Below are 115,343 nucleotides of genomic sequence, written 5' to 3' on the forward strand. Positions count from 1 at the left end.
CAGCTTTGCCGATGGATTCGTACGGCAAGTCCTGTACGAGTACATTGGACATTACACAATCTCACCCTTGTTGTACGTGATCAGATTGTAGTCATCGCTCTTGTGATGGTTCACATGGTGATTTGTTTGCGTTACCACGACAATCTTGGAGTCTTCCTCTTGAAGGATGAGAACGATGTTCTCAGGCGTGAGCAAATGGAATTCACGATCTGTGTGTCTCTTCGAAAACAGATGCCCACGGCACTCACGAATGGCTGATTTGATCTGATACGGCTGGAGATATCGGAACGCTTTCGATTTTGTGGTATGCGTTATGGCGATCTCTTTTCCATGGAGACGCTGGAGCACATCCACAGATTCCGGAGTCATAGTTTATGCCTCCCTGGGCCTCCAAAGCGGGGAGAAACACGAGCTGGTGGACTGTCAAACGCTTCTCGAAAGTCGTCCGCCCGGTCCCACATGCAACTTTGAGAGCAGATCGGACCATTGCCTTCTTTCTGGAGTTCCATATTCACGTCGCCTCTCGTAAGCTCTCCAGTGATCACCCTGTCTTGTCCCCATTCGTCACGGGGTTTACTACAGGCGACACACTTGTCTTGATCTCCTTGCGTCTTCATATTCTCACTCGGCATAGACACTCACCTTTCCCCCTGAATCAAAGCGTATCCACGACTGAGGAGATCGCTCGTACCATGCTTCGATAAGTACTGGACCGATCCGTGCTCGAAACGAGTGGCCGTATCTGGTTGATTCAATCATCTCGAATTGCCTCCGGTTTCACGCATCCATCTGGGTGCCAGCTCGCCTCACCACGCGCCATGTCGATGCAGTACCACTCATCGGACTCCGTTAATGCAAAATCTACCGACCAGTAGCCGTCTGTAAACACGTCTGCGACCGTCTCGGCCATCGACTCAACAATTCGAGACTGCGATTGGCCGAATGCTTCATGACGCGCCGTCTGTAACCGAACCTTCCAGTCATCGACTAGACCACCACCACCGTTATGACGTGAATGGTGTTCAATCGCATCCTCCGGCCAGTAGAAACCGATTGACTCGATCTCTCCTTCGTAGAGAAACACACGAACCTCCGGAGCAATCGGTGTATGCTCGAACGCCGTGAAGTATTCCTTGAGGTCGAGCCACTCCCGAATCGCGAGGTGAGTGAACGGCAAGCCAACGAATCCTGCCATGTTGTTGTGCCTCCCGACTTTGAACGCATGGTCTTTGAGGTGGTCTTCGTCAAGACTGGTGACTCGAGAAGCACTCGCCATGCTGTGCTTGTCGCTTGCTTGGTCTGTTCGTATGAACGCCGGAGGACCACCAACTGCTTCGACGGCGTCACAGAAATCGTCAGTGTCTGGGAGTGGGACACCTTCGCTAATGGACGTCGCTTCGTCCCAGGTCCGGAGTGTTATCCACTCTGTTTGTGGTACCGGTACGCCGGTCGATTCCAAGCGTGGGAACCAGTATCGCATACTGGACTGTTGGCGAATTGATGTTGGGTCTGTCGCCGTCTCGTCTTGGCGTTCAAAGGATTCCACGGATTGTTCACTCATCTACAACCAACCCCTCGGAGTACTCGTCTTCCCACATCATTGGATGAACATAGGCCGCAGCGGGGCCATCGTCGTCCGACGGATGGAAACAAACGTGATGCACGCTGCCCATGTCCATCCGATTACGGCTACTGATCACACCCGATAGCCCCACATGGTACGGGCCACCACAGCAGGGGCACGGCTCTGGTCCCTGCATAGGACGCTTATTTGGTTCATTTGCTCGAGTTGAATCGGGCGCACCAGTACCATTAGAATTGTCTCCTTCGGTATTTGGCGGTGCATCGGGATCTACGCTACTCGGTATCGAAACTTCGTTTGCCGATGGGATTCGCGGATTATCACTCATTGTCTGTCTCCGGATTGTATACTAGCGACGTTTCAAGCACGTTCTCAACAAGACGGACCACTCGTTCAAACGTCTCAAACGATAACGAATCCTCTCGCTGGAAGACTGTCACCCCGGCCGTGCTAATGTTGAGATTACAGAACTCGTTTTGATCGTCGTCGAATACCTTCGCTGTGTAGCTGAATTCGTACCAGGCTTGTCCGTTCTTGGCGAGTACGTCAATGCACGAAAGCTCAGACCCATCCATTCCTTGTTCGATCTTGTATGCGTCTGTGATGTCGGGTGACTCGTCGTAGTCGAATTTAGCAGGTGATACGGATGGTACGGTCACCTGTTCGGAGACCTCGACGAATCCGTAGTCAAGCTGGTCGTATGCTTGGCGTAGAATGCTCTCTTCGGGGCCACTATTGCCTCGGTCCTTCGGTGGCCCTCGTCTCATTACATCATCGTGGCACTGTGGACAGTGCGGGTGTGGTGGCGGGCGTTCATACCCACTCCAGATATAACCGCAGGCAGGGCAGTGGTATATGTCGTCTTCCGATTTACTCATTTGAATCACCTCCGTCGGTAACGACATCGAATCCGAGTTGCTCGGTCGTCTCGGGATTGAGGGGTGTTCGCTTCTGGCCGCCCGAGTTTGTCTGGCAGTCCTCACAAAGCGGATAACTACCAAGACCGGTATCGTGTGTCCAGCCACCACACCTTGCACACTGGTCTGGGCTACAATCTGGACAGGTGACTTCACCACCGTACTCGTCGAGCTGCACGTCCGGTGGACTCCCTCCACAGTGCTGACACTCGTATGTATCGCCACCAAACGACGCGAAATCGTATTGTCGACCGGCGTCGTCACGCTTGTTGTCTAGACGGTCAACGGCATCGCTAAGCCACGCCATCTGCTCACCGATTCCCCCGGCGTCGATCTCTTCAAACAGGAAGCGTGTCTCGACGGGAAGCGTATACCCGCTGTTCGGGTCTCCGACCATCTTCGCAATCCCATTCTCAAAGACGCCTCGGTCACGGAGTGCATTTGTGTACTTCTGTCCGGCGAGGACGAGAAGTGTATTTGCTTGATTTTCCCATGGATTCATGTCTCTGTCACGGTATCCCGAAATCCACCGTGCCACTCCGTACGCAACATCTGTTGCCCATTGATCCATCTCGGTGACTATCTCTCGCCCATCTGGGCGTCGTCGACCCATCGAGTTTTCGACCCAATGATCTTCATTCGCCTCATCGTCTCCAAGATCATCGATGGTCGTGTCATAGGTCGTGACGGGTTTCCAGGTTGGGAGCAAGTCGTGTTCTGCAGAGAGAATGGCCCACGGACTCGCGCCATCATCACGGTCTTGTCCCCAGCGCGTGACGGTTTCTGCAAATTCGCGTTTTACGGCGAAGTACGACGAAGTATACAGATCTTCGGCACGCCATGCGGGCCCACTTGTTTCGACACCGTTCTCGTAGAACGTTTCATCGGGCCCAACGGTTGCTTCGTGTACATCGACAGGGTCTGTTGGATCTCGTTTGGCGCTCCCACAGCCGACAAGCACGAGCGTACCATCAAGGTAGATCTCGTCGAGAGCAGCGATTGTCGGGTCTGCGTCCCCAAATGTGATCTCATTTGTGGGGGAACGAACCCTTGTCCCGTTAGTTGACATCGTGACCCTCCGTCTGACTCGAAGATTCACTATCGACGCTGTATTCTTCACTAAGTAACACTGGAGAGGGAGCGATATCCCAGGCAAATCGATGAGATCCGCCACATCGAATGCAATCGTAGAGGCCGATACTTTCCGATACCCATTCCGGATCTGAATGCTCGGTAGCGAAGAATTCCTCGGTCTCCGGGCATCGAAGACGAACCCACGCTTTAGGCGGGATATCCTGTTTTGTGAAGTACTTTCGGAACATCCAGATAATCGATTCTACAGTGCTTGGGTAAGGGTGTCTACACAAGTCAGAGGGGAACTGCTCAACGCTCTGTGCTTGATCACTATCGTCAGTCATCATCGACACCACCCGATGCCGTTGCCTCTTGAGAAGGCCCACACGGCAGATGTGCCGGGAGATTGGTGATCGGGAGGTCGCAATACGGACACGTCTTCGAATCTTCGTCATCGACGTTTCCACTGTGACTACAATTGCCATCCACATGGGTTCTGACGACCTTCCGAGAGATTCCAGACCTCTGAACTAGTTCCGATATTGAATGACCTTCATCAGCCATCTCATTGAGCTGTTCACACTTTAGCTGAGAGACGCAGTTTGGTGCATGTTTCTTTGTATCACTCATCACAGACCACCTCGAAAAGCTTCTCTTTCAGTCGGGCAACGCTCCAGCTATTGGTTATTTTGTGATCTGCGCGGGCAGCAACGTCACCAACGCCCCACATCGATTCACGGCCATCCCTAATCTTCAGATCTTCTTTTTCAAACTCACCTTCGTTTTGCCGACCTCGTTCCTGTATTCTTCGGAGCCGAACGTCGAAGTCTGCATGGACCCAGATGAGGTCAAAATCGTCGAAGTATTTGTCAAGGAGACTTGGTGCAGATGTATCACGAACACCCGAGATTACGACCGGTCTTTGAGGGTACGCCTGATGGTCATTAAGATCCGCAATTATGTCCTGAACCACGTAATCACCACCATCCGTTTCTCTCCGATACGTAGAGTAGTCGCCGAGTTCTTCGCTCGTGAGATCGGAAGCAGGCTTTCCAAAGTATCGGCGTGCGCCACCACGGACGATGTCACCCGTTTCGATATGGATTGCCTCAAGTTCTTCTGCGAGATACACTCCTGCGACCGACTTACCAGCACCTGGGAATCCAGTGATGCCAATCCCTTTGCTTACCATTAGAAGATCCTCCCTTCGACCCATTCTTCCATCTCGTGAATGTTCTCTGGTGCATCCTCTACCGGGAGGAAAAAGCACTCACGGATTACCTCTCCGTCAACATACCTATCCATCTTATCGTCTTGGACTTCTGGAGTGAGACCGGACTCCACTTCAACAGCAAATGCTTTCCCATCTAATGGACCATGAGAGAGGACGTCGATTTCCCCAAGCTCATCGTGGACGACTTCACTTGAGACCTTCATCCCACGGTCAGTGATCAGCTTTGCAGCGACCATCTTCAATGTGGCGTGTTCGATGGTTTCAGACCCGCCATTGAAACGAACTTCATCCGTCTTCGTCGCCTGCCATCCGACATTCTGAATCTCTCGGAGACGAATATGTTGTTTCTTATTCATCAGAGACCTCGCCGAAGATGGCTTGAGCAGCGTTTTTGGTCGTCGGGTGATCGACTTCGTCAACCGGCCCGTACGTCCCGTCATATTCCAACAGTGCTTGGGCAACATCGGTCGGGACCAAACTGTCCGTCGTTGGGGCGATCATGACACCCGAGAATTCGACACATTCTGCAGTGGCGACAGCCGTCTCCGATTCAGCCGTTACCTCGAAGAACCACTCTGTTTCTCGTTCCGGAACTTCTACGACTACCAGCGGGTTCTCGAAACTATGGCGTGGATTCTCAAATGATACGTTCAGGGTTGCTTGCCCGGTTGGTTGGACCGGTGCGGCCTTCTCTTGCATTGGTTCTGTCCTCACCCCTTGCTTAGTTAGGCATGGTTAAAAAGGTATTGGACCGCGCTCACTGAATCACATGCGGGCTTCGAGATGAGACGGGATGAACGAGAAAAGACCTACCAGAGCAACACAAACCCCGAGAACCACACCAAACCACTGTCGAGGGGTTGCTGTTCCAGATATCACGGGAGCGTACGTCTGGAGGATCATGACGACGCCAACACTCGTCACCACGAGTGACTTGAGCAACTCTTGGGCATATTGAGCAAGCCCTGCCACAAACCGTCCAATGAGGCTCATTGTCGGTAGAGATTAGCGGCCTGCCTGAGACTATACGGCTCTGGGGACCGCAATGTTTGTTGCATTGTTCTCTTATCATGCTTAGTTAAGCACGGTGAAAAAGATATGGGTTCACCGATGGGATGGTCTCGGGAAGATCGCCTACAGATCAACCATCTCGAAAATCGCATCTCGAACTTCAATACCAACCTCAACAGCCGTTTCCTCTTCCATGTGCTGATCCCAGTATCCCTCGTCGCTCATTAGTTTCTCTTCTACCGCGCCCTCGTTAAGGTTGAGAAGCGTCCGCAATGCTCGAGCTTCTTGCTCGGATAGATTTTTAATATCGAAAGTACGCTCTTTCGTGTATGTGGTTGTGTTCACAAAAGATGAGGTCGAAAACCTCGTTCAAAAAGACGTCGGATACTGGTTTCCTACGCGTTCCAGCGGACGTTGACCGTGAATTGATTTCCGCTTGAATCGTATCCTTCTTTGTACCACTGAACACCGATGTCTTCCTTCGATGCATCTTCACGATTGCGGATCAAACAACGTGGAGGATCTCTTAGAAATTGAGGGATCGAATTTACACCCTGGGCTACTCGGTGGCATCCCTCGAGGCACCCGTCCATTTTCTATCTCATCGGGATCTAACTCATCAAATGCGCAGGTGCACACCGGTTTTCTGTTCCCATCGTAATCAACGACGTAAACCGTAGTATGTGATTGATGGATCGTAACCATGTCCTCTATCATAGGATTATGCTCGGGAGCACCACGAATAGCGCGTATATCACCAACGCATACGCTGCCCCTATAGACAGCGCCATCAGTATGGCGATCGATTTAGTAGACATGGTGTATCATTTCATCAGTTGATGCCTCCACGGATGCATTCGTTATCCCCATTCGATCTACGTCGACAACGTTGTCTTCGTTCTGTACGAGTGCGACTGCGTCATCTTCTGACTCAGCGGAGACGATGTAAACATCGAACACCACTCCGTAAATTGCACTTTTCGATTCAGTTTTGGCAGGAACACGGTACGCGGTGAGTGAGCTATTCCCACTGTCTGGTGTGGCACTCATGCTTCACCTCGTGATATTTTTAACCATTTTGTGTGGATAGACTCTTCAACTCTTGGTGGTGCTTCTGTTCCACACTGTATACACACTGGCGGATCTCCTGGTGATTGATGCCACGTTTTCCCTCTGCAATCAGGGCAAGGCGGGAGAGTAACACTACTCCGAGATTCCATTTCATTCCAGACTTCTTCGCGCCGATCCCATACCTTTTTCTGACTTTCGTAGGAATCGCGGTCGTTGACTTCGTCACGAAGACTCTCAAATTCTTCTAATAGGTCGTCCTGAGAGAGTTGTTCTGGTGACTTCCGTTCGGCAATTGGTTCTTTTATCGGCATAGGATCTGTCCTCACCCCTTGCTTAGTTAGGCATGGTTAAAAAGATAGGGGTTGATGGTCGATCTGAAATGGAGGAATTTGAAGACATATTACATGCTGTGACTAAAAAGAAAACATTCATATTTGTCTGTGGTACAAATGAGGGCAAGATACACCAAACATGATCCCAAACAAACCACCTCTCCGCGAGCGATATCTTCTGAAACCATTGACACGAGTGCTCTATCTTTCCATCGTGGTTATGATTGTGTTAGGGATTTCTAGAGAAAGAGGTGTGGGAGATGCACAAGAGTGGCTCTCAAGAGAGACTGACGAACTTCGGGGATTCCCTGGCAAAACAGCGTGATCGGGTTGAAATCTTAGTCTAATTCTCTTGCTCCAAGACAACGCGAGGAGGGTCTTTCCAAACACCGGACTCGACTAAGCGGGTCCTGAGAGATCCAATCGGACCCACATTGGCTCTCCATTCGCGTCCAGAATACTGTTGCAACTGTGGGTCCGCACGGATTCCTTGGCAGAAGGTAGGAATATCCCCAAACTCACAAACAACTTGTTTTGCAATCTGGTAATCGAACCCCTCGACACGAGCCAGGCGGTCAATTGCCGGTTCTACTGTGGGCCGATCTCGCTTTGTTATCTGACCAAGGACGATTCTATTTGAGCCCTTCTTGGGTCGGAGATACTGATCAATCAGCTCATCGAGACAGCTCACACCGTATGAATCGAAGACAGTATCGAGTGTCGACTGATGCTTTACGTTAATCGTTGCCTCCTCGAGATTGTCCTGCGACCAGTAAAGTATAATTGGTGTCGAGAACTCCATGATCAGAAACACCGCCTACATTCCGAATCGTAACGATCTATTTCCCCATGTTCTGCCACACTCAATACTCGCATCGTGCCTATTGGTTTCGACGTGGTGTTTGTATTCATTGTCATATTTTCCGGGCACACATATAGCGTCCACTCCTTTGCTAATAAAAGTACCGCATATGGTTCACTACTATGATAAATTATGTTTGTTTGTGGGGGTAGCTCACTGATCGAGCCACTTCTCATACTCCTTGATGTCTTGACTCCCACAGAAAGGGCAATTCTGAGGGTCTTTCTTCATTCTGAAGGGAGACTCGCAATCGAAACACCCGTACTGACTTACCTGGTGATCTCCTCGGATTTGATCGAGAAGTTCGTCAAGTTTGTGAACGAGTCCTGGCGTGTCGTCGAGTCCAACAGTGATCTCAGCGAGGTGTTGATTATGTCCTGCCCACGTCGTAGACCCAATGTGGTCGGTTGTCTCAATCATCATACGGTAGCCCTGGTCCCCCATCCGACGCATGTAGTTCTGTGCTTTGCGTGACTCGTCGTCTGTCTCTTCGTTATCCATCGACTCAAACAGACCACCACGCCTTTTTGACGATGTCGGGAGGCAGAATGGCGTCATTCTGATGTCTAAAAGACGCCAATATTGTATTGGTAAGGCGTCATTCTGGCGCCATGAAAGCTAGCGGGGCAACTGATTGCCAACATTTATCGAGGTGGGGCGATTTATTGTTTCCATGCCCAATCAAGCACCGTCCAACCAAATTAATACAGGGATGAATCGCACGATTTCTGGAGGACCAGATGATATTGGGAAGTGCAAAGAGATTCTTGAGATGTCTCCCGAAGAACGAAAGCGACGGGAGATCAGTCCAGAGGACGTCACTGTCGCACTGAAAACGCTGATCCAGTACGGAACTGCCGAAGAGAAGCACATCTCAGCAGTTGCTCTCCCTCCAATCTCACTCTCCTATTCTGTCCTCAAAGGAGAAGACAGATCTCCACTCATCTTCGAAGATTGCTCGTTTGAGGGGATCAACATGGATTCAGCAGAGGTATGGATACCGATCCGATTCACTAATTGCTCCATCGGGAACCTCACGATGGACGAAGCTACCTTCCATAAGAATGCGATTTTCGACAGATCTCGATTTATTGGAGCAGTTTCCGGCTTTGAAGCAGCGTTCAAACGAGATGCTTCGTTTACGAACGTGGACTTTGTCGATGCCATCGACTTCACGGAAGCTGACTTCGGAGAAGACGCGCGATTCAACCGCGTGATCTTCAATGACATTGCTGACTTCAAGGGATCCCGGTTCGAAGGTACGTCAAATCTCCTCTCAGATAACGCTTCTTTCGAGGAATCTCGGTTCCGTGAAGAAGCTGACTTTACACACGGGGGATTCGAGCATGCAAGCTTCGATAGGGCCACGTTCGAAGAAGGAGTTTGCTTCGAGGAAACCACATTCGATGGGGACGTGAATTTCACGAAGGTCGATGTTCATGAACACGCGGACTTTGACGAAGTTACAATTAAAGGAGACGCAGATTTCACAGAAACGATCTTCCACACGAATGCGGTCTTCCGAGGTGCAGAATTCCTTGGAGGCGCACGACATCTCCACGATGATGTGTGCTTCGAAGGGGTCGAATTCACAGATGGTGTCGACTTTCAAACTGCGCTGTTCCGTTCAGTGAATTTCGAAGAAGCTCACTTCGACGGATCCTGCAACTTCACCGCGTCAGAGTACCAATCAGAAGCAGCATTCATCGGAGCGCAATTCGAGACGACCACGAGTTTCGATGATGCACGGTTCGATGGAGACGCAGATTTCTCCGAGTGTCATTTCCATGGAGACGCGTTGTTCCGAGGTGCAGAATTCACAGGCGAATACAATCACCTCAAAGAGGACGTGTCCTTCGATGACGCCGTCTTTACCAGTGATGCATCCTTCGATAACGCCTCTCTCTCTTCCGCGACATTCAACCACACGGAATTTGGTGGGACGATCTCGTTCAAGGATGTCCGCTTCTCCGACAAAGTTCACTTTAGCCCGACCTCGATCGAGGACACGACCTACGTCAACTTGACAAGTGCAACCCTCCCCGAGGGCACGATACAACAACCACCATCCGGATGGGTCCGCTACGACCTCACTCACGCAACAGTCGGTGATGTGACGTTAGGTATCGAATCTGGGGAACCATCTGACGACTATCAGCTACTGGATTACTTCCGGTTCTGTCGGACGAAGTTTGAGGACTTCGACTTCACAGAGCATGCCGAGTATTTCGACCGGAACAACTGGAGTCTCCACACGTTCGATGAAACCAACGCCGAATACGAATACGAGGAGACATTTACTCCCCGTACTATCGAGCTTACCTACCTGAATGCACAGAACGCAGCTGATGCTATCGGCTACGGGAAAGCATTTCGTGAGTTCCGAATTCTGCGTCAACGGTACAATCGGATGCACGACGAGAATTTGCTCCTTGATCGGTCGGCAAACATCTCGATAAAGGACCGGTTCCAATTGTGTGGTAGTATCGCGACGAATTACTTCATGGACAAAACGTGCTGTTTCGGTGGTCGGCTCTCCAGAATTATCGCACTCGTATTCCTCTTCCCACTCCCATTCGGAATAACATTTGGACTCCTTGGTGGGCCATTCAAAACCTCGGTTGGGCATATCAACGGGATCGGCCACCTGCTCAGTTCAAAAGGAATCGGGATGATGTGGGACAACGTCTACTTCACCTACGTCACCTATACGACGGTCGGCTACGGTGCCGACTCCCCGATCGGGATCATCGCCCGAATCTCGGGGACTTTCCTTGCTCTCATGGGTGTTGTCCTCGGGTCACTACTCGTCTACACCCTGCATGAAAATGTGAAAGACTGACCGCCCGCTTCTTCTTCGCGTTCTCAGCTGTAGATATTGCGTCGCTCTTCTTCCGAGAGGTCTGCTTCATCGATCGTCGGTGCGAGACAGTTCTCACACTGGTAGGTCGTGTTGCCCTTCTCCTTGGTGAAGAGCCGGTGACCGAAGAGGAAGAATGCTTTCTCCCGATGACGCTCGATCACAGCGTCCGCATTGGACCCGCAGCCCTCACACCACCCATCGTCACTGTCCGAGACCGTCTGGTAGGTGACCTGGGAGACGCCGGTCCCTGCTGCGTCGTAGGCTTCTTCCCGCGACCGCTGGATGAGACGCTCGGCAGGATACTCGCCCTCTCCAACCGTATTGTCCTTGCCAGCTTCGTCCTCTTCTACCCTGTCGACGAAAGGACCCAAGGAGACTTGATTGTCGTAGCCAACGAAGTTGAGCGATACTTTTGCATTTGCACTCTCATTTTCTGCCTTGATTTCGACAGTGTGTTTCCCGCCTTGGACGATCACGGTCGCTGGAGTCCGAAGGTTGTCAATCGTGACCGAGTTATCCCACCCATCGATGAATACCAGACCCGGATCATTGGAGATAGTCCTCGATTTCTGCCATCCCGAGACTATCTTTGGAGTAGCCGCGTGGACAGTCTCTCTCAGTTCCGAACTCCGGGAAACTCTCGAGAAGACATCCTCTGGGCTCACAAGATCGATCGTGCCAGAGACCGCGTCAGGCGCAATGAAGACGTCGCCGGGGTGGTCGATGATCAGCGTCCCCTCAACGCCTTGCTCTTCGACATAGACGTCTTCAATCGTTCCCGAGATGGTCTCATCCGTGTCCGATCGGTCGATGTTGCCTTCATCACCGCCTGCCATGTAGACATACTCTGCGTTGATTACACAGAGGTCGCCATCGACAGCACCGGGATGGAGATGGACGTCTTCTGCACGCTCAACGGAAACCGTTCCCGAGTGAGAGCCATTTCGTAGCGTTACGTCGCCTGTATACTGCGTGTTTTGAGACATTGTTAGTGTTTGAGTCGCTGTTTGCGTTTGTTGACGCACTGTACTGGTGGTTCGTGACGAACGATTCGCGTTCGCGTGAGCAACGCTCGGTCAAACTCCGGGTACGTATGCCACGTCTCGTACGAATCGTCATAGAGTGCTATCGATGTGAATGCATCCTCGTCGAACCGATAATGGACGTCGAAGTCGACTGTCCGTGGGTATGCACTCAGAGGCATGGTCTTCAACCACGTCTCACTACTCAACTCCGATCCCTTGTAGGACTGATTGAGCGAGAGGTCAGACGTGAGGGTTATCGATGACACTTCGTCGGCGTCGATCTCCTTGCACGAGGATACCTCGAAGTAGTCCAGTTCGGGCGAACTAATCGAATGAGAGCTCCCGATGATATCGAATTCGAAGGTCGCCCCCACGAATTCTGTCTCCAGAGACTCGTAGACGGTGAGTCCATCGATGGAGATTGGTGAATCGCTCATGGCAAACTGCAGGCGCTCATGCGTGTATTCACTCATGATTAGTCCTCCCCATAGTGGACGATGACGTCATAATTCGGGTTGAAGATGCTATTCACATCGACACCGCGGTACGTCGGCAGCTGGTGCCACGTCCGATTGCCATACTGTTGACTGTGGTTCTCGACATAGGGATGCACACCATCACCTTCGACCGGGAGCTCTGGTTGGGCGCCTTTCGAGAGCATGTAGAACCGTTCCACTCGCTCTTCGTCGCCGTCGTGATCGAGGTCGTCATGAGACGCGTACGGGAAGTAATGGGTGAACCCACCGGCACGAAGCGTATTCGTGAATATCTCATGGTGTTCCGGTGCGGCATACCGGGAGTATTTCCAGGTAACCACCACGCCGTCCTGATCTAGACTCCGACTAAGCATTGTGTAGAACTCTTTCGAGTAGAGTTTCAGCAGCTTATCGTCACGGAGTCCCGGAATATCCAGTAGGATCATGTCGTACTTCTTCTCGTGCGTGCGAAGGTACGTGTAGGCGTCCGCTTTCGTCGTGTTCAGCTTATCATACTCGTAGGAGTTGTTATGGTGATCCTCGAAGAACGATCGATTCTTCGTGTACTGCATGAATTCACCATCGATGTCAAGCTGATCCACCGAGACGTTGTACTGTCGGAGATGGTTGATGGCAACCCAGTCGCCACCTCCCACCAGAAGGACATCCATATCCTCCGTGGAGTTGTTGGAATACATCGACATCGGGACGTCGACCAACCCGTTGTGATAGCTATCTGCCCAGCTATCGCACATCTGGATCGCCCTGTCTAACCGGAGACAGCGCTCAGTTTGGTTTGGTCCATACCAGTTGCTCTTCTTGCCCTCCCACGTCCGATTGTACATCACGATGTCCTGGTACTTGGTGTTTTGATAGTCAGTGATTGCGACATCCATATTCCCGGAGGGATACTCCTGTTCTATTTGTGAGCCCAGATACGCCTTCGTCAACTCACTGTTGACCGAGCTGTGGTACGCAAGTGCTCCTGCATACCCTGCAGTCAACAGCACACACGCAGCGACAAGCACTCGGCTCGGCTTGCCGAACGTGATATTTCGGCTCTTACTGACGATTGGTTCGTCTGGCGACCGGGCAAACTGTGCCCAGAAGACCAGTGCTACAATCGCATTGAGGATGGACAACGCGAAAATCGTCGGGATTAGTCCTAACCGGGGATACAGTACCAGTGCGTAGCCAACCGACCCGACAAGCCCGCCGATATAATCGAGCGTGAGAACGCTCGAGAAACTTTCATCGGACTCACGTGGCTCGGAGATGGCAAACATCGAACCCAGCACCCGCTGGTTCGCGTTACCAACAACATCCCTCACGCGTGCGAGACTGATCGTGGACGTATCCGAATCATCCAGTGACTCAATCATCGCCGTAAGGAACGGCAGTTCTAGACCCGACAGGAATCCTACGACCACAATCGGAACATGGGCCGAGATGGTTGCCCACGGCTCAGGTGGTACCATGCTGGTCAACGAGACTGAGTTGAGCAGGATGATGTAGAGGAACCCTGCCGGCGCACTGAACGCCAAGTAGAGTTCCATTCGGAAGAAGTTCTTCCACGACTCAGTGTCGAGATAGCGTGCTAATCGAGATCCTAGTCCGAGTGCAGAGAAGTACAGTCCGATTGTAATCGCATACCGGACCACTGTCCCTCCGTAAATGACAGTCAGCAACTCCGAATAGACGAGCTCATACGCGAAGCTACAGAAGGCCACCAGGAAGGTGAGCACGTAGAGTGTCGTCCGTTTCGATCGTAGCCCAGACATGTGTCGTCCTCAGAGCCTCGGGGAGATCTTCCACTGGTTCTTGATCATGTAGCCGCCTTTCTTCGCCTTCTTGAGCTGGAAATCGACCGCTTCCCAACCGAATCTCGTCGACCCACGTTTGGAGACAAGATCTGCACCCACACGATACCACCCCGTCTGGGACGCCTGATACGTGAAGTTTGAACCGGGAGTCCCAGATTTGTCCCACGGGATCGGTCCCGCTCCTGGGAGATTTTCATCCTTCTTTGACACCGGCCCAATACGACCAATACCACATTCACGGATCTTACACTGGTACTCGTCTACTTCGTCGTCGTGATCATTGTACCACACTCCATACACACCACCATGCCACTTACTCCGTCCGTTGCGGCCAGTCGGGTGAGAGCCGCCACTCCCAGCAGCGAATCCGCCGACACCACTCCCACGTCCACCGCCGCCTTTGCCGGCACGAGCAGATCCAACAGGACTCAAATCGGAAAGGAAACTCCCCGTTCGGTCATTGTTTCTGTTTGTATTGACATCTGCACGCGATTCTACCTCAGGGTTATCCTCAAAGACAACCGTAATCGTGTTTCCTCGAGCTTTGATCTTGTCGAAGACTTTCGACTTCCGTGGTGGTGGTCCGCTGCTATCGCCACTCCCGGTACATCCCGCAATAACTCCAGAGACGCCAGTTGCGATTCCGATACCCGTGGTTCTAAGGAACTTTCGTCGTTGCATTGGTTCTACGTCCTCACCCATGCTTAGTTAAGCATGGTTAAAAAGGTGTCTGTTTACCACAGATAACGACTCCACACAGACGTCACTCTGTCACCAATACACCACCAATGTGATTGCAGAAAGACGTCAGTCTGACTTCCGAGACTCTAATTGCTCATACATTCGGATTTTGTGTTCCGGTAATTCCTCGTCCTTCTTGTCATCGATTGCGCTGTCTAACTGCATCTGTATCCACTCTGTCTCATCGTCAGGAACTATTTTCAGAAGTTCACGATAGTACTCCACCTTGGACCACCCGTGTTGTCTCTGCATATGCGACAACCGATGGGGTTCGTCTCGTGACGTTACCGAACAGCAATCGACGAGACAGTCTAACATCGACTCTTGGTCCGGATTTGCCCACTCTGAGTCAATCATTCTTGTCTGGAAATCACTGCCAGATATTATAAATATACCGAATGTGGTTCACTTCAGAAAGGCACCATGCCGACACCACTCAGGTGTCAAACCACCCTCTTCCTGGCGTCTGCTACTTCTGGGAGTAGTTCTCGACAGAGAGCCCTGTGCAGCCCCAGTCAGCATACATGATTTGTCGTTGGGTCGGCTTCCCACCATACTTCACATCCACCGAGTATTTCCGGCGGACGTTGTCTGCAGTCAGGATCTCCAGGGTCGCCGTGCGCACTTTCCCGGTACATCGTGTCTCCTTCACCGTCTCCCACTCTGGCTTCGACCCCGACTTGTGGGTGTAGAACGGTCGATTCTCGGTTCGGAACTGGCCAGCAACGGATGGTCCTATCCATTTGCGTCGCTCAGTAGACGCCGAAGAAGGTGCCTTCAGCCTCGAGTACTGCTGTCCCCACATGATCGCATCAGGACTATCCGGAGCGTTTGCCGGGGTCGGGACGCCTGCAGTAAGGCCAACAAACGCGATCTTGACCGGGAGGTTCCCGGTATTCTTGATCTCCACCATCAGGTCAGAGCCGAACGGTGGCTCGTCGCCCATATTGTCTCCCTCGGGGTCCTCCTCGATCACCGAGAGTTTAGTGACCTTGAACGAACGTGTGAGATCAATGGTTTCCCGCTGGGCAATTTCCCCTTCGTTGATGGCGACCACCTTGTACTCTCCAGGTGCCAGTGGATTCGAGTAGACACCGTTCGTCGAGAGAGGGAATTGGACCTTTGTTTGCCCACCCGTGATTTTCTGACGACGTACTGCGTTCCCATCCGGGCCAATCAGATTCACTTCTTCTGGAGCTGCCGAAGACTTGAGTTTCACTACGATCCCCGATTGACCCACCGACGTCTCCTTGATAGGTCCCTCGTTGCCCTTCCCGAACGCATTACATCCTGCTAAAGCGCTCGCGACCAGTGCCCCTCCTGTTGCAACCAGTTGCCGGCGCGAATAGCCGTCAGATTCTGACTCATCCCGTTGATCCATTGTTAGACATATCTGAATATTACCTGAGTCTATAAAGTTCTTACTTAGATTTGTAGCATAGATCTTCCTGCGATTCGTAGAGTAGAGAGCTTGTACCATCCGAAAACAAGGAGAACACATTACAACAGTAGATGTGTAATTTGTTGACTGTTATGGAATAACCACTGTTAAGATAATCAGAATATGCACTCAAAATGGCACCATTATGAAGTCAAACTGCAACAGTATGACGCCATAATGGCGTCAAGCTCACAACGACTTGCTGGATTCTTTCGAGAGTTCCTTCGCCGCGTCGCTCGGACGCCACATCCGATATCCAAAGTAGGTGATCCCAATCGAGCACACAGCACCCAGGATCAGGCCAATTCCCCAGGATACACCCGTACCACTGACTTGAGAACCATACGCGACCGACAGCAGCGTCATGAGCGCACCAAGGGCCAACCATGATCGAGTAAGCCACTTCTCGCTAGCCTTCGCCCAGGTCCCAAGGGCAGCGAGTGCAAGGACCATGAAGATCCAGCCATCGCTGACCTGTATCAATGAGAACGAGCCAGAAGCGATCCCAATGTTAAACTGGACCCACGGGAGGAATCCAGATACAAGCGCCAGAATCGGAAACCAGCCATGTCGGCTCGTCGAAGTCAATGCCTCTACTAACCCATCCAAACCATCATCTAGCGGCGCAGTCCTGCCCTGATCAGACGATACCATCTCCATGTTCGTGACCGTAGGATGGGTGACATCGTTCGCATCATGACTGTCGAGAGGATCCTGATCTCGGCTTCGAGCATACTCATACCGCTCTTCGATAGACATTGACGATAGTTCCAACCCTGCCTGACAGTCTACACAGTGGGTTCCCGTATCAAGAGGTAACGCACACTCTCGACAAATCGGGCCGCCACATCCATCACATTTTGTTACTGATTCCGCATCTGGGTGCGACACGCATTTCATCAATTAGATTGAATTACTGATCCATAATAAAACATCCTACGTTCAAGTCCGAATGCAGCACATTACAGAACGACGTCACACCGGCACCACACTGCCGCCAGTGCACGAAAGCAGCCCCATATACGATGGTGTCAGGGCGGCACCACTCCGACACCACCACCTATGACCGACTACAACAACCTACTCCACGGGAGAGACACCACACTACCGTCAGTACGACACCACCAGCTCACCCGACCGTCGACCGACTGTCCTCGCTGGCGGCCCGACTGCAACAGCAAACCGCCTATCTCCCAGACAGAAATGCAGACACACACGGAGCAGCCCACAAAGCAAAGAGACAATGCAACCCCCACAGGCAATAGCACGCTGAATAGCCACCCTGCTGTAGCACAGTCAGCAGCCCACTCGGAGAGAGAAACAGAAAAGCAGCCTACGCGCTACACAGAGAGATCAATACTCACGCCAAAGCAGAGAGTCCCCCGTTGAGAAACATCGTCACAAGACGCACACAGCGCTCCAGAGAAACTCCAGAGAAAAGAAGCCCACTCGGTAACGGAGAGCCATCCTGATACAGGACAGCCATTCTCACAACAGTGAGAGACACTCGGGGACAGTCGGTCAGTACCTGCATGCCTGACACCCCACAATGCAGTCACACACTGGGTAAACCAGAATCAGCACACCATAGTGGTAACTCGGAGAGCTTGTCTGGACTCACGTCCCACTGTGCTCTACAGTGGAGAGTACTCGACGTCCTCTGGAATTGACTCTCGGTCTCCTAGTAGAGGGTTGACTCTCACCCATACGCTATCGCTCATCTTACTCTCGGTCTGCTATTGCAGGCCTGACTCTCAGGCTACTCGCGCACATGTGACTCTCCTCCTATCGCGCTCTGGCTGACTCTCCAGTTGCTGGGTCATAGCTGACTCTCCCCCTGCTGTATCTTGGAGGGATCTCTCCCTCTCTTCTCAAGTTGTTTACCGTTCTGCTATGGCATGGTCCGCAGCCCAATCTGCTGTTTCTTCTGGGGGTGTCCACTGTGTTTCTGTCGTGGTGATCTCCTTGGGAGCCACCGTTATTTTCCTCGGTGGTCCTGCCTTGTTTGGGTGTCTGTTGTGAGCTCTAGTCTCCCAGTATTGTGGGTGCTCGGTTTGCCGCTCTGAATTGGTGTCTTTTGGTTGTCTATCTCCACACTATTTGGTCCAGCATCTGCCCCTGGCAGATGGTGGTTCAGCCCAGCAGTTGTGCAGGGTGCTGGGCTGTATGTCTCTCCCTCGTTCTCTTCCTCCTGCACGGTGAGGTTTGTTCTCCACACACCGGAGTTCCGTTGTTACTCGTTGGGGCTCCCTTGGGAGACACTGGGCAGTCCTCGTGAGTTATTCTCAGTTTTATTTTGTTTCTGTGTCCCGCTATTGTGGGCTGCGCGTTGTGTTCTCTCTGGTGACTTTGTGTCTGTTTCGTGATAATGGGGCTGCTCTTCTCGCTGGATCTGTATTGTTTGGTCAGTCTGTGCTTTTGCACAGGGGGCTGCTCGTTTTCTAGAGCAGGTCTGGTGTTCCCCTTCTCGCTTAGTTCTGGGTTTGTTGGGGAACATTAGTAGTCGGGGCGGTCTTGGCCCCTATATTTATGCACATATTTTTATGTGGGGCAATTCATTGGTATTCTATGGAGCTCAGTGAAGACCAACGGGAAGATGTTGAGGTATGGCTCAGTGGATGGCGGCGTCCCATGCTTGAGTGCCTTCGCTTCTATCAGGGATCGGATAATATGGTCAAGCCCAAGGACATCCGTGATTACAGTGGGGTGTCCATCGGAAGTTTCCACAATCATATAGATCAACTAATGGACCCTCCAGATCGTCTTGGCATTCAGCCACTAGTTAAGATTGCAGAGCGGAGACAGCTGCAAGAGGGTGGCCCACCAACACGGATCTTCGAGCTCACCGAGGAGGGCGAGGATCTCTTTGAGGGTAACATGATCGACGATGTCGGGTTCTCAAAAGAGGATTTTGAGAGCCTTCATCAACGGGTCGACCGGGCCGAAGATTTGGTCGAAGATATCGATGATTCTGTCGATGAAACTCGGGGCCTGATGCGGGACAAATTGGGCCAACAATCGGAGGAGATTAGCTCGGTTCAAGAGCAGCTATCTGACCTCGACTCGCGCCTACAATCAGTGGAAAGTACGTTGGATGATTTCCGCGTCGTCGTTACAGAAATACGTAAAAACGAAGAATACTTACCAGATCCATAGCATAGTGGAGTGTCGAGCAGAGACCAACAGAGATTGAAGATAGATGAACCCAGATTCAGTATCACGTCGCCAATTCATTGGCGCGGCAAGTGCGGCAGTTGCATCGACCATTGCAGGATGTGGAGCCAGTGGAGGTGGGTCGGTTCCGATCCCATCGACCGGCCCAAACAGCTCGCGGCAAGAGTTAAAATCCGGGGCGTTCCACTCGATCGAGCCAGAGCCCTACAAGGAATCATTCGGGAACTTTGTGGATATCGTTAGGGATGCTGGAGCAGACAACACTGGCAAGGAAGACGTTACTCCAATCATAAAGAGGGTTTTCGCTGATGATACGCTCATCTACTTCCCACCGGGAACCTACAAGATGAACAGTGGGATGCGTCGGGTAGGGAACCGTGATGTCGGTATCATCGGGATGGGTGCGACGCTCAAACACGGCCGGGTGGACGCTATCAAGGGATTCGACGTTCACGAAGGAGAGTTTGAGGGTGCTGCACAGCTATTCAAGATAGGAATCCCAGACAACCCTCATCAAGGAAAGTTCCTCTTTGGTGGCTTCACCCTTGATTGGAGAGGAGAGAATGAGGGGATGCAGATTCTCAATCATCACACTGCAGGATCATCGGAGATCAAAAATCTGCGGTGTGTGGGGATTCACTCGCTGGGGTGTCAGGGGCCATTGCGGATTGACCCCTATACGCCCGATGCAAAAGCGCTCGTTAAGAACGTCGATATGCGGTATGGTGGACGGAGTTACCAATATACGATCAACACGCGAGACACGTACGATGGAGGACCATATGCAGGGCGAAGTTGGGCAACCTCTGGGATTACAATGCACCCACGTGCGGACGGGAAGCTCCGTATACAACGGATGCTCTGTGGAGGGTGGCCCGATAATGGTCTCTACGTTACCGGAGGAAAACCTGGGAAAGGGGTTGGGACTGTTGAAGTTGTTCAGTGCATCGCGGCCAATTCACAGGCGTCGAATATCAGGATCGGGGGCGTTAACTCTGTGATCGATAACTGCATTGTAGTCACGGATAAGCAGTTCAACAAGATGTACTATGAGCAACGCCCTATCCGTCTTGATGACGGAGAATGTACGCTCAAGAACACGCGGATCATTCAGAAGAAACCTACTGGAAGGTCGATCACGGTCCTCCACAATATCGATAAAGCAGTCATCAAGAACATCGACATCACGATATACGGGCGACCGACGTCAGCACTAGTTATCTCACCAGAGACAGGGAGTGTGTCTGTCTCGGACATGACGATTCAGACAAAGGGATGGAATGGAGGGATGAATCAGCTTATCCGAAATGGCGGCGGGAAGCTGAATAACATCTTCATCAACGGCAAGCGAGTTACGTGACGCCATATTGGCGTCACTATAACGGAGAGGCTCTTTTTGTTGACGTCACACAGACACCATAGTGCCACCACTAACAATGGTTTCATTGTGACGCCACAGTGGCGCCTATTTGGTGAAGGGCCGCCGATTTCTCGGTGAGTCAATGTGGTGTCGGATAGACGCCAGCCTGACCGAGGTACAATTGTATCTATGGAATTGAGAACACGAAGAAAAGAGGACGAACCACTTCCAGAACCTGAGTCACATCCCGTTAGTATTGGACGGGGAAGATATGTGCCCAGTAGAGCCGGACGAGGTAGAAGCCAATGAAGAGGCCACCAATCCCGGCCATGCCCGCTTCGGCGTAGGGCACCTGAAGGATGTACTTGATGAACGCTCCTGTGACGAGGAGCATGGATAGTTGGATGAGCAAGCTACCGATGATGAACTTCACGAATCCGATGACGATTGCGAAGTGTCGGCTAAGCATGCTCTTCGGTCCTTGCGACGTGACGTTGGGTTGATTCTGGAAGTTTTGCATGGATATCTTCACTCTACTGTATTATCTCTAGATATTTAATATTTCGGGATTTTCTAGCTATTTGTCTCGGTATCTTCGTGGTCTGGATCATTCACTAAAGTATAGAGAGCAGTTGGTTCGTGGACTTTTTCGATATAGCTTGCCGCGGAAAGGAGACTCAAACGTTCATGAACCTTGTATCGTGGATATTCTGTGAAGTCTACAAGAGAACCTTGGGTTCGATCTCCTTTTCGGAGTTCGGCGATGATTGCTTTGTCGACGTCGGTCAGATCCATTGGTAAGTAGGTGCTCATGAGCGTGCTACTTTAGATTACGGATTTTCCCCTTAATCAGCATTGTGGTGCTTAGGAAGCGTTGTACTACGATCCGTAGTACGATTTATTATATGGTTCGTCCTAAACACCGAAACATATTTTATGGAAAGAACCATTCTACGAATCGTAGCATGGAACGGAAAGCACCAATTGGCAGTGAATCGAGCAATCGAACCACCACGACCAGAATCCGCGGAGCAGCACGTAAACCCAAGAAGGTTGTTGATAGCGCACGCGAGAAGGTAGATGCACAGATCGAGCGAGTCCCATCGACCGCACTCCAGATGATCTGCTTGTCGCTTATCGGTGTGTGTCTGCAGGGCGGTACTGCAGCCGCGCAGGCGATGAACGAGGCAAGCAATGCGATGTGCGGTACCGGTTTCGGTCAGGCAGCTACGTTCGGTGCGGGCCTGATTGCGATGGGATTGTTCATCTTCGGAGCCTTCGAGCTCGTGATGGCGTTCAAGAACCTGGGGAACCCGGTTAAGCAGAAGGAAGGTCGTCAAAAAGCAAAGAGCGGAGTCTTGTCAATGGCTGGAGTGCTGGTTTTCCCCGGAATTGCAGTCTTCATGGACCAGATCGGCCTCAGCACGATCTCGTGTGTCGACTTCGCAAACATCATCTAAACCAGAGGACATCCATGAATATTTCCCCGGTCAATTCACAACGAGATATGCGTATTTCGCTGTTGAGCAGCGCCTTCGCACTGGTGCTGGTCTTAGTGATTGTAGCAGCCGGGGCTGGCGCAGTCCAGGCGCAGGAAACTCCACCGACTGGCAACAATTCATCGCAGCACCATTGGATAGGGTTACAGAACAACTCGACTGCAAACTCCAGTGAAGACAACAAGGGTGGCGGTGGTCTACTGCCAAACATCGGAAGTATGGGGCCCTCGCTTGATCCAGGTGATTGGGCTAAAGGATTCATCAAATCGATTGCAAAGTTGGCATACGGACTGTCAGAGGGTGCAATTGACGCGATTCACCATTCGATCAGTCACGTACCCGCACCTGGAGAGCCAGGCAAACCCCAGACGTGGATGAATCCGTCGAATGGTCAATGGCCAGGGATCATTGATGCTACGAAGGCCACAATCGGTATTGGACTCACAATCACCGGGATGGGTATTGGACTAGCATTCCGTCATTCGGACCCATACAAGCGGCGAGAGAAGTGGAAACGCAGTGGGATGGCAATGTTTTGGATCATTTCCACATTCGTTGTTGTTCCAGCAGCACTTCACGCCGCAAATGGAGCCTCGCTCTCGTTAGCGCCCGATGGTGCGTATTTCCTGAAGAGTCCGGGGAACTTCGCAAAACTCGGTGTTGGCCTTTCATTTGGAGCGATCCTCGCGGTCACACAGTCCGCAGTCATCGCCGGAGGATTCCTTGTACTCTGGATGGAGAACGTGCTGATCTACTTCGGGTTTGCACTCTGGCCGATAGGATGGGCCGCGCGAACAACGAATGGATTTGGAAAATCCATCGGTGATACGTTCATCTACACACTCGGTGTTGTGATCGTCACCAAGGTTTTCCAGGCCCTCGTGTTGTACTTGCTGTCCCAGCTCAACTGGGGTGGTGACGCACTGACCGTGCTCGAAACACTAGCACTGGTTACCGCTGGACTGGGATTTGCACTGCTAATCTTCCCTCGTTCGATGCTCCGTCACGCAAACGATGCAGCATCGTTCTCGTTAGGGATGGATTCAGCAGAACGGCAAGCTGGTCAATATGCAGAAAAAGCACGCGACCGCGTGGGAACCCAACTCCACAATCAGTATGAATCGTACCGTGATTCGCGTGACGAGCCAGATTACAGCCAAGGTGTGAATGCAGCAGAGAAGTTCTCACCAAGCCCAGGAAGCAGCTTCAATGTGAGCGCAAGTTCATCTGAAAGCCAGTCCTCCTCCGATTCGATGAATTTCGGTCGGTCGGAGTCGTCAGTGGATCTCGGAGACAGTGCCTTCGATACCAGCGAATGGGAGGACGACAACTGGGAAGCAGATCAGGACAAGATCGACTACGAACGGAAACAGGACATCCTCTCGGACTACGGCGACTGAATTGGCTGCCCAATCATCGTACCCGTCGGTTTACGCCGCCATTCCGGTGCAAGGCTGGAACGGGTACCTCTCGGATAGACGCGGTGTGCATCGATAATCGATGTGCTGCTATCCGTCAACAAAACCACCACTATGAGCAAAAAAGAACCACAGAACCCACGAGATCCGACACAGATAGCACCCCCGAAAGTCGATTCGGGGATGAAATGGAAAGGAATCAAAGCATCGGATATGATGTATGCGATTCCTGGTGCAGGAGTTGCAGTCGGCGGCCTCGGTGCAGCGATGTTAGGTGCCGGATCCATCGGCCTTGGTATGATGGGTGCTGGTGCAACAGTTGCGGGTGCAAGCGCTCGTATGGCGCATAAATCCGGTAAGCACTCATCTGGGATCGATCGAGTCCTTACCTCTGCCCACAGTACTCTGAGTCAGCGGGAGATGCCACTCTCGCCAGGCCAAATGCAAGCCGTGCATGGTATTGAACGGATTTACGCGGATGGGACGATTGAAACCACAGATGGTAGGCTCGTTGCTATTGCGCGTATCGATGGGCGGAATACCACGATGCAGTCGACCGATGACTCACGGAAGATGGTCGGTCGGCTTCGAACTGCTCTTGACGAGCACGTCCGAGACTTTTCCTTCAGTTTCTACAGTACCTCGGTCGAATATGATCCCGACAAGATCACGGACAAGTACCTGGAGGCCCGCTTCGCTGACCACTATTCAGGGAGAAAATGGCGAACCGTTCGGACTCTGCTTAGCGACATTCACCACTGGTACCAAGATCGGATCCCCAAGATGGGTCTTCGTGAATGGAAACACTACGTAGTCGTCCAGGTCCGGCCTGACGAAGTTTCACTCCCTGACTATTCGAGTGATTCGGGTATTCGTGCGATGTTGTTCGGCGATGACGAGGACCAATCTGACGCGCGCCGCTCACGAATGAAAAAGAAGCTTGAAGACCGCATCCAGCGGATCGGTAGTTCCTTTACGCGTGTCGAGGGTGTCGATGGGCGTCGATGTAGCCCAGCAGAAGTAGCACTGCTTCTCTCGCGCTATTGGGCAGGAACTGACCACTCATTCGATGAATCCGAAGTCACGGAGACCGTGAACATGAGTGTTTGGCCCGATGAATCTGAACTGACCCAAGAAAACCGTGAACAGCCACATCGACCTGAAGCTGTTGAACAGGATGATTCCGCGACAAAGCGGACAGCAGTCGCTGAGGTATCGGACGTTGAAATGGCTGCAGATGGTGGTGCAACGACGGAAGAAACCACTACCGAAACAGTAGCGTCACGAACTGACGGTGTCAATAACCCCAGTGACACTCATGAGGATGGTGTTGATGCTACTCACGCGTCCTTCTTTGCGAACGTGCGAGAAGGCTTGTTGAATCCGCTCGGAGACGACGAAGAGACTGGTGCTGAGGAAATTGCCATCCAATCGAATCGGATTCAAAAAGCACTCTCTCCGGCACGGTTCGACGCACACAAAGGATATCTGGAGGTTGGAAATCAGTACTGTAAGACCTTCTGGATTGCCGGCTGGCCATCGGAACCAACCGAACAATTCCTCCAGCGACTGTATACGAAACGCAATCTCGATATTGATGTTCATCTCCGTGCGCAGGCACGCGATAAAAAAGTTGTCAGAGAGGTCATCAAAAAGGAGATTGGGAAAATGGACGCAGATGTCGACGAGCGGAAAGATGAGAACGACATTGACGCAATCCTAGTCGAGGAAGACATGGATCCGTACGTCAAGATGTTCAAACTCCTCCACCAGACAAAGACCCAACCATGGAGTATGTCGGGGTACGTTACTCTCCGAGTTGGGAAGCGCCAAGCACTCGACGTTGCTGAAGAACGCGTCGAAGAGGGACTTGCCGACCCGTCGAAGATGACGCTGGACATCGCAATGCAGCGGGCACTGGATGAAGCCGAAGACGAACTCCGGAATGTTCTTGAAGAATCTCCAGCAAATCTCGTCGTTAAGGACCTTCAGGATACAGAGCTGCGACAAAAACAGCTCTTTGAATCTTGTTCGCCTGCCGGCACGGATCGGTTTGAAGGTGCGACCTGGAAACAGCGCTCTCAGCTCATGCTTAGCGGTGCTATCGCCGCAACCTTCCCACCAGGGTCTGCGTACATAGATCAGGATGACGGGGTCGAACAGGGACTGAACACGCAGAATAGCAGTATCGCCGTGACGAATGCTTTCTCGCCAGGACCTGGTCATAAACTCATCCTTGGCGATTCCGGATCTGGGAAGACGTATAAGATCCTCTACGACACGCTTCGCTGGAATCTGTTGGAGAATGACCGAACCGTGATTTACATGGACACGATGGGTGGCTTCAAGGAGGCGATCGACATCACTGATGGCAACCACATCATGGTCGATGGGTCTCAAACAATCAACCCTCTTCATATCGAAGAGACGCCAGAAGAAGTACTTCGAAGTGACTCAAAAATCGACCCATGGGGGATGAAGTTCACCGAAGCGAAAAACTACATCCTGGGGATTCTCGGATCGGACGCAGATGACGCACAAGTTGCCCGATTCGCTCCACTCGTGAAAGACGCGCTCAGGAACACGTACATCGAGGCGGGTGTCAAGCCGAACCGTCCAGAAACTCACAAACCAGAGAACAGCCCGACGATGGTTGATTTCCGTGAGATGGTGGAGGACATGGGTGACAACCCAGATAAGTACGTCACGACGTCTCTCGAGAAGAAAGAGGTTCGAGACAACGCCGGGCCACTCCTTCGTAAGTTGAACGGATTCACTGAAGGTGGTGAATATGACGCGTTCACTGGGAAGTCTGAAGCGAAGATAGTTCCGGGAGAAACAAACTACATCGACCTCGAACAGATTCAGGGCTTAGGTGGTGCCGCCGATATGAGCACGATCTTGCAGCTCCTCCTGGGTTGGGTCTACCAGGCGGTTAAGCGTGCACCTGATGAGACGATCTTTATGATCGACGAGGCACACTACCTCTTCGATTCGAAGGATATGCTGGCGTGGCTCCAGCAGGCGTCTCGTCACTGGCGACACCACAAAGCTGGCCTCTGGATGGCTAGCCACCGACCAGGTGACTTCGTCGAGGCAGAGGATAAAACGATGAAGGAATACAAGGACGCCATCAGAGGACAAGTGAATACCACGGAGATCTTCCCGCTGAGCGACCTCGCACCAGAATCTGCCCAGAGTTTCGATCTGAACACTAAGCAGGCAGAATTCGTTCGACGTAAAGCAGTTCGTGGTGAGAATGAAGACTACGACTACTCCGAGTCGCTTATGAAATTCACCGAAAAGGAGGGATGGTTCAAGATTCGCAATCGAGCGAGTCCCTTCGAACACCTCCTACTCACCTACGACTCGGAGGAAGACGGAGAACTGGAAGAGTATCTCGAGAGCAATTGGAACGGAGGGTGGGCATAATGTTTGGCATCAATTCGGATTTGTTGGGGACCAACAACAAGGCGAACACATCGGCAAAGGACTACCAAGCGACACAGATCGGAGAATACACGCAGAGAGTTGAGGAGGCCCCTGGTGAGATGCTGCGGATTGTCCCGTACAAGGACAACCAAGGGATCCTCGACGGGGCGGCCCTCATGCAATCATTGCATGACATTCAGATGGAGCGACAGGGACTGCTCCGTCGGAAGCAAAATGTGAGTGATCATCACTCCTACGAGCTCTGGTTCCACAACGGGAAAATCAAGTTCTATATGCATGCGGCAGATCAGTCGTCCGCTGATTCATTTGCACGGCGTGTAGCAAACAGCTATGCGAACACGCAAGTGAGCAGGATGAATGGTGGTGATTCCTTCCCAGAGATCAAGTCTGACGATAATGTTGTCGGAGTCAATCTCGACCTTCAGAAGCACTACTACTACCCGATCCGGTTCAAGGATCGCCATGAAGAGAACAAGAGTGAGGACTTCGAGCGCGATCCCTACGGGAAGGTTACCTCGGAGATGTTGTCGACGAGTGAGAGCACGGTTGTTGTGCAAGTAGTGTTCATGCCCGCACGAAAAGACTGGGCAGAGGGCGGGTGTGGTCAGAGTCGGAGTGAGAAGAAGACCACTGTCGCAGACGTTGCTGAAATGCTACAACAAGATGATGTCGTCGGGTGGTGGAACCCCCGAGACCGTCCAGCAAGTGAGAAAGATCGCGCCCAAGCAAAAATCGTAGAACTACAACGGGGGAAACAGGCATTCCACGTTAATTTGCGGATCCTTGCCGCCTCACCGGATCCACAAGAAGCAGAGGCACGAGCACGTGGTGTGGCATCGATGTTTAGCCGTTGGTATAATTCAGTCACCGAACAAGGATTTGCCGATACCCCAATTACGGGGGAGAGCAACGTTCGTCAGCATCTGGAGAAGATGCAAAAGCGGACGTTCGAAGACCGTCGGATGATCCTCTCCGTGGATGAACTCGCCGGGATTGCTCACATCCCGAACGACGAAATCAACACGCCGCAGATCGACTGGCGGCTCTCGAAGAAAGGAAACGACGTGCCTGCTGATTCGGTCGGCAGTCTCGAATAATTCACCCACTATCCCATACAATGTTCAAGAAATTTCTTTCGCGTGAAGACACGCAAGCAGAGACATCCGAATCAGAACAGACCGAAGACGACGAGACAGAGAAGAAGACGTATCACACACACTCGATCTCGGGAGATGAGTACCAATTCACCGCCACGGGAAGCATTCGACAAGGCGGTGTAGAAGTGAAAACCGAAACGGAGAGCGGGCCGGTTGCAGGCCCAAAGATTCGAGAGCACATGGAGAACGGGTTTGAGAACCCCGAAGCGCCACTCTCAATCGGGTACAACGTCAGTACGCAAGACGGGTTCCAGGAAGCAGCAGTCAAGTTTGAAAAACTCTTCCAGCACTTGTGGGCGTGTGGTATTTCGGGTGCCGGGAAGACGACGCTTCTCCTGAACTGCATGATTCAGATGGCGTACGCAGGGTATGGATTCGTCTACTTCGATCCGAAGTCCGAAGACAGCGAGGAACTCCTGAAGAAACTTCCGAAGCACCGGCTGGAGGACGTTATCTGGATTGAACCGGGTGGCGACGAATTCGAGAACTGCGTCCAGTTCAACCTGCTGGAGATCCCAGACTGTGACAGCGAAATCGAGTTAGAGCGTGAGATCGAGGACCGTCTCGAGAATCTCATCGCTATCTTCGACAACGGCGACTACTGGGGCCAGCGAATGAATGCTATCCTGGAATCGATGGCACGGGGAATGATGCGTGCAAACGCAGAGATGGACGACCCCGAAGAGTACTTCACCGTTATCGATTTCTACTTCATCCTGCTGAACCAGGACCGTCGAGAGAACTTCGCTGAGGAAGTTGACGATCCGTTCGTCAAGGAGTTCCTAAACGAGATTGCCGAGATGAAAGATGACGAAGTCCGACCGCTCATCACCCGCGTGAAATCGTGGGTGGAGAACGCGATCATCCGCAAGATCATCGCCCGGCGAGAGAGCACGGTCGACTTCCAAAAAGCAGTCGACGAAGATAAGATCATTATCGTGCGCACGCCCGTTGCAAACGATGACATCAAGAAGATGATTACGCTGGGGACGGAGAAACCGATCTGGACATCAGTTCAGCATCGCAACTCCGACGGTGATCGCGAACCGTTCTTCTCGATCTTCGACGAAGCAGACACAGTGTTCTCGGAGAACCTTGACGTCCAAGACATGTTGGCACGTGCACGATCGATGAAGATGGGCGTCACGATCGCCAATCAGTACCCTGATCAGCTAGATGACCCCGTCGAGACCGCGGTGAAGAACAACGTCACGACACCGATGACGTTCCGGATTCCGGACGCAGACGAAGCCCGTCCGATGATGAAGAAGTTCGAAGGGTTCGACGTTGAAGACCTCACGTCGCTTGACGACTACATGATCTGGGCGAAAGTCCCACTCAAGGACGGGTCTCGATATTCTGACCCGCTTCGCCTATTCACGTTCGCACCATACCCTGACCTTCGGACGGAAGAAGAAGCTAAAGCAGTCGTCCGTGAGAACCTCAAGGAGCACGGTGCGAAGCTACCAACGGACGATGAGATCGAACAAGGGATCAAGTACGGAGAGTATAATGAGATCGTCGACGGAGATACTGACGCCGACGAGAAGATACTGTCCGACGCCACGGTCGGGACGGTCCTTGGGATCGTCTACGCGATGGAGAAACGCGACGGCGTAGCACCAGCGGAGGATGTGGAAGAACGACTTGAGGGAATGATAGGAGGTTCACAATCCGAGATCTCGAATATCATTGAGCGGCAGGTGGTGCGGGAGAACCTCGAAGACGTCGGGGGCGATCCTCGGGCGCTCAAGATCACGCCCGACGGGAAGGAAACGCTCAAAGAGACTGGCAGCGGTGGCAGTGGTGGCGGATTCGAACACCGTATGTTGATCTCGCAAACGATCAACGAGCTGGTGCTGTTCAATGTCGACATGCGTGCGCCGACCCAAGACGGAGACCAACTCCCGGACGCAGTTGGGCACACACCACTTCCGCTTGGTGGGGATACAACAGAAGAAGCGATAGAACGGGAAGAGGAACTCAAAGAGAAGTACCCCAAAGCAGCGTATCTCTCCAAGTGTAAACCCCGGATGCGAGTGGAGGTAGAAGCAGAAGGGAAAACGAAGCCCAAGGGCCCGTGTAAGAACTGGGCTAAGGCGGTGAACAACAATGCTCACGTTTTCTTCGTTGTTGGAGAGGGTCCAGATGGTGATGCAACGAAGAACGCACGTCGGATCAACAACATCCTGCAGAGCCCGCCATGCACTGCAGAGATGTCTCCCAAAGAGATCGACCCCGATCGTGCATTCTACTCAGGTGGGAATCTGCCAGAGACCAATGAGGAGAATGAGCACGTCTTTGTGGTCCATCCCGATTCAAACGCAGATCTGACGTGGGTCGAAATGAACGGGGAAATTATCCTCTGGGAGTCTGGAAAGGGGCCGTATCTCAAGTTTGATTCCATCGAAGACTTCGATAACCGAGGTCGCGATGATTTCGAGGCCGTCTACTACAAGAGCGAAGGGATCCACAACGTCTGGACTAATGGAGAAGAGTATCAATACGACTCGGAAGAGGAATTCAAGAACAACTGGTCACGAGTGAAGCTGCCACACATCCCAGAGCTAGTATTCGACGACGGAGAAGTGGCAGATAGCGATACGTTCGACATCCTCGTCGGACCACACGAGAAGTCCGAAGGATTGCAGTACTACGAGCCCGGTCCGGACGAACTCGAATCGCTCGAAGAGCACATTGAACGAGAAGTGTTGGACAGATCGGCCACAAATCAAGATGTAGAAGAAGAATCTCAGGTGAAGAGTATGTCCGCACCAACAGCATCCGTGGAGAACGGATCTAACAGTGAGGTCAGTGACGCTCAGGATGATGAGAAGAATCTGAAGCGGTCACTTGATAACATCTCGTTAGACGAGTAGACACCATTGTTAATTTTTGAGATGATTGTGTTGCCACTCTCCGAAGGAGCGCATGAGGATTATTTTCGGGCGCTAAAATCACCAGCACCAGAAGAAGTCAATAAACGTGTGTGAAAACAGATTTCAGAATTCCGAAGAGATATTAATACACATTTTTAAACACACCATCGGATCGGAGATGCCATAGCGTGCCGTCAGAGGTGTTCTCAACAAATCCACCTCTGAAGTGCGGGTTCCACTCCCTTCGAGTCGGTTTGTTTCCAATGCCAGCCGCTTCTCGACCAGTCGAATTCATCATACTTAGTGCTGCATTGACTCTTACACCAGATTCAGCAATAATATTCCCAAGAGCCCAAGCATAATCCGTACTCTCAGAAACTAAAAGGCCATATGGTTGTTTATATTTTCCCCGTCCGTGATACCGAACGACATTCCCCATGACGGTTACAAACCGACATCCCTTCGAGGAATCTAATGGTCCAAAGTATATACCATACTCACGGGTATTTGTCGTGGTATTCCCGATACATGTAATTCGATCAGCGAGCTCACCAACAATACCGCCACGAGCACCGTTGATAATGTTTCCAATAAAGATCGCATCTTTCGTGTCAACGTGTCCTCCCGTCTGTTCAAGGATTATAGCATGCTGGCTTGTGTCAATGATTGTATTCCCAAAGGCATAGGTTGGACAACGCCCCTTTACCTCACCGACACCGATCCCCAAACCGTTTGAACCAGTTGTCTCTCCAGAAGTTCCGCAACGTTCAAGGACATTATTTATATATTTGTCATTATACACACTGTCTAACCCAACGCCGGTTGCTCTTGAGTCATGTATGTAGCAATTCGAAATGGTCCAATTCTTCCCTTTCTTCGTCCGGATTGCTTTGTGTGCCGGCCTATATGAATGGTTTATCCACCCACCTTTTCCATTAAGTACGAGATTCCTAATTGAGACATTCGATGCTTCTGTAGATTCTCCACTACTATCCAAACCATCTATTATCGACTGATTCATCTCAGCCCCGGCTATCAATTCCGCACCGAGTGTGGCAGGACCTTCAAGCGCAACATTTCCATCTGTTACATCAATACCCCTCTGAAGGTAGTATGATCCAGGTGGGATGTAGACAGTTGCGTTCGCTTCACTAGCATCATCAACAGCGTTCTGTATAGCTTCGCTATCATCAGTCTCACCGTCCCCCACTGCACCGTATCGGGGGTGTGTCGGGATATAGAATGGATTAATTGGTTGTGGAGGGGGATGATTTGGCCGATCTCGTGTAGTTGACCTAGGTTTTTTAGACTGGTCTGTGTTTATTGTGTGTTCTTGGAGATTATCGGGTTCTCTAATAGCAAACGAGAGAGCGCCTGCAATTGCTGAGAGATATGTTCGTCGTTGATGACCCATACCTATAATGAAATAGGATAATACAAAAAGTCTATGAATTTCCTACGTAATCCCCTCAATCCAGTGAAGTCTTTCAGAATGAGGTATTGGTCGCAATGTGTCGCCAGCTTCCGCTAATCTCCTCACACATCCCCTCAGGTTGACCGTTACTTCCATTATGGCGTGCGAATTCGCCCGTTTCTGGCGAACGAGTCGTTAGGTCCTCCGCTCCAATAATATACTTCCCTTTCCCAACCGGACGAACGCCTCCCTGTGGATGGAATCTAAATATCTTTTCTCCCCCTTCGGAGAATACCCAATTCCCGTCGTTGAAATCAATCTCCCAATCGTTGCTATGTTCGGGGTCCGAGAAATACCGGGTCGGACCTTTCCGGCCAGTGATCATCTGATTGTTTCCACCATCGGACCAATCACGCACCTCGTTAGCATGTTCGCCGTGATATCCGATTCCCGGCCCGGATATCGCGAACGTATTCGTTCCATCAACGTGCTGTGGAACGTCCCAAAGAGGACCATAGAAATTGAATGATTTCAGACTACCAGTCTGATTATAAAGAACCCGCTTCGATGCATCACCCGTCTGTATCGAACCATAGATATCGTTTTGGAATGCGAAGGAATCAAAGCCTTTCTGATGGATTGCGTACTCACACGTACTGATATGGAGGTTAAACGCATTCGCGTTCATCCACGAGTTAGACTGCGGCCCCTCCGCAAGCAGACCACTGGAAAAGTTCTTGATATCGAGATTAAACCTATTTCCAAGGCCAAACCCATTAGAGGCCGTACCATCATCATAGAGATGTAATCCAGCCCCTTGATCGGAGAGTCCTTCAATACGCCCGTCTATTTTTACTGAATTACGGGTATGGTTCCCGTACTTTCCGTTAAAGCTGGTTTTGAGGAGTACCCCTGATTTCGTATAGGCAGATAAGTTTTGATCAACGACGATATCGGCCTGCCGAATCGTGTTAAACCCTCCGCAAGTCATTCCGTGATGGTCGCCGGTAATCTCCATCTTCGCGCCATTGAAATCCAGATCAACGCCGCGCGGCAGATGAATTGTGTCCGCTTCGGCGTAGTTTTCGTCTTCGAGTAATTTGATAGACCCGCCGTCTGAAGCGGCGGTGTCGATGGTTGACTGTAGATTCCCCGGTTCGGGATACAAATTATCGTTCACCGAGGAGGGCCGAATCGGTCGCCGATTCAGTGAGAGGTCGGTATTTCGAGCCAGATCGTTTGGGTTTTGTGGTGCGTTAATTGCCTCTGCCGACCCGTCGTCGTTTAGTTGGAGTGCCCGGTTACCTGCCGGTGAGACGAGTTCCGCCGTTCCATCTTCGTTATTAACAATACGCCAGCCGCCGCTTCCGAGTTCTATTGTCTTAGCCATAGCTATGAGTCCAGAAATTTTATCACGTTACCGAAAACGAATTATCCGTTATTGCCAATCACGGCGTTCGGAGCGTCCGTATACAGTGAATCGTCGAATTTGTTGCCCGTGACCACGCATGGTGCGTCGTTGATGGCCCCGTTATTGCCCTCAAAACTAGTGACGTAGTTCCCGGTAACTGTACATGGAGTTCCGGCGCTGATCACTAAACCGTTAATCATCGCACCCCCACTATTCGTGGCGTTCGGGTCGCCTCGAACCGTATTGCCCGTAACGGTAATCGTGCCGGTGCCACCCGCGCCAGTCTGTGAGTTGACGAAGATACCTCCGCCAGAGCCATCCCCGGTTTCTGCGCGGACGGTATTATTGGCGATGATCCCGGATTGACCGCCTTCCTCCACGAGGAACGCCCACCACATGCCGGATTCATTCGTGGTTCGGGTGCCGTATCTCCCTTGGACCGTGTTGTTTACAAGCGAGAATCGTCGGACTTTATAGCCGCTATCGGTAGTCGAATCAACGAAAAATACGTCGCCGGTACGTGTCGCATCCAGCGGGCGAACGATATTGCCCCGGATATTCAGATTCGTGAGCTGACCGCCGCGGGCTTCGATTGCGACCGCGCCCGTATCGAATTGACCCCCACCGCCAAACCGACAGTCTGTCACCCATACGTCGGAGGTATAGCTTAACTCGACCGGGTTGCGTTCACCCGCGTTCTGTATTGTAATATTTTTGATACGAAGATTCTCGTATGATCCGGACCCTTGTACGTCGCCCACGCCGCGATACGAGGGGGTCCCTTGATTGGCTGCATTTACGTCGATTGTGCCGGGGCCGTCCACGGTGATATTGTTTCCGAGTGTTTGGACGAAACACCGGAATGTCTGAACATTCGAGGAGTCGGCCTGTCGGAGAGTTGCATTTTGCTGAATATGCAGGTGGTCGTTGTCTCCCAGTATCACCGGGTCGTTCGCATTAATCGTTGTCCCGGTTGGTATGATAACGGTGTTTCCTGCCCCGATGGCGGCAAACAATTCCGCTTCGGTTTTGACGTAAATGTTCTTATCATTTATCCGTTTGAGCTGAATATCGTCTGTATCGATAGAGCCATCATCTTGAAGCGAGAGTGCGGAATTCCCGCTTGGTGAGAGGTAATCTGCCGTGCCGTCGTTATTATCTTTGATTCGCCAGCCGCCGGTACCGAGTTGGATTTCTCTTGCCATCGTTATATAATAAAATAACCTTTTTGAACTCCCTACGCCCGCGTAATCGTCAAGTATGTCTTTTTCTCGTTGCCGAGGACATCACACGCATTATCTGTGTTCTGGAAATCCAGCGTGATCGTGTCCCCCGCGTCGAGGTTGATGAGACGTGTTGGAATTGGAATTGTCTCATACGCCCCACCTGCCGACTGCATATCGACCTGCACACTCCGTGACTCCGACGTGAGATATCCAATCACTCGGTCGCCTGCAGTCGCGTTGATATAGCCGATACTTCCAGCAACCTCGTACTCCCCATCTACCGGTGCAGTGAACACACCGGACCCTTCATTGAAGTCGTTCAGCTCATCGACGTTAGTCCCATCTAATGGGATCGTCTTCTTCGTGCCTGCTGGGCAATCTAGGTTCGCGGTGAGGTAAGCATCCACCTTGGTATTTGAGAGCGACTGCGGCCCCCACATTTTGTGATTCGCTTCGTCAATGACCGTTCCGTTGCCAACAACCACGTTATCCAACGGAGATTCTCCGCCGTTGCAATTTGGCGGCATCGCCGTCGCACTATCAAAGTGAATATCACCAGAGGCAGCCACGCAAAACCATCGATCCAGTGTTCCCGACCAGCTCGTGATATCACCACAGTACATTCTCCCGCCGCGTTTGACCGAGAGAGCCATCATCCGGCCGGCCCCTACGTCGATATCACCACTGACCTTCCCGATTGAGCTGTAAAACTTGATGCAGATATCATCTGGATTCCCTGTGTCCTCGAAGGAGATGTTTCGAACACGCGGACGGCAGGATTCGAGGATGATTCCGGACCCCTCGTTATTCCCCTGCCAAATGTCAGTTACGTTGAGATTTATGAGAGATGGGGCATTTACTCCGCTACAATCTTTTGCATGGACACCTTCTACGTCGGCGTATCCTCCCTCTCCAGAGACAATAACCGCGCCGACCTCATGAGCGTCATCATAGTGCCCTGCCAAATAGGGAGGGATGAAAATCTGCCCATAATTTGTTCCATCAGGGACAAGATGTATCTCGGTTTTGTGCCGGACGTAGATTGGAATTCGCTTCATCGCTTCATCGTACGTCCGAAGTGGGTTCGCCTCACTCCCGTCATTGGAATCGTCGCCATTTGCACCCGACACGAAGATATCCTCTACACCGTTTCCAATCAGAGGACGGGTATCTGGCCCGGAGTCTGCACTTGACCCGACCATAGCCTCATCAAGCGTCCCTAACGAGGTCGTAAGCGAATCCATCGAAACCCCTGCCGGGAGGTCTTTTGGGCGAACCGAAAATATCGTCTTTCCACTCGGACGATGATAGGCCGTCAGTGTCTCGTTTCCACTTTCGTCGGTGTCCCGTCCAAAGTCAAACTCGCCTAATTGTACTGTCTGTGGCATGCTATGTGTAAATCTCGTTGAAAATCAAATCTGCGTTACTGATGTGCCGATACAACACCGCTCACACCGCTATCTGTGGATCTGCAACCGCCCGCCCGCCGCTTAGACTACTGTAAAAGTACCTTCAACAACGAGCGTCCCATCAACGACATATTCCCCGCTCACGACCGCCGAGTGGCCCTCAGGAACGGTCCGGGTTTCGCCCGTCTCGATAGACTGCTTTTCAATCGCAAAGTTCGATTGCGATTCGTCTGCCTCCACCGTGTTCGACGAGACAGTGTCGGTGTCTACCTCACCGAGAGACATTTGTGCGGTCGGGTTTTGCGTGTCCGCGACAACCGTCCCGATGAGATCTGATTGGGTAAGACCATTTTGGAAGTCGAAATTGCCCTCACTGATCGCTTGGTTGTACTTTACCTGCAATTCAGATTGGCAGAAGTCTTCTGCTCGAACCCAGAGATAATACTCATTCTGGGGTTCTCCATTCCGCGTCGATCCAGTCGCGTCCGTTTCCGTAACAAGAAGGTCAACAAGATTGCCCGGTCCCTGTCCAGATCCGTATTCAATTGCTTGCAGATCGTAGTGAGAAGTCCGGACTGCACCGAACACCCGGACCATCCGAGTCTCCTCCCCACCATTATCTGTCGCAAAGAACAATTGAGCGTCGAACCGTCCCTGTTCCATCTGGTCGCCGGAGCTTATCTTTGCGATTTTGTAATACTCGACACCAGACGAGGAATCAATTACGAACGACCGAGTCCGGTTGACGTGCTTCTCCATCTCGCTATCGAATCGGTCCTGGAACTCGCCTTCCTGTACCGGGTCGAACGAGAGATCATCCGTCGACCACGGTGCAGACCCGCCGACCGCGGATTGTGCCTCTGAATCGGAATACCGAGTGTGGTGGGCGTCCCCATCATTCTCGTGAGAATTGAGCTCCGACTGTGTTGTTGGATCGAATCCGAGATCTCCTGTCGAGATGGAGCCGTCTGCGATATGGGAACTATCGACCGCGCCAGCGGAATCTTCGATAGCTCCCGATTGAGCGGCAGTCACGTTGTGTGGATTCGACGTGTCATCGGTGTGGGCGGTGAGTTCCGACCGACTGACCGCCTTCACGGTGTTATGGTCGTACTCATCAGTTCGGAACCCTATCGGACTATATTCGTCTTCGCCGCCGCCGTTCGTGCGCAAATAGAACGGTGCGTCCGCGACAAATAAGAACGGCGTGTTTGTCGAAAGCGTCCCGCTCCCTCCGCTTTGCGAGCCAACTTCGACCATTCGTGGGTTCTCCCGCGAGGCGTCGGTAAAGTCATGGGTGTCGTATTCGACCCACGACCCACCAGAACGCTCGTAAACCGTGATAGTACATCCTTCAATTGCACCGAGCGCGTAGTCTGTTAGATCGTGTGGCAGGATATAGAGATCGCCGAGTGCCTTTACCGGCGTTCCCATCTCGGCGTCAGTCCCACTCCCATCAGCGATTTGTGTCGAAGAGAACGGCTCGTCAGAGTACCAGTAGGGATTCGATCCGTCTATCGTCGAATCGCTACTACCTGGCCGTGCCGATACACGGTTTTTCGACATCGTATGCATTACCTCTCGCGATGCTGGTGGGAGACATAATCCGTCATCATTCGAACCACCGGTTTTGGCAGCGAGAATAGGCGCGTCGGAATACAGCCGGAAATTGCCCGTTGTCGGTACCGCGACCAACTCGACTGTCCCGGGTTGTACCGTCACGGTATCCGTTGGTGTCCCGCCGGTATCGGGTGAAGTATCGACGTAGATTTCTACGTCGGCAGGCGCGTACGGCGAGTAGAGGAATATCTCGGTAGGTGCATCCCGATTCGTATGGAATGAGAACGTATCCCCGAGATACGACAGCGATGGGACTGGATAATCAAGCGATGCGTAGTTGATTGCTGCCGGTTTATCCGCCCATATTCGATCTCCTGGGACGACATCATTGAACGAACCGCTCTCTATATCCTCAGCATGGTAGTAGAATTCGCCATTTTTGTAGAATGTCGTATCTGGTAAGACGGTTGCGTAATTATGGGTCTGGTCTTCCATAATCACGCGGACCTGCGCCATTCCACGGCCCTGCGACTCGTTTACGTCATCGCTGGATTCGGTCGCGTAGGTTGTGTGCGATTTTCCTGTCGTGAGCGTATCGGCCGTGACCGGTCCCGTGACGTCCGCACTCGCCGCATTGAGCGCGTCAACACCAATATTACCACTAACTGTAAGGTTCCCATTTGGAACGGTTACATCGCCATATTTTGTTGTGAGGTCCGTGATGAGACTTGACCCATCATAGGAGTGAATGGAGGCACCATTTCGGCCACGTAGTTCGATTACGTCTGTGGCACCGGGTTGATAGAGGCCGTTATGCTCAATATCAAATTCAATATGATTTCCTTCACTGAATCGAATCGGACCGTTTAGTTGGTTATCAATCGAACGCGCCTGTTCTAACGACACAGAATGCGGATTATCAGTTGCAGACGTATGCGAGGAGAGCGCCGACTGCGCTTCGCTATCTGTATAGCGTGAGTGATGCGCGTCGGCCGTTCCCGCGTGCGTAGTGAGCTCGGCTTGGGTCGTCGGGTCGAAAGAGAGATTCGATTGGTCAACCGTTCCCGCGGCGTCAGCAAGTGCGCCGACTTGACTCGAAGTAACGTTATGCGGGTTCGTGGTATCCCCGGTATGAGAGGTGAGCTCAGACTGGGTCGCCGGGTTGAACGAGAGCTCACCAGTGCCAATAGACCCATCCGCGAGGTGCGACGCCGTGACCGTTCCAGCAGCGTCCGCAATCGCACCGACCTGCCCTGATGTCACATCGTGTGGGTTCGTCATATCGCTCGTATGGGCGTCAATCTCGGCTTGGGTCCCGATATCAACCCAATCAACACCCCCGGTTCCGTCGGCGACCGCCGCCTGCCCGGTTGCCGTCGCAGTACTGGACACAAGGTCCGCAACGTCCACCGAACCAGTTACCGCATTCCTCGCTTCGCCTGCGCTAAACCGTGAGTGGTGAGCGTCCGCGGTCCCCTCGTGGCTGTTCAACTCGCTTTGAGAGGCCGGGTCAAACGACAGGTCAGCCGTCGTAATCGTTCCGTCCGCGAGGTGCGAGCTCGTGACGGTTCCTGTCCCGTCAGCGATTGCTCCAACCTGACTTGCCGTGACACTGTGCGGATTATTCGTCGCAGAAGTGTGACCCGAAAGGGCACTTTGAGCTTCTGAATCAGTGTATCGGGTGTGGTGATCGTTCGAACTTACATTCGTCAGATCGTCATGGGACCCACTGAATTGTGTATTGGTGTCTGTCGAATCGATTGTAACCGTCCCATCACCGTCATCAGTAACAGAGAGATTTGACCCGAAGTTGATTCCGCCGGTCTCCGAATAGATTTGAGTCGTATTATCGGAGATCGCAACAGGGGTTGTCTTCGTGTGATGATCATTCGAACTAACACTCGTCAGATCATCGTGAGATCCCGTGAAGTAGTTATGAGACGCCGTGCTTCCGTGATCCGAATCCGCATTGATCGCTGAAACCGCTTCGGAGTTAGAATAACGACTGTGATGTGCATCCGTATCGCTCTCGTGGCTGTTGAGCTCGGACTGTGTCGTTGGGTCAAACGAAAGGTTTGATTGGTCAACACTCCCAGAGGTGTCTGCAAGAGCACCGGCTTGTGCTGCAGTGACGTTGTGTGGATTATCAGTCGCGTTCGTATGTCCCGAGAGGGCACTTTGTGCTTCAGAATCCGTATATCGACTGTGATGAGCATTGGGATCGCCCGTGTGCGAATCGAAGTCTGCCTTCGTCGCGTAAGGGAGTGACTGATGGTCAAATTCCGACATTCGGAAGCCAACCGCCGTATATTCGCCTGCATTGTTATCGTTCAACCGGAGGGCGAACGGCGCTTTCCCGAGGAATAAGACCGGACCAGTTGCAACAATCTCCGTGCTTGAGCCGTCTTTCGAACCGACTGAGGTCATTTTGGGATTATCTCTGGATGCACTCGAATGGTCATGCCGATTTGCCTGAGACCATTCACCAGCGCTCGAATCCCACTCATAGACGCCAATGATATTTGGTTCGACAGAGACAATCCCGTAATCCTGCACGTCATGGGTGACAACGTACGCATCGCCACATAGACGGTACGGTGTCCCCATCTCGGCGTCATGCCCTGCCCCGTCAGCAATTTGGGTCGTCGAGACGCGGTCACCATCGTTCGAGTAGTAATATATCCCTCCTACCTGGGGGACTCCTCCCCCTTCCATCGCATTTGCATTTTCGGCAAATGCATGAAGGACCTCACGTGAGGCAGGAGGAACTAATATTTTATCATCCGAAGCATACTTCTGGATGAGGACCGGTGAGTCACTCACAAATCGATGGACTCCTTCCTGATCTAGAGTGACCGTAATGAAGTCTTCTTGATTAACTGAATGACTACTTGTCCTCGAACCAGTTACCGCAGTGTTATAGTAGTAGTCTATATTTGCCGGCCCAAATGGTGCGTAGATCTTAACATCGTGAGGCTCGCTCCGTGTTGACTGGAAGATGTGTTCTTGACCAGCCCACGAGACAGGAGGTAGGACAAAGTCATTTGAATTTTGGTATAACGCTGTCGGTCGGTCTGCGGTGATCATATCACCAATCGAGGCAGAGAACGATCCTGAATCGCCAGCATTTGCAGTAGCGACTTTCGAACCATTTCTGTAGATCGTCGTCGAATCGAACATCGCCCCGAAGGAGACGGTCCCAGACTGCAGAACAATCCGATCATGTCGAAGACCATTTGCCCCGACCTCAAATGCGTCATCAGATGTATTGGTGACATAACCATCGACGAAGTAGTCACCCTCAATACGGCCCATGTGAGCTGACTCAATGGCGGATATCGCCTCTCCATCAGAATAACGTGCATGGTGAGCGCTGTTATTGCTTTGATGGCTACTCAGTTCTGCTTCTGTTGCCGTATCGAATCCCAGATGTGACTGGTCGACAGAGCCAGCCGAATCGGCAATTGCACCCGCCTGGGCCGCCGTAACACTGTGCGGATTATTGGTCGCGGACGTATGGCTATTGAGCTCGCTCTGTGTCGCTGGATTAAACCCGAGCTCGGGAATCCCGACCGCGCCAGTTGTGATATGATTTGTCTGTACCGTATTGTCGGCATCCGAAATCGCGCCGACTTGCGCCGCCGTGACACTGTGCGGATTGTTCGTCGCGGAGGTGTGTCCGCTCAGCGCCGATTGCGCTTCGGAGTCGGTGTAACGTGTGTGGTGCGCGTCCGCAACCCCGGAGTGCGAATTCAGCTCGCTTTCCGTAACCGGGTCAAATGAGAGGTCGCTCACCGCCCACGGTGCCGACCCGCCGACCGCCGCCGTCGCTTCCGAATCGGAGTAGCGCGAGTGGTGAGCATTGCCGTCGTTTTCGTGCGTATCCAGTTCGGCTTGCGTTGCGATATCGAACGAGAGATTCGACTCGTCAACCGATCCATTACTATCCGGGAGCGCGCCGGCCTGTCCCGCTGTAACGTTGTGCGGGTTCGATGTATCGGAAGTGTGTGAGGTGAGATCTGGTTGGCGGGCGATTTCCTCGCCGAACACTTCCGCGGTGTTTCCGTTCGTGTCCAACCGAAGGGCCTCTTGCCACTGTGCGGGTGCACCAGCGTCGCCTTCTTGTCCGGGTGCGAGACTGAGCTTCGCATTCCCACCATCGAGGTTGAGCCACGAGGCACCCTCGTTCGCGGTGAGGATGTTCTGGGTTCCGGGTTCAACGTTCCAGTAGATATGCCCTCTGCCGTGTCCGTCCTGTACGGACATGGAAAAGTCGCTCGTACTTCCCTCTGCGACGAGAGGGGTTTCTGAAGTTGAGCGAATCGTTCCCGAGGTAGTATCAGGTTGGTCCGACCGGAGGAATTGGTCGGCATTTAACCCATCAACGGTCGCCGCGTCGCCGCTAATATCGGTCGCAATTGTTCCGGCCGATTCGACCGCGACCACCGCTTCGCTATCGGAGTATCTCGAGTGGTGGGCGTCTGTTACCCCGCTGTGCGTATTTAACTCGCCTTCCGTAACCGGATCAAATGTCAGATCACCAGGCGACCACGGGGCCGTTCCACCAACGGCCGCGACAGCTTCGGAATCTAAATAGCGAGCGTGGTGATCATCACTCGAGACATCGGTCAGATCGTCGTGAGATTCAGAGAAGTAGTTATGAGACGCCGTACTTCCGTGGTCTGCGTCTGCATTAATTGCTGAAATTGCTTCTGAGTCCGTGTATTTCGCGTGGTGGGCATCCGAATCCCCTTCATGTGAATTTAGCTCGGATTGAGTTGCCGGATCGAAGGACAAGTCACCAGGAGACCACGGCGCAGATCCACCGACAGCCGACCGTGCTTCCGAATCCGTATACTTCGCGTGGTGTGCATCAGTAGTTCCCGTATGATTCGAAAGTTCTGACTGTGTAGCAGGGTCGAACGAGAGGTGTGTTTGATCAACAGAACCGGCAGCGTCTGCAATAGCACCAACCTGACCCGAGGTCACACTGTGCGGATTGTTCGTTGCACTCGTGTGTCCAGACAGGGCACTTCGGGCTTCGCTGTCCGTGTAGCGGCTGTGGTGATCATCACTCGAAACATTCGTCAGATCATCGTGAGAGCCACTGAATTGGGTATTCGTGTCTGTGGACTCTATCGTAACGGTCCCATCGCCATCATCCGTGACCGAAAGATTCGATCCAAAATTGAGTCCTCCTGTCTCGGGATATATTTCTGTCGCATCATCGGAGATCGCGACTGGCGTCGTCTTTGTGTGGTGGTCATCCGAACTGACTCCCGAAAGATCATCGTGAGACCCAGAGAAGTAATTGTGCGAGGCAGAACTTCCGTGGTCTGCGTCTGCATTGATTGCCGAGATTGCCTCTGAGTCCGTGTATTTCGCGTGGTGAGCATCCGAATCGCCCTCATGCGAATTTAGCTCGGATTGGGTTGCGGGGTCGAATCCGAGATCAGTAAGAGCGAGAGTTCCGTCGGCGATGTGGTCACTCGTGACCGCACCAGTTGAGTCTGCAATCGCCCCTGTTTGGGCTGCAGTTACATTGTGCGGGTTATTCGTATTCGACGTATGAGCGTCGATCTCTGCTTGCGTTCCAATATCGACCCAATCTACTCCTCCAGAACCATTCGCCACTGCCGCTTGACCGGTCGATGAAGCAGAGGAAGACGTGAGGGAAGCAACATCAACAGTTCCTTCGACTGCAGAAATCGCTTCCGAATCAGCATATCGACTGTGGTGATCGTCGGCACTAACACCACTGATAGCGTCGTGATTGATCGAAGCCTCATCTACCGATATCCCTGGCGAGGAATCATCATACGTGAGGAGCGGGCCAAGAATACTCCCAACTGCGTCCTGTGCTTCTTCATCACTGTAGCGACTATGATGAGCGCTATTATCGCTGGAGTGTGTGGCAAGCTCACTTTGAGTTGCCGTATCGAAGTTTAGATGAGACTGGTCGACAGAGCCAGCCGAATCGGTAATTGCACCCGTCTGACCCGCGGTAACCTCGTGTGGATTTGTGGTGTCGCTCGTATGTCCAGTGAGGGCTGCTTGAGCTTCGCTATCAGTGTATCGTGAGTGGTGGTCATCACTCGAGACGTCGGTCAGATCGTCGTGAGATTCAGAGAAGTAGTTATGAGACGCCGTACTTCCGTGGTCTACGTCTGCATTAATCGCTGAAATTGCTTCTGAGTCCGTGTATTTCGCGTGGTGGGCGTCCGAAACCCCTTCATGTGAATTTAGCTCGGACTGGGTTGCGGGGTCGAACCCGAGATCAGTAAGAGCGAGAGTTCCGTCGACAATGTGGTCACTCGTAACCGTACCCGCACTGTCTGGTATGCTTCCCGTCTGGGCTGCAGTTACATCGTGCGGATTGCTAGTATCAGATGTATGTGCGTCGATCTCTGCTTGCGTTCCAATATCGACCCAATCTACACCCCCGGAATCATTCGCAACTGCTGCTTGACCAACGGAGGACGCGGTAGACGAAGTGAGTGTTGCAACGTCTACGGTACCTTCAACCGCAGCCACCGCTTCAGAATCGTTGTATCGCGCATGGTGTGCACTTGCATCACTCGCATGGGTATCAAGTTCAGATTGCGTTGCTGGATCGAAGGTCAGATCACCAGTGCCGTGGGAGTGGCTAGCGTCTGCAAACGCGGAGCTATTTTCTCCGTCAAGAGTCCCAGCATCAAGTGACCCCTCATCAGCAGTGGTAAGAACATCAGAACCACCTTTGGAGAGGCCGGTTGGGAATTCGACACCTGAAGACGAGTATTCTGCAAGGGTTGTCCCAGTGCTATCGGTTACAAGGAGATTGCCCGACGCCGAATCGTATGAGTATCGGTAATCCCTGTCCGTTCCATAGGAGAAAAAGTGATCATCGTGGATTCGTGAGTCCCCACGGATGTCGAACCCATCCTGGAAAGTGAAGAGACCGCCACTGAAATCCAACACTTTGCCAGAATCAGCAGTCCGTATCTGCGTACCTTGGATAACGATACTGTTTCCGGTTCCATCTCCCCATGCTGTCTCTCCAGTAAAGTTCCAATTTCCAGAGACCGTCTCATCATCTGGAAGCGCTGCATAGACGCTGGAATCACGGTTGCCAAGCGAATAAGCATTGACTCGCTCACTCTTTTGCCAGAAGGCGTCGCTATCTAACCCGTCTAGAGTTTCCGCATCTCCTCCATCGATAGTGTCGGTTGAATCGATTGTAACCGTTCCATCACCATCGTCGGTGACAGAGAGGTTATCTCCGAAGTTTATTCCACCCGTTTCTGAATGGACTGGAGTGGAATCGTCAGAGATCCCGACTGGTGTCGTCTTCGTGTGATGGTCATCACTTGCAACGTTGAATAGATCGTTATGAGACCCCGAGAAGTAGTTGTGTGACGCCGACGTAGCGTGGTCTGGATCCGAGTTGATGGCGGAAACTGCCTCGGTGTCCGAATATCGTGTGTGGTGGTCGTCGCTCGCGATATTCGTGAGATCCGTATGCGATCCGGAGAAATAGTCATGCGATGCTGTGCTTCCGTGGTCAGCATCGGCATTGATTGCCGAAATTGCCTCTGAATCTGTGTACCGATTATGGTGGTCATCACTTGAAACGTCGGTCAAGTCGTCGTGGGAACCACTAAACTGGGTGTCCGTTGACGCAATCGTGACACTGTCATCCCCGTCATCGACGACACTGAGATTATCTGTGAAATTGATATCAGTGACGTTCTTTACAACATTCACACCGTCGTCACTGATATTGGCACGAGTATCAGATCCACCAAATCCGGTGTACTCGACAGTTACCCTCCCATTGCCTTCGTTTGCAACGGAGAGGTCCTGGCCAAAGTTGATATCAGAAACGTCCCGACCGACCCGAACACCAGAGTCAGAAACATTCGTATGCGTATCGGACGCCGCTGTTGCACTGATTTTTGCCGTGCCATCGGCAACCGATACTTTGAGACCGTCTCCAAAGTCGAGGACATCTGGATCTGGGAGAAGGCTAGATCCATTGTTGAAGACGCTGACATGCGTATTGACCGAGTCCTCGGTATACTCCTTCACCCACTGGCGAGTTGCAATCTCTGCAGGAACAAGGCCTTGTAACGAGCCTGCGTCAAGGCTTCCTTCGTCAGCAGTCGTTAGAACACGATTGCTATCGACAAATGCAGTGTCGGCTCGTATGGACTCGGATTCTAGTGCCGTCGTATGAGCTGTCTTGGTTTCTGGATCAATCGACAGAATTGGGCCGCCAGTCTCCCCTTCCCCAATGACAAACCGATCGAGCTCGCTCGAATAGTATTCGACAACCTCTTTGTTCGTGCCAAAATAGAGATGGTAGTTGTCCGAGAAAATAGGCTCGAAATTATCGAGGCCAGTGATCCGCTCTGCATGCCCTTTCTCAAGCGCTTGTTCAACTCGGTCTGTATATCTAACCGTAATTGGTGCGGACGTGTCTGGCCAGCGTCCGGCAAGATACCGGCGCTTCGGGATAATCGTTACAACGTCGGGTTTGTCGTCTGAGTTATGAGACATTTAGGTATTCAGATATGAATCTGTGTTCAAAAATAGTTAGAAGCTCGTCGATTGTAGACAATCGGTCTTCTGGCGATATGTCTTCGCAGTATCCAGGCCCCTATCTGAATGGGAGATCACCATTTGATAGGGATAGGATATCTTGTCGAGCCTTACTTTCGATGTTTCTTTGCGACACGGATCGCTTCTGGTCCGAGTGCGACTGCTGCAAACGCATAGAGCCACGTTTGTACGCCATTCCACGCTTCAGGCGATACTTTGACCTGAGGGAGAACATACGCCATAATAATCGCGCCGACGATTAGGAGCGAGACCAGCTCTTTTGCTTGCTGCCAATCGTCGAATGAGAGTCGTTTCTTTGTTTCCATCACATTAGTTTCGCTGTTTTCATTCATTGTAGAAGGTGCCTCTGGTTCATCGGAAGAGACAGAGGAGGTGTCGCTTTTAGATTGATCAGAAGTAGACGATTCACTTTCCTCAACTAGAGTCTGTGATGAGTCCAGACTCAAATTACCGTCCGAGATTGAATCTTCATCCGTTGTTTCTGAGTCGCTATCGCTACTCCAGAAGGTATTATTATTTCCCATCTTTTAATCACCGGCTGACATTCCCACGTCGGAATTCGCACCAATCATCGACTTTTGTGGTTCCGCAGTTGCGGAAGTTCAACGCCATTCCGTACACGTCAAAGTTCGATCTCTTTACTTCGACTTTGTCGGCATTTTCGAAATGGATCCCGCGTCGTTTATCGCCGCTCGTTGTATATTCGATATTCTTGAGAAGGACATTATCCCTCTTGATCCGCGAGGTGAAGTAATCATTGCCGCCGTCTTTCTTCCCATCAGGATCATCATTCGTATCATTGACGATCAAGCCATCAATGATGAATTTTCCTCCATCGAAGTGAGCATTGATTATATCTCCGTTGCCCTCGTTGTCTACCTTGATGTTCCTGAAGCGCTCTGTGATGTTCCCCTTACTATCACGAATCAATTTGTTTTGGCCAGATTTGCGCTTGATGTAGATATCCTCGAAGAGCCCACCTCCCTGTGCCCACAATGCACAGGCACCATTGAAGGGCATCTGATCCATATCGAGGAGGACCTTCGATCCCCTGCAGGTGTCTCCATCATCGATGCGGAAACTATTGAGACCGTTATTTCGAGCTATGCAATTCTCAAGATGGACATTTCCTCCGGTAGAATGTCGGTAGACATAATATCCATTATTTGGAAATTCAGAGACATACGAATTCTTGATCCGGAGAAGGCCGCTATGATGATTCCTGACGATATTGAGTCCAATATATTCGTCCATGAGCTCTTCCCGATGCTGGTATTGACCTCCAAAAGGCATGTCCAATCGGTTGATCTCTCCACGTCCCGTTTCACGCGTTACTCCAAATATCGTGGAGCTGAGTGGGAATTTACCAGCACTTCGTTTCCCAAACACACGGACGTTTTTTATGTCCATCCCATACCGAGCGAGTGCCCAGATTGGAGGCTGGCCAACTCCGTCTTTCCGGATGTCGAAATTTATCCCCTCAAATTTGAGGTGGTTGCCGGGTTCTTTGTTTCCACTAGAATCATATCCGAAATTGAATATCGGATTATCCCACTTATCCTCCACTAGGAATGTCGGCTTCCCCTTGCCGATGAATTCCAAACTTTCTCCCCAATCATACGCTTTGAAGGGTTTGCTGAGGCGGTACGTGCCCGGATGGAAGACATATCTGGTCTGGTCGCTATCCTCATGCTCATTGAGATATTTGTCGATTGGTTCATGTCCAGAGGTATCTGCACCTTTAGCTCGGACATCTACAATATTTACTTTGTCAGTAGACATAATTGTTGAATAAGAGAATGGTCTAAAATCGATGCGTCAAAAGAATCTTCTGAAGGGGGTGGTAGTTTTCCAAAGAGAACCATATGAATATATTCCATGGACGAACTATCCAGTTCGTCTGGTCACGGGAGACGCTGGATCGTATCTATATGATGATGGTCTTTCGTAGAAGTGTAAATGGCAATATTATGATTGTCTGAATAATCGTGGGTGACCGGAGCAGTCACGTAGCTTTGTTTTAACGATGTCCCCTCTCCTGTATCGGTCTTGACCTCAAACCTGTCATCAGACCTCCCTTTGACTCTGGTCCGCAACCATTCACCGTGATCGTAGCTGAAGATGTCGTCTCCTGTCGAATCTCCATTTGGAGGGTCTACATAGCGGGAGCCACCACTATACCGCTCTTCGAATTCCATATGCACTTTCCCATCTGGAGTTGTATCATAAGTGGGAGAGAGCGCATACGCTTCGTCGAAGTTATTTCCGGGTGTGTTGATACACCAGGACACTTCGAATTGGTAATGAGTTGATATCGGCTTCCACCAAAACATCCATTCCCCTTCTTTCGGTGGTGTATGTGGTAAGTCGACAGAACGCATGAACCCAGCGGGGCCATCGACACCATCTAGATCAAGACCATATTCACCATCATGTGCAGCAGCTCTCGTAGCATTTGCATAGATCGGATTATCTTGATCATAGATGACCCAGCCATCGACATTACCGTCGTTGAAGCTGTCGATTATCTTTCGGATTGAAGTAGAGGATTCCCATCTCGTCCCGGTATCATCCTCGACAACAAACGATGGGCGGTCTCCTTCGCCCATCGGAACCATCTTCATGAATCCTCTCGTTCCGTCGTCCGATTCGGCCACGAAATACGGAGGGGAGACATCAGATTTCTCAAAAAGAGGTATCTGGAAATCCCCCCAGTAACCAACAACAGTCATGTTATGGATCTCAGTTCTTCACGAAATAACAGGCACCAGGTCCGATTTGTCCTGGATCACTACTATACACGGGTGTCTGAACTGCCCGTGAATTGGAACAATCGATAGTTTTCGATTCAGTATCTGCTCTCAGCAATTCTTCTTCAGTCTCCTCGATTTCGAGATTGAGTGAGTTGGGCCCAGTACGGTAGACGATATCTATACCTTTATTGTCGGGTAGCTCAGGTCCACGTCCAAACGTGATTCGATGGGGACCATTACTCTCACCAATTTGGAGTGTTCGAATGAATCCCCCCATGAGAATGTCGCCATCTACACGGCCTCCAGAATTGTGTAGCCAGACATCCTCAACAGATTCTGCAGGGATTTGTCCTTCACTAGAATCCCAAAGAGTTTGATCCTCTGTCGTGAGATCACCAGCACCAATGTCTAGGGATCCACCAACGACGGAGATCCCATTGCGTGCCTCTATTTCGGTATTGAATGCCGGGAACGAGGACCATTCGTTTTTGATTGGTGCGAGCTCAAATCGGGTTTTTCCATACTGATCTTCGAGACGGAAGCCAGCGTCCTCGTAGAGCGTATATTCCCCTCCAAGAGTGTCGATACTGATTTGGGTAGGTTCGATATTCGGTCCATTTGATTCGACATCGATGAAATGAGATTCATCAGTGATCTCAAAATCTATTGATGTGAAGAATGAAAGTGTCGTCGAGGAATTGGATCCAAGTGTGATCGATTCTATGTCAAAGTCGATCAGCTCTCCCGACGTATCTCCGCCCCGGTATAGAGATACAGTCACATCTTCCGAACGTTCTGACGTTGCAGTGTTCAGGACCGTGACGGAAACTTCCGTTAGTATGTCGATTTCTTCGGATCCAGAGAAGATGAAGGAATCTGGAGATGACGTCTTTTGAAGCGTCTTTGATGGATTGTAACCGACAGAAAGACCATCTAAATTGAGTGGATCACCACTACCAGCTTCGTGTTGGTCTGAATGAGAACCGATAGACTGGCTCAAATTCTTGATGTCAGTGGTGATCGCCCACATGAAGTAATTATCATACTCTGCTATCGGTCGGAGACCGCCCCCATATACTTCATCGCCTTCTTGGGGTTTGATACCTGTATCTGACCAGACATAGCTCTCGCGGTCGATTAGTTCTGCCATAGAGATTGTAAAAAGGTGTGTTTTTACTGGCTATTCGTTCCGTCTACGACCTGGTATTGGTCGTCTTCCAAGGGATCTTTTTCAGAGTCTTCTTGGAAGAGTTTCTCCATCCGAGACATCGTCTGTTGGACGTCCTGGGCAGCCAGCTTCGTCACTTCTTGTAGGTGAGCGAGTTTCTGATACGTTTGCTGATCGTTTTCCAGCTGGGTTTGCTGATTCTCTTTGCGCTCTTTGACCTTCTCGAGGAGGTCAGGTATCTCTCCGGGGAGAACTTGTGAAGAGATTCCGAAACCCCAGTTCCGGAGAACCGTGCGCTCTTCGTCTTCGTCCTGAATCGATTCGAGGTGCTCGATCAGATCATCTGATTGGTCAACGCCTACTTGGAGGCTATCTACGCGCTGTTCAACCTGGTTCAGCTGTTGGTTGATATTGTTATATTTTCCACGTAGCGTCTGATAGGCATTCCTCGCACATTCCGTATCAGACTCGCCCTCTGCTTCCCGGATGTGGCGGCGGGCTTCATCTTCCGCTTCTTCTTTGATTTGCTCCTCGTCTAGATTCGCCGAAGCCCCGTTTTGTTCTTCGTCAACCTCGGAGACGGATTCAGGAGCGTCCGAGAGATCTACTGTTGGCATCTCACTATTCGATTCAGCTTTCGGTTGCGTCTTAGATTGTTCAGTCATGAATTGAGCTCGCTAGTTAGATTTACTTTACCGAGATCAGATGAGGGTCCGATATTTGCCACCGACTCCAACTGGATTTCCATCGTCGCCCAACGTATCATAGCCTTTCTCTGGAACCGTGTTTCCATTCATAAACTCGGACTCAGTTCGGTGTTCGAAGCTACCTTGGGACGTCGCGACCATTCTGACCCCCGCCGCTTTGATTTCAGCGATGAATTCTCGGTAATCACTTACCGAAACCCCGGCCCGGTTTAATAAGTCGTCGGGAACAGACAACGTGAACCGAGCCGGTTCCGTGCTAAAGTCCTCGGAAACCTTTATCTGACCTTCGTCAGCGTCCAGTAAGATTGCACTAGTTTGTTTGATGTCTTCGATCGTTCCCGAGCTGATCAACCGACGCATACTCACCTTGAGCCGAGGGCGATAGTGCTCATCAGTCTCGTCAGTTCGTCGTGGAGTCTGTACGAATTTTCCGATCTTGTCTAATTCCTTACCGACTGCAGTATCTACAAACGAAGCGAACAGAGCGTCATTGCGAGCCTGAATGAAATCATCAAACTCACTAGCAAGAGTTTCGATAAGACCACGCCAAAGAGATATTTGCCCTTCACGTGTCTTCCCGGTGTTCCATACCGGCTTCATATGGTCTTCTAACCGTTCTGCTGGTGTGTCTGGGCCTTCCGGAGTTATTGTCTCCAGAACATCATCGTAGACGTCTTCCCATTCTGGATCTTCTCGTCTGGGGATTCCAGGGCCGTCATTATCTCCGTCTTCATCTCCATCACCGCCATCGCCCCAACCACCATCTCCATCATCTCCATCATCCCCACCGCCGATATCTCCGAGATTTTGACCACCACCAAGGCGCTGTTTCCCAAGATAGTTCGTTCCCAATATCCCGGTGCTTTTCGGTTCTGGTGGTATGATTTGACCACCAGCACCTAGGATTGAGTGACCTAGTAGATCTTCACCAAGGAGATCATCTTGAGGGTCTGACCCACCATCCGATTTCAAGAGATCTGGTAAGGTGCTTCGATGAAACTCAACGTCAGAATCTACATCTGATTGGGTTGATGGTGAATCATCTGTGTCGTCTGAGTTTTCAGTCATTGTGAGTTATTAGAAGATCCTTATCGCAGTCTCTACAATTGGCTGGAGGTGGTTCACGTGATATTCCCACTTTGTGTGAATTGAGAACCCGTGTTACTGATCGAGAGACTGGCTGCAGAAACATTGTTGTCGCGGATTGCTCCGTTCCCACCGTCCCATCTCATTTCACCACTCTCGATTGTGTTTCTCGTGAACCAACCCATCGTGTTGTTGTTTGCAACAGATACATCATCGACTGCAAATGTACATTCTCGGATATTGGTGGCACCTATGCCGTCAATATAGATCCCTCTCTGATTATTCCCATTCCCGTAGTCGGTTTCATAGCGCGTGTGTTTTAGCGTGATTGTTGCGTCATTGTTATCTCGAACACGAGCAGTGAATCCAGATCCACCGTCCTTATAGATATCACAATTGTCGAATACAAGATCCCCACTATGGTGGACGTTATCGAAGATATCACCAGATCCACTATCTTCGATCTGGCAGTCACGGAGGACTGTCTTGTATCCGGCAGTGCGAGAGTGTTGTATGAGCTTATTCGTCCCGCTCTCTCTGATTATTCTACAGTTTTCTACGACAACATCGCCGTGTTCGCCCCAGATAGCAGCACAGCCAGGTTTGCTTGAGTAATCGACGTTGTCTGCATCAATTTTTATGTAGCAGTTGTTTGCTTCATGTCCCTCTCCTAGTCGAATAGACGTGAGCCCGTTATCGATTGCAGTACACTGGTTAAGGATTACCTTTCCAGGATGTGCTTTTAGGTAGAACGCGTTGTTTATCCAGCCTTTCAGGGAGCAATTCTCATAGATGCACAGACCATTATTTATCCCACCACCACTGGCAATTCCAATGAATTCACCAGTTTGAGAGACAGAATCACTGGAGAGGTTATCGACTTCTTCACCCCCATAATTCGCCTCAAAATTGCGGACAACACACTTCCCATCTTCATCCTCTACGCCGAAGATGTGCGTAGAGATATTCCCGCCATCACCGTCGATATATGGTTGTGCACTTCGTTCCCCAATGGTACGGACGTTTTCGACAAGACCATACTCTCTGGTATGGAAGTAGATCGGTCGGCAGGAGACACCTCGCCCTTGAGAATCCGTCCCCGAGATATCGATGTCGATATTTTTGAGAACAGTATGTCTCCCTGGTGAACTGCCACCGTAATTGAACCCGAGGAACGGATTGTTCAGTGACTCCCCTACTTTAAACGTCGCATTGGGTTGGCCAATGATTTCTAAGGAATCATAGTCATTCCAGTCGTGAGATTGATTGAAGAGGTATACCCCACTCGGGAAAATCAACCGGGTATTGTTGTCGATTACACTATCAAGAAGATCATCACATGCTGTGGCACCAGTGTTGTCGGCCCCCTCGTCGATCATGTTGACGACATTGACAGTGGTTCCTGTTTGTCCAGACCCGCCTGATACAGAATCGACCCTCGTATCGACATAGCTTTTCGTAGCTGCTTCGTTCGAGTTTGTGGGTGTCGTCGAGATAGTCACCCGATCTGTCTCAATAGCCGACGGTTTGATCGTTTGACCAGCGTGGGTATGATCATTCAGAGCGTATTTTGCTCCATCGGCGGTTGTTAGAATTCGGTTTAATGCTCCTGCCTGGCTAACAACAAGATCGTAATCGTTCTCACCATATCGTTTAATAGCGAAAATGTCGTCGTTGACGTCACTATCATACTCGATCCAATGAGTTCCCGAATCATTGAATCCAGAGACAGCAGTCCTTTCAGCACCTAATGTGAGCGAACCAGAGAACGACCACTCACCAGAGACAGTTTCTGAAGATTCGGTATTCCCATATGCATTAAGGTCAGAGAGGCGAACAGCGTCTGAATCTGAATTTGGTTGTGAAGTAACCTTTATAGAATCTGCAGCCAAGCTGTTGAATTGCGCGTCGGGAAAACGATTGACCGAGTCACGTACCGTATTGTTCGCCAGATCAACCTCCCCAATTTTCAGAGATGGATTGATCGGCTGAGATTCTGTATCCCGTACCGAGAACGTGATGCTATTCGAGACGGCAGGATCAATGACAAGATAGATGTAATTGACAACACCCGGTGAGAGCGGTTGTGAAAGTGCACCATCACGTTGAGCAACATAGGACACACCATTCAGTGTTTTTGCTGGCGGTCCCCCCTCATCAGTGTGAGATACTGTTTGCGCTGCAGGGGCAGAGATGTATGCAACACCTTGTGAGATATCGACAGTGTCGTCATCAAAATCGGGTGTTAGTGAGTACCCAGTGAGGATGTAGTCTGTGTCATTTGGGGAATGAGCTAACTGTGCGAAATTTGCTGCGTCGTTCCAATCACGATTGCCAGAATCGACGCCGGTACCGGAATCTTGAGGAAAGAGACTAGAACTCATAGTTTGAAGATATTCTTTAGTTAGATTGGTTTACTGTGATACGTATTTTAGAGGCGTCTGTGACCCCGAGCTCCGTCTTGTCGAGATACATATCAGACGTCCGTTGGAGTGATTCAGATTGTCCGATTGTGACATCTGACCGGTTTACTCCTTCTACGTTCATCGAAGCAGCAAACACCTGGTCATAGATGATGTCGTTCCCAAGGCGACGACCGACAACGGAATCACCATTGGTTGTCGTCCCTCCGACATAATTGATGATGCGATCTTTTACCTGAGTCACACCATCTGCCGGGAAGGTGTCCAAAACATCCAAAGTGACATCAACATACACAGAAACGGAATCTCCACGGTCGAAGTACTCTTTGTACTCATCTCCGTCATCCGTCGTCCCGATTCCAAATTCATCTCCGTATGCTTGTATTCCTGCACTACGAGTATCAAGAATCGATTGTGCGATTTCATCGTCGTCGCCACCGATCGCTGTCACTCGGAAGCTCTTTTGAGGGAGACCACCCGATGAACGGTTATCGTTCATCGATGTATTCTCTTCAATCGCTGCCGTTGTGACCCCTTCTACGTTTGCTACATTAGCCCGAATTGCGAGTAGGGACGCACGACCACCAAGAGCGAGGGAATTGCGATAGCGCTCTTTGAGTTGATGATCGTTTTCACGATCACGGCCCAGCTGGAAATCATAATCCGTTCCGTCCTCCCGAACACCACTTGCACCAGTGGGTAGCGGATTGGTTACGGTTGGGACGCCAGCAATCCGGTCAACCATCTCGTTGATAGTTCCAGATCCGACATTGGTTTTCTCGCCCAGGTATTCTTTATCGACATCGGTCTCCCAGGGCTCGAGGGCTCGGATTGGGACATTAGTGACTGCAGACTCACCAGCAAGAAGAGTAGCAGATTCAGTCGTCCGAAATGGGATTGATGGCGAGGATTCTGTTGCACTAGTTGTAACGATGACTCCCTTTGGGATTGTTATATCCTCAGCGTTCTCCGATGGAGTCATGAACGTGACTTCACCAGTCGCGCCTCGGCGAGGTATCCTTGAGACACCAACAAGAGAGAGTATTCGGTCAATCTGGACGCCGACAGCGTCCGGGAAATAACTTGCATAGTAGGTCCCTTCAAGAGACTCCCAGAGATCTGCAAGTTCGATGGTTGCAATGTCGATGAGCTGACGTGGTGGCGAACCGGGTGCCAAATCAACTCGATCTCCAAATTTCGCTTCTGCGACTGTGAGGAGGCTCTCCTGGATATCTTCGATATATTTCCGACTAAAAGAGCCGTCTTCTTGAATTCCAAATTCAGTATCAGGCATAGATTTTCAAAAGTGTTAGAATAGGTGCAGAGGTTGTCTACCTGCCATTAACGGGGGCGAAGTCAATCGAAACAGTGTCACTCGAAATGAGTGTGAGTGTGATTTCGACATCGACATCTCGTGACCCTGATTCCCGTTCGATTGAGATATCATCGATAGTCAGGACTCGAGGGTCTGCATCTGGACCGATTGCATCGCGGATTGCTCCCTTTAGATCGTAATCGCTCGTTCCTACTGCACGGAAATAATCAAGGCCGTATTCGGGCCGGAATGGATCGGATCCTTTTGGAGTTAGAAGGCAGATTTTTAGATCCTGAACGACAGCGCCTTTCCCGTTGACCTCAATAAACTGTTTGAGGTCATTTGTGGCTATATCTGCCGTTGGGTCCAACCCGAATGTATATCCGAAGCGCTCAGTCTCTTCACTATCTTGTGGAAATTCATCTATAGGCATTGGAGATCACAGAGAAGCGACTATGACGGGGGTCTCAGATGCACCCATTATCTTTAGCGCACCTTCCTCCAAATTGATCCAAGTATATCCTATCGGGATCTTCTCCAATGGGAATGGGATATCCTCTGGTTTAGGATCCTTCTCGTAGCGCTCAAATACAAAATGACGAGTCTCGTGGAACCCGTGACTGACGGGTCCACGATAGTTGACCGTTGTTGGGTTGATGAATTCCGTCTCAGCCTTATCCATCGGGTCAATGATCGGAGCAACTGGCTCTTCAGTCAACTCCCTATTCTCGTCGACGCGCATTGCGTCAGGTTTCCCGATTTCAATCGTTCCATCGATAGAAGAGCCAGGGACGAGAAGTTCACTCGGATAGACTTCTTCACGTTCTTCGATTATCTCTTTTTCGCGTTCGTTCTTGAATTCCTCTTCCGGTTCTCCTTGGAAATGAACCCCCTTTTTGTCAAGACGAATCGTTGCTGTCTCTTCAGAATGATTCAGGAGAGTCGTTCCATCTGGCTTGATCCGAATGACGCTTCCACTTTCGTGTGCGAAAACATACTCACCGGGTTCATGCTCAGGGATCGTATCCGAATCATACCAAACCTGAGGGAAGAAAATGGCGTCCTGTATACTGTGTTGGCGTTGTTTTTCTATTTCTTGGAACCCACGCTCGGCGAGGAGATCATCGATTGGATCTTTTAGGACCAATAACAATCCTTCATCGCCCTTCTCGATTGGATATACAACACCATAACCATCTCCCGCGTATGGAGACGCTATTGGTACATTGTCTGGGATGGACTTTTTACTATCCTTGAGCGCTACTTCACATCGGCGGTTTTCGACATCAACTGACTGTATAATACCGAGATGGCACGTATAGACCCCGCGAAGTTCTTCGCGGATATATGATCGAATCTCATGAGGTATATCTGTCATAGGTAAGAATTGTGGTGTGGATGTTCTCTATCGGAGAGTTGGTCCCGAGCGTCCTCCAGACGCACCTGGTGGGGTTTTGCCAGGATAGTAGACAGCATATGTGGCTCCAGTTGGTGCCAACTTTCCTTCGACGATATGGTCCCCTCCCACAGTGTCTGATTTGAAAGTGAGATCAATCACCTTGAACGCACCAGACACATCGTCGGTATCTACCTGAACAACCGAACCTTTCGACAAGGTTGGCTCACAAAGCGCTTTAAATGTGTACCGAGGTCCACTTTTACTATCATCTTCTTTTTCAGCAGCTTGGTTGATGGAGATGAGAGTATTCTCATAGGCGAGGGTGACTACCTCGACATTAGGGGTGTTTTTCTTCTGAAAGTAGAACTTTCCACCATTTGCACGATACTCCCACTTTGTCCCAGTAGCCTTCTGAGCTTCATTCACCAATTGTTGGAGCCAGTGGGAAACTGGACGGTCGTCCCGTATCACATAATTTTTCGATTTCCCGCCAGGGATTGTTTTACCAACAGATTCCACTTTTCCTTCCGAGAGATTAATTCTCCGGGCGATATCGAGGGCGATCTCATTAGGCTGAAGATCATGCCATGTGTGTTCGAGGCGGGCGCTCAGTTGTGCTTTGGATTTGTCGACACCTTCGAGAATGTACTTGGTGTCTGCACGCTTTGATTTGGTGCGTTTTCCCGTTAGCTTTCCGTAACACACCACCGACTTAGGTCCATTTAGCCACCCCAATGTAATCCGAACCGGATCCTTCTTGCGAATAGAATTCCACGTGTCCTCGTTCAGATTCCATATCGTCGCATCGAATTTGAGACCATCTTTTTCAGAGTTTCGTACATTGATCTCCATGTCCATGCTTTCTTTCGACCCGTCGGCGACCGCCGATACGCTTCCAACTTCTATTTTCCGATATTGCTGCCAAACTTCTGTCATAGGAGTGAACTAGATCTCATCGATCTCTTCGCCATCTTCCTGCCAGCCAGGGCTATCTGGGCCAGCGAAAATAGCAAGAGAAACCCCATCTCCAAGATTTTCCGGTGTGATTTTTTCTGCACGGCCAGACGGGTTAATGAATGTCGCAAGTAAGTAGTCCCGATACCGATATGGGTACACAAGTTGAGCTGGTGATCGAGGGAACATTTTGCCGTATCCCACATGCCTCATTTCGAAGATCCAGTGGCCAATGGCATTGTTCCAATCAAATAAAACACGCAATCGTTCTCCAGGCCAAGCTTCCGAGGTCGGGACCTCTACATCAATAGGCCTTGCGTCTTTTGCCTTCTCTTCCGGGATTGGTATTATCTCTACCATTGGATCCGATCACCCATTGTTTCCGCCGTTATTCCCATTGTTACCACCGTTATTCGAATTCTTGTTCTTCCCCCCGCCACCGAATGGTTCAGAAGCCCAATCCATGACCTTCTGAACCCATCCTTTGCTCTTCTTTTGTGGAGAGCTCGATGTTGCTTTGTCCTGTGCAACACTCACATTCGATCCACTCCCACCACCAGATTTGCCGGATTTAGGTCCGGTCGAAGCAACAATATGGAGATTCGACGTTCCGGTTGAAGCCTGTTGAATCTCTCGAACAGAAACTGTAATATCGTGGGCACCATTCCGGCTCCCAGTCTCATGCTCTTTGAGATCCAGGAGTTTTGCTGCAGAAATCCGGGTAGTTCGAACAGACACCGAAAACGGTTCCTTTCGTTTCCGAAGGCCTTTCAGCTGTTGGAGCGTGTTTGAATTGACCCACGCTTTGAACGTCGCTTCTACGGGTTCTGGAGCAACTCGTGTCGCATATTTGTATCCTTTCTCGGTGCGTTTCTCCGGAGACTGTATCCCACCAGTATTCTTCTCGTCATAGACTCCAGGAACAGACACCGGGCCGATCTGGTTCTGTGTACCACCGCCTCCAACTATCTCTACCGGCTTTCCTTTTGGCATAGAATTTCCTCTTAGAAATAATCATCGCGGCCCTGATGGAGCGCTCGCTCCACAGTACTAAGCAGGCCATTGTCGTCCGATGGAGCACTATTCGCCTGTCGTGCTGCTTCTCTGGGATCCGAAACACCCTCGAACTTATTGTTCACCTCTTGTTTGACAGTCAAGCTTCGATTCGTTGTCCCACCACGTCCACCGCCAACAGCAGCCGGCGATGAAACCAATGGAGCAAGTCCTTTTGGACCCATCGCAGGTTGCAAAGTTTTCAGTAGTGACGATGATAGTCCTCCGCCTGTTAGATCACCAACCACATTTCCAACGGATCCTAACGAAGGGACATCAGGAGAGAGAAGATTCAGAGCAACATCCACCGATTTGGGTAAGATGTCTTTTGCACTTCGAACCCCCTTCGCTATCGTTTCGATCAATGCTTGTCCTCGAGATGTCAGGTCCGAGAGCGGCCCCTTCTCTGCATTGGACGAAGGAAGGAACGGGAGAACCCCTGCCAGTGCATTATCGATCGCCATTGCAAGGCGATTATCCGTTGAAGCGATACCGTTCACAATCCCATCGATGAGACTGGTAGCGAAGTCCGCACCCATATTATAGGCGTCTTCACCTAATCCAATCCCTGCAGTAATCGGGAACGCTGCAAGCGAGGCTGCTGTCCCGATTCCATCCATAATACCTCCTTTGAGATCTTGTCCCCACTGCTGGCCCAAGGAACCCATATCGGAGACTCCAAAAAGAAGCGCGAGTGGTGCCGGGAGTAAGAGACTGTTCGCTAATGAGGATCCGAGTCCAGACAGTGTTTCTTTTGGCGCATTCTCAAGTTTCACGAAGAATTCTCGAATCCAATCTCCGATCCCCTCTAAAGTCTCTTGAGTGCCCGAAACTGCCGAGTCAACCATCTGGGCCCCATCGTTAATGAGCGAAGCTCCAAATTGGTAAGCTTCTCCCATCTCCCGAGCCGTCTGACCGATTTCATATCCAAGAAGCGCTGCAGCAACGTTCATGAAGGAATCGAGACTGCCAGTGAAGTCGTTCCAACCAGATTGTGCCATATCCAGCGCTTCCGAGAGCCCCCACACAATTCCCAGAATCGGGAATAGAGCACCGATTACTAGTTTCCCAGTCGTGTTTAGTGAATCAAACCAGCCGACAAGTCCACCAACCATATCCATTAGGCCACCAACCGCCCACGAAACCGTCGCAAAGAATGCTGCAATACCGAGTTTCCCTAGAAGAACAAATCCTTCTCCGAGAAGTTTTACACCATCGAGTAGCCACCCGAGCGTCCATGTAATGCCGTTCAGAACACTTTCGAATTCATCAGCGACCCCTATCCAGTCAAGTAGCCCGGTTTTCCAGGCAATGAAGGCTGCCGAAACTCCGAGAACAATCCATCCAATGGGACCGAGGGCAGTCAGGAACCCCCACAACGCACCCGTTGCAGTCCCTATCGCCCCTGCAAGAGTCGTGACAGCACCGGAAAGAGTCCATGAAGATGCCGCAGAGAGTAATTGAGCAGTTCGAGAGACACGAAGCTGTGTGATGATTGTACTCAGAGAAGCAGTCATCAGGAAGTGTGCTGTCGCTAAGGCGTTTGTTGAGGCCGTGAGTACCCACTGTGCTGCAGCGTAACCGTACGTACTAGACGCTGCAGTACCAGTCGTTGCACTCACCCACCACATTTCTGCAGCCATCGCACCGACAAGCATTGTCGCCGTTGCGAGCACCCCAAAGAGGCCCATGAGTGCATAGCCAAATGCACGGGCGGTGGACTCGTTCTTATTCATCGCATCAGCAAAGTCGGTGAGTATATCAAGCGCACCAGACACCGGCCCACGGAACGATTGATACGCCGTGTAGGCAAACGATGAGATGGAGCCACGCAAGTATTCGACCTTGCCTGCCACGGTGTCCATTTTTGCACTTGCCAGTTCTGAAGCAGTTGTAGCGCTATTAAGTCCAGCTACAAGCTGATCTACTGATGCTCCATCGTCGATGATGTCTCCTGCAAGAATTTCAGCGGTTCGTTGATCGACTTGCAGTGAGCCTTTGATCTCGGTCGTCAATTCCGACCGAGACATGTTCTCGGACATATTGACGAACTGCTCCATGAGATCGCGCTGGTTCATCTTCGGAGTGATAGTAAAGCTGATTTGCTTATTCCGGGTTTCCAGTGCTTTCTCATTCAGCTCGTCAAGCGATTCGATTGCGCCCTTGATGTTCGAAGCGGCAATTTGGGAGAGCTTCTTGTCGAGTTTATCGACGTTATTGACCAAGGGTGCCACAGCCCGTGCCCCACGAGCCCTGAAGATAGAGGTGAGAGCCTTCATTTTCTCTGCATTTGAGAGGCCTTGAACAGAGTTGTGGAGAGTCCGTATAATCTCATTGAGGTTCTTGAAGTCCCCTTCTCTATCGACGAAGTCCTGCATCGACAATCCGAGTTTGTCGAGTGCTTCTTTAGCTTGCTTAGACGGGTCTGCAAGACGAGCGAACATCTGCTGCAGACCGGTTCCGGCCTTACTTGCACGCAGACCGACGTCACCCAAAAGACCTATCGCACTTGTCGTATCTGTAACGCTTTGGCCTGCAAGATTCGCTGCGGATGCAGCATATTCAAGCGACTTTGTGATCTCCGAAATCGTGACAGCACTGGACGCGAATGTTGCTGCAAGAGAATTTGCCACCGTGGTTGCTTGAGTTGCCTCCATCCGGAATGCGTTGAGGGTGGAAGTCGTTGCACGAGCAGCCTCGGCCATTTGGAGCCCGCCAGTAACTGCAAGACGGGTTGCCGCGTTTGCTGCCGCAATTGCCTCTTCGGCCTCAAGTCCCGCATAGGTCATCTCACGAAATGCGTTCGAAACGTCCAGCATTGTGACTGGAAGCTGAGCTCCCAACTCCTGGGCTTTCGAACGGATCATGTCCATCTGGTGAGCCGTCGCACCAGACGTCGCTTGCACCTCAGCGAGACGCTTATCGACACGGCCGCTGGCCGCGGCGATTGAGACCATCGCAATGCCCACGGCCCCGGTTGCTTTTGCGAGAATCTCAAAGCCGGATTTGAGACCCTTGAGTCGCTTACGAAGTTGTTTTGATTCTTTATCAGCACGTTTCATCGAATCCGCAGCAGCATCAGTCGCGGATTCTGCCTCTCCTGCGGCCTTGACAGCCCCAGAGGCGTCGCCATGGATGTCTATGAATAATCGACGAATCGCTTTCGACATTAGATATCAGATGATAGAGAAATGAGTGTAGAAGTGCGAGACGCGTGATAAACAGCAGATCAGTTATTGACCACTGACCGCCGCTTCTCGCTGTTGCTCTTGAGATTCTTTAGCTTCCTGCTCTTTCTGGTTCATGACTTCTTCCAAGGCGTCCCCCATCTCAGCCTCGTCAATGAAGTCATCTGCACCCCACCAGTCGAGACAGGCATGGGCAAGTTGGCCACGTTCTTTCGCGGTGAACTTCTCTTCCCACATCTCCTCGGTAATGTCGGGTTTCGTGACGATGGTGCTGACCGACCGCCAGTAGAGCTCTTGTGCGTTGACTGTTGGCGATGTCAGCTCTGCTACCTCTTGGTCTGTTTTGGGTTCTTCGAGCTTGAAGTACACACCACCGAATTCAAAGTAACCTTCGCGGTGTTCGCCCAGTTCCCACACTTCCTCTTGGTTCTCAAAGTCTATCCCCTCGACTGCAGATTCGTCAAGTTGCGTCGGTCTTCCGACTTCTTCTGAGCTATCGACCGTATTCTCTGCCGTGATTACGTCTTGCTTGTCTTCGGAGTCAGTGTTGTCACTCATAGTTTGATTGTAGTATGAAAATATCTCGTGTCAGTTGTCGCGGCGATCTTTGAGGTCGTTTATCGCTTCTTTGCGTGTTTTTCCGTAGCCGTACTGACGGGACAAGTAGTCTGTTGCCACCCATCCATCGAATTCTTCATCGATATCATGGAGTGGGTCATCGCGGTCGAGCGACGTGATCGTCCCTTCACTCCGTGCTTCTGCGATCTCATGTCGTACCTTTGGATCTAGTGATGAGCTTTGGGTTGTTTGTCGGCTGATCTTTTCGGTTACGATTGCTCTATTTATATCGTCTTGATTCATTGCTGAGAAACCTCATTAGTTGTTAACGTTTGCTACGTTGGAGTACTGCTGGAGTGCGGGATGGGTATCATCACTGTGTCCCGGACGACTTCGTCCAGACCGTGCAAGAGCCCCATCTCCTTCTCGTTGTTTATCCATCAATTCGCGTTCGTGTTCTGAATGCGCCGCGAGAGCGTTAGCATACAACTCCTTTTTTTGCCACGACCACATCGCAACTTCTTCCAAAGGAATTTTGAATTCCTTTGCGATCATGGTCGTTAGGAGTCCTGCTGGAGATTCTGCCCACCCTCTGGCGCGGCGGTAAAATCCTCAGCATTAAGATACTGAGCAGCCACGCTCCCCACCGTGAATTTCTCGGTGGGAGTCATACCATGATTCCATCGCTCATCAGTAATTTCCGGAGAATCGATCGCAATTTGAGCGTATACTTTCAGCCGATCAAGCTGAGATGGCTCGTCTTCGTCTTCTTCGCCTTCTTGGGCATGTCCTCGAATCCCGTTTATAATGTCATCTTCATTTTCGGGTTCGGACATGATGACTTTCATCCCTTTATACGTGAACGAGACGGTCTCTTTCTTCTGTCCCCAGGTCCACTCTTGATCATCATCCGATAGACCTTCAAGATCTAGATCTTCTGAAGTCGCTTCTGGGACCTGGAGATCATCAGCTGGTGATTTTTCGGTGGGTTCCGATGTCTCTTCTGTGGATGAAGATTCCGATTGGGAACTATCTGAATCATCTGTTGGTTCGAATGGCGTGTCCGTTTCAACGATAGTTCCCTCTTCTTTACCTTCTTCCATCGCTGCCAGCACATTCGGATCAACGTCATCGTCGGTATGTTCTCGGTAATCCTCGGGAGGACCGAGATCCAGATCGACCGTTGTGGAATCGCTGGAGACTTGCTCTACTTTTTCTTTCTGTTGCTGTTGCTGTTGCTGTTCTTGTGTTTCCGAGCCCAGGTTTGCAGAGGGACTCAGTGTCGATTGTTGATTGGCATCAGGATGTGGCATAATTTTTGAACTTCCCCGACAAAATACGATAGACAACTAGATCACGCAGATAAAACCGCAAATAAAAGAGAAGAAACAACAAGACACAGTCGCAATGAAGGTGAGTTAACGAAATCGTCAGTAACCAACATACCAGCGCACCAGATGCCACTCAAGCAACGAAAATACCTTGCTGAGCGGCCTCTTGATCCAACATTAGGCTGATCCCACCCCCTCCCAATCAACTTCAACAGTTGGCATTCCGTTGATTTCGTGATCAGACCGATTGACACCAGTCAGCATGCAACCGATAAAGGTCAGCGAGCTCATTCCGTCTTGATCTGCAAGCTGGCCCGAAATCGACATTACCTGGTCGTTTTCGTAGATTGACCGAACCGCACCAATTGAAGGGGAAGTTGCCTTCATGATACACGTTCCAGAGATTTCTGGCACTGCTTTAACCCAGATGCGGTTGTTGTCAACTGTGGCTTGCGCTTCGTGGTCTTTTGTAGAGTCCCATCCGAAGGATTCGATGTCTTCGATACGATTGCCTCCGACGACAAAAGCTGCCGTACGGACGTCGTACTCTTTGATATCTTCAACAGGGTAGTAAGATTCTGGCATTGTTTAGAGAGAAAGGTCGTATATTACGCCACCGAGACGTTGAGACCAACGTCGAACTGGTGGGCGTTACTCGAGAGCGTTCCATCGATTGTAATCGGGCCGAAGATCCGATTCTGAATATTGTCATCAGAAAGATCGGAACGTTCGGGGACGTTGATGTTGAGCTCCAGGAACGGCTGCGAAGCCCCGACATACTGTGCAAGAGCATCCTTCAACGCATGCTCGATGAGAATCTTCCCAGCACTAGTGAATGGGATCTTGTCTTCCCGGATGTGCAGTGCGACGAGAGCACGCTCTGCTTCTTCGGCGATGAATTTCTCGGTTCTCCAGACGTCGAAGAATCGATAGTCCGAAGCTTCACCCGCGGTGGTCAACGAATTCGAGAGAACCGTCTTTCCATGTGCGGTGATTAAGACGTTAGTCTGCCCCGTGCCGTCGCTATTTCCACCCTCGAAGGTGTCAGGCTCCCCCGGCTCCCCAACAATTTCCTTTCGGAAATTGTCGATTGTGAGACCGGGATAATCCCCGCTGTAGTACATCGGGTCGTGGAACGGTTCATTGGTTGCACACTGTCCCAGAATGTACGCAGCAGCGTCATCAGGCGACTTACGAGCGAACCAGAGCAGGTTCCCCGCCTGGACGTAGTCCGAGATATCCTCATGCTCTATGCGAGCGGCTTCGTCGTCGGGGTAATTGTTGCTGTTTGGTCCACAAGCAATGACACCACACTTGTTTGCAGACGCCCACGTGACGAGCTCGTCGAGATCACCGATATACCGTTTGTCGACACCGGTATCGGCCATGATCGCAAGGTCCACCTCTTTTGCTTCGAGGGGGGCTTTGGCTTCAGTCCACAAGACGGTGTTATACGTGACTTGGATGCCTTCGCCAGACCCGGATGATGAATCGCCAGTTATGAGCTGGCCTGTTTCGTAATTGAACTTCGCTTCCCCCGAACCAGGAGATTCTTCATTTCCTGGAGGCGTCTCGGTGACGGGTGTGACAGACTGGGATGTTCCGTCGACCCGAACATCAACGCTGTAGCTACCAGCAACAGGTGCTTCGGAGACTTCCCCTGAAGATGAGGTCGACGTGTCGGAATTTCCGACGACTTCATCCGAGATCTTTTTCTCTTCGAGAACGATTACGATCCAGTCTTCGACACCCATTGCGTCGAGCACTTTACTCGACTCGTGGACATCGGATCCATCTCCATAATCAGTAGCAACTTTGTTCGGGTCAGAATACCATTCGGCCTGGTTGTAACCACCATCCGGTGCGTCGGTGGATCGGCCAATGACAGCTGCCGTATTATACGTCGGTTTCGCAATCGTCCCAGTAGTTGTAGAGACGTCTATATCTACGATATCGTTTGGACTAGGCATGTCTTAGAGAATTGAAAGAGTCTAAATACCCCGGATAACGGCCGAGGTGCCGTAGAACGTAACTCGCAAGTGCGGTTACTAATCGAACTGAACAGAAGCTTCGTAGTCGTTTGCCGAGGTTTTCTCTTCCCGTGTCGCAGAGGTGTACTTTATCTGTGCAGTAACCTCATATCGGCCAACCATCGAATCATCCACGAGATGACTCACATCCGATGGTCCGACAACCGAGGGGGTTGGTACCAGTATCGGGATCTCTCCTCTGTCACCCGATTCTGCAAGTTTGCTGTCTGGCAATTTATTGCGAAGGTACCACGCAACCTTCTGAGCCATCTCATCAGCACGGTCGGCAGAAGAAAGACCATCACTTACCCCCTTTGCCCCACAAACGATCGAAACGTCGTCTTCTAACCTCTGACCACGTATCACTTCTTGAGAGACATTTGGTTTGTCACTCGGTCGTGATCCTAATCGATCGTCGAAGGGTTGGTCTTGCGTCCGAAGACTCCCGCTTTGTTTCTTTGAGACAACGATCATCGGGTAATCGATCTCATGGTCTTCTTTCGCCCACCATTTCTCGAAGCTATATCGACGGGTCTGCCCATCGACATTGATATCAACCGACCCGGGAAGATGAGATAGAATTCGGTTTCGAGTTTGTCTCGGTAGCATTAGTTGATATAGTGATTATCGATATACAGACCAGCTGCTCGTTATCAGTCCACGATGACGTAATCAGAATCGTCACTAGAGTCCGTGTCAGGTTCTGTCGATCGTGAATCCTCGATTAGACCAAAGAGCGAAAACTCATCATCTGTATGGTTTATCTGTTGCTCAACAGTCCGGTACTTCGAATTCCGGAAGATGATTCGATCATCATTTTCAACACCATATGAAGGCCCGACGAACAGATACAGCTCTGCTGCATCTTCTTGGCCACTTGGAACTATCTCGAATTCCGCGACTGATTTCGGCCGCACAAGACCAACAATCTCTGTCGGGGTCCCGAATTGTGGAATCGCTCTCCCATCCCTATTTTCGACATCTTCGAGTGGAATGTGAGTGAGCGTGCTGGAAAAGTCAGGGTCTTCTATGACATCAGCAGTGAGTGAGGTCATCATATGAGGTTACAGAAGACGGTCCAGATAGCCACTAACACGTTCACGGAAGGTCTCTGGTGCGAATTCCTTTTCTGCCCAGATTCCAGCAGGAGTCAAAACCGGTCGAGGTGGTAAGCCCCTCTCCGGGACCCCACGTTCATGGGCTTCGAGCTTGGGATCGTTTGAACCAACCCGTACAACCATATCGCCGAGATTCACATCGTAACCAATTGATTTCCTCATATCGCCGCTTTCGATGAGGATTTCGCTACTCCCCTTTTTGCGAATGGTTTCCTCGGCAAGTGGTTTCCAACTTTGTCCCAGAGCGTCTTCGCCGTGTTCGAACCCTTGATCGATCTGCTCTGTAACACCTTTCCCGATGTCGTGTAATGCCTTCCGGGAACCTGTTCTGATCGCCGTTTTTGCTTCAGGGATGTGATTTTCATCTGTAACAGGCATGTGATCACCTAAAGCGAGTCCGATTTCGTTGGCGGCGATCTCCAAGCGTATAGAGGTCCGGGGACGTCTCTTGGGAGATCTCCTCCATTGAGTCGTCTCGATTGTCCCGAAGACTCTCTATCCACGATTGAATATCGTACGATGTGGAGAGATCCAGCGCGCCTTTGGATTTCTTGAACAGTGTTCGGTTCGTCGAAACAACACGATACGCTGCCCAGTCAATCACTGCAAACTTGAGATCACGTTGCGATACGCGACCAGACGCATAGGGTTCGACTTTTGACTCTGCCCGTGCGATAGCTTGTTCGATTGTCGCGTCCGAAACAACATCTTCCGAGATATTGTTGAGGGCAGTTCGGACTTCATCTACCGTGACCGATGATTCATAGACCATTGGTGACCCCTGCCTCATCTGGATCCTCGTATTTCTGAACGAGTTCACCATCGCCACGCTCAATCGCTTTCTCGACACGTCGAGACCACGGGACGATGATCGTCGAGCGACTATACCATCGGCCAGCGAAGTAGTTGCTATCCGGTTTTACCTTGGCGACTTCCGGAGATTCGTCATCGTCTTCGGATTGATCAAGGATTTCCCGTTTGGAAGTCATCTCATCGATGGTCGTTGGATCACGGTCACCGAGTCGATCCGCTAGTGGGCGGAGTACAGTGATTCTGTTTTTGTGATCTTTTTCGTAGTCGACGATCGTATGCAGCTGCTGGATACTCAGCGAATCTTCATTTGATTCGATCCAGCTGTTTACCTGATCCACATTCCGAGAATCATACTCTGGAATGAAGTTTACCATCGAATGAACCTCTTATTAATTCTCAGCGTCGTCGCGCATCTCGGAGAAATCCTCAAGGATCGTCGACCGGTCCTTGTGGTCTTCCTCGTACGTGATGACAGCTTCGAACTCCTCGTCAGAGAGATCCGTATCCTGGACCCAGGATTTAAATTCGCCCATGTTCCACTCTTCGTACTCATCCGGAACTACTTCATCCGGATCAGGAGCTTCGTCTTCAGAGGAGTCTTCGTCCGAGGTGTCCGACTCGTCACTCGTGTTTTCTTCCTCCTCCGATTTGTCGTCCGATGACGATTGTTCCGACTGGGCTTGGGCTGCCTTTTCAACGAGCGTGAGATTATCTTCGAATGCGCAGGCCGCATCCGGGGGAAGCTCGATCTGTTCTCCAGGTTCGTAGACTGTCTCGGCGGAATGAACCGGTCGATCCAGTACTTCGTAAAGTTGCTTGTCTGCCATGAATGGATGGCCGGAAATTCCGGTCAAAAGATCGCTAAATGGCGCTAAATGAACGATGTCGATTAGCTCAGGTTGGTCGCGTGAACGATACCACAGGAGCCGTCGTACATCGATTTGATACGTGGGGCAGCAAGTGCGAGGACCTTGAACTGGTGCTCCATGCCGCCGTGAGTGTTCCACTGGATGTTTTGCACACCACTTGGGTCACGAGCAACGTCGATGACTTCCGGGATAGGCTTGAAGAGCAAGGCCTGGCCGTCAGGCATTCGCGGAACGTACATCTCATTCTGGATCTCGCTGATGTCAGCGACACGGTCGGCGACCTGCTTGTCGCCAGCGTCTGCACCGGGTTTGTAGTCTTTACGGAACTGGCTGTTCTGCTCCGTTCCGTGGAGGAGCCAGTATCCTCGGCCACCAGCGTCGAAACCAGCCTGTTCCAGCTTGAGGATCATCTGGTTGAGGTCCGTGATGACGTTCGAGGTGTCGCTCCAGGTCGATCCCTGGTACTCAACACGGTTCTGATAGTTGAGAAGTCCGGGGAGATTGAGCATGTTGCCGTTGTTCTGGACCTGAAGGTCCGGGACACCGTAGAGGATGAGATCCTCGAGCGCGGCACCGACCTTGCGGGCGGCGATACGCGCCATCATCGTGTCCAGACCCGTACCCATGTTTCGGCTGGCGCGGAGTTCACGCTCGCCGATCCGGTAGTCTTTGTGGGTAAGCGGGATCGGGACACCTTGCTTGCCCATCGCGACGGTGTCTTCCTCGCTCCGAGTGCGGGGATCCATCGCGTATTCGGCGTCAGTCATGTCGCCCTGGACATGCCACGTGCTCTCGGTGTGAGCCATCGTGATGTCCTGGGTGAGACCAGCACCTTCGATCGCGTTATAGAGAACGAGCGAGTCTTGGAGTGCCGGGAAGACCGTACGGTCCAGTTGTTCCCATTCGCCGTCGAAGAGAGACGTGTCGTTCGCACGAATCGCACGCCGTTCGTCGGCAGAATTCGCGTCCATCTGGCTCCATGCCAGCGTCGTTCCGCCAACTTCGCCATTGTAAGTCTGCTGTGCGTCGCCAGGGTTGACTGCAGAGTTTCCACTCATTGTAGTAGAATTATGTATTATGTTTGAGAATTGAGATTAGAGAGCTATACTAGATTAGACGACCTCGACGCGGACACGCGTCCGCTCCGAAGCGCCCGAGTTATCGACAGTCTCGATTGCTTGCGCAACCACCGCGCCTGCCGAATCGTCAGGAGCCGTCCCGTCCTGGTCGATGGCCTGGAAGCCACCCGAACCATCCATCACGAGAGGCGTCCCGTCGGAGACGGACTCGCCTGCCGCGAGGAAGGCCCATGCTTGGTGGCCCTTGTCGAGAAGACCGTAGAGGACGTATTCGCCATCGGCGTATTCGTCGTGGAGGCCGTCTGGGTCGTCCGCGAGCATGCCACGGGCACGACGCTCGATGGCAAACATCGGGGTCGTAACGCCACCTTCCGTGGATTGCGACTGAACGTTGCCACCAGAGTATTCGACAACTTCACCAGGGCTAACCGTACCACTGGCCGGGCGTTCTTTGTATTCGACTTGGTCAGTACCGCGCAGAATAACCGTAGTAGGATCTTGCTTAGCCATTGTAGATCGTAAAGATTGATCTCATCGAGAGATCACAGGGAAGAAATCACACGCACGCGATGTGCGGTGTTATACGTCTGTTTAATTGCTGGACTGTTCTTGATAGTCCTTCATCGTGCCCGTCGTCGCTGGGCCATCCGAAGAACTGTTGCCAGTCGTCGCTTGCTGGACAGGACGGGCTCCGAAGTCTGCACCAGCCGTATTGGTGCTGACAAGGTCAGCCGTCGTTTTGAGGGTACTGTCATCCATACCCCGAAGCTGTTCTTCAGAGTATTTGTCGGTATTCGACAGGATCGTATTGACCTTCATATCCCGTTCTTGCTGCTTCTCTTCCTTGTGATTAGCAGCGATTTCGGTGATACCACGGTCATCGAGGATTTGGTTGACCTTCGCCTCGACGTTCGCATTGACCTGTTCCGTAACCGACTCGGCAACACGGTCTGCGAGTTCGTCAGCGTTGGCGGCGACTTCGTCGTCGGCGACACCTTCGTCTTCAGTTTCGCCAGCAGTACCCTTGGCGTCTGGGAGGTCGCGATCAACCGCATCGCGAACGGATTCCTCGGAGTCGTCCGCATCAGACACCTCTTCTTCCGCTTCTTCCTCCTCACTCTCGGTTTCGGGCTCCTCGTCGGATTCGTCCTTGTCCTCATTCGCCGCGAGAGCGTCGAGATTGGCGAGCTGTTCCTCGCTCATCTCTTTGAGTTGTTCGACAGGCAGTCCAGTTGCGTTAGAAATGACTTCTAGATCGTATTCAGACATTGTTTGATCTGTAGAATTGGTTGATGACTCGTCTGCAACCTCCGAACGGTCTTCCGACCCTTCATCATCGCTTGCATCGTTCATCTCCGCGCACTCACAGCCAGTTTCGACAGATTCCGCATCGTCGAGGCTGTCATTACACGTGCATGGTTCATCGTCGGGAGATTCCGTCTCGGATGTATCTCCGACATTCGATTCGACATCTGAAGGGGACATCCCGATAGAATCCAGAAACTTCTGGAAGAGAGATTGTGGATCTTCGTTTACTTCATCGGGGTGTTGCTCTGATTCGGATGACTGCTCATCCAATTCGTCGACCTCCTCTGATTGGGCTGCATCATTGGCCTCTGTGGATTCATCGGCTTCTTCGGCTTCTTCAGACTTTTCAGCCTCTTCTGCCTCTTCGGAATCCTCGGTCACTTCGGCCTCTTCGTCATCGTTGTTATTCATATTGAGATAGACCTTTTCTGCTTCAAGCCCATCGTCACCATTGACACAGTACCCGCTGTAGACAGCCTGCGGACTTTCGTCTGTATTGACTGCCTTGAGGCCAGTTGTTCCAGTACCACAGCCATCCGCAACCGAGCATTTGCCTGGGCCGAGATCGTCCGGTAAGACTGCTAGGTGATCTGGCCGAAGGTTGACCTTGACTGAGTTTCGGAAATCTCCGTTGTAGACACCCGGTTCGCCGTCTTCAGCCCGATAGGCTGTTGAGACTTCCAGGGGCTCTCCTTGTTCGAGCATCTCGACAACTCGTTCCCCATAGGGGCCAAGTTGCCGGGCCCGATTGACGTCAACCCAAAGTTCTCCATCAAGAGAGTCCTTGTTTTGGGCGTATGTCACGTTGTAGAATTGGCCAACAACGGTGTTTTCGACGACTTCCGGGATGTTTGCCGAAATATACTCACCACGAGTGTTCGTCGGGTGGCCTATTGGTAGCGGAGTCCCGTTCCATTCTGGAACACTCTGTATCCATGATTGAGCAGGTACATACCCCCCATTCAGTTCCATCGCTTTTGCCGCGGTTACATCCGCGACCAGATACTCTCGCCCTTTGAATGTCTCACGGCGGACAGTATCCGAGTTTACCTCAACAGTATTGAGATTCATGTCGAGAAGATTTGAATGAGAGGCTTGTTTGGAGACGATACAGCTCTTCGATGGACGGTTTTTCGCTCATCTCAGATCATAATATGGAGAGCCCGTAGAAGCCTCCGTAGGGCCGGGCAACCCTACAATCATCGGCAAATAGTTCTGCGCTATACGATCGTTATTGTGCCATTCACAACCAGTGTACCATTCACTGTGTATTCTCCAGAGACCATCATTGCCTTGCCCTCTGGGACAGTGAGAACATCTCCCTCATCCACTGATTGTTCCACAAAGTTCCCCTGAGATTCAACTGTCTTTGCCTGGACACCCTCATCGATATTTAGGGACGCTGCGTTCAGGGCTTCGTAGGTTGCCGACGGATCTCGATTTGTCTCGTTGTAATCTACTTCGCCTGAAAGAGAGACAGTCCCCAGTTTTATTGAAGGAGCTGAAGGATCCGTATCAGATTCTTTTACGACGAATTTACCACCATCTCTCACCGAGTTATCTATCGTGAGATAGATATGGTTCTTAGTACCACTGATGAGATCTAGTGCTGGTTCCGCCGATTTTTGAACCACCTGAGTGCACTCCAATAGCGTGCGAGCAGCGTAATTCGGTCCTAAAGAATCGTTTGTATGATCACGTGTAGATAACTCAGGGATATAGATCCGAGCGACACCTTTTGAGATCGTGAGTGTGTCACTACTAGGGTCGGGTGTGAAACGAAGGCCATCTACTACGTAATTCGTAGAATTAGGCGAATGAACGAGTTGAGCAAGCTGAGCAGCATCATTGTAATCCGCGTTGCCATCAGATACGCCTGTTCCTTCGTCTTGTGGAGAGATATTGTCGACCATAGTAGTGTAAAGAAATTTCTATTCAAAACATCATAGAACATGAAAACAACAAGAGATGTGTGAAGATAGGAGGGACGCCGTCAGCCACAGAATCCCACTGTGCCTGGTGACCGGGATTTAGTTATCCTAAATCGTCGGTCAAATCCAATCAGTGAACAGAGATCCATCAACGGACCTGCTAATTCCCTCCTATATGCTTATCGAACTTTGAACTGAGTACCAGGCTGTGATTCGGCTGACGTGGCGAAATACAAGAAATCAACTCATATCTCGTCTCATGAAGCGATACAGACCCTCGCTGTTCGCAACGCGAAACAGGTCATCGGGATCTCTATCAGATATTTCAGTGGAAATGCGGTGTGTTATGAACCTGAATAAGCTGGAATTTGAGAGGGAGATACAGTGACAAAACACACGCATTCAGGATGGGTATCGAGTACTGGAAATGGTGCATCCCGGTTATAGATCTTCGAGACCTCTAATGGACGATTGGCCAAACTCGTACAATCAGTACATGAGGGATGGTGGTCTCTGGTTGTAACGTAGACCGTATCATATCCCGCACGTTCATACCGACGAAGTGCAGCATAATTCGCAGCAAGCACCGCTCTACAGTGGGTAGTTGCTGTTGCTCTCGTTATCCCAACTGCATCGATCCGATCGTTTAGTGCTTCGGAAAGCTCAGATGGATTGTCGATTCCATCGATTTGGTTGGATACTTCTCGTACCAAGTTTGCGTGAGTTGCTTGAACGAAGACATCGACGTCATGATAGGTCTCAAATTGAAGTCGGCGCAGACGTCGGCTATGAGCTTGGTCAGAGAGTATCTCGTGCGGTGATCGGTCAGAGACCCCCATCCTCTCTTTCCGAAGCTCAACACCAGCACGCATGTATCCTCGAAGATAGGCACGACGGATGAAATCTCCCGTGTAGTGCTTCCCTTTTCGGCGTGCTTGCTTTGAAACAGGTTTCAGAACGTGGTGTTCAAGTAATGAATGAAGCCAATCTGAAACAGATTCTAAAAGTTCGGCATTATCAGTAGCATCAAAGGATATGGGACGTCGAGAGTCAGTAGATCGGCTACCGAAGCCACGAGGATTCGATCCCCATCTCACCTTCCGACTTGTCTGTTCTAAGGCGTTGTTATCAACAATCGTCTCTGTAATGTCCTTTTGAACCCTGATCCAATGGTTTGTGAATTTATTGATGAGCTCGTTCCTTATCGAGCTGGTTCCGGTTGGATCATTATCAGAGAACGGTGAATCTTCATCAAATGATGCGTCCCGTCCTTCCTGTACTCTCATAGTCGTTTTGTATAAAAATAGGGGAGAGAACTACAGAGACGTTCGGTTTCGAGCCATATTGACAGCTTTGTCTACAATGGGAATTGCAATTCCCATTGCAGCGGCCAGAGACGCATCCGAGAAGTCATCCCCCATATAGAGGGCGATGAACCCGGCCACGGCCCCGATGAGAACAGTTTCGGTGAAGTTGACAGGGTCGAACCTCGTACTTGGGTTTTCTTTGACGTTTTTGAAGTAGCCAGCACTCGAATAAACAATACCACCGAGGATGTACGTGAGAGATCGAATAACAGCAGGACTAGTCATTGTTCTTAGAGAGAGTGATTAGAGGTGTTCCTTCATCAAACGGTGACACACAGGAACAGATCCGCTATTGTGTTTGAATCGGAGTCGGGTGTTTTGCAGAAGGCTTTTCTGATTTGTTTTTCGGATACACGGTGAAGTTATTCGACCGCACTTCGAATGTCCGAGTAACGTCTTCTGGAAGTTTGATCCGAATTTCCATCACCATGTAATAGTTTCCTGGTCGCAGATTCACCTCTGGCGGGAGAGGATACCGCATCCGTAGTGTGGCATTCCCCGATTCGAAGTAGGGTTTTCTCTCCCATTGAGCAACCGACCTTCGATCATTGTTTCGATAAATTCGATGAACTTCTACTGTTGTTTCTCCTTGAGACCCATAGTGTGCTGTTCTCGAAAACGTAGTATTTAGGGCGGGAGCCCCTTCGGTTGTATTCTCAACTTCAAAGTTATGTACCTCCATGAGTCTGTCCTGGGGCACATACGAGTAGTATACAAAGCTCAATCCAGATGAAAGAAGGATTAGAAGCAGAACACACACAGAAGCGAGAGCTATAAATCGAAGAGGGTGGAAATCGTCTAGTAACTCCTCCAGATCTGCCTTTGAATCAGACATAGATTGGTTTCCTCCATTTTACTTCTGGCCATCGTTGTTGTCGTTGGTATTCTTCCCAGAATTTCCTCCGAGCTGGCCTGAAGGAACCAGCGTGTTTTGGACTTCGAGGAGTGAACCCGCCGCCATTCCCGCAATGAGGTGAATATACAGAGGAGTCACATAGTCCACCCAATGCATCTCTCCCATTACCGAGATCGTCCAGATTGCTAGGATTGCTAACGCAGTTCCGTTCACAAGGTGCTTCTGACTGAATTCGGACTTGATGATGAAGAGTGTTAATCCGATTCCGAGAAGAAAGCCCAAAATGAATGTTCCAATTGGAAGCACTGCAGTATGGGTTTCCCGTACTGAAGCTTCCTGTAAGAGAAGGATATGAATATAAATTACAGCTCGTAGCATTCAGATGAAGATTGGTCATATTTATTTTGTATCTCTCTGTCCTGTTTTCCAGCATATTCCAGATTGGTTAATGCATTTTCGATACATTCTTGATAAAACGCAAAAAGCTCATATATTTTCGCAGAATCGGTTCTACACGCTCCTTGAAACAAGGGAGTCACACAAGCAGGAGCTGCAGACGCTCCTGTTTTTGATGGAAGACGTACCATAAATCAACTATCCGCCGTATACCGGGTTTTAAAATGTATTAATTATCGATATCGATTTCTCTAGTCGCAGATGGATTATCCGTCGCCACGGTCATATTCGATGTACCGCTATTTACAGAGGGACGCAGCGAACTAGAGACCTCAGAAAGAACTCGTGCCATTTCCTTATCAGAAAGATCCGATTTCGATACGATTTGTTGAATCTCGCGCTTAAAGTTTGATTTTGATCTCATTGATGATCTGAGTTAACCACTATTAACTTGTTGTGCGTCCTCTCATCCCAGTACGTGATCGGATATCATCGAACTGTTTCTGAGCCTCCACGTCCGATTCTGATTCTGGATCTGGTTCAGCGGGAGGAGACGATTGGCTATCTGTCTCAATCGCATCCGTATCGTACTCAAGACGTTCGTACAACGGTTCTCGAGGTGCCCCAAGTGCAATCGCTTCTTCGGCCGCTTTGGCAGCCTGTGCTTCGTTTTTGTTGACCGTACTCTGTTCTTCTTGGTCAAGTTCGAACAGCGATGGCCAATTAATTGAGTACTTTCCTTTGGATGCGGGAGTTACAATTCCGAACGAGACAAGACGGTCTATCAGCGGACGTAGAATAACCGGAGCGGCAAATTGATTTTGTCGCTCCATTATTTTACCAAACCACGTGTTTTGATCCATTGAGGATGCGAGCTCACCACGTTCAGATCCCATCAGTTTCCGCTTTGGAATCCCCGTGACTGCAGAGATCGCCTTGATGATCACATCGATGATGCCGCTTGGATCCACATTCTGACCGTCAACAACTTCCAGGTCCATATTCTCGCCATAGACGCTGGTCCGCATCCCATTCACCATCTCCCACATCTGATTATCAAACCGAGCAATGTCTTCAGGAGTCGTTCCCTGACCGTTAGCGCTCGCGAAGAACTTTCGGTCAGCGCTACTCCAGAACATTTCCGCAGATGCACCGATTACCTTCTCATAGTCCATCAGACGGTTGTAAATCGGCTCAAGAACAGGAGTGTGCTTTAGCTCGGAGGTCTCTGGACTTTCAACGATATGTATGACCCGAGAATGATGGACTTTCTTTTTTACAGTCTCCGGCTCACCACGATCTGCTGTTTCTTCTTGGAATTTGACAGTATAGGTTTCTGGATGGCCAGGCTCCTGTGTGAGAGGATCTGATTCATCGTCACTTTCTTCGTCATCATTCTTGTTTATTTCTGGGATTGGTGTCCCATCCAAAGAAAGGGCCCGTGAGTCGCCAGTATCTTTCAGATCCCATTCCTCAATATTTGTTTGAGAAATTGGGATTATGTATTGCAAATCAGATATGCTTGAGAGCTCTTCGACATTGACTGGCTGATCCATTTTGCGGCCATCCGCGAACCCGAGGAAAAGCAATCCATACTCCCCGATTCGAGAACGACGGTCTCCCCACTCACAGCAATGAAGCAGTCCACGATGAAGATGCTTCCCGTCAACTAGCTTCTGAATATCCTTTTCGAATTCTGTCGTGGGCGCGTCGTCTTCACCATCGGTATCAGTAATAACCGGGCGTTCTCGCCACGTTGTCTCGACAGGGGCACTTATGATTGCGCGTGCGATATCCTGGCGTCGGTATCGCTCTTCGAACGCATCCGCCGATATCGAACCGATATCTGGATACCCAAGCGTATCCCAAATTTGTCGCTCCCCATCGTGAGAAGATCCAACATCCTGTGCTGCCAACTTCCGGCGCGACCGCTTCACGGTGGATGACGCGTTTGAGAACATGTCTCCGATCTGCGCCGCTTCTTCGTCGGAGACATCTGGTGGTTGTTCGCCGTTCTGAGCCGCTTGTAACGTTAGAAACGCACGTCCCCGATCACTTGAAGAATGTTGAATATCTTGAGTAGAAGTGTCCTTATCCATAGTTCACCATGGGTCAATATCGTAAATACCGGCAGAATCACCGCCAACTGAATGCGGGTTCTCGATTGTAGCAGCCCACACAGTCATGGATGCAGCGTCGAGTCGGTCAGGAGATCGTTCCAACCGTTCTTTGACAGGGTCCTTTGAGGTTACTAAAACCGTATCTCCACCCCGCGTCCGCTTGTCATACTCCATCGATCGGGATGCTGCATACAGCTCGTCACGGATCTCTCCCGGAGGGACCATCCCTCCATCTCGGAGGAATTTCCCAAGGAGTGTGTAGGCTTCAGTTTTCTTATCAGCGTATTCTGCATCATCTGCCGGGACTTCGTTTGCTTTGAACCGGAATCCAGCCCGATACTGTCTGGATATTCCATGTGCTGGACCAGACCCTTCACCGATTGCGTCCATTGCGCAAATACCTAAGAGGTCACCTGATTCGATGGCATTCGCAATTAGAGCCTCGTTTTCCGAAGGGGACTGATATTGTTCGACTGCCCACTGCTCAAGGAGCTTTCCGCGGATCTGAAGGATAGCCGTTAAGTCACCTCCTTCATGACCAATGTCTACACCAATTCCTTGGCGGATTGGTGTAATTGCCGCCTTCTCTTCGTCTGAAAGGGCGTCGTATCGATCACATGCAGCTTTGACGTGATGATGGTAGATTGGCCGGCGAATCGCAGCGTTCGCAGGTGGAATGACTCCTGCTCGTTTTTTATACCAACGAGCGTCTAAATCGTCACGCTCTTCATGTGCATATCGGGCTGTTTCAAAACCCGGCCAATCTTCGTGGTTATAACTTTCCCAGTCTTCCTTGATTTTCGAGAGCTCGACAAGACCAGGGATTTTCTCACCCTCTATTTTTCCAGCATCGATAAGCGCATTATGGCTCTCAAAACTGGAGAATTGAACGAATTTGTACTTGCTCTCTGGTTGAGCAAGTTGATGAACGATGTTTGATTCGTCATCTGGAGGATTACAGATGACAACCATCCGATCATGTACGTCAGTGATACTGGATTCAGCTGAAGTAATATGATCTTTTGTGACGTCAGGTTTGTCGGCCTCTTCGACGATCACCAGCATGTTCGCACCGTGACGGCCCTCTAGGTTGCTCGGGTGTTTGGGCGCGATCGCTCGGAAGAACGAATCTGGATTGGGAAGGTCTTCTATGCGAGGTGGCGAACGTTTTGGAGTCCCTGGTAGCTCAAGCCGCTTATGCATCGACTCCATTGGTCGCCAGATGGTGTCTTCGAGAGTGTTGTAGGTCCCGGAGGTACAGAAAACGATTGCCTCCATCCGTGCCAGTAAAAATGCAAGGTTGAGAGCCGCCACAACGTACGATTTTCCGACACCGTTGCCCGACTGGATGAGGACGTATTTGTTCTGGGCAACTGCACGAAGAATCCGTTTCTGAGTCTCTGCAAGCCGAAGACCTAAGACCTTCTCAGCCAGAATAACAAACCGTTCTGGATTGTCTCGGTCGGCAAACTGCTTAAATGCCTCTTTTGTAAAGTTACCACTAGCAGACTCAGACATAGAAATACAGTAAATTAGGGGTCGTTATCGACGATATCTTCTAAAACAATCTTTATTGCACAGCCAGGGCAGAGATCTATCCTATCTCCTTGTAGGTGAGCAAAGTCTGCACCCTCTTCCGTATTTTCAATGAAGTAGTCAGGGACCTCTCCTTCGAATGCTTTTACCCCCCGCTTGTTCTTCTTACACCGATTGCAAAAGTACGCATACCCCATCGTTAGACCTCCTCGTCCGAATCGGTCTCCAATTCTTCCTGCGCTGCTCGCAGGTTGTCGTACCAGTCCTCGCCTTCACTGACCGCAACGTGATCAGTGGCGTCAACAAGGTTGAACTCACTGCAGAGTTGTCGATATTCTCGGAGGAACGATGGATCGCCACCTCGGTTGAATCGGATGAACGCCATTGCAGCTGCTTCCTGGACCATCTTCTTCGCGTCCTTCGACGTAGGATCCTGCGTCGACTCGATGAAGTCCTCGATTAGATCTTCTTCTTCCTCGGTGATTCGTTCACGAAGTGCAGCAGAATATGCGCCTCCCTTGTATGAGCCATTTTTCTCGCCTTCTGGCGCACCCCCACACCCACCGTGATTGCTACATCGTCCTTTCCCTACGTGATTCGTTCCTTTTCCAGCACGTTGGAGACAGTACTCATAGTCGTCTCGTTCGCGGCCATGTGGCGTTTCGGTCGTCTTGTCGCTTTTGTTCGCACCACAGATATGATAATCATTTTCTGGGTGAAGCGGACGGCCCTGCCCGTCTGTAGGGGCGTTCTCGTGGATGTCTTGGGAAGTATCGTTAGTCATTGAAAGAAAGTAGAGCTAATATCTGTGTTCGATCATCGCGGATGCCAATGCACGGACGAAGATCTTCTGATCCTCAAATCGAACATCTGGATCAGACTTCTGCTCACCAACTTCGTACAAAAGTGTGTCTCGGCAATGTTGGTGATCTATGCTCTCTTCGTAGTACAGATAGTCAAGAGCGTCTGAAAGATTTCGTGTGAATTCGATTGCCCTGGATTTTGTAATAGGCCGATCAATCGTCGTATGGTGGCATGCACCGCATGAACAAATCTGGCGAAGAGAATCACCATCCTTTGATTCGACTTCCCACTCCCCTCCTACTGGATCCCTTGGACTCCGTCGAGCAACTAACCCTTCTACCGTGTTATCTGTCGGGAATGCACGACCTATCGCGCACTCTGGGATCTCTTTTTTGAATAAAACGGGTTCCCCTTCCTCATCCGTGATAACAGTCGACGAATCCGCTTTCCGCGTCGGTGGATAAACAATTCGGATCTTCTTGTAACAGTTGGCGCACCAGCGATGGTCGTAGCGAATTTTCGAGAGTATGTCCTGAGCAATCTTGCGATACAGACATTCATACGAACAAAAGTCATGAGATGAAGGATGGTGTTCCCCCATCACGTCATCACAGTACGCGCAACGATCGGCGTTCCGATGACACCGTTCGGTACAAAATCGATCGGAATAGCCCGTCTCTAGAACATATGTTGAATCACATTCGAGACATTCTGACGTAAGGTCCGATGCATCCGAATCAGGGTCGATAGACGTTGCTGTGGACATAGTGAATGATGAAAACCAACCACTAATCTGCACGTTTCGACCCCCCACTAACCGCCGATGTGGAGATAGATCACACTGTTGAGCACACGTTTTGAAAGAAACGTGTTGGAACGAGTCCCTAGGGTCATCCGGCGTGTCGCCAGGGAGGGAGTCCTTATGACTCGGGGGCTAGCAGTGTGGTTGAGTTGCCCCTATATTATACCCCCACCCATATGAATGTTTCTCAAAAATACATGGTGAAAAAATCAAATAGAGCGACAAACAATCAGTCCTGACTGTTATTAGCCAACTAATGTCTCTTCTTGTCTGGTTTTCAAAAGTGAATGTGCAATAATTCAACTGGCAGAGATCTGGGTAGAACCCCGAAACGAGAGAGACCTCACAAAAACGAATCCCGATTCTCTAATGCAACCCGTGTTTCGCTGGTGAGACGGTTAATCTTCGACCGTCCCGATTTTTCTCGTTCAATCAACCCCTCTTCTTCCAGCCGGGTTAGATGATGATGGGTTGTACTGCGGTCCTGATGGACCTTCGATGCAATGTCCGATCCAGACAGCCCATCAGACTCATACAGACACTCAAGGACCTTCCGGGTAGACCGATCACTCAAAGCGGCTTCAAGGTCCTTATTGAGCTCGATATTCGGATACAGGCGGTGTTTCCCTTGGGAATTCTCCGATGTTATGAGATCCTCATTTTGCAATATCCGAGAGTGGTACCTGATCGTCGACCGAGTCCAATCCATCTCGTCGTCGAGCTTTGAAATATGGACGCCTGGCATTTCGCACACTTCTGAGTAGATCATACTCCGAGCCTCATTTTCTAACACTTCGTCGTTGTCGTCGTGATAAACAGCCAGGAACGTAAACCAGATATTATGCGTTTTATCGGTTATCCATTCACGGAGTTTGCGAATCATACGTCTGAATTTGGAGCTGATTTCAGGGGTGCTTCCAGACCCGGCCATACCCAAGTGAGATGTCAGACTGGCTAGAAGAGTAGCTAATCCAGCCAATATGTATTTTTTTGAATTGGCCATGAGCAACGCCTTCTGTTTCATCCCTTCTTTCGGCATACGACCACTTTTATTATCCATTGAACCAACAGTAGTCGAATTGCTCATCACTGAATTCTGAATATCAGTCCCGGATTGAGATACCTCAGGATTTGTGGTGCTTGATGAGAACGTTTGTTCACTGTCTTGTTCTCCGGAAGGGGAAGAAGAACTCGTTCTCTTCTCTATCTCTGATCCTTTGCTCCTAGTTTTTGAATTTTCGGCGGTGAATTTAGTGTCACTCTTCGGTGTTTGCGATTGGTCAGTTCTCTGATCAGAACTACCTTCTGACGAAGATACTTGTCCGCTATCAGATTGAGACACCCGATTAGATCCGCCTCCATTGGCTCTGGGATTTGGTGACTGTTCGGAGTCTAAAGAGGATGTAGATGCATATCCATCATCTTCACCAGAGGTACCTGATGGTGAACGGATATCCTCGGAAGAGCTAGATTCGGATCTACTCTCCGAGACCTGTTGTTCCGATGTATGTGGCTCGATAATGGTCTCCTCACTCAGATCCGATTGCTCCTGCGTTGTTGAGATAGCAGTGGTTCTCGATGGCGGAGAATCACCAGAACCAGTACTAGATCCATACAAGGTGGTTGTCTCTTCAGTAGTGGTCGATGAAGATGATCCCGACCTTGGATTTCGTGACGAAGTTGTCCTTGTTTCTTTGGTAGTTGTTTGTGAGATTGGCTCTGTCGTCGAAGTCGGATTTGTTGATATTTCTGTCGTTGGATTAGACGATATCGTTGCCGTGGTTCCCGACTGGGTCGCCGTAGTTACTGTTCCAAAATCCTCAATAGTCATAGTGGACGTTTCTGTCCTTGAAGTTGTTGTGCTCGTTGGAGGTGATGTATTCGTAGTCGTCCCAGTTGTTATTGTAGATGATTGAGTTTTTTCCGGCGTGGTTGTGGTTGTGACTGTTGAGATCTCGGTTGTCGTTGTGATGGTCGTCGCACTAGCCGTACTTGTCGGTAGTGATGTTTCTGTTGACGTACTCGTGGATGTTGGGGTCCGAGTAGTCGTCTTACCAGCACATATCCGCTTTGACGCATTAGCGTCCACCAAACCAGTATTTGCGGACGTGTTTGAGCGGATACACGCTCTAGAACTATTATTTGATTTGGTGATTTGTATAGCGCTTGTTTGAATATTATCTGTGGGATCTCGATCTTGAAATCCCCAATTCTGTTCAACCTCGGTTGGACCATTCATCGCACCAGTAGATGCTGGGATTGTGAACAGAACCAACAATACTGATGCCAGTATTTTCATTGCCTGTTCTGCGTTCATAGCAACCTTTCCATTTGCGGCGTTGTTTTGGATGGGCGATAATTGCCGATGTTCTCATCAACTATTGGTATATTTTCGTCTGTTTGAGATATTTCCTGTTCTCTTTTGGTTTACGCATAGATGATATTGTTTTAGGTTGAAAAAGTCACCGACTCGTGAATATATTATAGGGGTGAAGATATTGCTACAGTATTGTCTATTAAAAACACAACTGCTTCAAAAGAGATGGGTCATGGGCGCTGTAGGGGACGCCTGACCCGTGGCAGAGGCTGCAACGAAATGGGGTCTTGATGGTGTGCAATCGGACTTCGCTACCGAAGGTTCATAGTCCAACCCGCTATTTTTTGTCCTATTCGACTTCCCAGGACGCATTTACGCCGTTAATACGACAGTCCGATCAACATCTAGTCTTGTGGAGTCATCATAGTTAAGAGTTATAACCAGTCTATCCAACAATACTCGTATCTTTGAGTCACTAGTTGTGTGTCTCTAGCACACAATCAAGGTTATTAGTTACATACTCAGTCGCTCACTCATTCTCGGAGCCCCATTCGTCCAGATCATCTGGTGGGTCTGCGTCAAGTTCATTGAACCGAGTGTATATCTCGCGGAGGATGCCACTACGTCCGTTAAACTCACTCATCTCTATCTGGTAATACATTCGAAGCAGAGCCGGGTTGGTGATTCCTCGGATCCGTGCTTGAGCTAATAGCGGTGAAGAGGTTGTTTGAAAGCTCGGGCTATCACTAATAGAGAATGCGAGAAACCTCGCTGGATCCTCTCCGAAGTCTCCTTTGAGATGATCGTACCGCGGACGTTCGGGAAGATCACGTCGACTCACTCATCGATCCCTCGCTGCTGGCGTAGCTCAATCAAATCGATTACTCCATAGCCAAGCTCCTCGATCAACTCTTTCGCACGATCTTTTTCCCCGGCGTGAATGACCCACGTAGACCGTGTTGGGTTCCATTGTCGACCAGTGTCTTTCGGGAGCTCAAGGAGATCTTCTCTAGCATGGTATGGCGAATCCACCAGGACTTGGAGACCATTCTCCGTCGGACAGTAGCCAAGGAACACGATCGGGTCGGTGTTCGGTTCAACCCCAAGGACAGGAACATCATATTCGTCGACCTCTAGGTATGATGCCGACTGGTGGCCACAGAACGGGCACACGAAAACGCCGACTGATTCGATGTGTTCTGATTCGACATCACAGGTTCGACAAACGGGGTTGTTCGGGGCTTCTGGCGTCTTCTCTGACGGTGTTCTTCGACTCATGATTAATCAGCTCCTGCAGCGGACTGTGGTCGGCTGAGGCCCGCTTGCGTCGGGGGCTCTCCGAACCGGACTTTTGTTGGGCGATTCCTCACAGCACCGCACAGAGCGGTGATAATGGGGATCCATTGATCCATCTCGGGCCACGCATCAGCTAACGAATCACCTTCCCACTCCCCATAGAACGCCGCTCCAATGGGGTCGTTGGGGTCGGACACCCGGTCGGGTTTGAGTTCCATCGCAGCCTCATACAAGACGTCACGGGGGGTGGTGTGCTCGTCTGTAACCGATTCGGGCGCTCGGAGATCTTCGCCACGGTACGAGAGAGTGACCCGGTAGCGGTTATCGTCAGTGACCGTGATCAGGTCGAATGCCTGCAGTTCTTCACGGTGGTTCCGGAACGAACGCGTGCTGAACCCACTCCGGTCGGCTATCTCGGACTGAGTCAGTGCCTCATCTGCTTGGAGCAGGGTTTTGAGCGTTTTGCGCTTCGTTGGATTGAGATCCGGGAAGATCCGAGCAGAGGGTAGCGTGGACAGGACATACTTCACTTCGTCAAGCCGAACACGGCGGGTTTCGACTGGCCCCTCGGCTTCCAAGCGGTTGAGAGCTGTCGTTACGTCGTAGGGTGTCTTGCAGAACGCCGAGAGGACACGGAGTGCTTCGGTGGTCGGCACGAACCCACGTTCCGAGAGCATCCGTTTGGCGGCGTTCTGAACGCGTTCACGGCCCGTTGCAATCGTCTGGTATTCGACGGTAAACGATTGATATCCATCTTCGTCGGTCTGGAGGGGCAGGATTGGATCATCCTCGGAGATACTCTCCAATCGGTCATCGACGACGGGTTTGAGTTTCGAGATCCCTTTGCCGACGAGGACGTATTTCGCAGTCGCGGTACCTTTCGGATCGGCCTTATCGATCGTGGGGCCGTTTCCAATCGCCTCGCGCTTGTCTTTCCGTGGTTCACACAGCACACGGAACGCGTTGTACTCACCGTAGTGGGACGTCTGAATCATTCGGTAGGACAAGAACGTCAGGATGGAATTGACGCGGGCCGAGCGTCCGTGGTAGTCACGTCCGTATTCGGGGAAGGTAACCTCGTGGACGACTTCGATGTCCAGCAGGTCATACAGGTCCTCGGCGATCGTTAAGAGACCGTGTGCCAACTGCATGATCGACTGTCGAAGGTCTGACTGGGTTTTCTCCCGATTGATTTCTGCCGTCAGCTCGAGAAGGTTGTCTCGTGCGATCTCCAGCGCGTCGAGGTAGTCCTGTGCTGACATCCCCGACTTGAGATAACCGAGTTGACGGAGTTGACGGAGCGCCCAGGTATTACCGTTGAGAAGCGCACCGAATTCGGCGTTTCCAGCCCCGCCGAGGGCGTCAGCGGTCAATACTTTCTGAAACGCATGGTCACTCAACAACGCACGAACATCGCACACCATACCCGACAGGGGTCCGTGCCATTCGAAACTCGAAATGGCGGTTTCACGGCTAGGATCGTAACTAAACCATGGAATTCGTCCATCTTCATCTCCGTCACGTGTCTTTCGACGGTTGATTGGTTGTTCGATAAACGAGACACCGCCGTTTTCGGGGGCACTGGCCGTGATTGCGTGGTGGCGTGCCCAAGAAGGGAGGTAGTCCACACCGACTTGACCTTTCCAGTTCGGCTGGCGGCCTGCGGTGGCGGCCTCCTGGTGCGGGGATTGCCCCTCCCCCTCCTCCGTGATTGCGTCGGAACACACTGCATCGGCTAAACGGTTTTCCGGTGCCGATTCCGCTCCGGAAGAGAACTGACTCAACTCCGTTTTTCGACCGTTACGGGCCTTGAGAGTCGAAAGTACATCTTCACCGACTGGGAGGATGATCTCTCGCTTGCTTCCCTTTGGACCAACACTAAGAACGCAGTTTACGTTCCGAAGTTCTCGCAACCAGCCACGGATCGAGTTATCCGACGACCCCAGTCGGACATCCTGATACAGGTCGTGACGGGTGATCTCCCCACCTGCGTCGTCAATGACGCGGAGAACGTCCCACGCACGAGCACCAACGGGGATTTCGTCCAGTGCCGCTTCCGTCTCTTCTACATCAGCCTCTCCCCCCACCTCTTCTACAAGGTGTGCGATGGTGGATTTGAGAACGGTACTCGAAAACTCGTCATAGTGATCACGGACGAAAGTGAGCAAGTCACCAGCGTTACCGACAACAGTGACATCACAGCCTTCCGCCGCAAGCTGGACCACACTGATCCATCGCGCACGTGTCTCGCGTGCAGGCATCGATTCTTTCTCACCGACAAACGCGGTCGGCAATTCGATAGTAACGGTCGGCTGGATATCAACCAGATCGAAGACAGCCAATGGGCCTCCGTAGATGTCATCAAAGGGCGAACGCAATCCGAGAGAGTCCTGACCGGTCCCTATTTCCGAAAGCATCGGCAGGAGATTTGTCCAGAGGACGTCTTTGTCGGATAGCGAATCGATGATTGTCGCAGGGAACCGTCCATCAAGCGCGTCAATTTCGTTCGCGTCGAAGACCATTGCGAGGGCATCGATCGCTCCGACGTTCTGGGACAGTTCTTCGATTGATTGTTTGAACGGTTTGACCAAGCTCGACTGGTAGGCCTTCTCCGAGTTGAAGAGGGCGTCCATATCGAACAGTGTCTTGTGAAGTTCCTTCCCCTGGTGAGGGGTGTCGGTAATTGTGACGTCCGAAAATTCGTCGGTTTCAGTCGTGAACTGGAGACTCACGCGCGGACACCTCCAGTGGAACCGAAGGGGCCGTCGTTAATCTCCGAAGGAACTATACCCTTGTATGCGGAATGATTATTTGCTCTCATATTTGTTCTAGGCGCTTTCGCGCCTGGTTTTGGGATGAGAGCACCGAGCCGGATGCGACAACATCCGGTTCCTTCTGAAGGAAGTGATGCTCTCTTAGTTTCTACTAACGGAAACCACCCACAAATAGGTATTGGTGTACTGTTGTCTGTAGTGTATTGAACGGTGTTCCAGAGATAACCAATCGATGTTCTATCCAGTAATCGGCCTCCCCGAATAAAGAGGGGAACCAAACGATTGAGAAACACTCGCTCGTAGTGATCTACCATCTTGATAGATTCAGTCGAGCAAATTGACCGGATACTGGAGCAGAGGTACCAAGCGAGACGCAGAGGGATCCCTATCTGAATCCATAAATCGATCCCTCACTAATCTGCCCTCATCGGCGATCGCGACGAATTGGACGTCTGGCTACCAGCCGTTCTCATCTCATCAGAGAACTCGTCCTCGATTGTTTCGATATCAGAATTTTCGAGTCCGAGGCACGCAAGATCTCGCTTGGCTTTGTACCACAGAAGTTCTAAACCTCGTTCTGTGATTTCGTATGCATTTGATCGCCGATCTGGAACGTTGTAGTGCTTCTCCACGCAGCCCACCTCCACGAGGTCATCTAGGCAGGGGTAGACCCGACCGGTGGACGCATTGGCGTATCCAAAATCAGAAATTGCTGTGAGAACGTCGTTCCCGATAATAGGCGACTCTGATTCCGACGAGAGTTGCGCGAGGACACGCAAAACATCCCATTCGAATTCATTGAGATCCCCGATGAGGTCCTGCTTGTCGGAGCTCATCGGCAGACCTCCGTAGAGGATGATTGTTGGCGTATTTGTGTGTTTCGCTGAGCGACACTCTGAAAGACGGGACTTTTATAAGATTTGCTGTTATATCCGTACATGGGTGAACCTGGTCTTGATGGTTAGTACTAGAGCACACCCAACCCACGCCCGAGGGTAGGGCCTCGGGCATCCTACATGGGCAACACATTACGACTAGTGGTAATGCTTGGGTTGCGCTCCCTATCAATACCATACAACTCTTCAGTAATAAAACCACTCTTTCATCCGTTGCAACTATCAAATAACATATACAGGATTAGATGAATGTGTCAACTCTTCTAATGTGCTATAACGAGTGGTTTCAGGGTTGATAGTGCTGATATTGTGTTCATACCGTTGGTGATGTTTCTATAGAACACATCTATTTTTAATAAGAACTCACAAGAAATAAAATGTTGAAACAACTCTGAAGATGTTTCTCTTTATTATCATTAGCAGATTAACTGATGGTGTCTGGGAGTAACTCCTGAAAAAACCCCATATACCTGTGGATAATACCGTGATTCTGTTCTATTATGAATTAAATTCTGAGGAGGTGACATACCATCAAACGTTCAATCTCCGGTACCGTTAAGATAAATGGAAATAAACTCCGTGCCATGCATCGTGATATCGAATGGATGGTTCCAGCAGACCGCTATATATTGGAACATCTCCAACGTGCAGGAAGACAAACACCCTCTTGTATTGCGATGAATATCGGATATGGATCACACCATGTTGGAGTTCGTTGTCGTGAAGAATTACTTGAGTATGAATTAGTAGAAAAGTACGAGGCTGTTTCTGGCGCATATGAAATCACTGAAAAAGGACGCGAACTTTTGGATGGCTCTCTCGATCCAGAAGAGATTGAATCATCTGGGTAACCGTTTCTATTTTGTGAGAAGAATAGAGGCCAGGCGGAGCCATTCTCCCTACAGGATCTATAAGCTCCACTTCTACCTATGCATTGCAAGTGAATAAAACTTGTCAAAAACTACTCAATTGGTGAATTTAATCAGTTGATGACTATTCGGGGAAGAAGACAATCAACCCCTCACCAGAGCACCTTCCTGGAATAGTAACGCGCCCACGCGATTTGAGCCCATCTCGATTGTGAATGACTCCATCGAAGTAGGTCAACAGATGAGCAATCTCGTCTTCGATATTCATCCACTCGTCATCTCCCAGTAACTCCGATGCGAGATCCTCTATAGTAAACTCCCCTCGATCCTCGAACGACTGAATGTATAATACGAGCTCAGAAACCTTTTGCTTGGAAACAACCGAACACACGATCTCATCGGTTGCACCCTCGACTGCTTCGGGGTCATCCCTGGAGACTGCGTTTGCAAGATCATCAAGATCACTGTAATGAACAGCCCCGGATTCGACTAGGTCCTGGGAACGAATACGATCTGCTTTCCGTTCAAGCATTGCTGCTAGCTCGTCATCTGTGAAGAGCGTAGTAGCCGGTTCTTCCCAGGTTGTCGGGACAAAGACGGTGACACCCTGTTCACCACCACGACTAGACCCGACTTCTACTCGAGACTGATCTGCTTCATACTCCGTACTAACAGTATGTGGGAGCTTGCGCGAGAGAGATCCTAACTGGTTCGCCAGCGTAACACGGTCTATCTCCCCGTCTCGGATATCCGTTGCAGCTTCTTGGAGCGCTTCAGCTATTGCTGTCGGTGAGATGGTTTCTTCGGTCATAGTTTCGAGGCGGTTCTGTTCATCGCTGGTCTCCGTTTCAGGAGCCGTCATCATCTGTGGCATGGTTCTAAATCCGTCCTACCACAGACAATGCCCCAACGTATATTAAAAGTTGCGATTATTAACGAATTCTACTACGAATCTTTGACCAGCTCCCGACGAACGGCTTCAACCTCCTCCGAAGACGGAACCAACCCTTTCTCTTCCAACCGCTCTGCCAACAGCGTGTTTATCATCTGGTTCTGGCTAAGATTGGTTAGAGACTGATCTTGTGCCTTCCTGATCCCTGCAACGATCTCTGGTTCTGACCGAAGGGTAATCCGTTTCCGAACACTGGATTCATCCTCCTGTGTACTATTCGTGGTTGGTTCTGCAACACTCTCTGATCGTGTTTCTTCCGTCGTGTTTTCTGATGCCTCGGAGGATTCTGTCGTCGAGCTCGAATCTGTTTCCTCCTCTGCTTCTGGATCTGGTTCCGGTTCTTCCTGCGTGATCTGGAATCGGTTATTGTCTACCATTTTAGTTCCCTCCGTCTTCGACCATGTCCGCAATTTCATCCAACCGTGGGATCATATCGTTCTCGGGATCAAACTTCGAGAGCGGTTTACCGTCACGGTATGCTCGTCGGAACGCCACCCGGTCTCGAAGCCCCATCCCCGGTGATTTATCGAATTCCGACATCCGTCCAAACGATGGGAGTTTCTCTTCATACGGCGAATCTTCGATGTCCTTGATAATCCGTTTCTCTTCATTATCGCCTGTCGTCCGGTTTGGAACGATCGAAACGATGTCTAGATCCTCGACTTGCTGGATCGGAACAATTTGTTGTTCCATCATCCGTTCAAATCCACCAACAGACGCCTCGCTCATCTGGAGTGGGATAATCACGTTCAGAGCACCAAACAGTGCTGCATCGGAAAGTGGTCCCAAGTTGGGGGGTGCATCGATGATCACGTAATCGTAGACATCCCCAAGGAGGGGGTCAATCACCTTGTTCCCCACGAGCGTGTGTCCGACAGTGTGATTTGCAACGTGTGTCCCCACGTCGTCGAGCTCGCGATTCGATGGGAGGACGTCGAAACCCCACTCGGACGGGACGATCACATCCGAGGGTGTCGCGTCACCTTTCAGTACGTGACCGATGTGGGTCTCATCGACGTAGTGGTCGCTTAGACCGATTCCCTCTGTTGCATTCCCCTGTTGATCGAGATCGATCAGGAGGACTTCATGCCCTCGATCGGCTAATCGGTCGGCAACGTTGATCGCGATGGTTGTCTTTCCAACTCCGCCCTTCTGTAGTGAAACGCTCACTGCTCGTGGTTCTGGTTCTGTCATGGTATTCCTGGCCGACGCCATTGTGGTGTCATAGTGGTGTCGTGGTGGTTTCTGACCGTTACCACAGTGGCGTCAATCCGACGATTACATTATCTGAGTTGGATATTATAAATGTTCTCCTGTTTAACCATTCGTGATATCTGTTCTGAAATTTCTAATGCCACGTTAGACCGACGTCTTTTCAACCTTCACAGTACCTGTTGGTATCGTCCGTTGATCCCGAAGTGATAGTAGGGGGAGGAACAACCGCCGTGCCGGAGTGGAAATCCGGGGTCAACCGAGGGTTGGCAAACAGCGGGTTCGAATCCCGCCCACGGCTTTCTGTATCTCCCGTTCCAAAAGATATTTGGGCTTTTCGCGTGTACTAGAGAATTGCGATACCACTCGTAGTCGATGGCAACTAGACCATTTGTTGTCCGCTACTCCGGATGTGGAAAAGGGCTTCACATCCGTTTCCGAGGGGTAGTGTTAGAGCACTAACCTTCCTCATTCACACCACATAAATCTCGCCAGATGAGTCTCTGCACTCGTGTTTTGCAGATTGGTATGTAGACAATGCGCACAGTCAGCACTGCAGATACGAATAAGTTAATAAGTCTGAATTATTACTATACGTGTGAAAAACCAACGATTTTCGCGTCGAGAAGTTGCTGGCAGTCTCGGTCTTCTATTTACAGGAGGGTTCTCCGCGCTCGCTGGGTGTTCCGGAAGTGACTCTAATGAAAAGATTGGCCCAGTGTATGAGTCTGATAGTAGCGGGTCCTCATCTGATGAAGATGGGACAGAGATCACGCTCTTCGACGGGAATACTCTGGGACTTTATTGGGCGGATCTCACGAAAGAGGACGGTATTATTGCGATTCGAGGAAAGCTCCTAAACAACCAGCCATACACACTGGACAACGTGCGAATTGAAGCACAGTTTCTCAATGCCGATGACGAAGTTCTTGATCAGAGCTTAGCGGTCGTACAGAATCTCGGGGGTAAGCAAGTGTGGAAATTCGAGGTGCCGTATCCAGGTTCTCGCCATGATGAAATTGCTTCGGGACTGATCACGAATATCGTGAGTTATTGACAGATCTCATCCGGACCACAAATCCTATACTGATGAACCTCTTAGTTTCTACTGTCGAGCGAGGTTGCTCGGCGTCCGAAATACAAAAGAAATGCAGGATGGTCGGGGTGAGTGGTTGTGTGGAACCGAACACTCACTCCGACTCCCGTTTTGCTAACCACAATCCAGCAGCGACGAGTATCCAGCCAGCTGCGTTCTGACTGGCGACAATCGTGCCACCGGTCGTGATCAACGCCACGGGGATTCCAGAGTGGATATCTCGTGGCATCTGCATGTCCACATCTCTCAGTGGACACTCTTTGATTCTGGCCCTTTGTGCATAAAAAACGCGATGTTGACGTTGCTAAACAGTGAACAGGTGATAGTCTCTGAGAGATAGATTCTCTGCCCTTCAAACGAGGGCATAAATTCGAGGAATTCAACCCCGTGCTTTTCGCACCAGGGTTCCCAACCACGTCCTGACAAATCCATCGTCATTGCATCCTCGATGGCATTCTCAAATGTTTCCTCGTCCCAGCCTCCAGCGGCGTACTTCTCCTTCGCCGCTCGAATCGCATCCTCTTCGTTTGTCACAGATCTACCTCCCCCAGCGCTTTGTACATCTCACTGTTCTCCTGAACGTCCGTCTCCATTCGGCATTGGATACAATCGTCGTTGCTTCCAAACAGTTCGTCACACTTCGGGCACGGTTCTTTGAGATATTTGGTCATTGTGGTTGGCCAACTTGACCTGCACGCTTGTCACACCACCAACAGACATAGTACCCTTTCCTCCCGAGATCACGGTACTCTGTCTTCAGACGACCGCACTCGTCACATGGTTCTAACTGTGTATGCTTCTTCAAGTTGTTCTTGATGTACCGATGCCCGTCATCGGTGTATTCGTACTCTGTTCCCACACACTCGTAGCAGTCGCATTGACCGTGGATCATGGATTCAAAGAGAGCTGGCGTATTTAGAGACATATGGTGGATTGAAAGCCAGAGCTGGTGAGTTGATTTCAAAAGAATAGTTCGCCGGGAGACCCGGTGAAACTACCCCGTGATACAGATTCCTGTTGTACGCAGTTGCTCTTAGGTGTTACGCTTGGAAAGGAAGAGGAGCACGGGTGGCACCCTCACAACGTCAGTAATTGGAATCTCTGCCTAGTTAAGCATGCCGGTACTAACAGGCGGACCAACCGCACTTCGCACTACACTTCTTGCACCCTTCGCTGATCTGCACTTGCGCTCCACAATCAGGACAGGTATCTTCGTGTGCTCCAGCACTCGATCGCTTGACTTTCACTTCTGTTTCCTGCCGGTCTTCAATGGCCCGTTGCAGTGAGATAGCAATCCCATCAGGGATGGATTGGACTTGCTGCCCTTCATCCCAGCCGACTTTCGGCGCTTGGATGTCTCGAAGTTGCTCGATCACTCGCTCAGGCCGCACACCCGACCGAAGGCTTTGAGAGATCATCCGACAGTTGCTCTCAACGAGGCTCTGGACGAAGCCACCAGACTTCTCGATCGTGCCGAAGACCTCGAATGGATCGTTGTCCTCGTCAAAGCCGATCGTCACATAGAGCGTTCCATTGCCTGTCGAGATCCGCTCGACTTCGGCATCGACCACTTTTGGACGTTCTCGTGGTTCGACAAATTTGGATTGCTCTTCGGATTCGAGGTTCACCTTGGCCAGTTGTTTTCCTCCGATGGAGACGTCCACATCGTGCTTCACCGCAAGCTCTTGGATAAGTTCTTCAGCTGCATCCTGCGAGAGATCCTCGGACTCACTGATCTCGTTGTCCGCGCGTGTCGTGAGAACCTGCTTGGTCCGGGTTCCGTCGCGATAGACCGTGACCCCCTTGCCGCCGTTCTCGTAGATGTAGCGGTACACCTCGTCCATGTCCTCCTTGCTGGCGGAGTTGGGGAAGTTACAGGTCTTCGAGATGGCCGAGTCGACACCCTCCTGACAGGCACACTGCACTGCAGCGTGTTCTTTCCCAGAGAGATCGTCAGTCGTGACGAACAGTTCTCCGATGGCGTCAGGAACCGTCTCCAGCGATTCGATCCCATCGAATTCGTTGTTTGCCATCTGTTCTTGAGCTTCTTGCTTGGCGGCGTCGACATCGATGTTGTTCGCCTCCAGCGTGCGCAGGAAGTAGTCGTCGAATTCGACGAGCATCTCGTCGCCCTGCACGTCGTCGGAGACGTTCTTGTAGTAGGCGACGTTGTAAATCGGCTCACAACCACCCGTGGTGTTGCCGATCATGGAGGTCGTCCCGGTCGGCGCGATGGTGGTCGTGTTGTGGTTGCGCATCGGGATACCGTCTTCCCACTCATCTGGATCCAACCCCGTTTGCCGTTCGATCCATTCGGGGTACTCGGACGGGTTTGCGAACTTGGAGTTCTCCCATTCGTTGAACGCACCTTTTTCTTCGGCGAGTCCACGGCTCACCTCTTTCGAGCGTTGGTTGATGTGACGCATCAACTGGCGAGCGATCTCGTTGCCTTCTTCGCTGCCGTACTCGACACCGAGCTGGATGTATAGCTGGGCCAGTCCCATGATGCCGAGTCCGATCTTGCGGTTCTCACGAACCGTCTGTTCGATCTCATCGATCGGGAACGCCGACATCGTCACGACGTTGTCTAAGAATCGCGTTCCGAATCGGATTCGCTCATTGAGCTCATTGAAGTCGATTGCGTTTGAGAGGAACCCGTCGATTGCGTCTTCAAGGTCGAAACTGTCTGCACGCCCTTCGTATCCTTCCCGGTACTGTTCCCAATTGACACCGTTTTCGACGATCGTACTCAGATTGATATGCCCGAGGTTGCAGGCCTCATACTCCTGCAGTGGCTGCTCTCCACACGGATTCGTGGCGAGGATCTCGTGCTTATTCCCGTCTCGCGTCGGCGTCGATTCGACCGGGAAGGAGTGGTCTTCGTTCATCCGATCGAGGAAGACGATACCGGGTTCGCCGTTTTCGTAAGCACCTTCTTGGATGTGCTCCCAGAGTTCTTCTGCAGGGATCTCCAGAGGTTCACCGACCGTAACGTACTCCCCGAGACCGAACCAGTCGTACATCTCTTTCGTGTATGTCGTTGCTTCATGAGGTTCGCCCGTACGAGGGTTGATGAAGGTGAAGTCTTCCTCGGCCTTGAGTGCCTCCATGAAGTCATCGGTGACTCCGACAGAGATATTGAAGTTCGAGAGATGTCCTTCGACTGCATTTCGGAACGCTGGGTCGATCCGACCGTCATCGGTCGTGTGGTCGTCGAGGATACCACGAGCCTCTTCGAGCGCGTCTCCGAAGTTGACGTGGGTCGGGTCGTCTGGGTCGTTCAGACGGAGGCTCTGGGCGAGGCTGACGTCCTTGTTCTTGGCGTGGACAAAGAAGATGACATCTGGATGCGTGATACGCATGATTCCCATCTGGGCACCACGTCGGGTCCCTCCTTGGGCAATCGTTTCACACATCTGGTCATACGACCGCATGAACGTGATCGGCCCAGAGGCGATACCGCCCGAGGACCCGACCACGTCACCGTAGGGGCGAAGGTAGCTGAATGCATACCCCATCCCACCGCCGGATTGGAAGACTTCGGCAGCTTCCCGAGCGGTATCGTAGATATCGCCAATATCGTCTTCGGGAGAATCGACGAAACATGCAGACAGTTGCTGGAGCTCGTCGCCCGCATTCATCAGCGTTGGCGAGTTCGGGATGAACTTCAGCTGTTCCATCTGGTTCTGGAACGCTTCTTTCCATCCTTTAATGAGGCCCTGGGCATCTTCGGGGATATCGTCATCTGCAAGCAGCTGATCGTACGAGATCCACTTTGCATTCTTCTCCGTGATTGGCACTGGTCCTTCTGACGAATCTTTCCCGAAGATCTCATCGATCAGTTCGTCACGTCGAGGATGATCTGGCCGTACGTGTTCTGGCTTGACTTTGACAGCCTCCCCATCATACTCGACTGCTTCCGCGACTGCGATGTTCTTTGCTACGCGGGGGAAGACGTCTTCGGGGTCTTCGATGGGATTGCCTTCGCTATCCTTGCGGGCATAGCGAGTGGGCATGATGTTCTGATAGGCGTTGTCCGAGAGGTTCTTTTTGAGGGTGGTTCCGTCCGTCCTTTTTAGTGGTAGTGTTGGGCTATCCATCGTCAGCTAAACTCCTTACCGGATTCCTTAGTACGGGCTCAATCAACATAAAACCATTCACTCTGGTATGAGAATCCAACATAAATACTATTCATAACTTATAATTTACTCATAGGAAGGGAACTATGTGTTCAAAAACACCATCCAAATTGACGGGAAGATGAGTCTGGGAAAGTTGGAACGCCAGCCGGAACGAGTGTTTCGTTACAAGGATGTCAGATGTTGGGTGGTCATCAGGCACCCACAGGGCCTTGAGATACGCCGGCTGACAGACCTACGTTTCCCCTTCTTCTTTTTAATGGTATTGGTTTCAAGGTCTCACTCTGACGAGCAGGATGAGAGATCACCATTAACGAAGAGTGGATTTTTGACGGGGGCGACGTACGCGGTCGCAAGTGCATAGGCCTTCGGCCACGACTTTGCGTAGTATTTGGCTACGGGCTTAGAACCATCGTCAGAGAGGACTGCGTCCAGTTCAATACCGGCCGATGTTTCGATATTGATCGAGTCGGGATCAGCACCAACGTCATCCAGATATTCATCAACTGCGTCTGGATTGAGAGTCAGTGTGGTAGTGAAATTCGTAGTGTTCACACCCTTTTGTCCGTAGACATTGACGTCGTCGATGAACCTCAGGGGCTTGACGTACTGCCGCGATTGTTTCCACGAATCAGGGACATAGACAGCAAGACCGGTTGGATTCCCGAGTGCGGTGACCGTGTTCTTGGCGTGGGCTTTCGACGATACTCCGAAGAAGTCCCATGCTGCATTTTCTCCCCGTTCTCCATTGTTCGTCGTTCTCAGAGACACCTTTGGTAAGGGGACTACCCCCGACTTCGTGGCTTCGAACTGTTTCGCTGCTTCGTATCGCTTTTGGACTTGCTTCTGGACACCGTTCCAATCTGCATTCTGGAATCGCCACCAGTCATAGTCACTTTCGAAGCCAAAGTTCTCGAACTGATTGACGACGGAATCGATCGAGAAATTATCATGGACAAAATATCCCGTATAGGGCCCGTATCCATCTGGATCAACGTCCATAGCTTTGGTAACGGGGGATAGTGGTTGGGTTGCTCCGATATTACGCTCCACTTTCTCGATCTTGTTTTCAGGAACCTTCTTCGGCTTAAAATCTCCGCTGAATAAGCCACTGGACTCAAGCGAAACGAAGATAGCTTCTGTCGATGCAAACCCGGTAATAGACGCGCGTTTCCCGGAACTATCACAGTTTGCTTCGGAAGTACACCCTGCTACACCCAAGGTGAGAGCAGCACCGGCAGCGGCAATGTACTTTCGACGCGTTTTCTGACTCTGGTGGTTCTTTTTGTGGTTCTTTGTCATGGTTCTGTAACCGTCCTCGATTGTAAGTAGTCCCGGGCGGATTCGAACCGCCGTCAATGGCTCCAAAGGCCATTATGATTGGCCACTACACCACGGGACTCTGATGTTGCAAACCTCGGTTGGAGGTGTTGGGTGGGCGCTTGGTTCTTGGAGCACCCACAGGGACCACTTGATTGGGCCCTTCTGCCGAATATTCTTTCCCGTTAGCAATAATTCTTTCCAAGAATAGATTTTAATCTATCATTTGTTGTGCTCCAGATCTTGACCAAGGCGGGAGGCCTGTGGACCAGATTGCCCTTGATACTTTGAGCCACGTTCTTTTCCATACGGTCTTTCGGCAGTCGAGCTCAACATGGTGAATATCAACTGGGATATCCGCATCCCGGGGGAAAGAGCGACAGGTGCCGTCCCCAAATTCGACAGCTCAAGTGTGATTTGGCCACGGTATCCGGGGTCAACAACACCAGCAGTCGCGTGAACGATAACTGCTAATCGTCCCAGTGAGGAACGACCCTCCACATGTGCAATGAGATCGTCGGGGATTTCGACCCACTCTTTGGTCGATCCCAAGACGAAATCACCCGGATGAAGAATGAATTTATCATCTGGATCGACCTCTACACGAGTCACGTATTTTTCGATTTCATCGGTGTCATTCGGGTGAATGCATGGGATGTTGGAACGCTCGAACGTGAGAAACTCCGCCCCGAGACGCAGGTCTACACTTGCAGGTTGGATCTGCATCCCTCGGTCCTCGATCGGATCGATCGTGAGGTCTCCTGAATCCAGTCGGTGCATGATGTCCCGATCGGAGAGGATACTCCGTTCTTGAGGTATGCTCATGTATTGTGGTGGGTGTTTTATGGGGTCTTGAGGATGTCCGTGACATCTTCGGCTGCCACCGCAATCTCCAGGCCTCCGATGTTGACACAGAGATCGGTGGAATTCTGGCTCCCCATGGGCTTCACCCAAGGCGGGAGACTCGTGATACGCCCTGTCCGTTCTCGTTCTTTCTTGCTGTCCCAGAATTCAATAGTCATTCCCTCCGAAAAGTCCTCGAGAGAGTACACGCCCTCGTGGTTCTGTTGGGTTGTGTGGTTCTTTGGCATGGTTCCGTCCTCATTCAGAATACTAGACCTTTATACTTAAATGTACCGAATATGGTTCAATTTATAGTTGGCCAAGGATCGTTTCTGAGTTCTCATCGTCATTTCATCGAATAAAACAATCCCTAACTGTTTGTCATTGTGAATGAACTGGAGTCCACTCTGTCACCAAAGAGAACTAGATGTCCGCATTTCGTAATCGTTCCTAGCTAGAACTTTCTGAATGATATGTGGAACCTCTTGTTCGTGCACATCGGGTTCGGTAATCACTTCATGATCCATGGATTCGATACGACGAAGCGAAACGCTCGATGAGGCTTCTTTTGAAAAGTAATACTCGGACCCCCCTCCACAGACCATGAGCAGAGGTTTCCCACTCATGTACCCGGTGTGCACAATTCCGGCAACCATTACTTGCCGGTTGGATACCGGGTTCTTGAAGCCCTCCGTCACTTCGTGCGGTACCAAACAACGTAGGTGGCACTTTGCTTCTTCTTTTGAATCCGTCCTGAATCAGCGAGCGAATCGAGATATTTGAACGCAGTTCGTTGTGGGATGTCGACCAGATCAGATATCTCTCCGGTTGAATACGGTTCGTGGGGTTCCATTGCTTCGAAGACATCATCTTTTGTGATCCCATGCTTCGAGGCAAATGCACCCCCGTCTTTCCGTTCTCGATCGTCCTGCTCGTCGTCAGCCATTGGCAGCAATACCAGACGGGCATACTTATCCCTTGCCCAATTAAGCACATATCTCGGGGGCAGGGAGGGGGGGTGTCCTGAGAATTGGTGGGTGGGGGAGGGGGGTGTCCTGAGAAGACGTCACCGATCTAAAGGCATTTTCAAGTGCGGTCGGCCTGTTTGGTGCTCTTTCTCTAAAATCTCGCCGAGAGCTTCGACGCGGGTTAACGATTTCATGATGTCGATCACCATATCAGCAGGCACAGCGAGCCGATACTCGTAGAAGGTACCTTCCTTGTATCCACCTGATTGAGAGTAGTCTAAGACATTGTACAACTCTAAATCACGAAGGTTGTCTCGAACACGACGAATGACATTCACATCTGCCCCAATCTCGCCAGCAAGAATGCGATAGTGAGAATAGAGATCTCGGCTCCGTGCTGGGGTTTCCCCGTGAATAGACATTCGAACAGCAGCAGCAAGAGTGAGGTGATCTTGAGTAGTGAGGCTTTCAATACCGTCTTCAATGAATTCACGCTCGATCTGCTCCTGTGCGTCACGCACGTGCGATTCAGTCACGTACGATTCACCAGCGTCATCCACAATACGACATGCTTTGAATAGATATTTTATCGCCTGCCGAGCACTCCCCTTATTCTGGGCAGCGAAGGCAGAACACAGTGGAATGACATCATCGTCTAAGACCTCACTAGTGAACGACGTGACAATCCCTTCGTCATCGGTCTCAACAGAGGTATCTCGAAGAGCCTTTGCAGCACGTCGCTTGAGAATATTCCGCAGCTGATTTGCATCGTACGGAGGGAACTCGATTTCCTCATCACAGAGGGTATCCTTGACCTTTGGCCGAAGATTTTCACGGAATTGGAAGTCGTTCGAGATCCCAATGATTGCGATGTTCACATCCTCGTCGATATATTCGTTCCGACGCGCACGTGGGAGCTCATAGAGGACGTCGTCATCGTTGCCAATCGAATCGATCTCGTCGAGAACTATGATGACAGTGCCTCCGATTTTGTTGATCTCGTCGAAGGCCATCTCGAAGAGGTCCTGTTGCTGGTAGCCTTTTGGCTTCTCTGCTCCAGGCCCTCTAAGTTCCTTCACCAGCTGTTGGATGACATGGTAGGACTTCTTCAGGCTATTACACCGAACCCGGTAAACAGAAATATCTACGTTCGGGTTGTCCTTTGTCTCTCGCTGTAATTGGTCCGTTTTGACCTTCACTGCTGCTGTTTTCCCCTGCCCCGTTTTTCCATAGATAAATGCATTGAGCGGTGAGCCTCCCTGGGCTGCAAACTTCAGAACACTATGTAACTCAGATAGCTTATCCCGTCGTTCCGGGAGCGTATCCGGAGTGTAGTCCTTCTGAAGTTTGTCGGGATCCGAGAAAATCCCGCTCTCTCCAGTGAATGATTGCATACACAATTGACATACGTCCACCCCCATAAACCCCCCCTGTCCTCAGAATCACGAGAGTCCCGAGAATTACACGGGGGGAGGGGGGTGTCCCGAGAAGAAGTCTCCAAGAAGAACCCCTGGGAGAATAACCAATATTTATCTAGTGACGATATCGTCTAAAATAACTAATTCGTCTCTAGTACGGGTATCGTACTCTGACGTGGTACTTAGTATTTCCCCTCGTTCAAAACACGTGTCTCTACCCCTGCCTACTCTTGGACGCGATTTCTCGGGACACCCCCCTCCCCCTCCCTCCAGATGATCTCATCGACTTCTCGGGACACCCCCCTCCCTACACTTCGACGTGAGCACTCGAAAAGAGGAGTGTCTTTCCCTTATAATAAAACGAGCACCGGAAGCAGCGGAACCGGGGGTGGGTGGCCGACAGCAACAAAATTACTCAGCTTTCGAAGCACCGTACCAGGCTGCTATTCCCAACCCGATCGCTACAAGACCTCCAGAATCACCGTTCGCGAGCATTATGAACCCAGCGAGAGGGAAGAGTAGCATGACGCCACCTACGATAATTGTACCCATCCCCATTATTCACCCTCTCCTTCATTCACAGCGTTCTTGTAGTCCATGAGTGTTTCTACGTTATGGTATTGTCCGCAATTATCCAAATCAGCAAGCTCTATCCCGAGGGTTGCATTCCGACCTGCAACTCTTCCCTCGTAGACGAATTCAATGGTCTCACCATTCTCCAGCTTTTCAAAGTCTTCGTCTGTTAATCCGATTTTCATTTCACGTGACTCCATCTCTCTCCGGCTTTTAGTTTCCGAACGTCATCTTCTCGTGATTTGCTTTCCTGTTCGAGGTAGGTCATCGTACACTGTTCGCACACAGCTTTCACTACGTAGGTCCATCCACCACCATCGTAACAGAAGTCCACGATTTCGAACTTCACCGGCTCCTGGCAGGGACCATCGTACTCACACTCACGCGGGACTGGTTCCTCCCCGAATAAAGACGCTTGCGTGGTTTCTATGCCATTCTGATGATCACTGCTACTCGTCATCGTTGATCAGACTCTTGTAGCTCGGGGTTCACTATACTTTCCCACGCTCTTAGTGCGTCTTGGGGTTGCATGTCAAAATACATCGACCAAACACTCTCTATCGGGCCTGCCTCTCCGAGAGTTGTCCGTGGAGCGCCCTTACAGGATGCAGGACAGTCTGGATCTTCGCACTCGTGTCTGGAGCCCATTGCATAGACGTGACTGTTGGGTGTTTCCATCACGTGTGTTTGCATCCCTCTATATTCCGCGACGAAGAGTGTTTTATCCATGTACTGGCCCCCCTCGATCTCGCCACTCTTTAAACAGTACCGAGTACAGGTTCACCGACACCCAATACTGATCGCACTCCCAACAGTGTAATCCCCAGACAGACGTTGATCCACCGATTACACTGTCCCCGGTAGACTCGACACCGAACATCTTAACGAACAGTGGCCGCTCACCTGCACTCGCCTGCTCTGCCTGCTCTTCACACGGCCAATCGGTCCCACATCCGGGGCACACTTTCGTCCACCCTGGAAATACTCCAAGGAAGTCACTGCTAGTCTCCTCGTGACCAATCCCTGTGTCGTAATCAGCGTCCTCGTTTACTCCCATAGTTCCTCCCAGTCCCAATAGACGATCTCTACCGTCGTCTGGTCGTGAATCTCCTCGCCGGGGTAGTACCCGCGTAGCTCATCGAGGAGTTCGTCGGTATCTCGGTAGTTCCGATGGCCATCGAAGTCCATCGTCGTGGCCATATTGACGGTTGTGTACCCACGGTCATTGACGATGGCCGACGCGAACCGTTCGCCGTCCTCGTCGCATAGTTTGAACCGACTCCCGATAGTGAAATCCTCGTACTCAAGGCCGAGACGGAGCGTTACCGTCTTCTGGCCTTTGAGTATCGGCTCTTTGTGCTTGTCGGCGAACTTGAGTCGGGCAGTCTCCGTCTCACATCTTGCGCCAGTCATGCTTGCACCCATTCCGGGTATTCCCCGGCAAATCTGTCTAAGTCTCCCTTCCGAATCGGACGAGAAACGTCACACATGACGCACACCATTCGCGTTTGTGGGCCGCCTTTCTCGTCGTTCACCGGATTCAACTGGTGTCCTGCGTGCGTTGCACACATCGGCAAGTCGTCGTCTGTCATCCCGTCGCACAACGCACGAATCTTCTCGGGGACTTGCTGATTACGTTCTACGTCTTTCACACAAAATCACCGAGTCCTGTAGCGTAGCCGCTCTTATCGTAAGTCGCGTTGGCTTTCTTTTTCACGTCCACCTTCGCACCGGGGACACCAGCCTTCCTACCAAGATCGTAGCCCGCTTGTTTCGCGTCCAGCTCGAACTCGGGTACATCGCCGTCGATGACCTTACCAACGTCACTTCGACGTTTCTCCGGGTCTCGTTTTCGCTCCGAGCAACCAAGTCTGTAGCCATCACAAAACAGACTGATCCACCTCTTGCGGTCAGTACGCGGGGACTCTTGCGCATCAGTCACGCGAGATGCACCTCGTTCCCGACACACTCGCCTATGAAGGCCAGTATTTCCGCTGGAATTTTCCCTTTCTGTTCGATGGTCCCGTGAACCACTTGGTAGAAGTGTCGTTCGTGAGACGCAAGGTCATCCAGTCTTCCGGCAGGGATGCCGTCTGTTTCAGGGCCGACAGCGCCACGGATGATTTCCTTCAGCGTTTCGCTTGGCGGCTCGCCGTCGTATTCTTCGGGCGCGTGTTCCGTCGAGAGCCACTTCCCCGCGCCTTGGTTGCGCTCGTAAATGCAGATACCAGTGTCTTCGCTGATGTTCATCCAGAACGAGAACAGCGGGTTACCGTCTTCGTCCTCGCCGTAGCGGTAGAACCGCCACGAGTGGGGATCGTGGTGCTGCAGGATACCCTTCGAAGACACACCGTTATTTGACACAGGCAACCACCTCGTAATCGCTGTTCGTGATTTTCTGACTACCTGCGGGAAAGTCACCGAAATCGCGAGACTCACGGGTAAACTCCTCACCACAGTCAAGACACTCAACATCAGCGAGACCATCCACGTACTCGGAGGGACGATCTCGAACATTGCCACCACAGGACGGACACTTGACCGCTTGCCCGTACTCGTTGAAGATATCGAAGTCATTTATCTCGTCCCAGTGGCACCGTACGACCTGCTTACCAAGGATGTCATGGTGGTCTGCGTTCGAAAGGTGATCGCAGTGTAGACACCGCGTGAATACCTCCTCGTCGGTTGTTCGGTAGACGTCTTTGTCCTCGTTTGGACGCGGGTCGTCATGCCGCATGGCAAACTCTTTGAGTCTCTCGAATGCTTCTTCAACGTCTTCTCCCCATGTACTGAACACGGATTCCCCGTACATTCCGCTGATGTTCACGCGATCCTCGGCAGCCTCGATCTTTATCTCACCGACGAGTGCATAGTCGAAGCCGAAACTACTGCCTTCCTGATCTTCGTTGCGCTTCGTTGATCCAGTATCACTCATCATCATCACCCATCCATTCTGGCAGTTCTGCCTCTTCCCATGTGACGGCATTCGACCACCCTTTCATGGAACAGGTGTCGCACTCGTACTTGACCCCACTGTCACATTCTAATTCATGGAGAGTGCCATCACAGTCTCCATACGGTTTACATTCATCCCCTTCTTGGGGAGTGACACACCGCCATTCGTAGCATTTGTTACTGCACCACCGCTTATCGTTCACTTGCTCAACGTGACCGTCACAGTCTGGGTTCGGACAACCGTCACCAACCTCTGGGACGTGCTTTTCATGGATTTCACGGTCACCGAGCTTGGTGAGGACACTCATTTCAAAACTGTCGTCGTACAGTTTCTGGTGCCACTCCCCGTTGATCTTAAGGAACTGTCCTGGCTTCACCACGGCAGAACCGTGGGATTCGTCGGTGCTCATCTCATCATCACCTGCCTATCATAGGCACAATCGTCGCATTCGTCGTAAACCAGTGGTATTGTTCCGTGACGCGGGCAGAAGGCTTCAACAGAGACATCCTCTGGATCGGACTCACAGTCAGGATGCTCGGCGTGTTCCTCAGGAGTCTCTCCCCTGTCTCGAAGTTGGTAACCGTGCTCGAATTCCTGTTCATACTCGCAGCAGTCACACGACACTCGGATCCAAGCACCCGATATCTCCTCGGCCTTTTCGAGGTCTGTCTTGTGATCGTTTGCTTCACTAAGGATCTTATTACCAACCTTTCTCATCGTCTCCCAGTCGGCTTTGATCTCGCCCAGCTCCGTCTCTAATATGATGTCATCGCCCTCCGACCGCACACGAAGCGTCCCGTCCATTTCACCCATATCTACACCACCTCTACTCGGATGTCCTGAACGTCCCAAAACGAGGGTGTGTCGACTGATTCCTCGGCTGCTTCTTTACTACTCGCATCCAGGTATTGGTGTTTGTGCGCAGTCGTCGACACTTGCCATTGCTCCCCGACACGCTCGACACGTTGGCTTTCAACACTGTAATCTGCCGATGGCGAATCGTCTGCTCGATCTTGCGCCGTTTCCTGATCGATGTCGTTGGCGTCGAAGTATTCGTGGTTGAATGCCGTTACCGTGACTTGGTAGTGCTGTTTTTCACACATGGTTTGGTGGATTTGTGGTATCGGATTGGTCCTAATAACGCCGTCCTCTACCGCATGCCATGCTTAGTTAGGCATGGTTAAATAACTACCGAATAACAAATTCACTGCTACAGAAAATGGCTTCTCTTCGGGTTTTTCAAATCGGTATGAATGGAACACTCCGCCAGTGGGTGCCGTTCTTTCCAGCGTTGCCGTAGGTTGTCCCCAATCCTTTCGGACTTGGTGGAGACGACCGTAGCCGCGATCCAGCGTGTTGTCACGACGACCCCTGTTATAGGTTCGTCGCTGTGGCCCCTACTGGAGCTGCGACAGAAAGTCATATTCTGTCGCTTACGGGGATCTCCCTCGGAGATATCTAATAACACCCAGACTGGGTTTGTAAAGATATCCGTCAATATCCACCATCAACACCACTGTATTTATGTACCCAACAGACTATCTAAAAGATGGTATAGGAGTGCTTCCGATCACCCGATCGGGTTTCACGTCCGCATCCGTTTCTGTCGTTCGTCTGTTTTCGAAACCGGTTTGATATACGCGTCCACACTTACTTCTAACCGATTTTTGATCATCCCTCCATTATCACTACGCTCCCTTGCAGCGTGATAGTGTCTTTCGACCTGTGTCACTTCGAATTTTTCAGACTGTACATACTCGGCATCTGGGTCACGAAACTGGACCTCGTGTATTCGTTCACCATCCTTCTCGTACCATCCAAATTCAACTATTTCTCCTTCTTTGGGTTCTGGTATCTCCCCTGATAGTGTGAATTCATCTTCGGGGATAACCATACTATCATCTTTTTTCGATTCTCGGATGAATTCAATGGTGTGGAGTAGGTCCTTCATGGTCACTTGGCGACTTTGAACGAGATACCTGGGTGCGCATCGTATTCGTGGAGTTGTATATCGTCTGCCATGAGCTCGTCCAGTGGTTTATCTGCAATTTGGATCTCTGGTCGATCTTTCGGAGCTCGTGTGGTTTGGCGGATGAGTCCAGGGAGGTGATCGTATCCATCATCGGCAGGGGCTTCGCTCTCGATCCACCCCGAGATTCCTGTGTAATCCTCTTTTTTGAGTGCTCGTTTGAACTGTCCCTTCACTTCTCTGAGGTTGTCGCGGTACCACTCACCCCGTTCGCCTTTCCCGCAATAGATGTGCGAATCGACGATGGTGTGCGAGAAGGTTCCGGGAACGAATCCTGTTTGTTGTGCAACGATGTGAGTGATCAACGCGTATGCGGCGATGTTGAACGGTATTCCCAGACCGATATCCCCGGAGCGCTGGGTGAGGTGAGTGTTCAACCGATCACCTTGGACGTTGAAGACAAACGAATAGTGGCACGGTGGAAGCTTACTCACTGCTGCGTTAGCGGGGTGCCATGCGTTGACGACGAGTCGACGAGAATTCGGGTTCTCCTGCAGCTGGTCAATCACGTACTGGAGTTGGTCGAACGTCTGTTCATCGTCATTCACCCACCGATGCGTGTCATCTGGCCATGCTTCGCCTGGGAGACCGTCGTCGGGGATTGGATATCGTCGCCAAAAGCGCCCGTAGGCGGTTTCCAGCTTTCCTTCATCGTCAGCCCATGCATCCCAGATCTTCGTTTCTTCTCGGAGATTCTTGATGTGCTCTTCCCCGGAGAAGTACCAGAGTAGCTCGTGGATTAACGAATTCCAGCGGTATCCTTCCATGTGCTTGGTCGTCAGAAGGGGGAATCCGTTCTGCAGGTCGATATCGTAGTGCTGGCTGAACGATGAGATCGTGTCGACGCCAGTACGGTTCGGTTTGTAGGTCCCGTCCTTGAGGGTGTTTTTGATTAGGTTCTTGTACTGCTTCACATATTTCTTGACTAGTGCGAGGATAATAAGAGTGTCCATTATGGGGATAGAGCCACTGCTACTCTCTTGAAGACCGACAGCCCACGCTCAATTAAGCAAGCATACTCACCTGGCGCAAGAAGAAACCTCGCCGAAAACGAAAGAGGGAATGTTACGACTCAGTCGAAGTTCAGGGTCGACTGTACGGTTTTGGGCGCGTTGGCCGTTACTGCATCATCGACAGTAATCGTCGAGACACCTGGGTCTGGGTAGTTTTCCTGGACTGATTGAATCGATTTGTTCCGGAGGATATTCTGGGCGACGGAAACTGACTCATCGAATACCTCGTTCCCGAGCTTCCGACGTGCTCCGAACGTCTTGAGCGGTTCCCCGTCAATCGTTATATTGTAGTCTTTGCACAGGTTCTTGAGCCGATTCCGTGTTCCTCGGCAGCTGATCGCTGGAGGGCTAACTTCGAGGTCTCGAAGGACGACATCGATCCCATGCGCATCAAGAAGGTAGTCGACCTCCTCGCTCGTGAACCCTGCCGATTCCAGACCTTCCGTTGCAGTTCTCTTCCTTGTTGGCGTGTGACCTGTCTCGAAGACAATCCAGTCGTCGATCGGGGGATTTTGGATACGGTAGTACGTTTGGAGCATGTCACAGAGCTCGGATCCAAGATTAATGGACTCTGTCTCTTGGCTTCGGCCAAGGACTTTGATGGTTCCGGCGTCGAAATTGACATCTTCCCAGGTTAGACCACTCCGTCCTTCCCGTGAGTCCTTGCTTGAATTGACGATTTCTGCGGTTTCGACACCGCCGTACGCTAAGAGGTGGAACAGCACGTTATCGCGCATGTACGCGAGCAAATTGTCTTTCGACTGTTCAAGGGCGTGGGTGGCGCGCTGGTCAACAACCTCGAGAAGACGGCTCCGTTTTTCATCGTCCCAGACTTGGCGATCCTTTGGTTGTTCGTCTGGGAGCTGGTCGGTTACCGAGTTGTGGCCTGCGTAGTGCGCGGGAGTGTGCTCCTGTTGCCAGCACCAGGATGAGAATGAGCTTACGTACCGGAAGTATGTTCGTGCGGTAGTGGGCTTGATCTCGCCGTCGTCTCCTTGGCTAAGGGTAGCCATGTAGTGCGCATAGTCTCGGAAGACATCAGTCGACAATTGGTCGAGATCGGTGATGCCGTTGGCTGCGAGCCAGGGGAGGAAGCGCTGTTCGATGCTGTATTTGGCGTTCGAACGGTAGTTTCCGCTCTTGTTGCCTTTGGCGATGCTGTCGAAGTAGTCGTCGATGGTGGTGGTGATCTGGGTCATGATGATCGTAGTGGTGGTTTTCGTGGGCCTACGTAGGTCGATTAGCTAAGTTATTACTCTGTGTAGGACTATCCTCAAATTCAACCAGAGTCGGAGTCCTCCATAATACCCCATACAAGGCGTGAGCTTAAAAATCTAACGACTCATTAGCTACGAACTACAAACGAAATATATGCGTCAAAATGTAGTTTACGAGTAGAAAACTATACTAGTCACCAGGCTCGATATACTACTAGAGACACGATGCCACTTGCACAAGTTCCAATAGAACTAGACGAAATAGAACACGATATCTTAACCGAACTCAGTGAAGGACGCTGCACTCCAGGATATCTCGCCAAACAATTGGACAAATCACAACCCTACATCTCCGAAAACCTCAAACAACTCCGCCGATTCCAGCTCGTCGAAAAGCTGCACCGGGGCCTTTACGAGATCACCGACCTCGGCGAAGACCATCTCTAGAAGCACAAACCCCGGGAAAGACACCCGAAACCCACCTTCCTCTATCAACACCCCTTGTCTTGACTGTATCATATCTATCTGGATGGCCAATACAGGCCTGATAAACCACATACCGCTATACTAAACTGAGGCACCTCCGTCAAAGAAGCGCGGACCCGATCACCCACATCACCAACGTCTTCTTAAACCCGGTCGAATCAGCGTATAATGCAGAGATAGGCTCTCTGCCAAGCAAACAGACCCGGCTAGTTCCGGGGAAGATAGCTCGAACATACCCATCCTTGGGCTAGCATCCCCTCACAACTGCTATCGAGAGGGCGAGTGGGGTAGTCTGGGATCCTTCGTCGTTTGGATCGACGTGACAATGGTTCAAATCCATTCTCGCCCATGCAAACGTCCATAGATTTTTATCGATGGACTCTCATCGATAAATTGCAGGATATCTCACCAGTGATACTCCTGCGTCGCATACATCTTGACTCCCGTGCAGTTTAGGAGGATGCGCTCCTTCTTCACTGCCGTTCCTACTCCACAGAAGTCACTACTGAATGTGAAAATGGAAAAGACGGCGTTTCGACGTCCTTTGAGGTCCAGTTTCCCCTGACAGGGTCTTGGCCTGATGTTCTGCTCTAACGACGCCACCGTCGACGAGACCATGTGACGCCGCACCCACGAACACGTGAAGCGTTCATCAGCACTCCCTCGGCAGTGACGTACTTCGTCTCAATGTTGTTCGTTTCGGGACATCGTCTGTTGCACTAAACAGCAACACACGACTGGCAGGCCCCTAATACGCGATTCATCTTCGACTTTTCCGTCCTGACGACTTTGCACTTGACCCGCTACACGTCGTCTGTGCATTGTGAGTCGAACATCGGAGCTTACTGTTCCGTCTCGGTGCCCCACTGCACCATGTACATCTACTCCATCACTAGACATAAATTTACCGCAAAATTAGCACGCCTCTTGGCGATTACACCCTTATCTTGGAACCCTCAAGAGACGGCAGGTATTCGAGAGTATCCACATCGTGCTTCTCGCACCAATCTCTCCACCGCCCCTCCGTCAAATCCAACAAAAGAGCGTCTTCGACAGCTGCCACTAACTTCTCTTCGCTCCAATCCCCCGATACATACTTCTCTTTTGCTGCTCGTATCGCGTTATCCTCGCAGCTCACTGGTTGTCCCCCCGTATGCACTGAATCGTCCCTTTTTGATATCAGCGTCTAACCTCTCACGGTCAATTCCCTGTTTGATTTTCTCCTCTCCCATGGAAAAGAGACAACCACACGGGTCATATCTCGTTTTAGCTTGCGTCTCTTCTTTTGACGGAGTGGGTTCGCTCATATCAACCACTGGATCTGGCATATCAACCATCTCTTCTACCATTTCCCTTGATTCAATAGGTGAATCACATTGAGGGCATTTCAGAACCCTATATTCATCGATTATCTCTCGATTGAAGTGACCTTCTAACAACGACCGGAACGAATCACAGACATTCTCTTGGAGTGTCCCGTTGCACATCCCACACTTCTCGCCAATCCGTTCCGGTTCTTTACCCGCCATAATAGCCAACGGGTGAAGGTCTTGATACACCCCCCGTGTGGGGGAAATGGTGCGAACAAGACTGAATGGAAGCCCCCACCCATCGGCAAGCTCCTGAATTACATCACTGTGAGTCTGACTCATCTGGGTCCTGTATCTCGGCGTCTTTCATCTGGTACTTTCGTATCTCATATTCGAGACACTCGATTGCCTCTTCTATCGGGAGATCGTGATCTCGGACGAACGACGCGACCATCTCGACACGGGTGACGAATCGGTACCCCCCATCTTGGAGACGCTGCTCTCGTTCTTGAGCTATCTTGCGCTGCCAATCGGCATGATCATCGAACGGACCCAATTTCGATTCAAGCGTTTCTGGCTGGCGATCGACGGGCCAATCTTCTGGGAGGCTTATCTTTCTACTCATTGTGCTCGTATTTCTTCGGGATTTATTCCAGCATCAACCATGTGCTGATCATCGATTTCAGCAAGCTTTTCGTTAGCATCATCCGCACACTGCGCTTCGTATTCTTCCTGATCGTCATAATCGACGTATCCCATACTAACGGAATCGTAAGACCACGTTTCGTTAGTATCTAAATCCCGCATGTGGACTGTCGTACGATTGTTCTTACTGGACGGATCACGACGCTTATTGAGGATCTCGACTCTCCCCTCAAGTTCACCATCTGGGTGATCAACGATGAGATAGTAGTGCTTCCGCATCTCAGTTCTCCCCCTCTTCTCCTTCTGGCTCATCAACACAGCCACCACATCGGAAGTACCGCCACTCCTCCTCGAGAACTTCTTCAGCATGACGTTTCGTTGTCCATACCTGCCCACCACAATCTACGCAAGGCACTGCTGCAGCAGGTTTTCCAATCGTATCTGCTTTGTCGTGAGTAACCACCCACGAAAGTTTGTCTTCTGGGATTTCGAGGATCTCTGCAACCTCGTCAATGTCCGGTGCCTTACTTCGACCGGATTTCAGGGAATGAATCTCTTTTTCACCATGAACTTCGAACACATGCTCGTAGTTGTTGGCATCGTCGATACTCTCTGGGTTGATCACTTCAGTAGTCAGTGTGTCCATCGTTGTTCGCACCCCATGCTTAGCTGGGCATGATGAAAAAGATACCGCTGTTGAAACTGCTCTTGCGATCAGTCGTCTATCGCCAGCCACCGCTCCATCAGATTTTGGCAGCTTTTGCACGTGACCTCTGGCATGTACTCATTGCCTTCACTGTCTTTGTACCGCTCTCCATCGGTGAATCGGAACTTCGCCTCATTACTGCACAGATAGACCTCTGACGGCCGGGAAAGCCTCCCGTCTGAGAACCCTTCGAGAATGAAGAGATGGTTCACAGTGTTCTTTGCACGTCCATTACCCGAGCTCGAACGCAATAACCCTGACCGACGCCCTTTGATGGCGACATCGTAGTCAAATGGGATCTCGTATCGGTCCCAAAAGTCCTCAGCCTGTCGCCGATTCCGATCTTTCTCCCGTGCTCGCTTCTTTCGCTTCCGGTGTTCTTCCCGCGCCTTCTCGTGGACTTTCGCCCGCTTTTCGGCCTTCGTCTGGCAAACAACCCACTTCCCTCGACACACGTCGACGACGACATCTTCGTTCACGTCGAGGTTGTCTGGATTGCCGAAGTTCGAATCGTCGAGGAGACGAAACTGATGGTCGCTCTCATCAAGCTCAACGGATCCATTACTTTGAACAGTCCCATCGACACCACCACGGACGTGATTGAGCATGGCCACCTGATTGACCAGAAGTCTGTAGAGCGTCATCTATTCCCATCCTGTTCGTATGGCTCTCCTTCGACTTCGAACCGTAGTCTCACTTCGTGAACACCCGACTGTTTAGTAGTTGACCCGTGCTGGCAGAGTCGCATATCGTCCTGCTTGTCCACGTGGGCCAGAAGCGGTGCCATCTTCTCCCGGATGCGCTCGCCTTCGGAGGACCAGTAACGCGCTTCACGGATGGTATCCAGTGTAAGAGCGCCGTCGTCGAGCGCGGCCTGTTCGCTCTCGGAGAGTTCGAGTTCAGTTTCCTTCGAAGACTTCACGAGAAATCACCCAACTCCCGTGTATCGTCGTCGAGACGTTCTTCCGCCATTTCCAGCGCCACGAGTGCCTTGAGTACGTCTCCCTTCACGGTTTTAATCTCCTCTTCGGTACAGGGCATATCTTGAATCCACGACGCCGCGGAGTTTGCATCATACTGTGCGGAATACCACAGCTCCTCGGCGGATGGCGGTCCGTTGCCTTCGAACGCCTCTAATTCTGATCTGATGTTACTCTTCCAGTCTTCGTATTCAGTTGCTTCCGTGTCTTCAGCAGTCATCGTAATCCTCCCCGAAAATGCATCGGTCACATCGGCCTTTTCCAGTTGCTGCATTTGTAGCCGTCGTCATACGTTCCCCGCACTCGTCGCAAGCCCACTCGTCGTACCGTTTTAACCGCTTCTGAACCTCGTCGTGAAGTTCGTCGGCACCACGGAATCGGAACGACGCGAAGACGTCGTACTCACTCATCGGACCCATCCCCGTGTGGTCCGTAACCGTCACAAACGGCGATTGCTGTAGGTTCTCGAACTCAGATTCCGATAGTGCCGCACTGAATCCGTCAGTTTCTCGCGGGATACGCTCTTTTGATACTCCATCCTGATGTTGTGGTTCTGTGGATCCGTCCATACAACATACCATGCTTAGTTAGGCATGGGCAAAAAGATACCGATCAGTATTGCATAGATATACAGCGACGATGGTGGTGTTGATCGTCACAGGGGGAAGGGAGGAGAGGGGAGGAAAAGACCGCTGTCAGTGTCGATCTAGCTCATCGAGCGTGTCCTGAAGTTCCACAAGCAACTCTTCGATGTCCATTCGGCGGGTATGGTACTCGTCAATTGGCATTCGGATCAGCCGAATGGTCTGTACGAATTGGCCGAACTTGTACGCCACGAAGACTGCTACGGAGAGTTTCCACATTGAAAGTAGCCGTGACTGTGTGCGATCCTCACCGGTCAATTCCGATCACCTCGATTGTCGTTACTGGATCGTGAACTGGTGTAAACTCTGTCTCGCTGATTTCGATGATTGCGGTTCCGTACTCTCGATCATCGTGCTTGATGATGAACCGTCTTCCGTTGTGATGTTCTAGTCGAAGTTTCCCCGTGTCGTGGTTTACACCAAGAACCTCCATTTCGTCGATCCCCGTGATAGAGGGATCCGAGCAATTCACCGTGATCAGCAACCCCGGCTCCATTGCTTGGCACAACTTCTGATACGGATCCGGAGTGTCTGCCTTCTGCTTCTGCGTGTCCATTTCAGTCATCGGCTTCTCCTCCATCTGCCACGATTGTTGGTTCTTCATACGACGACATCGTCGGCTGGTTCGTCGGTAGCAGCAGTTCTTTCACGAGCGACTTGCCCAGATTGACAGGGACCGCGTTCCCGATCTGCTTGGTAGTCTC

The 115,343-nt window shown here is 51.0% G+C and carries 108 protein-coding genes, 2 tRNA genes and 1 pseudogene (2 of these 111 cut by a window edge); 13 read left to right on the forward strand and 98 right to left on the reverse strand.

The window, feature by feature from the left end; translation table 11 throughout:
• From AC1XDK_RS20385 to AC1XDK_RS20430, 10 genes are all read right to left on the reverse strand, one after another.
• Positions 1-52, reverse strand: partial view of a hypothetical protein gene (locus AC1XDK_RS20385; RefSeq protein WP_483351810.1) — the start only. It extends 302 nt beyond the left edge of the window; only the first 52 of its 354 coding nucleotides appear in the window; it begins with the start codon at positions 50-52; the stop codon falls past the left edge of the window.
• Complete coding sequence (locus AC1XDK_RS20390) at positions 52-369, reverse strand: hypothetical protein (RefSeq protein WP_483351811.1); 318 nt, start codon at positions 367-369, stop codon at positions 52-54. The genes AC1XDK_RS20385 and AC1XDK_RS20390 overlap by 1 nt, the downstream gene beginning before the upstream one ends.
• A 382-nt stretch (positions 370-751) precedes the next feature.
• The gene (locus tag AC1XDK_RS20395) at positions 752-1,561 is read right to left on the reverse strand and encodes an ATP-grasp domain-containing protein (protein ID WP_483351812.1); all 810 of its coding nucleotides are present in this window, start codon (positions 1,559-1,561) and stop codon (positions 752-754) included.
• A gap of 341 nt (positions 1,562-1,902) precedes the next feature.
• The gene (locus AC1XDK_RS20400; protein ID WP_483351813.1) at positions 1,903-2,460 is read right to left on the reverse strand and encodes a hypothetical protein; all 558 of its coding nucleotides are present in this window, start codon (positions 2,458-2,460) and stop codon (positions 1,903-1,905) included.
• Complete coding sequence (locus tag AC1XDK_RS20405; protein WP_483351814.1) at positions 2,453-3,568, reverse strand: DUF6884 domain-containing protein; 1,116 nt, start codon at positions 3,566-3,568, stop codon at positions 2,453-2,455. Before AC1XDK_RS20405 ends, AC1XDK_RS20400 begins: the two co-directional genes overlap by 8 nt.
• A 627-nt stretch (positions 3,569-4,195) precedes the next feature.
• Entirely contained in the window at positions 4,196-4,765 is a 570-nt protein-coding gene (locus AC1XDK_RS20410; protein ID WP_483351815.1) for an AAA family ATPase, read from the reverse strand.
• On the reverse strand, positions 4,765-5,163 hold the full coding sequence (locus tag AC1XDK_RS20415) for a hypothetical protein (protein WP_483351816.1): 399 nt from the start codon (positions 5,161-5,163) through the stop codon (positions 4,765-4,767). Before AC1XDK_RS20415 ends, AC1XDK_RS20410 begins: the two co-directional genes overlap by 1 nt.
• A complete protein-coding gene (locus AC1XDK_RS20420; RefSeq protein ID WP_483351817.1) occupies positions 5,156-5,506 on the reverse strand; it encodes a hypothetical protein in 351 nt (116 codons plus the stop codon). The genes AC1XDK_RS20415 and AC1XDK_RS20420 overlap by 8 nt, the downstream gene beginning before the upstream one ends.
• A 1,119-nt stretch (positions 5,507-6,625) precedes the next feature.
• Positions 6,626-6,868 carry a hypothetical protein gene (locus AC1XDK_RS20425; protein WP_483351818.1) on the reverse strand — a complete coding sequence of 81 codons (243 nt, stop codon included), beginning with the start codon at positions 6,866-6,868 and terminating at the stop codon, positions 6,626-6,628.
• Between the two features lie 1,368 nt (positions 6,869-8,236).
• The gene (locus AC1XDK_RS20430) at positions 8,237-8,584 is read right to left on the reverse strand and encodes a hypothetical protein (protein WP_483351819.1); all 348 of its coding nucleotides are present in this window, start codon (positions 8,582-8,584) and stop codon (positions 8,237-8,239) included.
• 172 nt (positions 8,585-8,756) lie between these two features.
• On the opposite strand from AC1XDK_RS20430, the gene AC1XDK_RS20435 reads away from it, so the two are divergent.
• On the forward strand, positions 8,757-10,925 hold the full coding sequence (locus AC1XDK_RS20435) for a pentapeptide repeat-containing protein (RefSeq protein WP_483351820.1): 2,169 nt from the start codon (positions 8,757-8,759) through the stop codon (positions 10,923-10,925).
• Between the two features lie 23 nt (positions 10,926-10,948).
• Here AC1XDK_RS20435 and AC1XDK_RS20440 read toward each other — a convergent pair whose 3' ends face one another.
• From AC1XDK_RS20440 to AC1XDK_RS20465, 6 genes are all read right to left on the reverse strand, one after another.
• Positions 10,949-11,932, reverse strand: coding sequence for a hypothetical protein (locus AC1XDK_RS20440; protein ID WP_483351821.1), 984 nt, complete (start codon positions 11,930-11,932; stop codon positions 10,949-10,951).
• A 2-nt stretch (positions 11,933-11,934) separates the two neighbouring features.
• A complete protein-coding gene (locus AC1XDK_RS20445; RefSeq protein WP_483351822.1) occupies positions 11,935-12,444 on the reverse strand; it encodes a hypothetical protein in 510 nt (169 codons plus the stop codon).
• A gap of 2 nt (positions 12,445-12,446) precedes the next feature.
• Complete coding sequence (locus AC1XDK_RS20450) at positions 12,447-14,228, reverse strand: spermidine synthase (protein WP_483351823.1); 1,782 nt, start codon at positions 14,226-14,228, stop codon at positions 12,447-12,449.
• Positions 14,229-14,237: 9 nt separating this feature from the next.
• Complete coding sequence (locus AC1XDK_RS20455) at positions 14,238-14,951, reverse strand: hypothetical protein (protein ID WP_483351824.1); 714 nt, start codon at positions 14,949-14,951, stop codon at positions 14,238-14,240.
• A 529-nt stretch (positions 14,952-15,480) separates the two neighbouring features.
• Positions 15,481-16,392, reverse strand: coding sequence for a hypothetical protein (locus AC1XDK_RS20460; RefSeq protein WP_483351825.1), 912 nt, complete (start codon positions 16,390-16,392; stop codon positions 15,481-15,483).
• Between the two features lie 249 nt (positions 16,393-16,641).
• Entirely contained in the window at positions 16,642-17,211 is a 570-nt protein-coding gene (locus tag AC1XDK_RS20465) for a hypothetical protein (RefSeq protein WP_483351826.1), read from the reverse strand.
• A gap of 1,809 nt (positions 17,212-19,020) precedes the next feature.
• On the opposite strand from AC1XDK_RS20465, the gene AC1XDK_RS20470 reads away from it, so the two are divergent.
• Both AC1XDK_RS20470 and AC1XDK_RS20475 read left to right on the forward strand, forming a co-directional pair.
• Positions 19,021-19,608, forward strand: coding sequence for a hypothetical protein (locus AC1XDK_RS20470; RefSeq protein WP_483351827.1), 588 nt, complete (start codon positions 19,021-19,023; stop codon positions 19,606-19,608).
• Positions 19,609-19,651: 43 nt separating this feature from the next.
• Positions 19,652-20,986, forward strand: coding sequence for a glycosyl hydrolase family 28-related protein (locus AC1XDK_RS20475; protein ID WP_483351828.1), 1,335 nt, complete (start codon positions 19,652-19,654; stop codon positions 20,984-20,986).
• A 250-nt stretch (positions 20,987-21,236) separates the two neighbouring features.
• Here AC1XDK_RS20475 and AC1XDK_RS20480 read toward each other — a convergent pair whose 3' ends face one another.
• A complete protein-coding gene (locus AC1XDK_RS20480) occupies positions 21,237-21,455 on the reverse strand; it encodes a hypothetical protein (protein ID WP_483351829.1) in 219 nt (72 codons plus the stop codon).
• Between the two features lie 496 nt (positions 21,456-21,951).
• Here AC1XDK_RS20480 and AC1XDK_RS20485 point away from each other — a divergent pair, with 496 nt between their 5' ends.
• The 5 genes from AC1XDK_RS20485 (at position 21,952) to AC1XDK_RS20505 (ending at position 31,392) form a co-directional block, all read left to right on the forward strand.
• Complete coding sequence (locus AC1XDK_RS20485) at positions 21,952-22,446, forward strand: hypothetical protein (protein ID WP_483351830.1); 495 nt, start codon at positions 21,952-21,954, stop codon at positions 22,444-22,446.
• Positions 22,447-22,493: 47 nt separating this feature from the next.
• A complete protein-coding gene (locus tag AC1XDK_RS20490) occupies positions 22,494-23,885 on the forward strand; it encodes a TrbL/VirB6 family protein (RefSeq protein ID WP_483351831.1) in 1,392 nt (463 codons plus the stop codon).
• Positions 23,886-24,017: 132 nt separating this feature from the next.
• Complete coding sequence (locus tag AC1XDK_RS20495) at positions 24,018-27,335, forward strand: VirB4 family type IV secretion system protein (RefSeq protein WP_483351832.1); 3,318 nt, start codon at positions 24,018-24,020, stop codon at positions 27,333-27,335.
• Positions 27,335-28,453 (forward strand): DUF8128 domain-containing protein, encoded by a 1,119-nt coding sequence (locus AC1XDK_RS20500; RefSeq protein WP_483351833.1) that lies wholly within the window; start codon positions 27,335-27,337, stop codon positions 28,451-28,453. The genes AC1XDK_RS20495 and AC1XDK_RS20500 overlap by 1 nt, the downstream gene beginning before the upstream one ends.
• Before the next feature lie 20 nt (positions 28,454-28,473).
• On the forward strand, positions 28,474-31,392 hold the full coding sequence (locus tag AC1XDK_RS20505; protein WP_483351834.1) for a type IV secretory system conjugative DNA transfer family protein: 2,919 nt from the start codon (positions 28,474-28,476) through the stop codon (positions 31,390-31,392).
• A gap of 142 nt (positions 31,393-31,534) precedes the next feature.
• Here AC1XDK_RS20505 and AC1XDK_RS20510 read toward each other — a convergent pair whose 3' ends face one another.
• From AC1XDK_RS20510 to AC1XDK_RS20715, 42 genes are all read right to left on the reverse strand, one after another.
• Positions 31,535-32,806, reverse strand: coding sequence for a glycosyl hydrolase family 28-related protein (locus tag AC1XDK_RS20510; protein WP_483351835.1), 1,272 nt, complete (start codon positions 32,804-32,806; stop codon positions 31,535-31,537).
• A 73-nt stretch (positions 32,807-32,879) separates the two neighbouring features.
• Entirely contained in the window at positions 32,880-34,196 is a 1,317-nt protein-coding gene (locus tag AC1XDK_RS20515) for a hypothetical protein (protein ID WP_483351836.1), read from the reverse strand.
• A 41-nt stretch (positions 34,197-34,237) separates the two neighbouring features.
• The gene (locus tag AC1XDK_RS20520) at positions 34,238-35,422 is read right to left on the reverse strand and encodes a hypothetical protein (protein ID WP_483351837.1); all 1,185 of its coding nucleotides are present in this window, start codon (positions 35,420-35,422) and stop codon (positions 34,238-34,240) included.
• Between the two features lie 32 nt (positions 35,423-35,454).
• Positions 35,455-36,831 (reverse strand): hypothetical protein, encoded by a 1,377-nt coding sequence (locus AC1XDK_RS20525; protein WP_483351838.1) that lies wholly within the window; start codon positions 36,829-36,831, stop codon positions 35,455-35,457.
• 102 nt (positions 36,832-36,933) lie between these two features.
• The gene (locus AC1XDK_RS20530) at positions 36,934-46,953 is read right to left on the reverse strand and encodes a hypothetical protein (protein WP_483351839.1); all 10,020 of its coding nucleotides are present in this window, start codon (positions 46,951-46,953) and stop codon (positions 36,934-36,936) included.
• Between the two features lie 152 nt (positions 46,954-47,105).
• Positions 47,106-47,540 carry a hypothetical protein gene (locus AC1XDK_RS20535; protein ID WP_483351840.1) on the reverse strand — a complete coding sequence of 145 codons (435 nt, stop codon included), beginning with the start codon at positions 47,538-47,540 and terminating at the stop codon, positions 47,106-47,108.
• Positions 47,541-47,547: 7 nt separating this feature from the next.
• Complete coding sequence (locus tag AC1XDK_RS20540; protein WP_483351841.1) at positions 47,548-48,798, reverse strand: hypothetical protein; 1,251 nt, start codon at positions 48,796-48,798, stop codon at positions 47,548-47,550.
• Positions 48,799-48,920: 122 nt separating this feature from the next.
• On the reverse strand, positions 48,921-49,748 hold the full coding sequence (locus tag AC1XDK_RS20545) for a hypothetical protein (protein ID WP_483351842.1): 828 nt from the start codon (positions 49,746-49,748) through the stop codon (positions 48,921-48,923).
• A gap of 10 nt (positions 49,749-49,758) precedes the next feature.
• On the reverse strand, positions 49,759-50,919 hold the full coding sequence (locus AC1XDK_RS20550; RefSeq protein WP_483351843.1) for a hypothetical protein: 1,161 nt from the start codon (positions 50,917-50,919) through the stop codon (positions 49,759-49,761).
• Between the two features lie 23 nt (positions 50,920-50,942).
• Positions 50,943-51,602: a hypothetical protein gene (locus tag AC1XDK_RS20555; protein ID WP_483351844.1), complete on the reverse strand. Its 660-nt coding sequence runs from the start codon at positions 51,600-51,602 to the stop codon at positions 50,943-50,945.
• Positions 51,603-51,638: 36 nt separating this feature from the next.
• Positions 51,639-52,712, reverse strand: coding sequence for a hypothetical protein (locus AC1XDK_RS20560; protein ID WP_483351845.1), 1,074 nt, complete (start codon positions 52,710-52,712; stop codon positions 51,639-51,641).
• 53 nt (positions 52,713-52,765) lie between these two features.
• Positions 52,766-55,114: a hypothetical protein gene (locus AC1XDK_RS20565; protein ID WP_483351846.1), complete on the reverse strand. Its 2,349-nt coding sequence runs from the start codon at positions 55,112-55,114 to the stop codon at positions 52,766-52,768.
• 16 nt (positions 55,115-55,130) lie between these two features.
• The gene (locus AC1XDK_RS20570; RefSeq protein WP_483351847.1) at positions 55,131-56,447 is read right to left on the reverse strand and encodes a baseplate J/gp47 family protein; all 1,317 of its coding nucleotides are present in this window, start codon (positions 56,445-56,447) and stop codon (positions 55,131-55,133) included.
• 37 nt (positions 56,448-56,484) lie between these two features.
• Positions 56,485-56,901, reverse strand: coding sequence for a contractile injection system sheath initiator (locus AC1XDK_RS20575; protein ID WP_483351848.1), 417 nt, complete (start codon positions 56,899-56,901; stop codon positions 56,485-56,487).
• Positions 56,902-56,907: 6 nt separating this feature from the next.
• Entirely contained in the window at positions 56,908-57,846 is a 939-nt protein-coding gene (locus tag AC1XDK_RS20580; protein WP_483351849.1) for a Gp138 family membrane-puncturing spike protein, read from the reverse strand.
• Positions 57,847-57,873: 27 nt separating this feature from the next.
• Positions 57,874-58,803: a hypothetical protein gene (locus tag AC1XDK_RS20585; protein WP_483351850.1), complete on the reverse strand. Its 930-nt coding sequence runs from the start codon at positions 58,801-58,803 to the stop codon at positions 57,874-57,876.
• 9 nt (positions 58,804-58,812) lie between these two features.
• Positions 58,813-59,181, reverse strand: coding sequence for a phage baseplate plug family protein (locus AC1XDK_RS20590; RefSeq protein ID WP_483351851.1), 369 nt, complete (start codon positions 59,179-59,181; stop codon positions 58,813-58,815).
• Positions 59,182-59,190: 9 nt separating this feature from the next.
• Positions 59,191-59,814: a hypothetical protein gene (locus AC1XDK_RS20595; protein ID WP_483351852.1), complete on the reverse strand. Its 624-nt coding sequence runs from the start codon at positions 59,812-59,814 to the stop codon at positions 59,191-59,193.
• Positions 59,815-59,825: 11 nt separating this feature from the next.
• The gene (locus AC1XDK_RS20600; RefSeq protein WP_483351853.1) at positions 59,826-62,936 is read right to left on the reverse strand and encodes a phage tail tape measure protein; all 3,111 of its coding nucleotides are present in this window, start codon (positions 62,934-62,936) and stop codon (positions 59,826-59,828) included.
• A 171-nt stretch (positions 62,937-63,107) separates the two neighbouring features.
• Positions 63,108-63,620: a hypothetical protein gene (locus AC1XDK_RS20605; RefSeq protein WP_483351854.1), complete on the reverse strand. Its 513-nt coding sequence runs from the start codon at positions 63,618-63,620 to the stop codon at positions 63,108-63,110.
• 30 nt (positions 63,621-63,650) lie between these two features.
• Positions 63,651-63,923, reverse strand: a complete 273-nt coding sequence (locus AC1XDK_RS20610) for a hypothetical protein (protein ID WP_483351855.1) — start codon at positions 63,921-63,923, stop codon at positions 63,651-63,653.
• Positions 63,924-64,180: 257 nt separating this feature from the next.
• Positions 64,181-64,933 carry a hypothetical protein gene (locus AC1XDK_RS20615; RefSeq protein ID WP_483351856.1) on the reverse strand — a complete coding sequence of 251 codons (753 nt, stop codon included), beginning with the start codon at positions 64,931-64,933 and terminating at the stop codon, positions 64,181-64,183.
• Positions 64,934-65,128: 195 nt separating this feature from the next.
• Positions 65,129-65,536, reverse strand: a complete 408-nt coding sequence (locus AC1XDK_RS20620; protein WP_483351857.1) for a hypothetical protein — start codon at positions 65,534-65,536, stop codon at positions 65,129-65,131.
• 23 nt (positions 65,537-65,559) lie between these two features.
• The gene (locus AC1XDK_RS20625) at positions 65,560-66,921 is read right to left on the reverse strand and encodes a hypothetical protein (protein WP_483351858.1); all 1,362 of its coding nucleotides are present in this window, start codon (positions 66,919-66,921) and stop codon (positions 65,560-65,562) included.
• Between the two features lie 78 nt (positions 66,922-66,999).
• Complete coding sequence (locus AC1XDK_RS20630; RefSeq protein WP_483351859.1) at positions 67,000-67,251, reverse strand: hypothetical protein; 252 nt, start codon at positions 67,249-67,251, stop codon at positions 67,000-67,002.
• A 383-nt stretch (positions 67,252-67,634) separates the two neighbouring features.
• Positions 67,635-68,039: a hypothetical protein gene (locus AC1XDK_RS20635; RefSeq protein ID WP_483351860.1), complete on the reverse strand. Its 405-nt coding sequence runs from the start codon at positions 68,037-68,039 to the stop codon at positions 67,635-67,637.
• Between the two features lie 6 nt (positions 68,040-68,045).
• Positions 68,046-68,522 carry a phage virion morphogenesis family protein gene (locus AC1XDK_RS20640; protein WP_483351861.1) on the reverse strand — a complete coding sequence of 159 codons (477 nt, stop codon included), beginning with the start codon at positions 68,520-68,522 and terminating at the stop codon, positions 68,046-68,048.
• 338 nt (positions 68,523-68,860) lie between these two features.
• The gene (locus AC1XDK_RS20645; protein WP_483351862.1) at positions 68,861-69,286 is read right to left on the reverse strand and encodes a hypothetical protein; all 426 of its coding nucleotides are present in this window, start codon (positions 69,284-69,286) and stop codon (positions 68,861-68,863) included.
• 15 nt (positions 69,287-69,301) lie between these two features.
• Positions 69,302-69,739, reverse strand: a complete 438-nt coding sequence (locus tag AC1XDK_RS20650) for a hypothetical protein (protein ID WP_483351863.1) — start codon at positions 69,737-69,739, stop codon at positions 69,302-69,304.
• A gap of 62 nt (positions 69,740-69,801) precedes the next feature.
• Positions 69,802-70,839 carry a major capsid protein gene (locus AC1XDK_RS20655; RefSeq protein ID WP_483351864.1) on the reverse strand — a complete coding sequence of 346 codons (1,038 nt, stop codon included), beginning with the start codon at positions 70,837-70,839 and terminating at the stop codon, positions 69,802-69,804.
• A 54-nt stretch (positions 70,840-70,893) separates the two neighbouring features.
• A complete protein-coding gene (locus AC1XDK_RS20660) occupies positions 70,894-71,211 on the reverse strand; it encodes a hypothetical protein (RefSeq protein WP_483351865.1) in 318 nt (105 codons plus the stop codon).
• Positions 71,212-71,451: 240 nt separating this feature from the next.
• Positions 71,452-73,239 (reverse strand): hypothetical protein, encoded by a 1,788-nt coding sequence (locus tag AC1XDK_RS20665; RefSeq protein ID WP_483351866.1) that lies wholly within the window; start codon positions 73,237-73,239, stop codon positions 71,452-71,454.
• 149 nt (positions 73,240-73,388) lie between these two features.
• On the reverse strand, positions 73,389-73,802 hold the full coding sequence (locus AC1XDK_RS20670) for a hypothetical protein (protein ID WP_483351867.1): 414 nt from the start codon (positions 73,800-73,802) through the stop codon (positions 73,389-73,391).
• A gap of 641 nt (positions 73,803-74,443) precedes the next feature.
• On the reverse strand, positions 74,444-75,385 hold the full coding sequence (locus tag AC1XDK_RS20675; RefSeq protein WP_483351868.1) for a hypothetical protein: 942 nt from the start codon (positions 75,383-75,385) through the stop codon (positions 74,444-74,446).
• Between the two features lie 30 nt (positions 75,386-75,415).
• On the reverse strand, positions 75,416-75,691 hold the full coding sequence (locus AC1XDK_RS20680) for a hypothetical protein (RefSeq protein ID WP_483351869.1): 276 nt from the start codon (positions 75,689-75,691) through the stop codon (positions 75,416-75,418).
• 64 nt (positions 75,692-75,755) lie between these two features.
• Positions 75,756-76,301, reverse strand: a complete 546-nt coding sequence (locus AC1XDK_RS20685) for a hypothetical protein (RefSeq protein ID WP_483351870.1) — start codon at positions 76,299-76,301, stop codon at positions 75,756-75,758.
• Positions 76,302-76,319: 18 nt separating this feature from the next.
• A complete protein-coding gene (locus tag AC1XDK_RS20690; protein WP_483351871.1) occupies positions 76,320-76,700 on the reverse strand; it encodes a hypothetical protein in 381 nt (126 codons plus the stop codon).
• Between the two features lie 464 nt (positions 76,701-77,164).
• Positions 77,165-78,817, reverse strand: coding sequence for an anti-CBASS protein Acb1 family protein (locus AC1XDK_RS20695; protein WP_483351872.1), 1,653 nt, complete (start codon positions 78,815-78,817; stop codon positions 77,165-77,167).
• Between the two features lie 3 nt (positions 78,818-78,820).
• Complete coding sequence (locus AC1XDK_RS20700) at positions 78,821-80,356, reverse strand: hypothetical protein (protein ID WP_483351873.1); 1,536 nt, start codon at positions 80,354-80,356, stop codon at positions 78,821-78,823.
• A 14-nt stretch (positions 80,357-80,370) separates the two neighbouring features.
• The gene (locus tag AC1XDK_RS20705) at positions 80,371-80,571 is read right to left on the reverse strand and encodes a hypothetical protein (RefSeq protein ID WP_483351874.1); all 201 of its coding nucleotides are present in this window, start codon (positions 80,569-80,571) and stop codon (positions 80,371-80,373) included.
• Positions 80,572-80,573: 2 nt separating this feature from the next.
• Positions 80,574-81,158: a 4'-phosphopantetheinyl transferase family protein gene (locus AC1XDK_RS20710; RefSeq protein ID WP_483351875.1), complete on the reverse strand. Its 585-nt coding sequence runs from the start codon at positions 81,156-81,158 to the stop codon at positions 80,574-80,576.
• 1,165 nt (positions 81,159-82,323) lie between these two features.
• Positions 82,324-83,322, reverse strand: a complete 999-nt coding sequence (locus tag AC1XDK_RS20715; protein ID WP_483351876.1) for a winged helix-turn-helix transcriptional regulator — start codon at positions 83,320-83,322, stop codon at positions 82,324-82,326.
• Positions 83,323-83,500: 178 nt separating this feature from the next.
• Here AC1XDK_RS20715 and AC1XDK_RS20720 point away from each other — a divergent pair, with 178 nt between their 5' ends.
• Entirely contained in the window at positions 83,501-83,896 is a 396-nt protein-coding gene (locus AC1XDK_RS20720; protein WP_483351877.1) for a hypothetical protein, read from the forward strand.
• Positions 83,897-85,134: 1,238 nt separating this feature from the next.
• On the opposite strand, the gene AC1XDK_RS20725 is transcribed toward AC1XDK_RS20720, so the two are convergent.
• From AC1XDK_RS20725 to AC1XDK_RS20735, 3 genes are all read right to left on the reverse strand, one after another.
• The gene (locus AC1XDK_RS20725; protein ID WP_483351878.1) at positions 85,135-85,575 is read right to left on the reverse strand and encodes a hypothetical protein; all 441 of its coding nucleotides are present in this window, start codon (positions 85,573-85,575) and stop codon (positions 85,135-85,137) included.
• Positions 85,576-85,577: 2 nt separating this feature from the next.
• Positions 85,578-88,325 (reverse strand): hypothetical protein, encoded by a 2,748-nt coding sequence (locus AC1XDK_RS20730; RefSeq protein WP_483351879.1) that lies wholly within the window; start codon positions 88,323-88,325, stop codon positions 85,578-85,580.
• 455 nt (positions 88,326-88,780) lie between these two features.
• Positions 88,781-89,203, reverse strand: a complete 423-nt coding sequence (locus AC1XDK_RS20735; protein WP_483351880.1) for a helix-turn-helix transcriptional regulator — start codon at positions 89,201-89,203, stop codon at positions 88,781-88,783.
• Positions 89,204-89,847: 644 nt separating this feature from the next.
• Between AC1XDK_RS20735 and AC1XDK_RS20740 the strand changes: the two genes are divergently transcribed.
• Entirely contained in the window at positions 89,848-90,114 is a 267-nt protein-coding gene (locus AC1XDK_RS20740; RefSeq protein ID WP_483351881.1) for a hypothetical protein, read from the forward strand.
• A 142-nt stretch (positions 90,115-90,256) separates the two neighbouring features.
• Here AC1XDK_RS20740 and AC1XDK_RS20745 read toward each other — a convergent pair whose 3' ends face one another.
• The 3 genes from AC1XDK_RS20745 to AC1XDK_RS20755 form a co-directional block, all read right to left on the reverse strand.
• Positions 90,257-91,006 (reverse strand): hypothetical protein, encoded by a 750-nt coding sequence (locus AC1XDK_RS20745; RefSeq protein WP_483351882.1) that lies wholly within the window; start codon positions 91,004-91,006, stop codon positions 90,257-90,259.
• 71 nt (positions 91,007-91,077) lie between these two features.
• Positions 91,078-91,461 (reverse strand): hypothetical protein, encoded by a 384-nt coding sequence (locus AC1XDK_RS20750; protein ID WP_483351883.1) that lies wholly within the window; start codon positions 91,459-91,461, stop codon positions 91,078-91,080.
• Position 91,462: 1 nt separating this feature from the next.
• Positions 91,463-92,299 (reverse strand): ParA family protein, encoded by an 837-nt coding sequence (locus AC1XDK_RS20755; protein ID WP_483351884.1) that lies wholly within the window; start codon positions 92,297-92,299, stop codon positions 91,463-91,465.
• A 595-nt stretch (positions 92,300-92,894) separates the two neighbouring features.
• Here AC1XDK_RS20755 and AC1XDK_RS20760 point away from each other — a divergent pair.
• Entirely contained in the window at positions 92,895-93,353 is a 459-nt protein-coding gene (locus tag AC1XDK_RS20760) for an FxLYD domain-containing protein (RefSeq protein ID WP_483351885.1), read from the forward strand.
• 133 nt (positions 93,354-93,486) lie between these two features.
• On the opposite strand, the gene AC1XDK_RS20765 is transcribed toward AC1XDK_RS20760, so the two are convergent.
• The 21 genes from AC1XDK_RS20765 to AC1XDK_RS20865 form a co-directional block, all read right to left on the reverse strand.
• A complete protein-coding gene (locus AC1XDK_RS20765) occupies positions 93,487-93,621 on the reverse strand; it encodes a hypothetical protein (RefSeq protein ID WP_483351886.1) in 135 nt (44 codons plus the stop codon).
• A 17-nt stretch (positions 93,622-93,638) separates the two neighbouring features.
• On the reverse strand, positions 93,639-93,926 hold the full coding sequence (locus AC1XDK_RS20770; RefSeq protein ID WP_483351887.1) for a hypothetical protein: 288 nt from the start codon (positions 93,924-93,926) through the stop codon (positions 93,639-93,641).
• 590 nt (positions 93,927-94,516) lie between these two features.
• Positions 94,517-97,492: an adenosylcobalamin-dependent ribonucleoside-diphosphate reductase gene (locus AC1XDK_RS20775; RefSeq protein WP_483351888.1), complete on the reverse strand. Its 2,976-nt coding sequence runs from the start codon at positions 97,490-97,492 to the stop codon at positions 94,517-94,519.
• A 318-nt stretch (positions 97,493-97,810) separates the two neighbouring features.
• On the reverse strand, positions 97,811-98,833 hold the full coding sequence (locus tag AC1XDK_RS20780) for a hypothetical protein (RefSeq protein ID WP_483351889.1): 1,023 nt from the start codon (positions 98,831-98,833) through the stop codon (positions 97,811-97,813).
• A 27-nt stretch (positions 98,834-98,860) separates the two neighbouring features.
• Positions 98,861-98,933, reverse strand: a tRNA-Gln gene (locus AC1XDK_RS20785).
• 140 nt (positions 98,934-99,073) lie between these two features.
• A complete protein-coding gene (gene dcd / locus AC1XDK_RS20790; RefSeq protein ID WP_483351890.1) occupies positions 99,074-99,676 on the reverse strand; it encodes a dCTP deaminase in 603 nt (200 codons plus the stop codon).
• 17 nt (positions 99,677-99,693) lie between these two features.
• Positions 99,694-99,942 (reverse strand): hypothetical protein, encoded by a 249-nt coding sequence (locus AC1XDK_RS20795; RefSeq protein WP_483351891.1) that lies wholly within the window; start codon positions 99,940-99,942, stop codon positions 99,694-99,696.
• A 446-nt stretch (positions 99,943-100,388) separates the two neighbouring features.
• Positions 100,389-100,640, reverse strand: coding sequence for a helix-turn-helix domain-containing protein (locus AC1XDK_RS20800; protein ID WP_483351892.1), 252 nt, complete (start codon positions 100,638-100,640; stop codon positions 100,389-100,391).
• A gap of 120 nt (positions 100,641-100,760) precedes the next feature.
• Positions 100,761-102,056, reverse strand: a complete 1,296-nt coding sequence (locus AC1XDK_RS20805) for a Cdc6/Cdc18 family protein (protein ID WP_483351893.1) — start codon at positions 102,054-102,056, stop codon at positions 100,761-100,763.
• Between the two features lie 581 nt (positions 102,057-102,637).
• Positions 102,638-102,853 carry a hypothetical protein gene (locus AC1XDK_RS20810; RefSeq protein WP_483351894.1) on the reverse strand — a complete coding sequence of 72 codons (216 nt, stop codon included), beginning with the start codon at positions 102,851-102,853 and terminating at the stop codon, positions 102,638-102,640.
• Positions 102,854-103,700: 847 nt separating this feature from the next.
• The gene (locus tag AC1XDK_RS20815; RefSeq protein ID WP_483351895.1) at positions 103,701-104,066 is read right to left on the reverse strand and encodes a hypothetical protein; all 366 of its coding nucleotides are present in this window, start codon (positions 104,064-104,066) and stop codon (positions 103,701-103,703) included.
• Positions 104,063-104,305, reverse strand: a complete 243-nt coding sequence (locus AC1XDK_RS20820) for a hypothetical protein (protein WP_483351896.1) — start codon at positions 104,303-104,305, stop codon at positions 104,063-104,065. Before AC1XDK_RS20820 ends, AC1XDK_RS20815 begins: the two co-directional genes overlap by 4 nt.
• The gene (locus AC1XDK_RS20825) at positions 104,302-104,595 is read right to left on the reverse strand and encodes a hypothetical protein (RefSeq protein ID WP_483351897.1); all 294 of its coding nucleotides are present in this window, start codon (positions 104,593-104,595) and stop codon (positions 104,302-104,304) included. Before AC1XDK_RS20825 ends, AC1XDK_RS20820 begins: the two co-directional genes overlap by 4 nt.
• On the reverse strand, positions 104,592-105,017 hold the full coding sequence (locus AC1XDK_RS20830; protein WP_483351898.1) for a hypothetical protein: 426 nt from the start codon (positions 105,015-105,017) through the stop codon (positions 104,592-104,594). Before AC1XDK_RS20830 ends, AC1XDK_RS20825 begins: the two co-directional genes overlap by 4 nt.
• Positions 105,007-105,588 carry a hypothetical protein gene (locus AC1XDK_RS20835; RefSeq protein ID WP_483351899.1) on the reverse strand — a complete coding sequence of 194 codons (582 nt, stop codon included), beginning with the start codon at positions 105,586-105,588 and terminating at the stop codon, positions 105,007-105,009. Before AC1XDK_RS20835 ends, AC1XDK_RS20830 begins: the two co-directional genes overlap by 11 nt.
• Positions 105,581-106,018: a hypothetical protein gene (locus AC1XDK_RS20840; protein ID WP_483351900.1), complete on the reverse strand. Its 438-nt coding sequence runs from the start codon at positions 106,016-106,018 to the stop codon at positions 105,581-105,583. Before AC1XDK_RS20840 ends, AC1XDK_RS20835 begins: the two co-directional genes overlap by 8 nt.
• Complete coding sequence (locus tag AC1XDK_RS20845) at positions 106,015-106,422, reverse strand: hypothetical protein (protein WP_483351902.1); 408 nt, start codon at positions 106,420-106,422, stop codon at positions 106,015-106,017. Before AC1XDK_RS20845 ends, AC1XDK_RS20840 begins: the two co-directional genes overlap by 4 nt.
• Positions 106,423-106,424: 2 nt before the next feature.
• Complete coding sequence (locus tag AC1XDK_RS20850; RefSeq protein ID WP_483351903.1) at positions 106,425-106,712, reverse strand: hypothetical protein; 288 nt, start codon at positions 106,710-106,712, stop codon at positions 106,425-106,427.
• A 482-nt stretch (positions 106,713-107,194) separates the two neighbouring features.
• On the reverse strand, positions 107,195-107,560 hold the full coding sequence (locus AC1XDK_RS20855; protein WP_483351904.1) for a hypothetical protein: 366 nt from the start codon (positions 107,558-107,560) through the stop codon (positions 107,195-107,197).
• Positions 107,561-107,562: 2 nt separating this feature from the next.
• Positions 107,563-108,552, reverse strand: coding sequence for a thymidylate synthase (gene thyA, locus AC1XDK_RS20860; protein ID WP_483351905.1), 990 nt, complete (start codon positions 108,550-108,552; stop codon positions 107,563-107,565).
• 158 nt (positions 108,553-108,710) lie between these two features.
• On the reverse strand, positions 108,711-109,850 hold the full coding sequence (locus tag AC1XDK_RS20865; protein WP_483351906.1) for a tyrosine-type recombinase/integrase: 1,140 nt from the start codon (positions 109,848-109,850) through the stop codon (positions 108,711-108,713).
• Between the two features lie 243 nt (positions 109,851-110,093).
• On the opposite strand from AC1XDK_RS20865, the pseudogene AC1XDK_RS20870 reads away from it, so the two are divergent.
• A pseudogene (locus tag AC1XDK_RS20870) lies at positions 110,094-110,204 on the forward strand (hypothetical protein); the annotation flags it as partial.
• Here the strand turns inward: AC1XDK_RS20870 and AC1XDK_RS20875 are convergent.
• Positions 110,205-110,426 (reverse strand): hypothetical protein, encoded by a 222-nt coding sequence (locus tag AC1XDK_RS20875; protein WP_483351931.1) that lies wholly within the window; start codon positions 110,424-110,426, stop codon positions 110,205-110,207. It lies immediately after the preceding pseudogene.
• Between the two features lie 204 nt (positions 110,427-110,630).
• Between AC1XDK_RS20875 and AC1XDK_RS20880 the strand changes: the two genes are divergently transcribed.
• Positions 110,631-110,703 (forward strand) — tRNA-Pro (locus AC1XDK_RS20880).
• A 585-nt stretch (positions 110,704-111,288) separates the two neighbouring features.
• Here AC1XDK_RS20880 and AC1XDK_RS20885 read toward each other — a convergent pair.
• The 11 genes from AC1XDK_RS20885 to AC1XDK_RS20935 form a co-directional block, all read right to left on the reverse strand.
• Positions 111,289-111,492, reverse strand: coding sequence for a hypothetical protein (locus tag AC1XDK_RS20885; protein ID WP_483351907.1), 204 nt, complete (start codon positions 111,490-111,492; stop codon positions 111,289-111,291).
• Complete coding sequence (locus tag AC1XDK_RS20890; RefSeq protein ID WP_483351908.1) at positions 111,476-111,883, reverse strand: hypothetical protein; 408 nt, start codon at positions 111,881-111,883, stop codon at positions 111,476-111,478. Before AC1XDK_RS20890 ends, AC1XDK_RS20885 begins: the two co-directional genes overlap by 17 nt.
• A gap of 103 nt (positions 111,884-111,986) precedes the next feature.
• Positions 111,987-112,289, reverse strand: coding sequence for a hypothetical protein (locus AC1XDK_RS20895; protein ID WP_483351909.1), 303 nt, complete (start codon positions 112,287-112,289; stop codon positions 111,987-111,989).
• A complete protein-coding gene (locus AC1XDK_RS20900) occupies positions 112,286-112,621 on the reverse strand; it encodes a hypothetical protein (RefSeq protein ID WP_483351910.1) in 336 nt (111 codons plus the stop codon). The genes AC1XDK_RS20895 and AC1XDK_RS20900 overlap by 4 nt, the downstream gene beginning before the upstream one ends.
• Positions 112,590-112,955 carry a hypothetical protein gene (locus AC1XDK_RS20905; RefSeq protein WP_483351911.1) on the reverse strand — a complete coding sequence of 122 codons (366 nt, stop codon included), beginning with the start codon at positions 112,953-112,955 and terminating at the stop codon, positions 112,590-112,592. The genes AC1XDK_RS20900 and AC1XDK_RS20905 overlap by 32 nt, the downstream gene beginning before the upstream one ends.
• 68 nt (positions 112,956-113,023) lie before the next feature.
• Entirely contained in the window at positions 113,024-113,659 is a 636-nt protein-coding gene (locus AC1XDK_RS20910) for a hypothetical protein (protein WP_483351912.1), read from the reverse strand.
• Complete coding sequence (locus tag AC1XDK_RS20915; RefSeq protein ID WP_483351913.1) at positions 113,656-113,937, reverse strand: hypothetical protein; 282 nt, start codon at positions 113,935-113,937, stop codon at positions 113,656-113,658. The genes AC1XDK_RS20910 and AC1XDK_RS20915 overlap by 4 nt, the downstream gene beginning before the upstream one ends.
• On the reverse strand, positions 113,934-114,215 hold the full coding sequence (locus AC1XDK_RS20920; RefSeq protein ID WP_483351914.1) for a hypothetical protein: 282 nt from the start codon (positions 114,213-114,215) through the stop codon (positions 113,934-113,936). Before AC1XDK_RS20920 ends, AC1XDK_RS20915 begins: the two co-directional genes overlap by 4 nt.
• Positions 114,205-114,564, reverse strand: a complete 360-nt coding sequence (locus AC1XDK_RS20925; protein ID WP_483351915.1) for a hypothetical protein — start codon at positions 114,562-114,564, stop codon at positions 114,205-114,207. Before AC1XDK_RS20925 ends, AC1XDK_RS20920 begins: the two co-directional genes overlap by 11 nt.
• Before the next feature lie 322 nt (positions 114,565-114,886).
• Positions 114,887-115,204: a hypothetical protein gene (locus AC1XDK_RS20930; protein ID WP_483351916.1), complete on the reverse strand. Its 318-nt coding sequence runs from the start codon at positions 115,202-115,204 to the stop codon at positions 114,887-114,889.
• Positions 115,197-115,343, reverse strand: the 3' portion of a protein-coding gene (locus tag AC1XDK_RS20935) for a DNA cytosine methyltransferase (protein ID WP_483351917.1). The gene runs 1,386 nt beyond the window's last position; the window shows 147 of its 1,533 coding nt (coding positions 1,387-1,533); the start codon falls outside the window, past its right edge; it ends in the stop codon at positions 115,197-115,199. Before AC1XDK_RS20935 ends, AC1XDK_RS20930 begins: the two co-directional genes overlap by 8 nt.

This window comes from Haladaptatus sp. HS23, from assembly GCF_056892285.1.

Coding starts and splice junctions, on each gene's coding strand:
- AC1XDK_RS20850 (WP_483351903.1), bottom strand. CDS start 106,712: ATGTGTGAAAAACAGCACTACCAAGTCACGGTAACGGCATTCAACCAC.
- AC1XDK_RS20585 (WP_483351850.1), bottom strand. CDS start 58,803: ATGACAGAAGTTTGGCAGCAATATCGGAAAATAGAAGTTGGAAGCGTA.
- AC1XDK_RS20390 (WP_483351811.1), bottom strand. CDS start 369: ATGACTCCGGAATCTGTGGATGTGCTCCAGCGTCTCCATGGAAAAGAG.
- AC1XDK_RS20400 (WP_483351813.1), bottom strand. CDS start 2,460: ATGAGTAAATCGGAAGACGACATATACCACTGCCCTGCCTGCGGTTAT.
- AC1XDK_RS20610 (WP_483351855.1), bottom strand. CDS start 63,923: ATGAATCAAGACGATATAAATAGAGCAATCGTAACCGAAAAGATCAGC.
- AC1XDK_RS20450 (WP_483351823.1), bottom strand. CDS start 14,228: ATGTCTGGGCTACGATCGAAACGGACGACACTCTACGTGCTCACCTTC.
- AC1XDK_RS20780 (WP_483351889.1), bottom strand. CDS start 98,833: ATGACAAAGAACCACAAAAAGAACCACCAGAGTCAGAAAACGCGTCGA.
- AC1XDK_RS20645 (WP_483351862.1), bottom strand. CDS start 69,286: ATGGTAAACTTCATTCCAGAGTATGATTCTCGGAATGTGGATCAGGTA.
- AC1XDK_RS20795 (WP_483351891.1), bottom strand. CDS start 99,942: ATGCCAAAGAACCACACAACCCAACAGAACCACGAGGGCGTGTACTCT.
- AC1XDK_RS20555 (WP_483351844.1), bottom strand. CDS start 51,602: ATGACTGAACAATCTAAGACGCAACCGAAAGCTGAATCGAATAGTGAG.
- AC1XDK_RS20835 (WP_483351899.1), bottom strand. CDS start 105,588: ATGAGTGATACTGGATCAACGAAGCGCAACGAAGATCAGGAAGGCAGT.
- AC1XDK_RS20445 (WP_483351822.1), bottom strand. CDS start 12,444: ATGAGTGAATACACGCATGAGCGCCTGCAGTTTGCCATGAGCGATTCA.
- AC1XDK_RS20810 (WP_483351894.1), bottom strand. CDS start 102,853: ATGGAGTCACGTGAAATGAAAATCGGATTAACAGACGAAGACTTTGAA.
- AC1XDK_RS20805 (WP_483351893.1), bottom strand. CDS start 102,056: ATGCAATCATTCACTGGAGAGAGCGGGATTTTCTCGGATCCCGACAAA.
- AC1XDK_RS20925 (WP_483351915.1), bottom strand. CDS start 114,564: ATGGACGGATCCACAGAACCACAACATCAGGATGGAGTATCAAAAGAG.
- AC1XDK_RS20465 (WP_483351826.1), bottom strand. CDS start 17,211: ATGTCTATCGAAGAGCGGTATGAGTATGCTCGAAGCCGAGATCAGGAT.
- AC1XDK_RS20750 (WP_483351883.1), bottom strand. CDS start 91,461: ATGGTAGACAATAACCGATTCCAGATCACGCAGGAAGAACCGGAACCA.
- AC1XDK_RS20775 (WP_483351888.1), bottom strand. CDS start 97,492: ATGGATAGCCCAACACTACCACTAAAAAGGACGGACGGAACCACCCTC.
- AC1XDK_RS20415 (WP_483351816.1), bottom strand. CDS start 5,163: ATGAATAAGAAACAACATATTCGTCTCCGAGAGATTCAGAATGTCGGA.
- AC1XDK_RS20895 (WP_483351909.1), bottom strand. CDS start 112,289: ATGAGTAGAAAGATAAGCCTCCCAGAAGATTGGCCCGTCGATCGCCAG.
- AC1XDK_RS20520 (WP_483351837.1), bottom strand. CDS start 35,422: ATGGCAAGAGAAATCCAACTCGGTACCGGCGGCTGGCGAATCAAAGAT.
- AC1XDK_RS20665 (WP_483351866.1), bottom strand. CDS start 73,239: ATGAATCTCAATACTGTTGAGGTAAACTCGGATACTGTCCGCCGTGAG.
- AC1XDK_RS20480 (WP_483351829.1), bottom strand. CDS start 21,455: ATGCTTAGCCGACACTTCGCAATCGTCATCGGATTCGTGAAGTTCATC.
- dcd (WP_483351890.1), bottom strand. CDS start 99,676: ATGAGCATACCTCAAGAACGGAGTATCCTCTCCGATCGGGACATCATG.
- AC1XDK_RS20660 (WP_483351865.1), bottom strand. CDS start 71,211: ATGTTTGCCATCGAGCGTCGTGCCCGTGGCATGCTCGCGGACGACCCA.
- AC1XDK_RS20515 (WP_483351836.1), bottom strand. CDS start 34,196: ATGGCTAAGACAATAGAACTCGGAAGCGGCGGCTGGCGTATTGTTAAT.
- AC1XDK_RS20650 (WP_483351863.1), bottom strand. CDS start 69,739: ATGGCAGACAAGCAACTTTACGAAGTACTGGATCGACCGGTTCATTCC.
- AC1XDK_RS20560 (WP_483351845.1), bottom strand. CDS start 52,712: ATGACTGAAAACTCAGACGACACAGATGATTCACCATCAACCCAATCA.
- AC1XDK_RS20625 (WP_483351858.1), bottom strand. CDS start 66,921: ATGCCTAGTCCAAACGATATCGTAGATATAGACGTCTCTACAACTACT.
- AC1XDK_RS20405 (WP_483351814.1), bottom strand. CDS start 3,568: ATGTCAACTAACGGGACAAGGGTTCGTTCCCCCACAAATGAGATCACA.
- AC1XDK_RS20720 (WP_483351877.1), top strand. CDS start 83,501: ATGGTCTCCTCACTCAGATCCGATTGCTCCTGCGTTGTTGAGATAGCA.
- AC1XDK_RS20865 (WP_483351906.1), bottom strand. CDS start 109,850: ATGACCCAGATCACCACCACCATCGACGACTACTTCGACAGCATCGCC.
- AC1XDK_RS20740 (WP_483351881.1), top strand. CDS start 89,848: ATGCATCGTGATATCGAATGGATGGTTCCAGCAGACCGCTATATATTG.
- AC1XDK_RS20430 (WP_483351819.1), bottom strand. CDS start 8,584: ATGGATAACGAAGAGACAGACGACGAGTCACGCAAAGCACAGAACTAC.
- AC1XDK_RS20725 (WP_483351878.1), bottom strand. CDS start 85,575: ATGAGTCGAAGAACACCGTCAGAGAAGACGCCAGAAGCCCCGAACAAC.
- AC1XDK_RS20655 (WP_483351864.1), bottom strand. CDS start 70,839: ATGAGTGGAAACTCTGCAGTCAACCCTGGCGACGCACAGCAGACTTAC.
- AC1XDK_RS20595 (WP_483351852.1), bottom strand. CDS start 59,814: ATGCCAAAAGGAAAGCCGGTAGAGATAGTTGGAGGCGGTGGTACACAG.
- AC1XDK_RS20905 (WP_483351911.1), bottom strand. CDS start 112,955: ATGGACACACTGACTACTGAAGTGATCAACCCAGAGAGTATCGACGAT.
- AC1XDK_RS20410 (WP_483351815.1), bottom strand. CDS start 4,765: ATGGTAAGCAAAGGGATTGGCATCACTGGATTCCCAGGTGCTGGTAAG.
- AC1XDK_RS20700 (WP_483351873.1), bottom strand. CDS start 80,356: ATGTCTGAGTCTGCTAGTGGTAACTTTACAAAAGAGGCATTTAAGCAG.
- AC1XDK_RS20735 (WP_483351880.1), bottom strand. CDS start 89,203: ATGAGCTCCGACAAGCAGGACCTCATCGGGGATCTCAATGAATTCGAA.
- AC1XDK_RS20500 (WP_483351833.1), top strand. CDS start 27,335: ATGTTTGGCATCAATTCGGATTTGTTGGGGACCAACAACAAGGCGAAC.
- AC1XDK_RS20420 (WP_483351817.1), bottom strand. CDS start 5,506: ATGCAAGAGAAGGCCGCACCGGTCCAACCAACCGGGCAAGCAACCCTG.
- AC1XDK_RS20845 (WP_483351902.1), bottom strand. CDS start 106,422: ATGGGTGAAATGGACGGGACGCTTCGTGTGCGGTCGGAGGGCGATGAC.
- AC1XDK_RS20565 (WP_483351846.1), bottom strand. CDS start 55,114: ATGAGTTCTAGTCTCTTTCCTCAAGATTCCGGTACCGGCGTCGATTCT.
- AC1XDK_RS20680 (WP_483351869.1), bottom strand. CDS start 75,691: ATGACTAGTCCTGCTGTTATTCGATCTCTCACGTACATCCTCGGTGGT.
- AC1XDK_RS20745 (WP_483351882.1), bottom strand. CDS start 91,006: ATGCCACAGATGATGACGGCTCCTGAAACGGAGACCAGCGATGAACAG.
- AC1XDK_RS20440 (WP_483351821.1), bottom strand. CDS start 11,932: ATGTCTCAAAACACGCAGTATACAGGCGACGTAACGCTACGAAATGGC.
- AC1XDK_RS20840 (WP_483351900.1), bottom strand. CDS start 106,018: ATGAGCACCGACGAATCCCACGGTTCTGCCGTGGTGAAGCCAGGACAG.
- AC1XDK_RS20530 (WP_483351839.1), bottom strand. CDS start 46,953: ATGTCTCATAACTCAGACGACAAACCCGACGTTGTAACGATTATCCCG.
- AC1XDK_RS20590 (WP_483351851.1), bottom strand. CDS start 59,181: ATGGTAGAGATAATACCAATCCCGGAAGAGAAGGCAAAAGACGCAAGG.
- AC1XDK_RS20545 (WP_483351842.1), bottom strand. CDS start 49,748: ATGACTGTTGTTGGTTACTGGGGGGATTTCCAGATACCTCTTTTTGAG.
- AC1XDK_RS20705 (WP_483351874.1), bottom strand. CDS start 80,571: ATGGGGTATGCGTACTTTTGCAATCGGTGTAAGAAGAACAAGCGGGGG.
- AC1XDK_RS20540 (WP_483351841.1), bottom strand. CDS start 48,798: ATGTCTACTGACAAAGTAAATATTGTAGATGTCCGAGCTAAAGGTGCA.
- AC1XDK_RS20890 (WP_483351908.1), bottom strand. CDS start 111,883: ATGGCGGGTAAAGAACCGGAACGGATTGGCGAGAAGTGTGGGATGTGC.
- AC1XDK_RS20755 (WP_483351884.1), bottom strand. CDS start 92,299: ATGGCGTCGGCCAGGAATACCATGACAGAACCAGAACCACGAGCAGTG.
- AC1XDK_RS20875 (WP_483351931.1), bottom strand. CDS start 110,426: ATGTGGTTTATCAGGCCTGTATTGGCCATCCAGATAGATATGATACAG.
- AC1XDK_RS20710 (WP_483351875.1), bottom strand. CDS start 81,158: ATGACTAACGATACTTCCCAAGACATCCACGAGAACGCCCCTACAGAC.
- AC1XDK_RS20495 (WP_483351832.1), top strand. CDS start 24,018: ATGAGCAAAAAAGAACCACAGAACCCACGAGATCCGACACAGATAGCA.
- AC1XDK_RS20395 (WP_483351812.1), bottom strand. CDS start 1,561: ATGAGTGAACAATCCGTGGAATCCTTTGAACGCCAAGACGAGACGGCG.
- AC1XDK_RS20455 (WP_483351824.1), bottom strand. CDS start 14,951: ATGCAACGACGAAAGTTCCTTAGAACCACGGGTATCGGAATCGCAACT.
- AC1XDK_RS20815 (WP_483351895.1), bottom strand. CDS start 104,066: ATGACTGGCGCAAGATGTGAGACGGAGACTGCCCGACTCAAGTTCGCC.
- AC1XDK_RS20635 (WP_483351860.1), bottom strand. CDS start 68,039: ATGATGACCTCACTCACTGCTGATGTCATAGAAGACCCTGACTTTTCC.
- AC1XDK_RS20525 (WP_483351838.1), bottom strand. CDS start 36,831: ATGCCACAGACAGTACAATTAGGCGAGTTTGACTTTGGACGGGACACC.
- AC1XDK_RS20630 (WP_483351859.1), bottom strand. CDS start 67,251: ATGGCTCAGAAGGTTGCGTGGTACCTTCGCAATAAATTGCCAGACAGC.
- AC1XDK_RS20910 (WP_483351912.1), bottom strand. CDS start 113,659: ATGACGCTCTACAGACTTCTGGTCAATCAGGTGGCCATGCTCAATCAC.
- AC1XDK_RS20675 (WP_483351868.1), bottom strand. CDS start 75,385: ATGAGAGTACAGGAAGGACGGGACGCATCATTTGATGAAGATTCACCG.
- AC1XDK_RS20855 (WP_483351904.1), bottom strand. CDS start 107,560: ATGAAGGACCTACTCCACACCATTGAATTCATCCGAGAATCGAAAAAA.
- AC1XDK_RS20470 (WP_483351827.1), top strand. CDS start 19,021: ATGGAGCTCAGTGAAGACCAACGGGAAGATGTTGAGGTATGGCTCAGT.
- AC1XDK_RS20615 (WP_483351856.1), bottom strand. CDS start 64,933: ATGCCACATCCTGATGCCAATCAACAATCGACACTGAGTCCCTCTGCA.
- AC1XDK_RS20930 (WP_483351916.1), bottom strand. CDS start 115,204: ATGACTGAAATGGACACGCAGAAGCAGAAGGCAGACACTCCGGATCCG.
- AC1XDK_RS20485 (WP_483351830.1), top strand. CDS start 21,952: ATGGAACGGAAAGCACCAATTGGCAGTGAATCGAGCAATCGAACCACC.
- AC1XDK_RS20490 (WP_483351831.1), top strand. CDS start 22,494: ATGCGTATTTCGCTGTTGAGCAGCGCCTTCGCACTGGTGCTGGTCTTA.
- AC1XDK_RS20425 (WP_483351818.1), bottom strand. CDS start 6,868: ATGAGTGCCACACCAGACAGTGGGAATAGCTCACTCACCGCGTACCGT.
- AC1XDK_RS20550 (WP_483351843.1), bottom strand. CDS start 50,919: ATGGCAGAACTAATCGACCGCGAGAGCTATGTCTGGTCAGATACAGGT.
- AC1XDK_RS20600 (WP_483351853.1), bottom strand. CDS start 62,936: ATGAAACGTGCTGATAAAGAATCAAAACAACTTCGTAAGCGACTCAAG.
- AC1XDK_RS20685 (WP_483351870.1), bottom strand. CDS start 76,301: ATGTCTGATTCAAAGGCAGATCTGGAGGAGTTACTAGACGATTTCCAC.
- AC1XDK_RS20690 (WP_483351871.1), bottom strand. CDS start 76,700: ATGCTACGAGCTGTAATTTATATTCATATCCTTCTCTTACAGGAAGCT.
- AC1XDK_RS20475 (WP_483351828.1), top strand. CDS start 19,652: ATGAACCCAGATTCAGTATCACGTCGCCAATTCATTGGCGCGGCAAGT.
- AC1XDK_RS20510 (WP_483351835.1), bottom strand. CDS start 32,806: ATGGGTCATCAACGACGAACATATCTCTCAGCAATTGCAGGCGCTCTC.
- AC1XDK_RS20765 (WP_483351886.1), bottom strand. CDS start 93,621: ATGCCACGAGATATCCACTCTGGAATCCCCGTGGCGTTGATCACGACC.
- AC1XDK_RS20920 (WP_483351914.1), bottom strand. CDS start 114,215: ATGACTGCTGAAGACACGGAAGCAACTGAATACGAAGACTGGAAGAGT.
- AC1XDK_RS20570 (WP_483351847.1), bottom strand. CDS start 56,447: ATGCCTGATACTGAATTTGGAATTCAAGAAGACGGCTCTTTTAGTCGG.
- AC1XDK_RS20575 (WP_483351848.1), bottom strand. CDS start 56,901: ATGCCTATAGATGAATTTCCACAAGATAGTGAAGAGACTGAGCGCTTC.
- AC1XDK_RS20605 (WP_483351854.1), bottom strand. CDS start 63,620: ATGAGTGACAACACTGACTCCGAAGACAAGCAAGACGTAATCACGGCA.
- AC1XDK_RS20695 (WP_483351872.1), bottom strand. CDS start 78,817: ATGGATAAGGACACTTCTACTCAAGATATTCAACATTCTTCAAGTGAT.
- AC1XDK_RS20620 (WP_483351857.1), bottom strand. CDS start 65,536: ATGCCAGAATCTTACTACCCTGTTGAAGATATCAAAGAGTACGACGTC.
- AC1XDK_RS20580 (WP_483351849.1), bottom strand. CDS start 57,846: ATGACAGATATACCTCATGAGATTCGATCATATATCCGCGAAGAACTT.
- AC1XDK_RS20435 (WP_483351820.1), top strand. CDS start 8,757: ATGCCCAATCAAGCACCGTCCAACCAAATTAATACAGGGATGAATCGC.
- AC1XDK_RS20900 (WP_483351910.1), bottom strand. CDS start 112,621: ATGAGCCAGAAGGAGAAGAGGGGGAGAACTGAGATGCGGAAGCACTAC.
- AC1XDK_RS20800 (WP_483351892.1), bottom strand. CDS start 100,640: ATGGCTGACGACGAGCAGGACGATCGAGAACGGAAAGACGGGGGTGCA.
- AC1XDK_RS20505 (WP_483351834.1), top strand. CDS start 28,474: ATGTTCAAGAAATTTCTTTCGCGTGAAGACACGCAAGCAGAGACATCC.
- AC1XDK_RS20460 (WP_483351825.1), bottom strand. CDS start 16,392: ATGGATCAACGGGATGAGTCAGAATCTGACGGCTATTCGCGCCGGCAA.
- AC1XDK_RS20535 (WP_483351840.1), bottom strand. CDS start 47,540: ATGGGAAATAATAATACCTTCTGGAGTAGCGATAGCGACTCAGAAACA.